Below are 115,343 nucleotides of genomic sequence, written 5' to 3' on the forward strand. Positions count from 1 at the left end.
GGGCAATCATGCGGAAAGGGTGGGCTAGATCCCAAGCCGGGAAGGTATTGGTTGAGAAACGTTGATGCACTAAGGCAAGTGCTGAAACGACTGTTTCGTCTACTAAGTCTTTGTAGTACACGCCTACTTCATTTGCCAACAGCATGCCTTTGTAGACGATGGTACGTGACGAAAATGAAGGTACATAGAACTGTGCTTTGTCCTGCAAGTTGAGTGCGCGCACTGCATGCTCAATACGTTTGCGAATCACAAAACATTTACGTTCAAAAACGTTGTTGTCTTTGGCTGCACTTGCCACGATCACTTGACGCATACATGGCTCTACTTCACGCGCTGCATCCGCAATATTGCCATTGTCGACCGGTACATCACGCCAGCCTAATAACGTTTGATTTTCTTCTGCAATGATCTTAGCGATGATTGCTTCACATTGCGCACGATTTTTCTGATCTTGTGGTAGGAACAAGTTACCAACCGCATATTGGCCGACTTCTGGCAATTCGATGCTCAGCTTAGCCGCCTCTTTACGCATAAACGCATCTGGCATTTGCATTAAAAGACCAGCACCATCCCCCAATTTAGGATCGTAGCCAGTGGCACCACGGTGGGTAAGATTGGTTAAGAGCTCTAAGCCTTTTGCGACGATATCGTGGCTTTTCTTACCTTTGATGTGCGCTACAAATCCAACGCCACAGCTATCTTTTTCATTGCGACGATCGTACAAACCTTGCGATTTTGGCGCCAATCCAGTGTGGGCCTGCATGGTTGCTTGAGTCTGCTCTAGGGTTTCGGGTGTGTTTACGGCTTGCATATTCTTTGCCTAATAATTCAATTACAAAACATTTAGCGGAACCTTCAATAATACCGTTAAACATGTGCAAGTTCAATCATTTAAGCATGATTATAGTGATAGTAGCCAAGTTTTTTATACGCCAATGTACGTATTTTGTTGACTCTTCAAATGAGAATGATTATCATTTGCAAACAGTGCATTTAATCTTAATCACTTTTTAGGAGTGGATGATGAACCAAACCCCTGATAATGCTGCTTGCGAAAAAATCATTTTGGCCGATAGTCTGGGCGTGAGATTGTACTATTGCCCCAATTGCGAAGTGGTCGAACTGGAGCTGGGCTCCATTTCAATCAGACTCAGTCCGAGCAGCATTCAGAGCATCGCCAACATCATGATGAAGGCCAGCTTGCGCCTAGATGCGGTCTACCAACATCCAAGACAAGCAAGAACGACACAAGTAGAGCGCAGGGAAGAGCCTGATCTCAATGAGATGCAGCGCACCGTGACACCTCAGCTAGTCCATTGATTTCGGCAGATTAACGCAGTGATGCAAAAGCCTTAGCAGCAGCTTCGATGGTGCATGTGATGTCTGCATCGGTATGTGCGGCTGATACAAAACCTGCCTCGAACGCAGAAGGCCCTAAATAGACACCGCTATCCAGCATGCTGTGGAAAAACTGGTTAAAGTGCGCCTTGTTGTTGTCGCGCATAATTTCCGCATAGCTACTTGGGCAAGTCTGGCTAAAGTACAGGCCAAACATACCGCCTACACTCTGCGCAGAAAAAGTCACGCCTGCATGCTGAGCAGCTTGCATCAAACCATCCATCAATTTTTTGGTTTGCGCAGTGAGTTTGTCGTAAAATCCAGCAACTTGCACGAGTTTAAGCGTGGTCAATCCGGCAGAGACTGCGACAGGATTACCGGATAACGTACCAGCTTGATACACTTTACCTACTGGCGCTAGGCATTGCATGATGTCTTTGCGTCCTCCAAAAGCGCCAACTGGTAAGCCACCGCCAATGACTTTGCCCAGCGTTGTCATGTCCGGCTGAATGTTATAAAGCGCCTGCGCACCGCCTAAAGCGACACGGAAGCCTGTCATCACCTCATCAAATATCAACACCGCGCCGTGTTTGGTACATAGTTCGCGCAATGTAGTCAGGAATTCCATGTGCGGCACGATTAGGTTCATGTTGCCGACCACTGGCTCAATAATCACGCAGGCAATTTCATCACCCATTTGTTTGAATATATCTTCTAATTGCTGCGTATTGTTGTATTCCAACGTGAGCGTATGTGCAGCCACACTTGCAGGCACACCGCCAGAATCCGGCTCACCAAATGTCAGCAAACCAGAGCCCGCTTTTACCAGTAAGCCATCAGAATGCCCATGATAGCAACCCTCAAACTTAATGATTTTATCGCGCCCGGTAAAACCACGCGCTGTGCGAATCGCACTCATGGTTGCCTCGGTGCCGCTGCTATTCAAACGCACTTGCTCCATGCTAGGCACAAGCTTATTAATCAGCTCTGCCATTTCCAACTCTAAGCCAGTCGGTGCGCCAAACGATAAACTATTGGCCGCCGCCGCCTGTACTGCTGCCACCACCTCGGGGTGCGCATGCCCTAAAATCATCGGGCCCCAAGAGTTGATGTAATCAATGTATTCTTTACCATCGACATCCCACAGCTTGGAACCCAACCCTTTTTTAAAGAATACCGGTGTGCCGCCTACCGAGCGAAATGCACGCACTGGTGAATTCACGCCACCGGGAATAAGTTGTTGAGATTTTTCAAACAGGGTTTGGTTAGTGGTTGTCATAGTAGAAAATGTTAAGCGTGAAATAATTGGGTGTAACGTTGGGTTATGTGACGAATATCGTCGTCATAAAAAATATCCGTAATCACTGCAAGCGCATCTGCGCCGGCATCAATGACTTGATGAGCATTGTCGATATGAATGCCGCCTATGCCCACCAGCGGTAACTTTACCTTTTGCTTAGCCTCTGCAAACAAGCTCAGCGGCGCATGTACGGCATTCGGTTTGGTTTCGGAAGCAAAGCACGCGCCGAACGCTACATAAGACGCACCAGCAGCTTCTGCCTGAATGGCTAGATCTAACCAGTTATAGCAAGATGCACCAATGATTTTATGCGGGCCCAGCAAGCGACGCGCTGCGCTTAAGTCACAATCTGAAGCGCCCACATGCAAACCATCCGCATCAATTTGCGCACACAAATCCAGATGGTCGTTAATAATGAGTGGCACACCGAAGCTGCGGCATAGCGCCAACAGCGCAGTCGCCTGACGTAACAGTAACTGCTTGTCTGCAAACTTGTTTCGATACTGCACAAGTGAAGCGCCACCTTCCAGTGTTAAACGCACTTTCTCACACAGCAGCTCTACTTCCAAGATATCCGGCGTGACTGCGTATAAACCTTTAATGTTGTAGCGAGATGGCTTTGTCATTTGGATTGTCATCTTCACGCGCCCAGAAGAATCTATCTGGGATAAATTGCCCCATGCCTGGGCGGAATGCGTGTTTGAGCGTTTGCCATGTGTATTCTTGCGCTTCCTGCACCGCTTCTTCCATGGTCAAACCATGCGCCAAACAGGCAGCAATGGCACTGGTCAACGTGCAGCCGGAACCATGATAGCTACCAGCCAGACGCTCCCAATGGTAGGCTTTAATCAAGCCATTGACGCCAGACATTTGCATGCCATACAGCGAGTTCACCACATCAGTCGAGCGCTCATGTGTACCGGTAATGAGCACGTACTCGCAACCCATTTCCAGCAAACGCTGCGCAGATTCATCCAAAGTAGTATGTTTGACCTCTTCGCCTTCATCGTAATAGGCCAGCCGGCGCGCTTCTAAACTATTGGGCGTAATCAGGGTGGCTTGCGGGAACAATAGCTCGCACATGGCGGCCTGCATTTCCTCATTACTCAACTCATCGCCACGGCCAGAGGTCAAAATCGGATCTATCAACAATGGAATATCAGGATAATCCGCCACAATTTCCGCAATCACCGCTACATTTTCTACACTGCCGAGCAAACCCAATTTAAAAGCAGCCACCTGCACATCTTCCAAGATGGTGCGGGCTTGATCATTGATCCAATCTGCATCCAAAGGCATGACACTTTCCACGCCCACAGTATCTTGTACAGTAATGCCTGTGATGACTGACAACGGATGGCAGCCTATACTGGCCAACGCCAATACATCGGCTTGCATGCCTGCACCACTACTAGGATCTGTGGCGGCAAACGTCATAACGGTGGGAGGGGTAGGTGCCATAATGCTCTCTAACGAAGCGTAAAATTAAAAAATGTATCGCAATAGACCAAGTAGCAATTGCTACAAAGTGCTTATTATCCTACATAAATGCAATTGACTCTAATGTTAACGCGCTGCGTATATTGGCTAAATATCGAACACCTGCTCGGTAATTGAAAAAGGCTGAATTGTGGTATGCATTTTTTTTGCTAGATTACGCTCTTGCTTGTAAAAAGCAGTAAAAATGTGATTCAACACACGCTCGTAGTTAATTTCTTGCGAAAGTGGTTTCCACTGCATATTGTCTAAACAATAATTGGTGTAGCGCTTATATTTTTGCGTTAAATCGTCATCGCCATGTTCCATTTGAAAATTGTACGAAGCCACGGTTGCACCATAGCGATTCGCCCAAATAAAAAAGGCTAATTCTGGAATCGATAAACTATTCGGAACAGTTAAGTTATTTTCGGCAACCGCCTGCGTAATACATTCTGCAATAAATGCAATCAGGTGATTAATCCTGTCGTCTAAAATACCATTCAGTTCCGGACTGACTGCCAACCTGTTCACTTCGGAATTTGCAATAAAGATACATTGATAATTAATAGGTTTGAGTCGGTGACACAACACATGTGTTGCGTACAGCACCAATAGGCGCTCCCTAGAAAGGGCATCATAGCCTTTTGCCAATTCCATCAGACCGGACCAATAGTTAAGCCCTTTGATGCCTAAATAAGTAATGAGCGTTTCTTTAGAGGGAAACTGTTTATAAAACGTCCCTCTGGAAACACTGCTTTGACTAATGACTTCTTGCAGCGTTAAGCCATTAATCCCTTTTTTGGCGACGATTTCCTCGGCGATCAAAGTGATTTCTTCTAACCGCTTTTCATCTACTTGCCGCTTGCGAGATCTTTTTTCCATGACCAAATCAACCTGAAGAATTTAACAAAAATATACAATTGTATAAATAGCTGTGCTAATATATACACATGTATAATAATGGCGCTATTTTTAAGCTATTAACAATAGTTTACATTTTAATGCAGATAACGGCACTAAGACCGATTAGCTTTTGATGATTAATTTGCACATACCAGCTATTGATTTATTGAAGAAATTTCCACTTGAGGGAGTGATTTTGAATAAAGTAATGACATCTCATACAGTAATGCACCTATCAGCATATACACGGGCTAATGGTTAGCCCAGTTCAACCAAAACATTTGCGCCTGCAAATAGCTTACTTGTTTACAAAAATCTCCACACTTTAGCAAACAACCATTTAGATCAAGGACAATAGATGTCTAGCTCGAAAACGCCTTCTTTAGATGAAGTTACCATTGCGTACATCCGGGCAGGCAATGTGTATATCAACGCCAGAATTACCGGCGGACTTTTTGCTAATCTCAAAGGGCTCTTATCTGGGCCGCCATTAAACGATAGAGAAGCGCTAGTACTTTCCCCCTGTAATAGCGCGCACACCTGCGGTATGCAATACGCCATTGATCTGATTTTTTTAAACAAACAATTCCAAGTACTTAAAATTGTACATGCGCTACAACCTTGGCGTTTTACTTATTGCAAAGAAGCCACCCACACCATGAAAATGCGAGGGGGCCAAGCCATCAATTTGGACTTGCAAATAGGTCAAACGTTTATTTTTTACCCGACGACGACTGATTGAAATCACTCAGCAGCTGAGCACAATCGGAGAATTTGGAGCGGCTGACGGGAATCGAACCCGCGTATCGAGCTTGGGAAGCTAGCGTTCTACCATTGAACTACAGCCGCAAAAATTGATTTTTTACAGGACGCTATTTTACTGTATTTTAGAGGTGCTGTAGCGGTCATCTATACAATTAAGTAGCAAGCGTCGTTTGCTTAAAACTCTAGTGGATCGATATCCAGCGCCCAGCGTATTTTAGAAGATAACGGGTGCGCGCGTAATTGTGGTACCCACACATGCAGCAAACGTTGTAGGGTTTGGCGTTTTTCTGCCTGCAATAATACATAGGCTCTCTCCAAGCCTTTTAAGCGCTCCATCTGCGGCCGAACCGGATCATATAGCGTCACTTCGTTGGCATGTTGCCTTGCATAGGCGGCAGCACTGTTTAAAAACTGCTGTACCTGCTGATAATCGCTGGCTTCGGCTTTCAGCAGCACAAAAAAGCGGCTGGGCGGTAACTGCATGGCTATGCGCTCTTGTAGCAAGGTATTGGCATAAGCGGCATAATCTTGCGCACGCAATGCATGGAACAAATCATGCTGCGGAAACGCTGTCTGAATTAACACTTCTCCTGCCACAGCAGCCCGGCCAGCGCGACCAGACACTTGCATCAACTGCGAAAATAAACGTTCACTGGCTCTAAAATCAGGGCTGTATAGCGCAGTGTCTGTGTCTATCACGCCGACCAAAGTCAGATTAGGGAAATCATGCCCTTTTGCCAACATCTGCGTGCCCACCAAGATATCAATCTCGCCTGCATGTACCTTGCTCAATAATGTGGTCAAGGCATCTTTGCTACGCATGCTGTCGCGGTCTACACGCGCAATACGTGCGGTGGGGAAAAGTGATTCCAACGTTTGCGATAAACGCTGTGTGGCTTGACCAATGGGTTTTAAATCTGCGTTGCCACAGCTTGGACATTGCAACGGAATCTTTTGCTCGTGCCCACAATGATGACACTTTAATCGGCGCTGACTTAGATGGACGACCAGCTTGGCCGAGCAGCGTGTGCAACTGGAATGCCATAAACAAGCCGAACAATGTAGCACCGGGGCATACCCGCGCCGGTTAATAAACAGTAAACTTTGTTCGCCCCTGGCTAAGCGCTTGCGCATGGCCTCTATCAGCAAGGGGGACAAGCCATTCTCGAGTGGTGATTTTGCTGAATCTATGCAAAAAATCTTGGGTAGCTGCGCCTGTGTAACCGCGCGCTGCGTTAAAGTCAGCAAGCCATAACTTTGTTTCTTTTCTGGCTGCGTGGTGGTATTGGAAGTTGTGGCGTTATACCAAGTTTCTAACGAGGGCGTTGCACTCCCCAATACAATCGGAATATTCAACTGCTTGGCGCGCACCATCGCTACATCGCGTGCATGGTAACGCATGCCTTCTTGCTGCTTGTATGAACCATCGTGTTCTTCATCCATCACCATCAGCTTTAAATGGGGCATGGGGGTAAACACGCTTAGCCGTGTACCAATCACAATTTTGGCTGCACCGGATTTTGCCGCCAGCCAATTTTGTAAGCGCTCACTCTCACTCAAATTACTGTGTAGCGTCACAAGCGGATATTGACTTAACCGACTCCTAAATCTTGCTTCTAGCTGTGGTGTTAAATTGATTTCTGGCACCAGCACCAGCGCTTGCGCATGTTCTTCCGCCAGAATATTGGCTAACAATTGAATATAAACTTCGGTTTTCCCGGAGCCGGTAATGCCATATAGCAACCATGGCTTAAATTGTTTGGGCGCGGCTAAAACCGCCTGAGTCGCATGCTGCTGTTCGGCATTGAGCGTTGGTGCCTGATGCGAACTTGGCACAGAAGGGCGAATAGCGATGACTTCTTGCGCCTGAATAAATCCTTCTTCGATGAGTGGTTGCACCCACTTGCGCCAACCTGTCGCAACCTCCGATAACTGCTGCTCTGACAAGCTATGCTGTACAGTCAATGCAGTCACAATGCGCTGCAGTACAATTTGGCGCTTTTGAATGCGCTCCGGTGGAATCGGCTTTGCGTAGCTGTAAACAAAGGTCTTACGCGATACCGCAGGTTTGATTTGGCGCAAGCGCAGCGGCAATGCGCTAATCAGCATTTGACCTAACGGGTAGTGATAATAAGCTGCACAAAATTTCAGTAACTGATAGGTTTGCGTATCTAGTGCAATATCATCAAACACATGCATCACGGTTTTTAGCTTATCCACCGGCACTTCGCTTTGTTGATGGATTGCCAGTACCACACCGACCAATTGGCGGCCAGCAAATGGCACCACCACCCGCTGCCCCACCTGCACCTGAAAGCCTGCATTCAGGTAATCAAATGTGCGGTCTAAAGGTACATCCAAAGCAACACTTATAATGTTGGGCTCGATTAGTGGTGCTGACATGAGTTCGGACAAGTAGGATTAATCATAGGAAATGGAAAATAGCGTGAATCACTACTTAATTAAGGTTAAAATAACGTTTTCTACACCAAATATTGTTTAAATAGTCATTAAACAGCGAAATCACCCATCTTGAAACAAATTATCTCAGATTTATTACGTCAAGCAGCAAAATCTATTGTCGACGACACTGCCAATCTCACCATCACGCTCGAGCGCCCAAAATCCAGTCAGCATGGCGATTTTGCCAGCAATTTGGCCATGCAATTGGCTAAACCATTACGCCAAAACCCACGCGCAATCGCCGAGCGCATTATTCAAGCGCTTCCTGCTAGTGAGTACATTGCAAAGGTAGAGATTGCCGGCGCTGGTTTTATTAACTTCTTTTTAAGCGCAAATTCCAAACAGGCCGTGGTCGTAGATATCTTAAAGTCTGGCACCGCATTTGGCACAAGCAACGCAGGGCTGGGCCAAAAAGTGCAGGTGGAGTTTGTCTCTGCCAACCCAACGGGCCCACTGCATGTTGGGCATGGCCGTGGCGCAGCAGTGGGCGATTGTTTATGCCGCTTGTTAGATGCCAATGGCTGGGCTGTGACACGTGAGTTTTATTACAACGATGCCGGCGCGCAAATTGATAATTTAACCAAATCAGTGTTGGCACGTGCACAAGGTGTTGCCACTGACAGCACGGAGTTTCCGGCAGATGGCTACCGTGGTGACTATATCATGGACATTGCACAGGCTTTTGTTGCAAAAAGCACTGTGGTTGCCGACGACATGGAAGTGACTGCTAGTGGCGATTTAACGGACACAGATGGTATACGCAAATTTGCAGTGGCGTACCTGCGTCACGAGCAAGACATGGATTTACAAGCCTTTCAAATCAAATTTGATGTGTTTTCATTAGAAAGCGCCTTGTACACCACGGGTAAAGTTGAGCACGCCGTCAGCGCTTTGATTCAGAGTGGCCATACGTACGAGCAAGACGATGCGCTGTGGCTACGTACTACCGATTTTGGCGACGACAAAGACCGCGTGATGCGCAAAAAAGAAGGTGGTTATACCTATTTTGTGCCGGATGTGGCCTACCACTTAGATAAATGGAACCGCGGCTTTAAACGTGTGATCAACGAGCAGGGCGCAGACCATCACAGTACCATTACGCGTGTACGCGCAGGCCTGCAAGCTTTAAATGTGGGCATTCCACAAGCTTGGCCAGACTATGTGCTGCACCAAATGGTCACCGTGATGCGTGGCGGGGAAGAGGTCAAACTATCCAAGCGTGCTGGCAGCTATGTCACCTTGCGCGACTTGATTGAAGAAGTAGGCTGCGATGCCACGCGTTACTTTTTGGCAGCACGCCGTGCCGACTCACAATTAGTGTTTGATATTGATTTAGCGCGCGCACAAACCAACGACAACCCGGTGTATTACATTCAATATGCGCATGCCCGTATTTGCAGCGTGCTTGCACAGTGGGGCGGTGAAGTGAGCGCATTGCAACATGCTGATTTAAGCCCACTCGACACTAATAGCGAGACTACGCTGATGCAAAAACTGAGTGAATATCCAGAAGTAGTGAGTAATGCCTGCCAAGAGCTATCACCGCACAGCATTGCCACTTACTTAAAAGAGCTGGCGAGTGACTTACACAGCTATTACAATGACACCAAATTTTTAGTGGATGACGTGCCGACAAAACTAGCACGCATGGCACTGATTGCGGCCACCCAGCAAGTATTGCGCAATGGGTTAACCTTATTAGGTGTTTCCGCACCAGAAAAAATGTAGAGGAAATAGCATGAGTAGAGATTACAAACCAAGCCCACAAAAAAGCAACGGTGGCAGTAAAGGCAGCCCTTTCTTTTCTGGCTTATTGGTTGGCTTATTGTTAGGCGTGGGTGCATCAGTTGCGCTCACCTTATATCTAAAAGGCGATGGCAATCCATTTGCCGAGCAAAAGGGTGAGCAGGTAGTCAAACAACAAAAATCTTCCAAGCCTAAGATATCTGAAGAAACGGTGAAGCCTAATGCTGCTGATGGCCAAGGGTTACAAGATCCCAATAAATTTGATTTTTACACTATCCTGCCTGAGACCGAAAGCAAAGTGACTGAGCAGCAGGTCAAAGACAATACGACGATTAAATCCGATAGTTATTTCTTGCAAGTGGGCGCGTTTGAAAAAGAAGACGACGCGGACAATATGAAAGCAAAACTGGCACTGCAAGGGTTTGAAGCGGTAGTACAAACTGCGGAAATTCCTAGTAAGGGTGTTTGGCATCGCGTAAGAGTAGGGCCATTGAGTGATGTCGATCAAATCAATAAAATCCGTGGTGATTTAATTTTGAACGGATTTAATGCAGACCTTATCAAAGTACATACGGAAACAAAAACAGAGTAGGGTTGTCATCTAAACTCAACGAAGATACGTTACTCTGATGAACCATTTGTATTGACGATTTATTCATCTAACTATTAATCTTAGGAAAATACCTTAGGAAAACCCATGAAAACATTCCTCACCAGCTTACTACTATTATTAAGCACCCATGTAATGGCAGAAGAGCCGCAAACAGGCCAACAATTTGATGCCGTTGCCCAAATTATTCCAACCGATACACCAGCCAAAATCGAAGTGATGGAGATTTTCTGGTATGGCTGCATCCACTGCTACCAAATGGAAAAGCCATTGAATGCATGGGTTAAAAAACTGCCTGCCGATGTGTATTTTAAACGCGTACCAGGCTTACCTAATGCAAGTTGGGCGCCGATGGCCAAAGCTTTTTACGCCATGGAAACACTAGGCGTTTCAGAAAAATTGCATGCGCAGTTATTTGATGCCATTCACAAACAAAAAGTATTGAATCCTGCCGATGAAAAAGCAGCGATTGAGTGGGTAATCAAAGCCAGCGGTTTAGATCGCTTAAAAGTTGAGCAAGCGTTTAAATCTTTTACTATTAACACGAACTTGAACCGTGCTGCGCAGCTGTTCAGAGCCTCTGGCGCAACAGGTGTACCAAGCTTGATTATTGATGGTAAGTACATTACTTCTAGCACCATGAGTGGCGGCAATGAAGAAGCGTTGAAAACAGCCGACTTTATTATTGATAACGTACGTAAAGACCGCGCTGCTACAGCAAAGAAAAAGTAATGCCGCACCAGTTTAAGTGTGAATTATAAAAAAGCCCGTGAATACACGGGCTTTTTTATTGCGCTGAGATAGTCCTAGCCAATCCTAGTGCTAATGCTGCTTTCGCCTTAATAATAAACGTCCAATGTAAGTTTCCGGTAACTCTAAGCCCGTCACCAAATAGCTCATATTACGCATATCATTGAGCAAGAAATTCTGCGTGGATTTTGCACTGTCCTCGCCACAACACAAATAGCGGTCACCTGGCTGCACTTCCATATTTAAATCCGGCAGCAAGATTTTTTCATCACCACGTACCAGCATAATCGGCACAATCGCTAAGTGCTCCGTACCATTGGCCGGGTTTAACAATAGGTGTTGCAAACGAATGGTGTGGCCTTGTTCTAGCAACTGGCAAATAGCACTGGCATGCGTAGGCAATATACGCACACCCCAAGTATCGGGCGCTTTTTCTCCCACCGCCATCACCAATCGGGCAATTACCGCATTGGCCCAACTATTACTTTGCATGCGTGATAAGTTTAAAAATGCGGCCAACATGGGCGATACCATATAAGACAAACAGGCATGCGCAATAATGTCACTGGGCTGCATGGTAATGTCCGCATTAAAATGTGAAAACAGCGGCTCGTTTAGGCGGCGATTTTTACGAATCACCACAAACAAATTCGGATTGATTTCCAGAGCGGTCATCACAATCGATAAATTGTTAATGTCATTATCCGTACCGGCCACAATGCCCACGGCATCCTCTATGCCTGCCTCTTGCAGCACATGTGCTTCAACGCCGCTGCCGACAATACACGCTTCACAATTGGTGCCCTTGGGGTCTGCCTCAATAATCCGGATATTCAGATTCTCTTGTTGCAAACTCTTGACGACCGCCTTACCAAAGCGGCCGTAACCACACACAATCCAATTACCTACAGGCACCGCCGGTGGATTTTTGACAATGTCGCCGGGCACGCTGGTCAGCCATTGGTGCAATAAATAAGTGCCTAGCGAATTCACTTCCATCGCCAAGTGCTCACCAAAAATCTTATAGGGATTAATAATATGATCCGTGCCAAATGAAGCCATATTGGCCGCCACTACATCGTTTTCTACACGCGCCAGCATCCGCAATTCCGGCTTAATCAATTTCACCGCGACTGCAATCGCTAAGTTGGCGTGATCATCATCGGTCAATGCAGCCACGCCCTGACACATCGGATTATTTAGTCCTGCGCACAATAACACATCCGGATTTTTAGCATCTGCGCATAAATTAGGCACATTGAATTGATAATCCGTCATCCCCAGCTCATGGATGCGTTCTTGGTTAATTTCTACCACCACTACACGCAACTCGTTTTTGTCTAAAGCGCGCACCAGCTCACTGCCGGTTTCTCCATAGCCACAAATCAAATAAAACGGCTCATGCAAATGGGTGATTGCACGCTTAAAACTTGCCGCAGTAATCGCTTGCTTTAAGGCTGGGTCTTGAAACAAAGAAATAATAGTACCAATGGCATAGAACCAAGCCACGACTGTCAGGTACATGCTGAAGGTCATCCATATGCGCTGATCATTGGTAAATGGATAGGGGATCTCCCCAAAGCCAATGGTGGTGGCGGTATAACTTAAAATGTAGAACGCTTGAAAGAAGGTGAGATGAATGGTTTTACCCACCTCGTTCACGCCGGGGATCAGCACAAAGCCAATCAGCGCAATGGCGTAGCTCACCACCAATAGCAATAAAGGCGCACGCATGCGCCTTAAAATTAAGAAGATGATGTTATTGAGATTCACGTCTCGCGCCGACTAAGCCACAACCATTAACGGCGTAACGTAACAGTCTCATAAATGAGCAATACCACTGAAGTGATATTGGCTAAAAACGCACCGCCTGAGAGCGATACAACACCTACGATGACCTCCGGATTTGCACCACTATCACCTGCTGCTGCCCAGATAATGGCGGCGGCAATCAACTGAATATCCGCCACCAAGCTTGTGGCCAGATGAATCGCGCCAATCTGTGTTCTATCGCCAAATTTTAGAATGGTGGCAATCAGATTCACCACAATGGCAACGTATAGCTCATAGTGCAAATGGTGGTTAGGGTTATCAATATCCCCCACAAAAAAGCCAAAATTCAGCGTCATTGCTAAGATAATAAAAAACCCGAAAATGACTTTCTCTAAATTCATATTCTCCCCAATCTTTTTATCGAGACAGCGCGACTGTTTGCCACATTCTAACCCAAACCATTCAACTTACACACTCACCCATGTACCGCGCACTATCCCTTATACTGATGGCATGAAGAAAATATTTATCACAGGCGCTTCCAGCGGCATTGGTCAGGCGCTGGCTATCGAGTACGCTAAACGTTATCAGTACACAGGATTGACTATTGGGTTAGTTGCGAGACGTAGTGAGCACTTACAATCACTCACGGAACAGTTGACCAAACAATACCAAGCCAAGTGTTATCCTTATGTATGTGATGTACGCGATGCAGCTGCTTTAAGTACTGCCGCACAAGATTTTATACAGCAAGCCGGTGCGCCCAATATTGTGATTGCCAATGCTGGCGTGAGCGTAGGTACGCTGACTGAATACGCAGAAGACATCAGCGCATTTCAAGCTGTGATGGATATTAATGTGATGGGCATGGTGCATACTTTTCAGCCGTTTATTGCCGCTATGCAGCAAGCCCGTGCAACAGGCGCGCAAGCACAATTGGTGGGCGTTGCCAGCGTGGCCGGCATACGTGGCTTGCCTGGGGCCGGTGCTTATAGCGCCAGCAAAGCCGCTGCAATCACTTACCTAGAAAGTTTGCGCACCGAGATGCAACATCACGATATTGCTGTGACCACCATCGCCCCTGGCTATATCCGCACGCCAATGACCGATATTAATACTTACACCATGCCGTTTTTAATGGATGTAGACGTGTTTGCCAAGAAATTTGTAGATGCCGTGGAACAGCAAAAGCGCTTTACCGTCATCCCATGGCAAATGGGCGTGGTGGCAAGGCTGCTACGGCTTATTCCACCTGTACTATGGGATAGACTGACTAAACACGCGCCGCATAAAAGTCGTGCTTTATGAGTATAGTGTAAATAGATAGGGTTATGGATCGGTACATACGAGTAACATTTGCAGACGTCATCACTCTGGTTCCTAAGAGACCGGGTTTGTATGAAATATATACTCTAGATGGAATTGCATTGAAGGTTGGCATTAGTTCCAATCTGAGGAAAAGACTCATTCAACATGGAGAGTCAAAGCAAAAATATCTTCTCTGTACAAGTGGTGATTGGTCAGATCCTAATAGCGTGACTAGCAAGCGATCAATACTCACGAAGCATCTTTACTTCTCTCAAGCGGATGGATATGACCTCAAGCTGGAAAGCGACCGACGCCGATTCTTAAAACAAGAATGCTATATTTTGTTTCTTGCTACAGCTAGTCGAGAAGAGGCACGAGACCTAGAGCGGCGGTTAGAAGCCGAAGGGAAATTCCAGTTCGTAGGACGTGCTCGCAACACTGTTGTGGGTAATTTATAACTTTAATTTCCATTCCCATTTGCATAACGTACGTTTTAACGTACAATTACTTTCTGTTTTGGAGAAATCAACCATGCAAACTCTCACTGCTAGCGAAGCACGCTCTAATCTTTATCGATTAATGGACGAGACTGCTGCGTCACATCAGCCGATTACCATCTCTGGCAAACGCAACAATGCGGTATTGGTCTCCGCCGAAGATTGGTCTGCGATTCAAGAAACTTTATTTTTGTTATCCGTTCCGAATATGCGTGAGTCTATTAAACAAGGCATGGACGAACCCATAGAAGAATGCAGTCAGGTGCTCGATTGGTAGCTTGGACATTCGCTTTTACTAAACAAGCACAAAAAGATGCACAAAAGCTCGCGCAATCCGGTTTAAAAGACAAAGCGCAAATTTTGTTGGAAATCATTGCGCAAAACCCTTTTCAAAATCCACCACCTTATGAAAAATTAGTAGGTGATTTGTCTGGCGCATATTCTCGACGCATCAATATCCAACATCGGCTAGTGTATCAGGTGCTCTCTGAAATACACACTGTCAAAATATTGCGTATGTGGACGCATTACGAATAAAACAAACTGGACGTAGTTTGTCTCAAATAAGCTGAGTACTATGCATCCCGACGTAGACAGTACAATCAGTATGGCAAGTCGGGATAGCAATGTAATCAGCTTATCATCTAGCAATAGGTCTGTAGCGAATCCGTTTAGGCTTAGCCCCTTCTTCACCCAAACGTTTTTTCTTGTCAGCTTCATACTCTTGATAGTTACCGTTAAAGAAAGTCCACTGCGAATCGCCCTCGGCAGCCAGAATGTGTGTGGCAATACGGTCTAAGAACCAACGGTCATGCGAGATGACCATGACGCAACCAGCAAACTCCAGCAAGGCATCTTCCAGCGCGCGTAAAGTTTCCACATCTAAGTCGTTAGACGGTTCATCCAGCAATAATACATTGCCGCCGGAAATCAGTGTTTTGGCCAAATGCAGCCGTCCACGTTCACCACCAGACAGTTGACCGACGATTTTTTGCTGGTCGCCACCTTTAAAGTTAAAGCGGCCAATATAGGCACGGCTTGGCGTTTCGTATCGGCCGACTTGCAGAATATCGGAACCGCCAGAAATTTCATCAAACACGGTTTTGCTGTCACTCAAGGCATCGCGACTTTGGTCTACATACGCCAATTGCACGGTTTGGCCGATATTCACTTCACCGCTATCGGGTTGTTCTTTGCCCGTAATCAGTTTAAATAAAGTGGATTTACCCGCACCGTTGGGGCCAATCACGCCGACAATGGCGCCTGGTGGAATACTGAAATTGAGGTTATCTAACAATAAACGGTCACCAAAGGCTTTGCTGACGTTTTTAAACTCGATGACTTGATCACCCAAGCGCTCACCTACAGGGATAAAAATCTCCTGTGTTTCGTTACGTTTTTGGTATTCGGCACTAGCAAGCTCTTCATAACGGGCAATACGCGCTTTACTCTTAGCCTGGCGGGCTTTGGGGTTCTGGCGTACCCATTCCAACTCTGTATTCAAGGCTTTACGACGTGCAGATTCTGCAGATTCTTCTTGTTTTAAGCGTTCTTGCTTTTGGTCTAACCAGCTGGAGTAGTTACCTTTCCATGGAATGCCATGGCCGCGGTCTAGCTCCAAAATCCATTCTGCGGCGTTATCTAAAAAGTAGCGGTCATGCGTTACGGCCACAACGGTACCGGGGAAACGCACCAAGAATTGCTCTAGCCATTCAACTGATTCCGCATCCAAATGGTTAGTCGGTTCATCTAGCAACAACATATCTGGCTTAGAAAGCAGCAGTTTGCATAAGGCCACGCGACGCTTTTCACCGCCCGACAATGGGCCAATTTTGGCATCCCAAGGTGGTAAGCGCAGTGCATCCGCTGCGATTTCCAATTGATGCTCTACATCGGAGCCACTGGCGGCGATGATATTTTCATATTTGGCTTGTTCTTCTGCCAGCTTGTCAAAATCGGCATCGGGCTCAGCATATGCAGCATAGATTTCATCTAACTTTTGTTTGGCTTCCATCACAGCGCCCATGCCGCTTTCCACTTCCTCGCGCACGGTTTTGTTGGGGTCTAGCTGTGGCTCTTGCGCCAAATAACCAATAGAAATATTGGGCAAATGTTGCACTTCTCCCTCAAACTCTTTATCCGCTCCGGCCATGATGCGCAGCACCGTAGATTTACCTGCACCATTCAAGCCGAGCAAACCAATTTTTGCACCCGGAAAAAACGATAACGAAATATCTTTAATAATTTGGCGCTTAGGCGGGACGATTTTGCTCACACGGAGCATGGACATGACATATTGGGCCATCTATTTAATACTTTCTATTCAATTAACTACGCCATTACAGGCTTAGTAGCGTTAAGGTGTTTCTTTGGGTTTCCACAAATCCAAATATTGCTCCGAGCTATTGAGCAAGTTCTCTTCCATTTCTTCATAGCTATCGCTTGGCGCGGGTACATTGTTGCTAATTGCGCTGTAGCCTAAGCCTAAACGCCCACCTATGATTTCAAACCCTAAAAACTCTATGATGGTGGGGTACATATCAAAATGTAGCACTTCGTCACGGTTTTTTTGTATGGGTCTGCGCGAGATAAATTGATTATAAATGTGGCGCTGTTTTATTGTATCAATCTTTTCAAACACAGGATTTTCCATGGCTAAATGGTCGCCCATAATGACCACTTGTGTATTTTTTAAGTAACCGCGCTTTTTCATCCATTGCACAAACTCAGCCACGTTGCCCGACGTACATTCCACAATACCAGAGAAATTATGCACGCCTTGTTTGATACAGGTGCTTGAATAATAACCATCCGGGCCATGTGTATCAATCGTGGTCAATACAAAGCTATAACGCTTTTTTTTTGCATGCAATTGGGCTAGCTTAGTTTTGGCATGTTTAAGCAAAGTATCATCGTACAAGCCCCAATAGTTCATTTGCTGCTTACTTAGCCTGCCCTTGAGCTCTTCCCGGCCATACACTTCATCGTAATGATGGTCTTGAAAGAACTTACCTTTGCCAGAAAAGGGCAGGGCATCGCTGCCCATATAGACATTGTAATACCCAAACTGATGCAAAATATCGCCTAAGCACACCGCGCGCGGTAAAAAGCTTTTGATGTTTTCACCCACGCCATTACCATCGTACAAGCTCACACTCTTAAGCGGCAGGCCACATTGCGTAGCGGTAATGCCTGCAATGGTCCACCCAGTACCTGGCGCTTGCCGGTATTGATTAAAACTCTCGCCGCCTAATGCATCTAGCTTTGCCAGTAGGTTCTGCCCAAATAGCGCATTATCTCGATACGCGTTTTCTAAACTTTCTACGTAAATCAGTACGAGATTTTTAGGCGCTTTGGCTTGGATTTCGATCTTTTCCGGATACACATAGTGCGCAGAAAAGTAATCCTTACCAAATTGGTGGTGAATAAAGGCAAGGATAGAAAACTGCATAGAGAAATAAATAATCCCCGCCACCAACATATAAGCGGGCGCGCGATGCCCAATCACCCAATAGGTGCCTTTGAGTAAACGTAAATTAAGCTTGCCGGCCATTTGCGCAAGAAAATAATGCTGATGGTTTTGACTTAAAAATAAGGCAATCGCGGTGTCTATCAGTACAATCAATAGTGCCAGCCCGATAGGCCAGACTAAGCAGGTTTGGACAAAGCTGTGAATCAGTGCAGTATCGGTATCGACCAAGCCATCCAAGCCAAACTGCAGGTGATACAGCACTTGCTCCAAGGGGGGTGCACCGAAATTTTCGCTAACCCAATATGCCAAAGCAGCCAAAAAGAACGCCACAAAATAGATGAAGAATCTAAATGATGACCGTAACGTATGCCTAAAACGTAAATGAAATTGGTGAATGAAACGCAACATAGGCGCTAGTGTAATGCAACTGTCATATTCGGTGTGCGCATTTGTGCACATCGTGTTATGCAACGCTTTACATGCAATAAAAAAGGGGCATTTTGCCCCTTTTTTATCACTGCTGTGTAGTACGCAGTGGTACTAAATACCTAAAGACTCCGTCCATGCTAATGCCGCAATATGGCTTTGATTGACCTTGGAAGCATCTAATTGTAAAGACTCTGCCAATGCAAGAATTTCTGTGCTGTTAGCGCCTTCGCACGCTTCGGTCAATTTTAAAAATGGGCCATAAATACCTTCACGCGATGTCAGCGCATCGGTAATCGAATCGGTTAACTGCAGTTTTTCTAACACCGATTCCATCGGCATTTTTAAAATAGCATCCAACAGTGAAAACACACCAACAATAAACAGGTTATCGCGATCGCGTTTTTCAAAATAGCCTTCGCCCAGCAGCTCGGTTAAGCGGCCACGCGTAATAGAAGTTTTCATCAGTACCGGTGAGGTCGAATTGTCACCCGCAGTCACCATCAATAAAGTTAACCAGCGATACAGCTGATTTCTACCCAAGATAGAGAACGCATGGTTGAGCGACTGCACCTCGCATGAGAGGCCAAACCCAACCGAATTAATATAGCGCAGCAACTTGAAAGAGAGCGTGGCATCGCGTTTAAAACCCGCTTCAATCACATCATTGTCAGCATCTTGGCTCACCAAGTTTAAGATGTGCAATACGCTATCAAACGATGGGTTAATGACTTTTGCCGTGATGGTCTCAGGCCTAGAAAAATAAAACCCCTGATAGCATTTAAACCCAATTTCTTGGCATGCTTTAAATTGCTCAAACGTCTCTAATTTTTCAGCCACTAACTTCACGGAGGTGTTGTTGTAGTGCATATAGAGCTTACGCGCATTGGCAATATCTACATTTTGGAAATCAATTTTAATAAAATCGGCCAATGGTGCCAGTGCATCCGGCGCATTACTTAACTGTGGGTTATCTAGCGCAATTTTATACTTTAACGCTTTTAATTCTTTGCAACGCGCAATCATGGCATCGTTAATCACCACGTGATGCAAAATCTCTAGCACCGTTTTTTGTGGCGGCATCAACTCTAACAACTCGCTGTTCAGCATTTCGGCATTGACGTTAATGAATGCCAGTTTTTCACCTAGCTTCCACTCGTCATGCATTTGATCAATGGTGGACTGCAGCACATTGGCGCAGTTTTTAATGTCCGCTTCAAACACAGCCGTTTGCGCATCCGCACTATGTCTAAAGAAAAATTCATAGCCGATAATTTGCTGTTTTGCATCCATCACTGGCTGGCGCCCAATAAATGTTTGTTCTTCCATATTCAACCCAATCATTACGCAAGTGTTTAAAGACTTTTACATAGCGTTATCCTACGCTTGCATACATACAATCACTTCTTTAAATAGAGTGGTTTTGCTGGCTTTATTCTTGGTTTATAACTGATGATTGGTTACAAATAGCGCATTGGCAATGTGTAAATTCCCTGTATCATTCCACCACTTATTTCTATCTACTTGCACACATATGGCACTCAAATCCACCATCTACAAAGCAGAATTACAAATCGCTAATATGGATAGGCACTATTACGCGCAACATAGTCTGACTTTGGCGAAACACCCCTCCGAAACAGAAGAACGATTAATGGTGCGTTTAATTGCTTTTGCCTTATTTGCAAACGATGCACTGACGTTTGGAAAAGGCTTGAGTGAAGATGATGAACCTGATTTGTGGCAAAAAGATCTCACTGGGGCGATTGAGTTATGGATAAACGTGGGGTTACCGGATGAGCGCGAAATCCGCAAAGCGTGCGGGCGCGCCAAACAAGTAGCTGTGGTGTTATATGGTGGCCGAGTGGCCGATATGTGGTGGCAGCAAAACAGCAAAGCACTACTTAAATTGCACAATCTATCCGTGATTAACCTGCCAGATACCGAAGCGCTGATGCAAGCGTGTACACGTGGCATGAACGTCAGCGCCACCATACAAGACGGCCAAATGTTAGTAGGACACGATACCGGCAGTTTTGATCTCACCCCTGTATTACTCAAAGAGCCTAGCACTTATTAGACTTAGCCATTAAATCATAAGCTTCGTATTGTCTGACAGACATATAGGACATACACCGATAATCAGTGCGAACAGAATCTTGTTTAATAGTGCCTAGGATATTTTTCCTGATCAATATTGGAGAAGCACATGATTAATACAAATGCGATTAAACCTGAAATGCCTGTGGTATGTTCATTGGATGGTCAATTTGCAACAGTGGACCATATGGAAGGTGCAAAAAGTATCAAGCTCAACAAAGATAAGAATGGTCAGCACCACTATATTCCATTAAGTTGGGTGGTTTCTACAGAGGATGGAAAAGTTAAAATTGACCGTCCTGGCGAAGAAGCCATGCAAAAGTGGTCAACAACACCATTGCATTAAACTAATGCATAAACTAAGCGTGAATGCTTAAATAAAAAGCCTAGTGAATACTAGGCTTTTTTGTTTTATATCATCATATTAACTACTCTAGCGTTACCCCTTAGCCAAACCTTTCCCTTTTAACAATACCGCATGATAAGCGCTAGTTGTCATGCTTTTTTACGATAAACAAATGGCTAACCTCCCAAACTCTCAAGCAAATTTAAAGTTTAGTAAGAAGCAGACGTAAATTGATTATGGCGATATCTTTTGATCACGCTAATGAGTTTAACGTTTGTTTTGCTATGTGATAAAGGAAATTGTTTTGAAGCAGCTTCTACGAATAATAACAATCCTATGCCTCTTCCCTATGTGTGCTTTGGCTAACATTACGGACGGTAGATTTGGGTCCAATCAAATTTTCGATGTGCAGTATTCGATTAATAATGGGGTGCTTAATGCCTCTAACTTTATTGCGCCATATGACTCCAATTTTGTGACCGTGAATACGCAACCTGGACAGTACTTTCAGTTTATTGATAATGGCAACGGTGACTATGGCTTAGGTTTATACAACAGCAACAACACCTTGGATCGTGTCATTCACGCCACTGGCACCATCACCGCATTGGGCAATGATGTGATTTTCTACTTGGGCAGCGGTTTTTTTGGCAATGTCATTACACCATCTGCGGGCTACTCCAATGGTGACTCCATCACGGCTAACGTCTCAGAGAACCCAGATAGCAATGCATTGCAAAACTATACTTGGGCAAGTGTAGTGCCTTTGGCTGCAGGGCAGGTGGCTGGTCAAAATCTCAACATTCAATCAGTGCCTGATGGCCAAGATACATGGTTATCAATGCTGAGTAACGCCATTGCCCTCAAACAAGCTTTCAATCTTCAATCTGCCAAAATCGCGCAAGGGTTAACCTTTGACTGTACACAGTTCGATCAACACAATACCTGTGTTTCATTTATTGGTACCAGTGCAGACAGTCATGGGTTTGACGCTAACGTGGGCGCGCTCATTCTAGCTTATCAGCCTACACAACAACTCCGCTTTGGCGGCTACATTGACCAATCATTTGGCACCAGTAGCGCAGGCGGATTAACGATGAAGAGGGGCAGCCCTGGTTTTGGTGTGTTTGGCATTTGGACTGAAAATAGCGAAGGTACCGGACTGCAGATCCGCGTAGCAGCAAATACGGACAAGGTGGATATTGAAACTCAACGCGATGCCATTGGTTCGGCTGAATCAGGAATTGGTAAATCCGATATCCGATCTCAAGGTTTTTTGTTAGAGGTCAGCCAAGGATTTGCACTCAGCTCAGCGTGGATTGCGCGTCCTTATGTAGGATTCCGCAAAACTACCAATACTAGAGACAGCTACACGGAACAAGCCTCTGCGAGTGTCACCGCACCGTTAAGTTACAAACGCCTAAAACAGAACACTGAAACGCTTATCACTGGCTTAACCCTCGGCCATCTTTTTTCATCCAACACCTTTATATCACTTACTGCGGGGTTGGAACACGACATGCACAATCACATTGACCGTTACCAAGCAATTAATCAGGACATTGGTATTATCGATGCGATTGATCTAGACACAAACAAGCGTGAGACACGTCCAATGGCCTCAATTTCGGTGAATCATCTGATCGACAACATACAGCGTATCGGGGTGATGTTCTTACACCGCAGGGAGGCTTTTGAATCGGCAACGACCAATTCAGTTTTTGTACAGTATTCCCTAGGTTTTTGAGTACAATTATTTCAAAAATGCGAATGTAACCTAATCAACGGTTAAAATTCGCATTATTCTACCGTCACGCTCTTGGCTAAATTCCTAGGCTTATCGACATCCGTGCCTTTTAACAGAGCGGCATGGTACGAAAGCAACTGCACAGGAATGGTATGTAAAATAGGGGAGAGCACACCCACATGACGTGGCGTACGGATCACATGTACGCCCTCAGATTCTTTAAAGTGACTATCGGCATCGGCAAACACAAATAGCTCGCCACCGCGCGCTTTCACTTCTTGCATATTAGATTTTACTTTTTCCAACAATGCATCGTTCGGTGCAATCACCACCACAGGCATATTGTTGTCTACCAATGCTAGCGGGCCGTGTTTCAATTCACCGGCTGGATATGCTTCTGCGTGAATATAGGAAATCTCTTTGAGTTTAAGTGCGCCTTCCATGGCAATTGGGTAGTGAATACCGCGCCCTAAAAACAGCGCATGCTCTTTGTCACCAAAGCGTTTGGCCCACTCTCTAATTTGCGGCTCAAGATTCAGCGCAAACTGCACACTACCTGCCAGCTGACGTAGCGCACTTAAATGGTCTTGCTCTTGCGACTGACTTAATAAACCTTTTTGCTTAGCCAATGTAGCAGCAAGTACAAATAGCGCGACTAACTGTGTGGTGAAGGCTTTGGTTGAAGCCACACCAATTTCTGCACCGGCGCGCGTATAAAAAATGAGTTTAGAGGCACGCGGAATGGCGCTTTCTTGCACATTGCAAATGGCTAGACTTAGTTCTTGACCCAAAGATTTAGCATGTTTCAGTGCCTCCATCGTATCCAAAGTTTCGCCCGATTGAGAGATAGTCACAATTAATTGGTCCGGGTTAGGGACAGATTCACGATAGCGATATTCACTGGCAATCTCTACATTGCACGGTATTTTTGCGATGCTTTCTAACCAGTATTTAGCCGTTAAGCCTGCGTAGTAGCTGGTGCCCGCCGCCAAAATCAATACACTGTCGACTTGCTTAAATACTTGCTCGGCTTGATCGCCAAACAATTCAGGCCTAAAGGCACCGTCGTCAATCAGCGCCTCAATCGTATCAGTGAGCGCACGTGGCTGTTCGTGAATTTCCTTTTGCATAAAGTGGCTGTATGGGCCCAGCTCTAGCGATGCCAGTGAAACATCACTCATGTGGATTTTTCTTTCCACCACTTCATCATTTTTTCCGTAAATCGTCACGCTGTCTGTGGTCAATGCCGCCACATCGCCATCTTCTAAATAAATGACTTTTCTAGTCACTGATAGTACGGCAGAAACATCTGACGCGATAAAGTTTTCACCTTCGCCCAAACCAAGTAGCAGCGGGCAACCTAACCGTGCACACACCATCAAATCTGGACGATTAACCGCAATCACGCTGATGGCAAATGCACCGGTCAGTTCAGCAACTGTTTTTTTGACTGCTGCAAGCAGATCTAACCCTTGTTTGGTGTGATAATGTACTAAGTGAGCAATCACTTCTGTATCGGTTTGTGAGGCAAACAAATAGCCTAATTTGATTAACTTATCACGTTGCTCATCATAATTTTCAATGATGCCGTTATGTACCACCGCAATTTCCGGTGCATCTTGTAAGGGTGAAACATGTGGGTGTGCGTTACTTTCTGTCACACCACCATGGGTTGCCCAGCGTGTATGGCCGATGCCAAGCAGCCCAGTCAGCTGTTCTGCAGTCGCCTTATTTTGTAATTCAGAAACGCGGCCAACAGCGCGTACGCGTTTTATTTCTGTGTCCAAAATAGCAACACCTGCCGAATCGTAACCACGGTACTCAAGACGGCTTAAGCCCTCTATCAACACGGGCACAATATTTCGTTTAGCAATGGCTCCAACAATTCCACACATAGGTGATTTCTTTCTACTGCATAGTGATTATTTTTTGATTTTTTGTGGTCGTTTCCAACCTACAATGGATTTCTGCTCTTTGGCACGGCACAATGTTAAAGCATCTGCCGGTGCATTTTTGGTAATGGTAGAACCTGCTGCTATGGTTGCGCCTCTGCCAATGGTGACTGGTGCAATGAGCTGCGTATCGGAGCCAATAAAGGCATCATCTTCGATCACGGTTCTAAATTTATTCGCACCATCGTAATTACAAGTAATCGTACCTGCGCCGATATTCACGTTTTTACCTACCGTACTATCGCCCACATAGCTCAAATGATTGATTTTGCTACCTATATCCACTTGCGCATTTTTGAGCTCAACAAAGTTGCCTACATGGGTATCGGCCGCCAATGTTGTGCCTGGACGTAAACGTGCAAAAGGGCCTATGCGGCTTTGCTCACCCACAATACTGTCATCGATATGCGTAAAGGGTGCAATCTGTGCACCTGTGCGTATGGTTGCATTCTTAATTACACAATTGGCGCCGATACGTACGCGATCACCAATTGTCGCGTTGCCTTCAAACACGCAATTGACATCAATTTCTACGTCACGGCCACACGTTAAGCTACCGCGAATATCAATACGGCTAGCGTCTTTTAAGGTCACGCCTTGCTGTAATAGCTTTGTGGCTAAACGTGACTGATAGACACGTTCGATCTGCACCAAGTCTGTTTTAGCGTTGATGCCTGTAACAGACCACTCGTCATCGGTGATCACCGCCTGTACTGCTACTTGATCCCTTACGGCAAAGACTATGATATCGGTTAAATAATACTCACCTTGGGCGTTGTTGTTGTCTAATGTACTCAACCAGCTTTTTAACCGTGTTGTGGGCATGGCCATAATGCCAGTATTTACTTCTTGTATTTTACGTTGTGCGTCTGTGGCATCTTTATGCTCCACAATCGCATTCACCTGATGGTTTGCATCACGCACGATTCGGCCATAACCTGTTGGATCTGCTTTGATAAAGCTCAATAGCGCTAGCGATTGCTGTGATTGTTTGAGTAATTGCGCACAAGCATGCACATCCACTAAAGGCACATCACCCAACAGTATCAATGTTTGGCCATCATCCAAGTAGGGTAGGGCTTGCTGCACGGCATGGCCGGTGCCTTTTTGCTCAGCTTGGTTCACCCAGACGATATTCTCTTGTGCAAATGCCTGCTTAACCTGCTCACCACCAAACCCATATACCACAATGATGTTCTGCGGTTGCAATGCCTGCGCACATTGGATGACATGTGCCAGTATCGGTTGGCCGCCCACATGGTGTAGTACTTTGGGTGTATCAGAATGCATACGAGTACCTTTACCCGCAGCGAGAATAACGATGTTGAGTGATGCCATGTTAATAATGTGTTGTATGAGTGGTGAATCGATGTGTAAACATATAGTGAAAGTATAAACAAAAAGGCAGCCAAAGGCTGCCTTTTATATACACAGATAACTTACTTAGTGTGATGTTTTACGTAATTTTTGAATTGCTTGAATTTGTGCAACTGCTTCAGCCAGTTCTGCTTGCGCTTTTGCATAATCCATATCTGAACTACGATTTTTCATCGCTTCTTCAGCCGCTTCTTTTGCTGCGATTGCTTTTGCCTCATCCAAATCATGACCACGAATAGCTGTATCAGCCAACACCGTAATCATGCCTGGTTGCACTTCTAACATGCCACCAGAAATAAAAATTAGCGTCTCTTCAGCTTCTGAAGATTGTTTAATACGTAAAGCACCTGGTTTAATGGTAGTAATCATCGGTGCATGGTTAGGATAAATACCTACCTCACCACCACCCGCAGGTGCCACCACAAACTCGGCCTCGCCAGAGAATATGCTTGCTTCTGCGCTTACTACATCGATATGTACAGTATTTGCCATTATTTATCCTTAAGCTGTTGTCAATAAACTAACTTATAGTTTCTAACTACTAGTTTAAAGTTTTGGCCTTTTCTACAGCTTCTTCAATGCCACCCACCATGTAGAACGCTTGCTCAGGCAAGTGATCGTATTCGCCAGCCACAATCGCTTTAAAGCCTTTGATGGTTTCTTTTAATGGCACATATTTACCTGGCGCACCTGTAAACACTTCTGCCACGTGGAACGGTTGTGACAAGAAACGTTGGATTTTACGTGCACGGCCCACTGCCAATTTATCTTCTGGTGACAACTCGTCCATACCCAGAATCGCGATAATGTCACGCAACTCTTTATAACGTTGCAATGTTTGTTGTACTGAACGTGCTACTGAGTAGTGCTCTTCACCTACCACTAATGGGTCTAATTGACGTGATGTAGAGTCTAGTGGATCCACCGCTGGGTAGATACCTAAAGAAGCAATGTCACGTGACAATACAACGGTTGAGTCCAAATGTTGGAACGTAGTCGCTGGTGATGGATCGGTCAAGTCATCCGCAGGTACATAAACCGCTTGGATAGACGTAATAGAACCTGTTTTAGTAGAAGTAATACGCTCTTGTAAACGGCCCATTTCATCAGCCAGAGTAGGTTGGTAACCTACCGCTGAAGGCATACGGCCTAACAACGCAGATACTTCAGTACCGGCCAATGTGTAACGGTAGATGTTGTCTACGAAGAACAACACATCACGGCCTTCGTCACGGAATTTTTCAGCCATGGTCAAGCCTGATAACGCTACGCGTAAACGGTTGCCCGGTGGCTCGTTCATTTGACCGAACACCATCGCTACTTTTGATTCTTTCATGTCGTCAAGCTTAATCACGCCAGCTTCTGCCATCTCGTGGTAGAAGTCGTTACCTTCACGTGTACGCTCACCTACACCTGCAAACACGGATAAACCTGAGTGTTGTTTTGCAATGTTGTTGATTAGCTCTAGCATGTTAACGGTTTTACCTACACCCGCACCACCGAACAGACCCACTTTACCGCCTTTAGCAAACGGGCAAACCAAGTCAATCACCTTGATGCCTGTCTCTAACAGGTCAACAGAAGGGGAGAGCTCTTCAAATGTTGGTGCTTTTTGGTGGATAGAACGACGCTCGTCACACTCGATAGGACCAGCCTCATCGATTGGGCGACCCAACACGTCCATAATACGGCCCAAAGTACCGGTACCTACCGGCACTTGAATTTGTGCACCAGTTGATTTAAACGCTGTACCACGTGCTAAACCGTCAGATGAACCCATGGCAATCGTACGTACAATGCCATCACCTAATTGTTGTTGCACTTCAAGCGTTAAACCTGCTTCTGCCTGTGAGTCTTTGTCATCAATAATCAATGCATCAAATACTTTAGGCATTTGATCGCGTGGGAATTCAACGTCAACCACCGCGCCGATACATTGCACTACTTTACCTACGATTGCTGCATTTGCTTTGCTTTGTGCTTTTGCCATTTTCTATTCCTAACTTCTTTAGTCAGATGTAATTAAATTCTTTTGGGCTTGGATTAAGCCACTGCTGCCGCGCCACCAACGATCTCTGAAATCTCTTTGGTAATCGCCGCTTGACGCGCTTTGTTGTAAACCAGTTTCAATTCGCCAATGACGTTTTTCGCATTGTCAGAGGCTGATTTCATCGCCACCATACGTGCAGATTGCTCAGATGCCATATTTTCTGCTACTGCATTATAAATAAGTGACTCGATATAACGCATCATCAACTCGTCAATGACTGGCTTAGCTTCTGGTTCGTAGATGTAATCCCAATGGCCTTTCGCGCTACCTAATTGCTCACCACTGAGTGGTAGCAATTGTTGCATGGTTGGCTCTTGCTTCATCGTGTTGATGAATTTGGTATAGCAGATATACAACTGATCAATTTCGCCAGCAGTATAGGCATCTAACATCACTTTGATGGTACCAATCAGCTTTTCCAAATGCGGTGTGTCACCCAAACCGGTGATGTGTGACTTCACGTCCGCACCCACACGGGTCATGAAACCAAAGCCTTTGTTGCCAATGGCACTCACTGCGATTTTCTTGCCTTCGGTTTCCCAAGTTTTCATTTGGTTCACAGACAAACGCAATACGTTGGTGTTCAAGCCGCCGCACAAGCCTTTATCTGAGCTCACCACAATCAAACCCACATTCTTTACCACATCACGTTTGATTAAAAACGGATGTTTGTATTCAGCTTGCGCGTAAGAAAGGTGAGCGGCAACGTTACGAATCTTCTCAGCATATGGACGGCTGGCACGCATTCTGTCCTGCGCTTTACGCATTTTAGAGGCGGCTACCATTTCCATTGCCTTGGTGATCTTACGTGTATTTTCTACACTTTTGATCTTGGTTCTAATCTCTTTACTACCAGCCATTTTGTGTCCTAGATAGTCGTTAAATTAGTAGGCGTTGGTTGCTTTAAAGTCTTGAATCGCTGCTTCAACTGCTTTTTCGTTATCGCCGCTTAAGTCTTTACTCGCTTCAATGCCATCCATCAATTTAGCGTATTTAGAACCCATGAAACCGTGCAATGCATTTTCAAACGCTAATACTTTATTGGTTGGTACGTCGTCAAAGTAACCTTTGTTCGCCGCAAATAAGGTAATCGCCATTTTAGAAACGCTTAAAGGTGCGTATTGCGCTTGTTTCATCAGCTCGGTAAACATACGACCACGATCCAATTGCTTACGTGTAGCTTCATCCAAATCAGAAGCGAACTGCGCGAACGCAGCCAATTCACGATATTGCGCTAATGCCAAACGTACGCCGCCACCTAATTTTTTGATGACTTTAGTTTGCGCTGCACCACCTACGCGAGATACTGAAATACCGGCGTTGATCGCTGGACGGATACCGGCGTTAAATAAGTCAGTTTCCAAGAAGATCTGACCATCGGTAATAGAAATCACGTTAGTTGGAACGAATGCAGAAACGTCACCAGCTGCTGTTTCAATCACTGGCAATGCAGTCAATGAACCAGTTTTGCCTTTAACGGCACCGTTAGTGAATTTTTCTACATACTCTTCGTTTACACGAGCTGCACGCTCTAACAAACGTGAGTGGATGTAGAACACGTCACCTGGGTAAGCTTCACGGCCTGGTGGACGACGTAATAGTAATGAGATCTGACGGTAAGCAATCGCTTGTTTGGTCAAGTCATCGTACACAATCAATGCATCTTCACCGCGGTCACGGAAGTATTCACCCATTGTACAACCTGCGTATGGTGCCAAGAATTGCAATGCAGCAGAGTCAGAAGCAGAAGCAGCCACCACGATGGTGTAGGCCATTGCGCCGTTCTCTTCCAGTTTGCGTACCACGTTAGCAATGGTAGAAGCCTTTTGACCAATCGCTACGTAGATACAGGTCATGTTTTGACCTTTTTGGTTGATGATTGCATCTACTGCAACCGCTGTTTTACCAGTTTGACGGTCACCAATGATCAATTCACGTTGACCACGGCCAACTGGCACCATGGAGTCAACTGATTTCAAACCGGTTTGCACTGGTTGTGACACCGATTTACGTGCAATCACGCCTGGTGCCACTTTTTCAATCTTGTCTGTTAATTTAGTTTTAACTGGACCTTTACCATCAATTGGTTGGCCCAAAGCGTTCACCACGCGGCCAATCAATTCAGGACCGACCGGCACTTCCAAAATACGGCCTGTACATTTACATACATCACCTTCGGTAATATGTTCGTAGTCACCCAATACCACGGCGCCTACTGAGTCACGCTCTAAGTTCAGCGCTAAACCGAATGTATTGCCAGGGAACTCAATCATTTCACCTGACATCACGTTGGACAAACCGTGAATACGAACAATACCGTCAGTCACTGAAATCACTGTGCCCTGTGTACGTGCTTCAGCTGTGGTAGAAAAATTTTCTAATCTGCTTTTAATCAGTTCACTGATTTCTGATGTAGATAACTGCATTGTGGCTCCTAATTTTCTCTTTGCCTAAAGTTTGCTTAATATCATGTGCCTTACGCGGTGAGCGAGTAGGCTAAATTTTGTAGTTGTCCTTTAACAGACGCATCGATAACGGTATCGCCAACGATGATTTTGAAGCCACCAATCATTTCTGGATCAACAGAAACCGTTGCTTCGATTTTTTTGCCAAATTTGGCCTCTAAACGCTTCACTAAGTCTTTGGTTTCTGCAGCACTTGGTTTTGCAGAAGCAATGATCTGTGCATCTAAAGTACCTTCTTCTTGCGCTTTCAGCGCTTCAAACGCCTCAGTAATCGCTGGCAGTACAGATAAACGACCATATTCCACTAATACCTTAATCAGGTTTTGACCATGCTCATTTAACTTATCGCCACACACTTTTAAGAAAGCAGCTTCCAAATCCGCACTCACCACTTTTGGGTCTTGAATGTAGGCTTGCATGTTCGCGTCATTGATGACGGCAGTTGCAAAACCTAACATTTCAGACCATTTAGCGAGCGCTTTTTTCTCTTTTGCCAACTTGTAAGCGGCTACAGCATAAGGTCTAGCGATGGTTGATAGTTCAGCCATGTCGTTTCCTTATAGTTCTGCTGCAAGTTTAGAAAGCATATCGCTATGCGCTTTGGCATCAATTTCTTTACGTAAGATTTTTTCTGCACCTGCTACGGCAAGGCTAGAAACTTGCGCACGCAAACCTTCTTTTGCACGGTTTACTTCTTGATCGATTTCAGCTTTTGCACCTGCAATAATGCGATCACCTTCAACCTTGGCATTGGTTTTCGCTTCTTCAACAATTTGCGTAGCACGTTTTTCTGCTTGACCAATGATCTCGCTCGCTTTTTGTTTAGCTTCTGTTAGCGCTGCTTCAGATTTCTTTGCAGCAACTTCCAAAGCACTTCTACCTTCTTGTGCTGCGGCTAAACCATCAGCAATTTCCTTTTGGCGTGTTTCAATCGCTTTTAACAGCGGCGGCCAAACGAATTTCACCGTGAACCAAATCAGCACAGCAAATGCGATAGCTTGTGCGACTAGTGTAAAGTTAATGTTCATTTTTGATCCAAATTAAATATCAATAAAGCATGCGTCATTAAAGTGGTTTAAGCCCATGCTTAAACCAAATCATTCACTACTTAATTATTGTGCAACTACGCTTAATAATGGGTTTGCAAACGCGAACATCATGGCTAAACCAACACCGATAATGAATGACGCATCGATCAAACCTAATAGCAAGAACACTTTACCTTGCAATGCTGGGATCATTTCTGGTTGACGTGCTGCGCCTTCCAAGAAGCTAGCACACATGATACCGATACCCACGCAAGCGCCTAAAGCACCTAAACCAATAATCAAACCAATGCCAACGCCTGTGTAAGCTTGAATCATTGCTAAAAGTTGTAAGTTTTCCATTTGTAATACCCTTATAAAAAAATTAAAAACAACTACTATTAAAACTAACTACAAAAACCTTGCTTCAATCACTTAGTGTGATTCATGCGCCATGGCCAAATACACCACAGTCAACATCATAAAAATAAACGCTTGTAACGCCACAATCAGAATATGAAAGATAGACCAGCCAGCACCCAAAATTGCTGCAGCTACTGTACCGGTTAAGCCTGTAGCAGCCCATAAACCCAGCAACAAGAAAATTACTTCACCGGCATACATATTGCCGAACAAACGTAGAGAGTGAGAAAGTGGTTTTGACACATATTCAATCATGTTGAATAAGAAGTTAGCTGGCCACACCCAGACTTTGCTGCCAAATGGCGAACAGAATAGCTCGTGAATCCAACCACCCAAGCCTTTAGCTTTAATAGAGAAGAAAATCATCAAGAACCAAACAGCCAGTGCCAAAGCAAAGGTTGTATTAATATCGGAAGTAGGGACTGCACGCCATTTTTCAAAACCCAAGCTATGCATGAATTTTGCAAAAATATCGACAGGTAAGAAGTCCATGGCATTCATTGCGAACACCCATAAAAAAACCGTCAATGCTGTTGGGGCAATAAAGCTATGACGGTCACCGTGGAAAATATTTTTAACTTGGTCATCCACAAAACCAAACACTAACTCAACAAAGGCCTGACGTTTAGTTGGCACGCCAGCAGTAGCGCCACGGGCTACCCACCATACCAGACCCATGACCACTAAACCCAGAAACACTGACATTGCCAATGTATCAATATGCAATGTCCAGAAACTGCCATCGCCCACTGGCTGCGCATTAAAGCTTAAATGGTGGGCAATGTAACTAGATGGCGTTAGCGCATGTTCAGCTTGTTGTGCGTGTTCTGTCGTCATAATGTTCTTAAATAACCGTTAATTAATTCTTCGTAGATAAATCAAATCGATTTATCTGTTTTTGCTAATGCTGCACCAGAAAATATTGCTGCAGCCGCCAAACCGGCAATCAGCGCAAAAGGCACTAACTGCGCATATACTTTAAATACCACAAACAATAAAGTTGCAATCACTACAATCTTGACTGCTTCTGCTTTCAGCAAATTAACCAGCACAGAGGAGGGCTCTTGATTCCCCTCATTTCGCGCTAAAATTCGCGACGCTATGTAAGCACCCACTAACACGGATAAGCCGCCAGCAAGCACCGAAAAGAATGCATGCATTCCACTCAGCAACAAGGCCAGCACCGCCACCACTGCTGTCGCGGACATCTGCCATCGCATCATATTGCTAACCATATTATTTGTAGCTAAGCCGTTGTTCGTAGTGTTCATACTTTTTTCATTTCAATGGTATTGAAATGGGCTTTAGCCAAAGGAGCCGCGATTTTGAATTATTACAGCCTTTTAGTCAAGCATTTAATGTACGTTAAATAACTGAATGTACTAGCAAAATGAAATACTTAGCACGTGTTTTATACTTTCGTATTGCATTCACCTTATTTGCGCGAGAGTTTTGCTATGATGTCGTCCAGTTGGTCTAGGTGACTATACTGAATCTTCAACGTACCGGCGCCGCTTGCTTTAGCTGCAATCGAAACCGTGGCGCCAAGCGCATCGCTCAAGCGCTCCTCCAATATCGCCACATCATCACGCACCTGTGCTTTTTGCTTGGTCGATGACAATGCAGGTTGTTTTGCTGCACGCTCCACATCACGCACGGATAAATCATTTTGTATGGTCTTATTGGCCAGCATCACTTGCTGTGCTGGCTCCAAACCAATTAACGCACGCGCATGGCCCATATCCAATTGATTGTGCATGAGCAACTCTTGCACTGGCTGGCTTAAGGTCAGTAAACGTAACAAATTAGAGACCGCAACACGTGAACGTCCAACCGCCTGCGCAGCTTGTTCATGCGTCATCGCAAACTCATCGATTAAACGCTTAATGCCCAAGGCCTCTTCTAGCGGATTTAAGTTTTCACGTTGAATATTTTCAATCAAGGCCATCGCCAGCGCGGACTCATCAGCGATGGCACGCACCAATACTGGCACCTCATCCAAGCCCGCCAATTGAGAAGCACGCCAACGACGTTCACCTGCAATAATTTCATAGCGCTCATCGGCAATTTCGCGCACCAAAATAGGCTGCATGATGCCTTGCGCTTTGATGCTCTCCGCCAATGTCTCGAGCGCGGCATTGTCCATATAAGCACGCGGCTGATACTTGCCTGGCTGCAACTGACTCACGCGCAACATGCGCAGCGCATCTGCCTCACCAACGGTGCCCATGTCACCCGCCAACAACGCATCCAATCCTCGACCCAAACCTTTAGGTTTTACCATCACACCGACCTTTTAAAATAGTTATTGTTTTGTATGAATAATTTCGTTCGCCAACTCTAAATAAGCCATCGCACCTTTAGAGGTTTTGTCATACATCAGCACTGGCATGCCGTAACTTGGCGCTTCTGCCAAACGAATATTTCTTGGAATCACTGTTTGATACACTTTTTTGCCGAAGTGACTCACTAACTGCGAAGACACTTGGCTGGCCAACATATTGCGGTTATCAAACATGGTGCGCAACAGCCCTTCAATTTCCAGCACCGGATTTAAATGCGCACGCACTTTTTTAATGGTGTTGACCAAATCAGACAAACCTTCCAGCGCATAGTATTCACACTGCATGGGGATCATCACTGAATGCGCTGCCGTCAATGCATTGACCGTGACTAAATTGAGGGCAGGGGGGCAATCCAACAACACGTAATCATATGCACCATCCAACTGAGCGATGGCTTGCTTTAAACGCGTCTCGCGTGCCATCTCATTTACCAGCTCAACTTCCGCACCGGCCAGCTCGCGATTGGACGGCGCAACGTCAAACCCGCCTTGCTCGCTAGGCACAATAACTTCCTGCAAGGTTTTATCATTAATTAACACATGATAAATACTATATTTCAAATGCGCTTTATCAATACCACTGCCGGTACTGGCATTGCCTTGTGGATCCAAATCCACCAGCAATACTTTTTTGCCGCGGTGTGCCAAGCTAGCCGCCAGATTCACGCAGGTAGTGGTTTTACCCACACCGCCTTTTTGATTTGTAATTGCCAGAATTTTCATGCATGACCTTCAAACACAACGCTATCAAATATAATCAGATGTCTTTCCGCTGCCAAACCCGCTACCCGTAATGGAATCACCGCCTTGGGCTGCGCAACTAACTTTTCCAGCTCAGGCGCGGGCATCAGGCCTTTCATGGCCAGCCATTCACCAGGGCTTGCAATTAAGTGTTGGGCGAGCTGAAACAACAACGCGATTTCAGAAAAAGCCCTTGAAATCACTTGATTGAACAATTGCTGCGGCTGAAATGTTTCTACCCGCGCATGCACAACTGTTAAGTTGTCCAAGCCCAACTCACCTTTGACTTGCCGCATAAAGATGGCTTTCTTTTGCACCGTATCAATAGTGGTCACTTGTAGGTCGGGTCGACAAATGGCCAATACAATTCCGGGCAAACCAGCACCACTGCCAACATCTAGCAAATACGGCCCTTTAACGTATGGCAGCACACTTAAACTATCCAACAAATGTAACGTCACCATTTGTTTGGGATCACGTACCGCGGTCAAGTTATATACTTTGTTCCACTTTTGTAGCAAAGCCAAGTACTGCAACAATGTGTGTTGCGCCTGTTCACTGACATCCAAACCCATCTGGCGGATGCCATCGGCCAATTGCTCCGCCTCTGTCATGCTGCTTCGATATTAGTCTGCGCTGCTTGCTTTTTATGTTTGCGCTTTAAATACACCAACAACAACGAAATGGTTGCCGGCGTAATGCCTGAGATACGGCCAGCCTGGCCAATCGTTTCTGGCTTATGCGCCACCAACTTTTGACGCGCCTCAATGCTCAACCCATGCACATCCGCATAGTCAATCTCGGCACCCAGCTTAATATGCTCACTGCCTTTTTGTTTGGCAATTTCATCTTTTTGACGGTCGATATACCCTTGATATTTGGCGGCAATCTCGACCTGCTCACGCACAGATGCATCAAGCTCACCCATGCCCAGTTCACCCAAGCTCAGCATGCCCTCGTAACTTACTTCTGGGCGACGCAATAATTCAAACAAGCTGTACTCATGCTCTAAAGGCTTACCTAAAATCGCCGCTTGTGTTTCACGTGAAACATCGTCTGCCGCCACTTGCACAAAAGTCTTTTTCAAGCGCTCTTGCTCACGCGATACAGCTTCTAGTTTTTTCTCAAAAGCCGCCCAGCGCGCATCGTCAACCAAGCCCAACTCTCGGCCTTTAGCGGTTAAACGCATATCCGCATTGTCTTCACGCAGCTGTAAGCGGTACTCGGCACGACTGGTAAACATGCGGTATGGCTCAGTCACGCCCGTGGTAATCAAGTCATCCACCAACACACCCAAATATGCTTCATCCCGCGCTGGACACCAGCCTTCTTTTTCTTGCGCATAAAGCGCCGCATTAGCACCCGCAAGCAAACCTTGCGCAGCGGCCTCTTCATAACCAGTGGTACCGTTAATCTGACCGGCAAAAAACAAACCTTGAACCGCTTTTGTCTCTAAAGTATTTTTTAAACCACGCGGATCGTAGTAATCGTACTCAATGGCATAACCAGGCCTAAGGATATGCGCATTCTCCAAACCCTTGATTGAGCGGACCAAGCCCAATTGAATATCAAACGGCAAACTCGTAGAAATACCATTCGGGTAAATCTCATTGGTATTTAAGCCTTCTGGCTCCAAAAAGATTTGATGCGACTCTTTATCTGCGAAGCGGTGAATTTTATCTTCTACGCTCGGACAGTAGCGCGGGCCCACGCCCTCAATCACTCCCGTGTACATCGGTGAGCGATCCAAACCACTGCGGATAATGTCATGCGTGCGTTCATTCGTATGCGTAATCCAGCAAGGTAGTTGTGCCGGGTGTTGTGCCACATTGCCCAAAAATGAAAACACTGGCACCGGGTAATCACCAGGCTGTTCCGCCATCACACTATAATCAATGGTGCGTCCATCAATACGGGGAGGGGTGCCGGTTTTTAAACGCCCCGCTGGCAAACCAATCTCGCGCAGACGCGCTGCGAGAGAAATAGCAGGGGGGTCGCCGGCGCGGCCAGCACTATAGTTTTGTAAACCCACATGCACCAAACCGCCCAAGAATGTGCCAGCGGTAAGCACGACCGACTTAGAAGAAAAGCGCAGGCCGATTTGCGTCACCACGCCCACCGCTTTATCGCCCTCTAAAATAATATCGTCTACCGCTTGTTGAAACAGCCATAAATTGTGCTGATTCTCCAAGCGTCTACGAATGGCTGCTTTGTACAGAATACGATCCGCCTGTGCACGTGTTGCGCGCACCGCAGGACCTTTGCTTGAATTTAAAATCCTAAACTGGATACCACCTTCGTCAGTGGCCATCGCCATCGCACCACCTAGCGCATCCACCTCTTTGACCAAATGCCCTTTACCAATCCCGCCAATGCTAGGATTGCAGGACATCTGCCCTAAAGTCTCGATATTATGGGTAAGTAATAAGGTTTTTTGCCCCATACGCGCTGCCGCCAAGGCGGCTTCCGTACCGGCATGGCCACCACCCACCACAATCACATCAAATTTATCTGGAAATTGCATCATAAGCACTGCATTATCAATTCGGTTAAAGGTGGAATTTTATAGCAAAACAGATAGTTACGTCACTTATTTATCTATGTTTCACGTGAAACATACCCGCAAAGCATAATACTAAACATTGATTCAAGAAGTATAGACAACCTTGATTGTTTCACGTGAAACAAACGCAGCGCGCGTTTGAACCGTTAAGTATTGACGAAGGCCCACCGATGCGCCTATAGTGATATCGGCGGCACGGTAGTTAGTGCGCTTCTTGCAATTGCCTCTACCGGCAAACCTGGGGCGCCAACTGGCACAACTGGCAGACCATTTCACCATTCCATAAAGGTGAAGATTAATATTTTTCAATGTACTGAGGAGATTAAAGATGGCAGATATTCAAGCGCATAAAGATTTCGTTACCAAGTATGCAAAAAATGTAAATACAGCAGCGCTAGATGGCTTAGCAAAAAACTATGCTTTGGTACTTTCAAACAATGATTCACAATACGTAGCTGCAAGTGACGAATCTGAAAGAGTCACCGTGCGTGAAAACTTTTTAAAGAAAAAACTGGGATTAACCGATTCTGATGCCACTTTAGATGCTGCAGTGGTTGCGGTGGGTGAAACTTTAAAAGAGGAGCGCTTTAAATCTCGCTTAGCTTACTACTATTTGTTAGCGGAGAAATTTAACAAACTAAGCGTGTTCGTCAAATAAGACCGTTAAATAAATTTCAACGATACGCCCCACCAAAAGACCATTTTAACAAATGGTCTTTTTTATTTGCCGATGCAAAACTTACTGAATATCTCACCCAGCAAATCATCCGGAGTAAACTCACCAGTAATGGTACTGAGCGCTGTTTGTGCTAAGCGCAATTCCTCGGCCACCAATTCGGCAGAGTGCATTTGACTTGCCGCAATCGCCAGATGTTCACGCACCGCTTCAAGCGCTTTTAAATGACGGGCCCGCGCCATGTAAACACCTTCACCCATCGCCTGATAGCCAGCAAAATGTAATAACTGTGTTTTAAGCAAATCTAACCCCAGCCCAGTTTTAGCCGAAAGATAAATATGGTGTTCACCATTCACACTTTCATTTTTAGGGGCTTCTTGCGACACATCAATTTTATTGTGTATCCAAATTTTGGCGATTTCTTGCGGCAAGCGGTCTAAAATCGATTTTTCCGTCTCAGTAATACCGTGAGTTGAATCGAGCAATAATAATGCGATATTGGCCGTTTCTGTGGCTCGCCAAGTTCTGGCAATCCCAAATTTTTCTACTTCATCCTCTGTTTCTCGCAAGCCTGCAGTATCAATCACATGCAAAGGTACACCATTGATTTGAATGGCGCTTTTAATGGTGTCGCGTGTTGTACCTGCAATCGGGGTGACAATCGCCACTTCCTCGCCTGCAAGCGCATTCATCAAACTGGATTTACCTACATTAGGTTGACCAATGAGGACCACATGAATGCCATCACGCAACAATGCACCTTGCTTGGCTTGATTAAATACAAGCGATAATGCTTGTTGATTATGCGCAATTTTTTCAGCCACACGACCTTGCGTAATAAAATCAATTTCTTCTTCCGGGAAATCGAGACAAGCTTCTACATACATACGCAACTCAGTGAGTTGCGCTAGCAATGCATGTATGGTGTTTGAAAATGCGCCCGACAGCGAACGTATCGCACTTTTGGCAGCCTCTTGTGTGGCAGCATTAATGATATCGGCAACGGCTTCCGCTTGCGCCAAATCCAATTTATCATTCAGGTAAGCGCGTCGTGTAAATTCACCCGGAACCGCCTGACGCGCACCCAATGCAATGCAACGCGCCAACAACATTTGCATCAACGCCGTACCACCATGTGCTTGTAGTTCAAGCACATCTTCACCTGTGTAAGAGTGTGGGTTAGGGTAAAAAATGGCTATGCCACGATCAATCAACTCATGATCTGCATCTTTAAAATCTAGATAGGCGGCGTAGCGGGGAGGAGGGCAGTGGCCCAGTACCGCTTGTGCGATGCTTTGACTGAGTGGGCCGGAAACACGCACAATGCCGATGCCGCCTGCGCCACTGGCTGTGGCAATGGCGGCTATCGTATCGTGTGCGTGGTTAGACATACCTTATTTTTTTGCGTTGCCTTTTTTAGCTAAGGCTTCTGCGTGAATACTTTTGTTGATATACCACTGCTGCCAAATGGACAGAATATTATTCACCAACCAGTACAACACCAAGCCAGCCGGGAAGAAGAAGAAGAAAACACTGAATACAACCGGCATAATCTTCATCACTTTGGCCTGAATCGGATCAGTCGGCGCAGGGTTTAAGAAAGTCTGAATAATCATGGTAGCACCCATTAATAGCGGCAAGATGTACCAAGGGTCAACCGCAGACAAATCCTTAATCCAACCAAAGAATGGGGCATGACGCAATTCAACCGAGCCTAGCAACACCCAATAAAGTGCAATGAAAACAGGGATTTGCACTAAAATTGGCAAGCAGCCACCCATCGGGTTGATCTTTTCTGTGCGGTACATTTCCAGCATCGCTTGCTGCATTTTTTGCTTATCGTCGCCAAATTTTTCTTTCATGGCTTGTAAGCGCGGTGCTAATTCACGCATCTGTGCCATGCTCTTATAGCTAGAAGCTGATAGCTTGAAGAAAGCGGCTTTGATAATCACGGTCAGTAAGATAATCGCCACACCCCAGTTTTTCACCAGTTCATACAGTTGGGATAACAACCAGAACAAAGGCTTCGCAATAATCGTCAAGATGCCGTAATCCACCACATATTCCAAGCCTGGTGCGGTAGCTTCCAAGTCTTTTTGCGTTTGTGGGCCCACGTACAATTGCGCAGGCACAGTCAAACTAGCGCCTGCTGCTACGCTGCCCAGCGGGCTCATGCTACCAATAGAGAAGTAGTGGTCTGTAAGTTGTGAGGTGTAAAACTTACGCTCTAAACCTGCTTTAGGAATCCACGCACCTACAAAGTAATGCTGAACCAAGCCGACCCAACCGTCTTTTGCTTTCACGGCCAAATCTTGTTTAGCCATTTCATCAAACTTCACTTTTTTGTACTTATCCGTCTCATTGTAGTAGGCGCCACCGGTAAAGGTTGGCATCATGGCAGAGCCCTGATTGGATTTATTGTCATGAATGATTTGGTAATAGACGGAAGGTGTGATGCTCGCGGTGCTATCATTTTTAATTTCGTAGCGCACATCAATCGCATAGTTGTTGCGGTGGAAGGTGTAGATCTTATCCACAGCCACACCATTCTCGACTGGCGCACTGAGTTTCACTTCCAGTGTATCGGCACCTTCTGCCATCTGATAGCTGGTTTGTGCAGTGGTGAATACTGCGCGATGCGTCGGTAAATGATCGCCCTTTAAGCCAGTTTGCGCCACATATAGCATAGGCTTGGCAGCGTCACTTAATAACTCATACTGGCCATCCCCAGTATTTGCACGATGCTTACGTAAAGTGAGTTGTCGCAAATCAGCGCCATTGGTATCGATTTCCGCTTGAAACAAATCCGTCTCTACTTGTACGCGCTGACCACGTGCCAATGTAAACGCATCTTTTGCCACATCCGTAGGTGTGCTGCTATCGGCTGTACTTGATGCTGCAGCCCCTGCCTGCGTAGCCACCTGCGCAGAGGGTGCCACTGGCGGTGCATCTTTGCGTTGCCATGCATCCCATAACATCATGATAGAAAAGGAGAAAATGACAAATAAAATTATACGTCTGGTATCCATAACACTCTTTATACGTTAATGAAGATTAAAAATTGAATCCATTCAAGGGACTGGATCATGACCGCCCGCATGCCATGGATGACAGCGCGCAATGCGTAGGGTGGCTAAATAACACCCCTTAAAAAAACCATATTTTGTAAAGGCTGAAATAGCGTAATGGGAACAGCTGGGCGAAAATCGACAATGCATCCCAACAAATGGGCTGAATATCCATTGATACAGTTTTACCAACATAATCGCCACATTACGCACACTGTTCTACCTTAAACATCATTCGCCATTTAATTTCTTCTGAATTTTATTCAGAATCACATTCAGCTCTTGATTCACTTGGCTAAAGTCTTGCTTAATAAATTTTTTCTGCACCTGAATCACCACATCTGCCGTCAGGCTCACTGTCAATCCATGGCGGCAGACCTCTCGCAATACACGCCGCATATAGTTACGCTCTACTGCGTGCTTGGCCACTTTTTTTGCTACCACAAACCCGACACGCATCGATGGCGATAAGCTCGGTCTGTAATGTACTACAAAAAAGTGTGAAGAAATGCGTTTTCTGAAACTAAAAACGGATGAAAATTCATCCGTTTTTTTGAGCATTACTAATGTTTGCATCAGCACTCAGCCTCTGCAAAGTATTTGTGTTATAAACCTAAGCGTTTACGACCTTTTGCACGACGTGCTGCAATCACTGCACGACCACCTTTGGTTTTCATGCGCACTAAAAAACCGTGTGTACGTGCACGACGTGTTTTAGATGGTTGATAGGTACGTTTCATTTAAATCTCCAAGCCACTGATGGCGTTTGTTTGACGTGTTTTACAAAGCCGTGTATTAGACCCCATTTCACTTATGTATGTCAATGATTTTTTTATTTATTTGATGGATATATTTATTTGGCACAAGCTGTGGATAAGTCTGCATAAACGCGCTAAAATCCTATATGCAAATCACCCCGCATAATAAACCAATTTTTTAATTAAATCAAATGGTTAGGTGATTTTTCTATTGAGATAATAATTCATCGTCTTGAATTCATTCGCTTTTTTAATTTTTGGGTATTCATGGATAATTTTTGGTCTACTTGCTTGCTGCGGTTTGAGAAAGAGTTGTCGCCGCAACAATTCAATACCTGGATAAAACCATTAAAAGTGGATGTGCAACCGGATGCTATTCGCCTGTTGGCGCCCAATCGTTTTGTACAGCAATGGATCAAAGATAAGTTTTATTCCAAAATCCAGACGCTGGCTGAAGAGCTACTCCCTGATAATATTCATATCGAATTAGACGTCCACAATGGCGATCAGACGCCTACCAAGCCTATCAAAAGTGCGAGTAAATCTATCCACTCCGATGCGCCATCAACGGATATTATTCATACAAAATCCATGTCTGTGGCCCATGCACAAGAAGCGTTACCGAAACTCAATCAACAACGGAGCAGCAATGAGCGCAGATCCAATGAGCGTGCCTCCGGTTTAAATTTAGCGTTTAACTTTGATAACTATGTGACCGGTCGCGCCAATCAGCTAGCACGTGCAGCAGCCATTCAGGTAGCAGACAATCCCGGGCAAGCTTATAACCCCTTATTCATATACGGTGGGGTGGGGTTGGGTAAAACACATCTATTACAAGCCATTGGCAACCAGCTGAAAAAAGAGAAGCCCAATGCTAACATTCGTTACCTCCATGCTGAACGCTATGTGTCAGATGTCGTCAAAGCTTATGAGAACAAAGCCTTTGATGAGTTCAAGCAGCAGTACCATTCTCTAGATTTGTTGTTGATTGATGATATTCAGTTTTTTGCCAAAAAAACACGTACGCAAGAAGAGTTCTTTTACGCGTTTAATACATTGATCGAAGAAAAGAAACAAATCGTGATTACTTGCGATACTTACCCGAAAGAAATCATCGACGTAGATGAACGTTTACGCACTCGATTCAGCTGGGGATTAACTGTTGCCATTGAGCCGCCGGAACTTGAAATGCGCGTGGCAATTTTGCTTAAAAAGGCTGAAAGCGTTAATATCCATCTGCATGAAGATGTGGCGTTTTTTGTCGCAAAACAGATTCGCTCCAGTGTGCGAGAGCTGGAAGGTGCGCTCAATCGTATTATTGCCATGGCTAATTTTACCGGGCATCCCATTGATATTCATTTGGCCAAAGATGCCTTACGTGACCTGATTGCGGTACGTGGTCGTCAAATTACGATTGAGAATATCCAAAAAACCGTTGCGGATTATTACAAAATTAAAGTGAGCGAAATGTATAGTAAAAAACGCGCACGTAATTTTGCCAGACCCAGACAAATTGCCATGAGTTTGGCGCGTGAGCTTACCAATCATAGTTTTCCAGAAATTGGTGAAGCCTTTGGTAGCCGTCACCACACCACGGTGATGCACGCATGTGAAGAAGTAGAACAGTTACGCTTAAATGACCAAACTATTGCGCGTGATATTGGTTTTTTAACGCAAGTCATACGCGATTAAAGGGTAGGTAGGGTTGTGGATAAGTAGTGAAATGTGTTGTGTATAAAATATGTATAAGTCTTGAATTTACATAAAGTAAAATTTAATACACAAATGATGCACAGCAATATGAACAGTTTTACACAAGGTTAATATGGTTTAATTGATTGATTATATTGATAAATAAAAGCTATCAACAGATTTAGTCATCATTATTATTACTATTGTTTTATTTATATATTAAATTATTAATTAGATAAAAAATAAATTAGGTAACATTATGCAAATTAAAATAAACAGAGAAGTGTTATTAAAGCCATTAACGAACGTGACTGGTATTGTTGAAAGACGCCATACGTTACCTATCCTTTCTAACTTATTGTTAGAAGCTAAGAATAATAAAATCCAGCTCACGGCAACCGATCTGGAAATGCAAATTTCACTGACGATAGAAAATGCTTCTAGTGGAGATTTATCGACCACTATCTCAGCTAAAAAATTATTAGATATTTGCCGTTCTCTGCCTGATTCGTCAGAAATTGATTTAACTAGCAAAGATAGCCGTATTTTATTAAAAGCTGGAAAAAGCCGATTCAATTTGCAAACGTTACCAGCAACCGATTATCCGGTGATGACCAAGGCAGCAGGACAACATATCCAACTCACATTGTCTCAATTGGCGTTTAAAAAACTATTGAAACAAGTGGAATTTGCCATGGCACAACAAGATATCCGTTATTACTTAAACGGTTTGTTGTTAGAGGTGAATGGCCAACAGTTGAATATTGTGGGTACCGATGGCCACCGTTTAAGCTATACCTCTACCACCCTAGCGCAAAGTTACGAAAAAACAGAAGTGATTCTGCCGCGTAAAACCGTGCTGGAACTGATTAAACTACTGAACGATAGCGATGAAGAAATCAGCATAGAGATTGCTAATGGCCAAGTGAATTTTGCGTTTGGTGAAATCAAGTTGATTTCAAAAGTGATTGATGGGAAATTCCCGGATTACAACCGCGTGATCCCACAAGGGCACCAAAACACCTTTACCGTCAACCGCTTAGCCGTGTTAACGGCCATGCAACGTGCATCGATTTTATCTAATGAAAAATACCGTGGTATTCGCATGGTGCTCAGTCCAAATCACCTAAAGCTGATTAGCACCAATACGGAACAAGAAGAAGCCGAAGAGGAACTGGATATTGACTACGGCAAAGATACATTGGACATTGGATTTAATGTGACATACTTGATCGATGTGCTGAATAATGTCGCAGATGATGATATTGTGTTCTCCTTTGCAGATGCCAATAGCAGTTGTTTAATCACCACTTTGCATGATGAAAATTATAAATACGTGGTCATGCCGATGCGTATTTAATCCATTCATTTAATTAACACCTAGCAATTCATTAAGAAGGTCCTATGGCAGAGCAACAAGAATATAACTCAGACAGTATTAAAATCTTAGAAGGTCTAGACGCAGTACGTAAACGCCCAGGTATGTACATTGGCGATACTTCCGACGGTTCCGGGCTACACCACATGGTGTTTGAGGTATTGGATAACGCGATTGACGAAGCATTAGCAGGCCATTGCGATGATATTAAAGTCATCATCCATCCAGATAATTCCATCAGTGTTTCTGATAATGGCCGTGGAATTCCAACGGACATTAAAGACGATGATAAACACGAACCTAAGCGTTCGGCAGCAGAAATCGTGATGACGGAATTACATGCTGGCGGAAAATTTGACCAAAACTCTTACAAAGTGTCCGGCGGTTTACATGGCGTGGGTGTTTCTGTGGTCAATGCGCTATCAGATTGGTTACGCTTAAAAATTTACCGCAAAGGTAAAGTACACCAAATGGAATTTAAGCGCGGCGTGCCCGTTGCGCCTTTGGTTGTCACAGGGACAACCGAGAAAAAGGGAACAGAAGTTCACTTTTTAGCATCGGTAGAAACGTTTGTATTGGTGGAATACCACTTTGAAATTTTAGCCAAACGTATTCGCGAACTCTCTTTTTTAAACAATGGTGTGAAAATTGAGTTGATTGATCAGCGCAATGGAAAATCCGAAAACTTTGCTTATTCTGGCGGCATTAAAGGCTTTGTGGAGTACATGAACCGTAGTAAAACAGTGCTACACCCTAAAACGTTTTATGCCAGCGGTGAAAAAGAGGGCATGACGGTAGAAGTGGCCATGCAATGGAACGATAGCTACTCTGAAACAGTGCAATGCTTTACCAATAACATTCCACAACGTGATGGCGGCACCCACTTAACTGGCTTACGTACGGCCATGACACGCACGCTGAATCAATATATTGAACAAAGCGAATTAGCGAAAAAAGCCAAAGTAGAAACCACCGGCGACGATATGCGCGAAGGTATTACTTGTGTGCTTTCTGTCAAAGTGCCGGATCCTAAATTCTCATCTCAAACCAAAGATAAACTGGTCTCGAGTGAAGTACAGCCTGTGGTGCAAGAAGTGGTGGCAGCAAAATTAGCGGAGTTTTTACAAGAAAACCCAGTGGATGCCAAAATTATCTGCGGCAAAATTGTAGAAGCCGCACGTGCGCGCGAGGCAGCGCGTAAAGCGCGTGAGATTACGCGTCGTAAAGGCGTGATGGATACCATGGGATTGCCAGGTAAACTGGCCGATTGCCAAGAGAAAGATCCAGCTTTGTGCGAAATTTACCTCGTCGAGGGTGACTCTGCGGGTGGTTCGGCCAAACAAGGGCGTGACCGTAAAAACCAAGCTATTTTGCCGTTGAAGGGTAAAATTTTAAACGTGGAAAAAGCACGTTTTGATAAGTTGCTTGGCTCACAAGAGATTGCCACACTGATTACTGCATTGGGCACCAGTATTGGTAAGGCCGATTTCAACGCAGAAAAACTACGTTACCACCGCATTATTATCATGACCGATGCGGACGTGGATGGTGCGCACATCCGTACGCTATTACTTACTTTCTTCTACCGCCAAATGACAGAGTTGGTAGAGCGCGGTCATATTTACATCGCCCAGCCACCACTCTATAAAGTCAAGCAGGGCCGAGATGAGCGTTACATCAAAGATGAGCACGAGTTGGATGAATACTTGTTGCAATCAGCGTTGAAGAATGCAGAACTATTGACCAAAACAGATGGAGAAGTGATCAAAGAGCAAGCACTCACAGCCATTGCCAAGCAAATGGTACTCACAGAAGCTGTGATTCGCCGTATTGCTGCGCTTTACGATGAAAGCGTACTGCGCGCGATGCAAGACTTAGGCGAGATTAGCATTGCGACAGAAGCCGATGCAGAAGCAGCAGCAGCAAAACTGCGTCCCATTTTAGGCGCTACAGGTTCAGAAGTGATTGTTGCGTTAGACCAAGAAACCAATAGCTACCGTTTAGAAGTGAACAAATACGTGCATGGCAACCTACAAAGCTGTGTTGTGGACGCAGAGTTTTTAGGCAGTGGCGATTATCGTCAAATCAGCCGCGCATCCGCTATGGTCAATAATTTGCTAGGCGCTGGTGCCATGATTAAACGTGGTGAAAAAGAACAAGCCGTGACTACCTTTAAACAAGCACTGGACTGGCTATTAGCAGAAGCTAAACACGGCCTCAATATTCAACGCTATAAGGGCTTGGGCGAGATGAACCCGGAACAGTTATGGGAAACCACCATGGATCCGAAAGTACGTCGCTTACTCAAAGTACAGATTGATGATGCGATTGCCGCTGATGAAATCTTTACCACTTTAATGGGCGATAACGTAGAACCACGTAGAGCATTTATTGAAAGCAATGCGCTAGGTGTGGGTAACTTAGACGTTTAGTTGTGTAGGTTCTCATTGATATCTAGATTTTTCTTAAAAGCTAGACTTTATTGAAAGGGCTATTTTAATCAAATAGCCCTTTTTTTGTAAGCATTGAGAAATAGTTTCTTTAGTGATTTGTTTCATTTCTGAGAGCATTTTCCTAGGGTATTCTTCAGGAGCCGATAAGGCTTCTGTTACCTCTTCTTATTTCGGCCAAACCTTAAGTGCCAGATAAACCATTTCTAAAAGCTCTTCTTTTGTAGCACCGCTGGTTGCTTGTACGGACATGCCTTGGTGCAGGGTAGCCAGATACTTAGCCAAATCCTTAGGATTAGCATCAGATGGTAAATCACCCTCTATTTTTGCTCTCATAAAACGTTCTGCTAATAAGTTTTCGTATGAGGCTCTTTGTTTAATTAAGACATTACGTACGACTTCAGCACTTTCACCACTGGATAGCGCTCCCTGAACAATCATGCATCCTTTGGGGTGCTGGGAATCAGTAAGAAATTCTGCAGCTTTAACTAAAAAGGTCTGTGCAACTTTATAAGCGGTCGGTTCACTCATGGCGACTTTAACAAACGCTACAGGGCCAGTTGCATATCTTAATAGTGCTTTTTTAAACAACTCTTCTTTATTTCCAAAAGCTGCGTAAAGGCTGGGTTTATTAATGCCTAATGTTTCGGTCAGTTCCGCTAAAGATGCACCCTCATAACCTCTTTCCCAAAAAATATTTAGCGCTTTATCAAGTGCTTCATCCATGTCAAACACTCTGGGACGACCTCGTAACTTTTTAACCTCAATTGTCATGATTGATCTCATAAATTAATTAATATACCAATTGTTACAAAAAAAGATTGACATGGCAATAGCGATTGAATTATATTTATTTACCGATTGGTATTTAATTATCAATTTTCATTATATTTTTAATAGCAGAGGTGAATATGAGTTCAATACAAAAACAAGGCAAAGCGTTAATCACAGGCGCATCAACGGGTATAGGGGCTATCTATGCAGATCGACTGGCTAAACGCGGCTATGACCTTATTTTAGTCGCACGTGATGAAGCAAAGCTGAACGGGGTTGCCGACAAGATAAAAGCTGATCATGCAGTAAACGTAACAGTGATCTCGGCCGATTTGACTTTGAAAGAAGAGTTAGCGCGTATCGAAAGCATTCTTCGTGCAGACAGTAGCATTACTTTACTGGTCAATAATGCAGGGCTGGGTGCAGTAACAAAACTTGCGGAATCCAATATAGATGATATCGAAACCATGATTTCATTAAATGTCATTGCGCTCACACGATTATCAGCCGCTATTACGCCAGGGTTAATTACAAGTGGTCATGGTGCCATCATCAATATTGCATCCATCGTGGCACTGGCACCAGAGCTACTCAATGGCGCATACAGTGGTTCAAAAGCCTACGTAGTGAATTTCACACAATCCATGCATCTTGAGCTTGCTGATAAAGGTATCAGAGTACAAGCAGTGTTGCCTGGCGCTATCGATACGCCATTTTGGGATAAAAGCGGGTTGCCAGTGAATCATCTCCCAGCCCAAATCGTCATGAATCCAGAAGCATTGGTCGATGCGGCTTTGGCTGGCTTCGACATGGGAGAGGTCATCACCATTCCATCATTACCAGATTTGAATGATTGGCATGTGCTAGAAAGTGCACGCAAAGCACTAGCCCCCAATTTATCCCACACAACGCCAGCAAGCCGCTACTTAAGTTAGACGTAGCGTTAAACACTATTTTTGTAGTCCAAACACAAACCAAAAAGGAGTTATATATGCATACATTTTTAAAATCCCTACTGCTAATAGCCACCACGTTTTCAGTGGTCGAGTCTGGCTCTGCTTTAGCTGCTGAAAAATTAGAAACAGCACCTACCAAATATATAGAGGCCAATGGCGTCAAATTTTCGTATCGCACGCTGGGACCAAAATCAGGAACGCCTTTAGTGTTGCTACAGCACTTTACTGGCAATATGGATGCTTGGGACCCAGCTGTAGTGAATGCTTTAGCAAAAACTCGCCCTGTTGTGGTATTTAATAACAGAGGGGTTGGTGCAACTAACGGCGTGGTTGCAGACAGCGTTGCACAAATGACAGCCGATGCTTATGCGTTTATTCAAGCATTAGGCTATAAACAAATCGATTTATTGGGCTTTTCTATGGGTGGCTTTGTTGCTCAGGAATTAGCTGCTCAACACCCTGAATTAGTCCACAAAGTCATTCTTGCCGGGACTACCTATCAAGGGGGCGGTAACAATTTGATGAAAGTACTTGGCGAAGCATTTTCAAGAGCCAATGCACCTGATCCACGCGATTATTTATTCTTTTCGCAAACAGATGCAGGTAAGCAAGCTGGCAGTGAATTTTTGGCAAGAGTATATGCAAGAACAAAAGACCGGGATCCTGAGAGCGGTAAGGAAATTGCAGATGCTCATGGTAAAGCGTTAATTGTATTTACCAGTACACCAGACCCTGAGTATAAAACCTTAAAAGCAATCCACCAGCCTGTATTGGTTGTGACTGGTAGTAACGACACTATGTTACCTACCGAAGGATCAATCATGATGTATAAGCAACTAAAAAATGCGCAATTAGTGCTTTATCCTGATTCTAATCATGGTTCAATCTTTCAGTATCACGATGCATTTGTTAACTCAGCGGATTTTTTCTTGAGTCACTAATGAGCTGGCCACTTATAGAGGAGTGGCCAGTTTCACCCATTATTTAGACTGAATAGTGAGAACATAGATGAAACCAGCAGAGTTTGTATATACCCCAAGCGAGAAAGTAATGCCAGGGGCATGGCGCGTGTTTGCAATTGCATGCATTGCAGTCTTTATGGTGTCACTCGATACCACTATCTTGTATGCAGGGTTTAATAATATTCTGCAAAGTTTCCCAACCTCTACGGCTGCCGACTTATCTTGGGCAATGAATGCTTATTCGATAGTGTATGCAGCCATGCTAATCCCAGCGGGTGGTATTGCTGATAAGTACGGTAGAAAAAAAGTATTTATGTTGGGAGTCACACTCTTTATTACAGCATCACTCGCTTGTGGCGCTTCTCCAAGTGTTTTTTGGCTGATTGTAGCTAGAGTCTTTCAGTCTATTGGTGCCTGTTTACTCTCGCCTGCTGCACTAGCCATTGTGCTTGAGGCTTTCCCTAGAGAAAAGCGCATGGTTGTCATGGGCGCATGGGGCGCTGTGGGTGCTTTAGCTGCTGCATTAGGCCCAGGGGTCGGCTCATTTATCATTGATATCGGTGGCTGGCAGTGGGCATTTTTCATCAACATTCCAATTGGTTTGTTTTGTCTATGGCAAAGCATGACCACATTGCACGAGTCAACGCAGCCTAGAGACAAAATGCGCTTAGACTGGGTTGGCATGTTGTTATTGATTACAGGTATTGGCGCGATTGCCTTCGGCATCGTCGAATTGAATTCAGCGCATTGGACTACACCAGAACTGACTGGCATCATGTTACTAGGCTTGGCTGTGATTTTAAGCTACATCCCTTGGGCTAACATCAATCCAGAACCACTGTTTGACCTTGATCTGTTTAAGAACAAAACCTTTCTATTTTCCAACCTTGCTGGCATCGTTTTTGGCATTGCATTTTCCATTATGTTTTTTTCATTCTTTTTTTGGATGAAAAACATCTGGCACTACAGTCAGTCATTGGCTGGCACCGCCATCATGCCCGGGCCATTGACTGTGGTGCCAACCGCGATTATCGCAGGCAAACTTGCTTCGAAAATTGGGCATCGACCATTGCTAATCACAGGCTCACTCACTTATGCTTTAAGTGGTTTGTGGTTTATGTTAGTGCCAGATGCAAGCCCTGACTATGTTACCGAATGGCTTCCAGGCTTAATACTCAGTGGCATCTCTGTAGGCTTAGTCATGCCGTCGATATCGGCTTCTGCAGTCTTTGGCTTGCCTGCAAAGGATTATGCCGTTGGCAGTGCAATCAATCACGCTGTACGCCAGATTGGCACCGTGATCGGGGTCGCTATCACAGTGCTTTTACTCGCGCAGGCTAGACTGCAGATTACGGATTTTATACCGGTATATTCGATTCATATCGCTTTAGCGCTCATTACAGCCATGCTGTGTATTCCAGTGAATACGCATCCTAGACAGTTGTTGCCTGTAATCAGCCAGAAAGGTTAATTGCATAAAACGAATAGTCGTCATTGGCGTTGGGGTTGTAAGCTCACAATCGCGTTAGAATAATGCTTAATTCTTTCTTGAATGCGCTAAATATGCTTATACCCGAGTTTGAGCAATACTTATTCCGCGCGATTCCAATCACGCGCGCACTCGGCATAAAAATTGATGCCATTGACGCTAGCCGTGCATCAATATCCGCGCCCATTGCGCTGAATAAAAACCATCTCGATACGGTCTTTGGTGGAAGTTCATCGATGGTATGCATAGTGACAGCCTGGTCTCTATTCCAGCATCGTATTATTTCCAATCAACTGAATGGGCAACTAATGATTCGCCAGCAAGAAGTGAATTATTTCAAGCCGATTACAGGTGATTTTGTATGTCATGCTCATTTTAATGAGGATGTAAACTGGGACGCATTTTTAATGACATTTAAAAACAAACATAAGGCGAGACTAGGCATTACTGCGAGCATTTATCAGGACGATAAGCTTGCTGTCGAATTTAAAGGGGTATTTGTCTTACTTAATGCAGATTGAGAAAGAGTGATAAATGACGATCGAAAACAGAATGCAGCAATGCAATAAAAAGCGGACTCAACGTCCGCTTTTTATTTGATGACTACACCGACCCATTTTCACGTAGAAACGCAATTTCGTCGATCAATGGCTGAATAATGCTATCTACTTCGGCCTTGCTATACCGAGGCGTAATGTGCTGTGGGCAGTTCCATTCAACAGCTTCAATATGAATGATAATCCCTCGCTCTACACGTGCTCGGTAGGTAGGCACTTCTAAACGTGCAATGATCTCTGGCTCTTCTGACTCATGCACGATTCGTACAGTCCCCCACAGTTTTAGGCGACGACGATTGGGGTAATCCATGAGAATCAGTGAAACTCTAGGGTTAGCATTCAGATTACCCACACTCAGATATTGCTTATTACCACTAAAATCAGCATAGCCAATAGTCTCATGATCTAATACGCGTAAAAACCCTGCCGGACCCCCACGATGTTGCACATAGGGCCAGCCATTTTCCGAGATAGTGGCTTGATAAAAGCTGTCACGTGCTTCTATGAATTCAGTCTCAAATTCGCCTAACGTATTACGAGGGTCATCAGACAGCTCAAAATGCTGATTCCGTTCACGGCTACCGTAACGACTTTGTGCCGCTTTCACGCTATCAGTAAAACTAATGGTGGCAAATGCTTTTGACATGGTGGTACTCCTTTGTAACTTGTCATGACAACGACTCATTAACTAAATGCTGCTAGTAACGGAAACGCAATTAAGCAGCTACTTTTAAAGCAACCTTAGGAAAGTCAATCTCCAAACGGCTGGCCTTACCTAATATATTGGTCAGAATATTCAGGCCAACATGGGTGATGATTTCAACAATGTCCGCATCCGTAAAGCCGGCTTCTCTGGCATCTATCAGTTCCGCGGTTGTAATCTCACCCGTATGTTCAGCCAAAGATAATGCTAACTTCACAGCGATGGCAGCTTTAGCATCTTGGCTTTTCCCAGCGCGGTTTTCTGTCATTTCATCACCACTCAACCCGGTTTTTCTGCCAATGGCGGTATGTGCCGATACGCAATACTCACAAGCGTTTTGTTGTGCTAATGCTAGCGCGATACGCTCGCGCGTTTGTGGTTCTAAACTGCCCTCATTTGCAATACCATGCAGACCTAAAAAGGCGCGTAAAGCAGCGGGTGAATTGGCAAACACTTTGAGAAAGTTGGGCACCATACCCAGCTGTGATTGAATGGCATCGAGTAATTCTTTTTGTTCTGTATTTGCAGTTTCATTGGTAATCGTTGTAATGCGGCTCATGATAGATCTCCTTTAAAGTTAACTGAATTTACACCGCTAAATTGATTGATTCAGCGGATGTATGCATTCTTTCACTTTACATTTACAATAAGAATACTTAAAAAATACAATAAACTATTTCATTTATAGGAATAATCAATGGACAGATTGAATATGATGGCCATTTTTATTGCGGTGGCAGAGCAAGAAGGGTTTGCTGGAGCAGCAAGGCTTTTAAACATATCACCCCCAGCAGTCACCCGCGCCGTCGCTGCGTTGGAAGCGCATTTAGGTGTTAAGCTTTTTAACCGCACAACGCGATTCGTCAGATTAACAGAGGCTGGTCAGCGGTATGCGGAAGATGCCCGACGTATTATTGCCGCCGCCGATGAGGCCGATGAAGCGGCAACAGGCATTAACGCAGAACCCAAAGGCCATTTGGTCGTCACTGCGCCGGTCTTATTTGGTCGCTCATATGTCATACCTGGTATCTCAGACTATCTGCAAAAGTACAAAAATACTGAGGTTACCGCGCTGTTTCTAGACCGTATTGTCAATCTGCTAGAAGAGGGGGTAGATGTTGGTATTCGAATAGGGGAGCTTCCTGATTCCAGCTATAAAGCGTTGCGCGTGGGGCAAGTAAGACGTGTGTTATGTGCATCGCCTTCCTATCTTGCAGAGCACGGGATTCCATCTACACCAGATGCACTTGTAAAACATCAGCTCATCGTGGCTGGTGCAATTAGCGCTACGGTAGACTGGCGGTTTGAAAACGATGGCTCACCAGTCAGCATTCGAATTAAACCACGCCTCAGAGTCACCAGTAATGACGCAGCGATTGAAGCTGCGGTGTTGGGATTAGGCATAACGCGCCTACTTTCGTATCAAATCGCAACACAATTAGCATCTGGCGAACTCAAAATCATCATGCGTGAATTTGAGCCAAAGCCTATGCCCATCAACATTATTCATCGTGAAGGACGATATGCCTCTGCAAAAATCCGGTCTTTTGTTGACTTGATGTCTACGAGATTAAGAAATGACCTTGCGTTAAGTTAAAGGCTTGTATCGTTTGTCTTTACCAACACTTGGGGTGAATAAGCGTGTGACATTAATAAAACTCAGTTATTTATACGGGTTTTGCTTTACTAGATTTTGATTGTTGTTACAATAATCAAATGAAAATAGAAAATGAAAAAAAAGCGGGTGGATTACGAGCTGGTTCCGGACGTAAAGTAGGTACCGGAAAATTCCAAGAGCCAACAGAAGTTATCCGCATCCCCACAAGTCAAAAATCTGTGATTACAGACTTTTTAAGTGCCTATACACGCAAGCAACATGATAACGCTTTCAAAGTGGATTTAGATGCAGTGGGTGATTTTGAATTTCCCACGATGCATCACGTACCTTTGAACATCGCTTTATTCAATTCTAAAGTACCGGCGGGCAATCCCTCTCCTGCAGATGATCATGTGGAAAGCCGATTAGATCCCAGTGAGTTCCTGGTTGATAAAGTAGATGCGACTTTCTTTGTGACCATTCAAGGCTATTCCATGATTGATGCTGGCTTATTGCCTGGTGATAAAGCCGTAGTTGACCGTTCCAAATTAGCGGCCATCGGTGACATTGTGCTTGCCATGGTCGATGGTGATTACACGATTAAAACACTGGCTAGATCTAAAGATGGTCTACCGTTATTACTGCCTGCCAACAAGTCAGGGGAATACAAACCTATCGAAGTAAAAAAACATATGCAGGTTGAGATATGGGGAGTGGTAACAGGGTCGTTTAGAAGGTACAAGTAATTGCTGGGGTGGTTTTTGTTTAAAAACATTGATGTAGAGGTGCTTTTATTCTCTTGGTGTACTAGCATCAGCAGCGATTAACCCTATACCTAAACCACCCGCGCCCGCTGCTGCACCGCCGCCCATTCCACCGCCACTATTACCACCACCTTTAGCTTCTCCGCGTCCGCCACCTTCGTCATCGCCACGCGTAGCACGTGTTAAACGTGCTGGACCTGATGCAGGCATGACTACACTACTTGGGATTTGCTCTAAACCCAATTGCGTACGTAAATCCGCACGTAGCGATTTAATCAGCGGCTGAAAATCAACATATTCATCATTTTTTAAGCCGTTTGCGCAAGCAACCGCTAACTCTACTTGGGCAATCGTGCCAAATAAGATGATATCCGCAAGTGTTTCTTCTAACTGGGGTGTGTGATCTTGTCTTGCTGGCGTAAATGATCCAGCTAGAGAGCGATAAGCAGCTACCAACGATTTTAATCGTTCAGACTCTTGTCTATTCTCGCGCTGACGCTTTTGTTGCACGCGTTGCATCACGAACACACGTATTGCCAACAGAATGACTGCCACGACTAGCGATGCAATCAGCGTTAATGGAAGTGGCCCAATATCAGTAATTTTCATCGCCCACCTTTTAAATAATGATAAAGATGATGCATGCGTTGGTTATCATTCCGTTGCATCAGAAATTTGTTCGGCTAACAATCTAGTACGTACAAAGTTAATATGTCCGCGCAATCCATAAAACATATCGGCAAACGCTGCAGGTATTTTTATTTTACTTAACTTTGCTTCTAGCTCATCCAGATGACTCATGATTTCTTGACGTTTATTCACATCAAGTGTTGACCCAAATGCATCTTTCTCTAGCTCAAGCAGCGCTTTATAGAAAGGGTAAATAGAGAGTTGGATTTTCCAACGATAGATACTCGGCGCCAATTTTACTGCGGGTATCAATATCAACAATAATGGCACCAAAACGACCAGAATTCTGTTGATAAAACTGGCCATCCAAAACGGAAAGTCTCGATATAGAAAGCTTTTGCCCGATTTGTAATAGCGGGTCGCGTCTGGGCTGATTCGGTATTCCTGCGTGTTGAGATTAGGGAATTCACCGCTTTTAACAAACAGACTAGCAGAGCCATGCACCTCATTTGCCACATCTAGCAATAAATCAGATAGCGCCGGATGCAAGGTATCGCGCGCGATGAGTTCGACACTCGGTGCAATCAAGTTTAAATCATTGACGGGTATATTTTTGCCGAGATCAATAGACCCTTCAGGCAACACCAATTTATGCAGATATTTAATGCGTCTGGTGTAACCATCTGCCTGATTAAAATTAAAGATATTGATACCTGGTGTTTTAACCAAGTCTTTAATCAATTGCAGTGATACAGAGTCGCCCATCACGAAGATGGCATCGATCTTGTTCTGCAATAAGTCTTCTACTGGATTAAGGCTTGGCTTTTCTATTAACTGGGTGCGGCCGCCTGGCAATATCCCGTTTTCTTTCAACAAATTTAATGCCAAAGAGCGTGTACCACTACCGGGTTCGCCAATATTCAATCGTTCACCGGCAAAATCCGCAATCAAGCTTTTACTTTCGCCGCGATAAAAAATCATCATGGGTTGATAAGCAACACTGCCCAGCGACATGAGTTTGTCGACTTTCACATTGCCGACAACACCACTTTGTACGAAACCAATATCAACCTTGACGCGCTTGTCGGCCAACTTATTGAGATTATCGATAGACCCGTTGGATGGCAGTATGGTGAGTTTTACGCCTTCTCTTGCCAGAATAGCTTTGTATTTCAAAGCATTTTTCTGAAAAATGCTACCTTCTTCACCGGATGTAATTGTTAATGTTGTGGGTGCGGCTGAATTGAAAAATAAAAATAATGCCAGAGAAACAATTGCAAAAATCCCCAGCATCCAAGCCAGAAACAGAATGATGCTACCACCATAGATCGCAGCCAATTTTGCCCATATTTTTTTGAAGTGCGCTTTTAATTCAATCATAGTTGATAAGACACCATACACAGTGATTGATTACCATCTAGTTTTAATTTAAATAACATGAATAACGAAGTCAGCAAAAAATTCTCCAGAAACATCTAATTAGATGTCTGACAATACAGATTAGCAAAGTTTCTGACTACTCTTTTAATACACGCTTGTGTAGCAATGCTTCAAAGTCTGCGGCGGGTAACGGCTTAGAGAATAGGTAGCCTTGCGCATAGTCACACCCAATTTGGATTAATAAATCACGTTGTTGCTCTGTTTCTACGCCCTCTGCAATGACTTTGATATTGAGCCTGTGTGCCATGACGACAATGGCTTCACATAATGCAAACTCGGTAGTATCTAAGGACAAATTGCGGGTAAAAGAGCGATCAATTTTGATGTAATCCACATCAAACTTTTTGAGATAAGACAATGAGGAATAACCGGTGCCAAAATCATCAATCGCCATTTGAAGGCCAGCATCACGAAAAGCCATCAATTTGTCCGGGACGTCGCCCACCACATCCATTAACAGGCCTTCTGTGATTTCAATCACCATATTATGGGCGGGTAAGTTGATTTCCTGAAGTAGTGTAATCCAGTTGTGAATGACTTCATCGTTACTTTTGAACTGAATGGGAGATTTGTTCACAGCAATCTGGAAATCTATCCCCAGTAACGTTTTGATATGGCCGGCTTGTTTTGCGGCCTCTACAAACACCCAGTTGCCAATTTCATGGATAGTGCCGTTATCTTCAGCGATGGGAATAAAAATTTCTGGGCTTACAAGACCTAGTTCGGGATGTTGCCATCGTAGCAAGGCTTCTGCTTTGTGAATGTGCCCTGTGTTGAGTTCGACAATAGGTTGGTAATGCACGATAAATTGCTGCGTGTATAACGCTTGGCGCAGGTCGTTAGATAAGCGGATTCGGTAATCAGATTCTTGCTGCATGTGTTTAGTAAAAAAACGGTAACAGCCGCGACCAGCATTTTTTGCAACATACATGGCTTGATCGGCCACTTTGAGAAGTTCAATGGTGTTCTTCGCATCTTGCGGATAAAACGCAATGCCAATGCTGGCGGAGACAAAAGCTTCATGTGTATCTAGATGAAAGGACTCGGACAAGCGGTCAATGATTCTTTGAGCGGTGTGTGCAATCGTCAGGTTATCTTTCATATCCCCCAAGATAATAGTGAACTCGTCACCGCCAAGACGCGCAACAGTATCAGACTCGCGCACGCAAGATTTGATACGCGCCGCGGCTTCAATCAGTAGCGAATCCCCCATATTGTGTCCGAGCGTATCGTTGACTTCTTTAAAGCGGTCTAAGTCAATAAACAAGAGCGTCGTCGAGTTGAATTCTCGCTGAGATTTTTTAATGGCTTGTTCAAGCCGGTCATTAAACAAACGGCGATTAGGTAGCTTGGTGAGTTGATCATAATTGGCCTGTTTTAAAATCAACTCTTCCGCTTTTTTAATGGCAGAGATATCTGAAAACAAAGCCACTCGTCGATGCACGGAACCATCATTGTGATAAGAGGTATTGATGGTCAACCATTCTGGAAAAACCTCTCCACTTTTACGTTTGTTCCAAACCTCACCTTGCCATTGACCAGTCGATCGGATTGAATCTGACATGGCTCTGTAAAAATCTGCACTATGGTAATCCGATTGCAAAATGACATAGGTTTTACCTTCTATTTCGTTAAGTTCATAGCCTGTCATTTTGGTAAAAGCGGGGTTGATGGCAAGCAGTTGACCTTTCTCATCGGTCACTGCCATTGCCTCGCTACTGTTTTTGTAAACTAAGCCTGCCAGTTTGAGCTCTTCTTCGGCAAGTTTTCGGTCGCCAATGTCTTGTACTGCACTAATAAAGTACAGCGGCACACCCTTATTGTTGCGCAATAGTTGTACGGAGAGGTTGACCCAAACAATACTGCCATCTTTATGAATATAGCGTTTTTCGGTGACATATTTGTCATCGTCGCCGTTGAGCAAGCGCTCAATACTCAGCATGTCTGCAGGCAAATCTTCGGGTAATGTGATTTGTTGAAATGTAAAATGCTGTGCTAGCACCTCTTCTTGCGAATAACCAATAATCCGGCAGTATTCTCGATTGATTTGTAAAAAGTGACCGGTGATAGCCACTTGTGCAATGCCTACGGCTGCATTCTCAAACACGGCATGAAACAAAGTCTCGTTATCGCGCAAAGCATCGCGTGCTTTGTCTCTTTGTCTAAAAGCAAGGCTGGATTCATAGATATTTTCTAAGCTTAATTGAATGCTGTCACGAAACCGTTCCATTAAATCCATGGTTTTTTTGTTGTAAGCATTTTCTTTTTTATCGAGTATGCAGATCGTGCCGAACACATCTCCGCTGGGCCAACTGAGAGGAAGCCCATAGTAAGAGATCATCCCCAGTGTCACATCCGGATTGCTTACCCATTCTGGATCTGTAAGCGCATTGGGCACAAGCAGTTTGTGCTGAGTACTAATAACGGTTTCACAATAAAGCCCGGTATTGAGGCTGGCTTTTTCACCACAATGGTATGCGTTATCTTTGCTATGGCTGGAGACAAATACTTCAATTTCCGTATCGTGTACGCGCATGATCAATGCGGCTGGAATGTTGCTGATATTCGCCAGCAAATCGGCTGTGATTTGCCAGCTTTCCAGTACATCTTCAGGGACTTCAATATCATCTAAAATCGGAAATTTTGCTGGATGAGATGCAGGATCCATCATTTGACTTGCCCCCGATTTGAATGGCGATGTTATGAATTATGTTCTCTACATTACGCCTATTCAATAATGGGCACTAGGTGCGTGCTTGGGCCAACTCAAGCATTTAACAAAAATTTACCATCTCTTGTAAGTGGCTGTCACAAAGAGAAGCGGCGCGTATTTTCATTGTGTAAACAGCGGCTTATCTACTAAAGAATCTCCATTTTTAACCGTAGCTAGTAACATAAACGAGAATTACTTAGGGAATGGCAATTGAAGATAGCTACTGAACCAATGGCGCTGGATACAGAAATCGTAGAGATGCTGTATTCAAACAATCGAAGATCACTGATGGCAGCATGTGTGGTCATGATTGCATTGGTATTCATACAATATGATCTGATTCAATTGAACATATTAGCCATGTGGGCGGCAGCTTTTCTATTGGCTTACGGTGCACGTGCTTACATCACCTATCAATATTATCAAGACCGTAAAAGAGAGCATCATATCCAAAAATGGCTTAGCCGCTTTAGAGTAAATTCTGGGTTATGTGGAGCGATTTGGGGATTGGCGGGCATATTGCTTTTTCCTGTATCGGATACCGCACATCAAGCATTTTTGATTTTTGCATTGGTGGGCGTTGCAGGCGCAGGCATCGTCGTGTATTCGGTAGATAGTGTTTCCTCCAATCTGTTTATTGGCGGGCTATTAGCGTTAATGATCCCTCGTTTTTTAATTCATGGCAGCCAACTCTCTGTCGCGCTTGCAATCTTGTTCATTGTCTATGTAGTTTACGTCACCATTGCGGGGCGTAGCCTTGCCAAAAGTCTGCGCGAAAATATTACGTTACGCATTGCTTCCAACTTGGACAATAAAAAAGTGCATCAGCTGGCGTATTATGATTTTTTAACCAACTTACCTAATAGAAGATTGCTTGCAGACCGCTTGAACCAAGCGTTTGTGAGGTGTGCACGTAGCAAAGCCTATGGCGCAGTATTGTCTTTGGATTTAAATAATTTTAAAGGCTTGAACGACAGCAAAGGGCATTTGGCCGGAGATGAACTACTGCAGCAAGTGGCATACCGGTTGCAACATGCTTTGCGTAAAAAAGATACGATTGCTAGAGCAGGAGGTGATGAATTTATCGCCGTGCTGGATGATTTGGGCCGTGATAAAGAGCATGCGATCAGCGCAGCGCAAGCAACCGCAGAAAAACTCATGCAGGCATTTGCGCAGCCGTTTCAATTAAAAAACTGTAAATATCGCACCATCCCCAGCATCGGTATTTGCATATTTTATGGGGATGAGTCTAACGAAGCCGAAGTGCTCAGACGTGCAGATATCGCTATGTATCAAGCCAAGAAATCCGAAAAACTCAACAGCGTGCAGGTGTATGACGAAGCACAGCATCCGGCTATTGAATTACGCGCTACGTTAGAAAACGATTTGGCGTTTGCACTACAGGCCAATCAATTTTTACTCTACTACCAATTACAGGTAGACCAAGCCCAGCAACCGATTGGGGCTGAGGTGCTGCTACGCTGGCAACACCCAAACTTAGGTATGGTGCCGCCTAATCAATTTATCCCTATCGCAGAAGAGTCCGGAGTGATTGTATCCATCGGTAACTGGGTGTTGATGCAAGCGTGTTTGCAACTCAAGGCTTGGGAAAAAATACCGACAATGAACACGTTGAAACTATCTGTGAACGTGAGTGCATTGCAATTTAGCCAACCCGACTTTGTGGAAACCGTGACCCATACGGTGCAAGCCAGCGGGTGTAACCCAACATACTTAAAGCTAGAGTTAACGGAAAGCTTGATCGTCAAAAACATTGACGATGTGATCGACAAAATTAAGGTGCTGAAGAAACTAGGCATCACATTCTCGTTAGATGATTTTGGCATTGGCCAATCGTCGCTGTCGGTCTTAAAACGGTTGCCACTGGATGAGCTTAAAATTGATAAAAGTTTTATTAACGATATTTTGCATAACAATTACGATACTTTTATTGTAGAAACCATCATCAATATGGGTAAAAATCTAGGGCATCACGTGATTGCAGAAGGTGTTGAGCTTAGACAACAAAAAAGCCTATTAGAAAAATTAGGATGCAATGCCTATCAAGGGTTTTTGTTTTGCAAACCAATACCCTTGAGTGAGTTGGAGGCAAAGTTACTCCGACTTAGCACGCTTAAACCAGCGTAAAGCTGTCATGCTTATCAAAGCTTTTTACTGTGTAAGTCGGTGGTAATAAAGGGTTGAATCAAAATAATCAGACTGAAATAACGCACCATAAAAGCCCTGAAGGGCTTTTTTGTTTTATGATGTCCTTCAACATCACGCAACATTGATTTAGGCCATTATGGATTCCTCTGATTTTTTAGTACAAGCCACCATTTATCTTTCATCTGCCATTCTGCTGGTGCCCATTTTTAAACGTCTGGGCTTGGGTTCTGTGTTGGGCTATCTATTGGCTGGTATTTTAATTGGGCCATATGCGCTCAAGCTGATTGCGGATTCAGAACATGTGTTGCACTTTGCAGAGTTTGGCGTGGTGTTGATGCTGTTTTTGGTGGGCTTGGAGCTGGAATCTCAAAAAATATGGGAGCTGCGCAAAATCTTGTTCGGCTTAGGCGGGCTGCAAGTCACGCTCACCATCTTGTTGGTCACGCAGATTGCACACCTGATGGGCTTGGCATGGCCAGTCGCGTTGGTGATTGGCATGGGCGTGGCCATGTCCTCCACCGCCATTGGTCTCACTACGTTGATTGAGAAGAAGCAGCTGGAGACTGCGGGTGGACAGGCTTCATTTGCAACCCTGTTATTTCAAGATTTATCCGTCATCCCGCTCTTTATGTTGCTTGCGGTGATTGCACCTAGCAGCACGAAGGAAGGGTTTGATTTCATGGCTGTGGTCAAAGCCATTGCCGTGATTGTCGCTATTATTTTCGCCAGCAGAATCTTGTTACGCCCAGTCATGAGAGTCATCGCACAAACCGGTATCCGGGAGATTTTTGTCGCCTTTTCATTACTGCTCGTCATTGGCGTTTCACTCGCCATGGAATCGGTAGGTTTATCCATGGCGCTAGGTACATTTTTAGCGGGTGTGTTGCTTGCCGACTCTGAATACCGCTACGAACTCAGGCTAGATATTGAGCCAGTAAAAGGTTTGTTATTAGGGCTATTTTTTATTGCCGTCGGCATGTCGGTGGATCTATCGCTGCTGACCAACTCGCCCTGGTTGATTTTCGGGTTTGCATTCCTGCTGGTCGTCACAAAAGCGCTTATCTTGATGGGTTTGGGCTATTTGTTTAAATACCCGTTTAGAGATAACTTGCTATATGGTGTGATGCTCTCGCAAATTGGTGAATTTGCCTTTGTGATTTTTGGCATTGCGCTTACACAACAAAGTATTTCGCGTGAGCTGTATAACATCCTCAATGCCATCGTTGCGGTTTCCATGCTCATTACCCCTTTGCTGGTGCTGCTGTACGACCGTGTGGTGAACATGCAGTGCAGCGAGCGACCCAAAGATACCATCACGGAAAATTCTGAGGTGATTATTGCCGGGTTTGGTCGATTTGGCCAAATTGTGGGGCGCGTATTATTAGCCAAAGGCATCAACGCTACGTTGATTGACAATGATCCAAATCAAGTCGATTTAATGCGTCAATTTGGCTGGCGTTGTTACTATGGTGATGCTTCAAGATTGGATTTGTTAGAAGAGGCTGGCATTGCCAAAGCTAAGCTGCTGGTGATTGCCGTGAATGATTCTACGGCCGCATTGGAAATGGCTAAGTTGGTGAAAGCGCGTTGGCCAGAACTTGCCATTGTGGCACGTGCGCGCAGTAGAACTGATGCATTTGATTTACGTGATGTAGGCTTGCAACCGATTCGAGAAACGTTCTATTCATCGTTAGAAGCTGCACGCCAAGCATTAATCGCCATTGGTGAGACAGCCGGCTCTGCCAGTAAAGCCATTAAGCGCTTTGAGGCGCATGATATAGAGCAGCTAGAAGCCACACGGAAAATCAGGCATGACATGACGGCTGTGTTGAGCCTGTCGCAACAAGGGCGTCAGGACCTTAAAACTTTATTTGAGTTAGAGCAGGCGGAATACGAAGGTAAGCCGCCCACCACGCCTGCATAAGGTCTTATTTATCGGTCGCGTTTTCCACTTTGTCACCGGCTTGTTCTACCGCTTTGCTGGCATCATCGGTGGCGTCTTCAATTTTATCGCCTGCGTTTTCTACAGCATTATCAAGCTGCTCACCAGCACGTTCTGCCGGGCCTTTTTGCTCACATGCGCTTAATGCAAGCAGTGATAATAAAGCCGCCGCTGCTAATAAAGATTTATGTAATGTCATTTGTTGTACTCCCAAAATAAAGATAATAAACACCTACACTGTCAGTGTAGTAAAAAGATGCTGCTGCCAATAGTCTGGTTTGGCTGAATATGCTGTCAGTATTATCTGACAGCGCAAGCGATTAAATGGCTAATGGCATGCAAGGGTTTGGTTAAGGCGCAGCACACTTACAGATATTGTTGAAAAATGCGATAGAACTTTTCTTTTACTTTTTCCAATAACGGTCTTTTTCTAAACGTGGCCAAATCAATGCGCTTTACCTTTTGGATATCTTGGTTAAATTTTTGTTTAAGTGCTGTTGCCGTATCGGTGCCCAATATGACGACGTCGATTTCTTGGTTTGAAGCTGCACTCCGGTAATCAAAATTGGAGCTGCCCACGACAGACCATACACCATCTATGGTCACGGTTTTGGCGTGCAGGACTTCGGTATCGCTTTCAAAAATATGAATATTATTTTCTAGTAAATCTTCATAGTGGGAATGTTGCACCCGCATGGCAACGGCTGAATCACTGACGCCGGGTAGCAATAAGTTGACATCCACCCCGCGCTTAGCTGCCTTGATCAGCATTTTTTTCTGATCAGACGTGGGTACAAAATAGGCAGAGCTTAGAAAAATCTCTTTTTCTGCTTGTTGAATGGCAGATACCAGCGTGGCGTAATACAAGGGCAAGCCTTTAGTCGGCGCGCTACCAATCACCCTGACCAGCTCTTTACCTTTATTGTCGATAACAGGGTAGAAGTGTGACTGATCAATGGACTGTTTTGAGTCCCAATGTGCAACGAACAGTTTTTGTACTTCTGCCACTGCTGGGCCTTGTATCACCATATTGGTGTCTTTCCAATGCGCTTGCTGTACATCGGTGATGGATTTTTCCCGCATGCCCAAATTAGATTTACTTTGGTATGTGCTGCTTAAATTAACGCCGCCCACAATGGCCAGTTTCCCATCGGACACTAGAATCTTTCTATGATCACGTTGATTGATTTTAGATACATTTTCGATATCAAATGGATGAAATTCATGAATTTTAACGCCATGATCTTTTAACTCTTTAAAGAGTTCTGGTGGTGTAGTGACCGAACCAAATGCATCGTAAATCACACACACTTGCACGCCTTGCGCAGCTTTTTTGATCAGCAAGGTTTTCAGGTCTGTTTCCTTGAATTGAATATTTTCAAAAATAAAATATTCCAAATTAATTTGATATTTAGCATTGTTGATTGCACGGTAAATAGCATTGAAGGTTTGTTCGCCATCAAATACCAAATCCACTTGATTGCCTGCAACCAGCGGGCTGCTTGCAATGGTTTGCTCAATGGCCAAATGTTTTTTGAGTAAATCTTCTGTGTTTGTTTTGGTTGCAATGTTGTCGATGATTTTTTCTGCTTTTTTATCAGACACCGTCTGGTTGTTTGCTTGGATTTCAACGGTATCGGTTTGGGCATGTGCATCCTGAATCATTTTAGGTGCATCCGGCACTGACACACAGCCAGCGCAGCACATATATGCAATCCACACGCACGCGTTCAAAAAAGTAAGTGGTTTCATCATGGCAACCTTCTATGGTTTAACTCTTGTATGGTTTAACTGCGTGATGGACGATGTCATATATTAATAGGTAAGTAAAAGGGTTTTTTTATAGGTGAGATGATAAGGGGTATGTGGCTGCGGTTTTAGTGGAGTATGGCTGAATAGCTTGTAGGCGCTATCTGACTGTAACCCACATTGATAGATTACATTTTTGACAGTAATGTGAAAAGTTCACATATGATGCTAACAACATAAAGTGAGTCCCATCCTATGCCCTCTATTGATCAGCACAAACATGAAATGCCGAACAGTTATACGGCGCTTCTGATGGCTATTAAACATATTCCGCAAGCCTTTACAGCCAACAGAAAACTCATTGGATGGAGTTTGGTGCCACCTTTTATGGTGTTGTTGTTGGCGGTGTTGATTAATGTCTTTAGAGGCATCACGATTGGCTACCTGACACGTGACCCCAACGCGATTGGCGGTAATACTTACTATGCAGGATTTATTTCACAGCTAGGCATTTTCTTTTGGGCCGGTACCGCAGCTATCTGCTGGTTTACCTACTGGCTACTTAAACAAACAAAGACAGCATCAGGCAACTTAGTATTCATCGCTTGTGCTGGCGCATTAACGCTATTGTTAGGCTTTGACGATGTGTTTCAATTACATGAAGGCTTTTTCCCCTATATCGGCGTATCGGAGAACGTCGTGCTAGCCAGCTATTTGGTCGTGATGATGTGTTTTCTTATTCGATTCCAGCACGTCATTTTGCGTTCAAATTATGTGTTGTTTGGTATCGCGCTGAGCTTTTTTGCGCTTTCGATGGTGGTGGATGTGTTCTCTTTGTTTGCACCAATCCGCCATCTACTGGAAGATGGTTTTAAGCTATTTGGTATTGTGACTTGGTCAGCCTATTTTGCTGAAATATGTTGGATTGAATTAAGCGGCGTGAAAGCGTCATGACACCAGCAAGTTTTCCTCAATCAGACGATCAAAATGCGCTTCTGGTAATGGCTTGCTAAAGTAGTAGCCTTGCACTTCATCGCAACCTACTGATTTCACAAAGTCGAATTGAAACTCGGTCTCAACACCCTCAGCCACCACGCGCAGCCCCAAGCTTTGTCCTAAAATAATAATCGCTTTGAGGATCGCCATATTATTGGCATCTTCTTCAATCGCGTGTACAAAAGCACGGTCTACTTTCAGTTGGTCGATAGGGAAATCTTTGAGGTAGGACAAGCTGGAATAGCCGGTGCCAAAATCATCCAGAGATAATTTCACGCCAATTGCTTTGAGCTGTTGCAGCGTCTCAATAAACTTGGGCGTATCTTCAATCATGATGTTTTCAGTGATTTCCAGCTCTAATAATTCTGGTTTGAGATCACTCAGAATCAGCGCATCCTGCACAATTTCCACAAAATTGGGTTGGCGGAATTGTTTGGGTGATACATTAATGGCAATCGGGATGGCCTTGCCGGTGATCTGTTGCAGCTGTTTTGCTTTTTTGCACGCGGTGTTAAGTACCCATTGCCCGATTTTGACAATGAGCCCAGTTTCTTCGGCAACTTGTATAAACGTCAGTGGATAAATCGTCTCATAATCACTGGGTTGCCAGCGGATTAACGCTTCTGCACCACTGATTTGACCGGTACTCAGATTGAACTTAGGTTGGTAGTGCAATACAAATTCTTTGTGCTCAATGGCGCGCCTAAGTTTGTATTCCAAATTAAAGCGGTCGGTGAGCTTTTCGTTCAACTCCGGCGTAAAAAACTGAAAATTATTGCGGCCGGTATGTTTGGCTTTAAACATGGCCGAATCCGCATTTTTTAATAGCGTATCCGGGTCTTTGCCGTCATCTGGGTACACGCTAATGCCCATGCTGCAGGTGATGCTGAAATTGAAATCATTGATATTGAGCGGAGCAGACATATGATTGAGCAGCCTGCCTAGGCTTAACTCAATGTCTTGGCGGGTTTGTACGTTTGGGATCAAAATCACAAACTCATCACCCCCCAGCCTTACCACGGTATCAATATCACGCACATTATTAGAAATGCGCTTGGAGACAGACACCAACAGCTGATCGCCCACGGAGTGGCCCATGCTGTCATTAATCAATTTGAATTGATCCAGATCGACAAACACAATAGCCAGCTTGGTGTTGTAACGGCTGGCAAAGTTAATAGATTGCTGTAAACGGTCGTTTAAAATATAGCGGTTAGGCAAACCCGTTAAGTTATCGTGCGTGGCTTGATATTCAATTTCCACCGCGTGATTTTTGAGCTCGGTAATGTCTTCAACGGTACCTTCGTAATAAATCGGCTGATTGTCTTTATCGTACACAAGGCGTGCGTTTTCCGAGATCCAAATGATGCTTTTATCTTTTCTATAAATTTGCGATTGGAAATTATGGACTTTGCCTTTGGTGGTGATTTCTTTGACGAACTCATCACGTCGTGTGGGGAGCACGTAAAGTTGGTGCTGTATGTTATTCAGCGCACTAATCAGTGCTGCGCTGGACTCGTATCCATAAATGGCGGCCAGTGCGGGGTTCGCCACCAAGTACTGTCCATCTAAGGTGCTTTGGAAAATGCCTTCAATGGCGTTTTCAAAAATCGAGCGGTAACGCGATTCTGCTTTTTTAAGCGAGGCTTCCACGTTTTTGCGGTCGGAAATGTCTTGTATATAGCCCTCAAGCGCCTGTACCTGGCCATGGTCATCGTAGACCGGGTAGCCACGCTCGCTCACCCAAATCACACTACCATTGGCGTGATGAATAGGATATTCAATCTCAAACGAGGTGTTTGTTTCAACCGCTTTAGCAATTTCTACGCGCACATAGCTACGGTATTCCGGCGCAATCACTTCTTCATAAGAGATGTTTTGATTATGAATCAATTGATCTGGCGAATAGCCAGTGAGCCCTTCACAGCCATTGCTGATGTACAACATTGTCCAATGCTCGTCATAAATGTTGCAATAGACCATGCCTTTTAAGTTGTCGACAAGGTTGTTGAGCATTTGCTGACGGTTATGCACAAAAGGCGTTGCTGGGCGCGCTTGAATGTTGGGTTGAGTAGAAATAACAATATCCTTAAATACCAAACGTACAAATCATAAGTACGTAAACCAAATTTTGAGTAAGCACTTTTCATGCCTAATTAAATGGTAATGAAAATACAGTGTGTTAGCGCGGTTAGTTGAGAGTTGGCTTAAGATTTTTAGGTGGTTAAATAACAAAAAATCCTGTGCATATCTGGTGCAATAGGGTGTGAGCTCGCACCAAAAAGACTCAGGAAAAGCGATTTTTTCTATGAAACCAATCTTAAACAGCTATTTTGGGCTGGCGTATATTTTGCTGATAGTTATTTTATCCATACATATTTTACCCGCTATTTATTCAACGGAAACTTCATGACGCAAATCAACAGTAACCAAACAGAAAACTTTCTCCCTTACATGCGCGATGTGGTGAGATGCGAGCAGTCTTTACATGAACTCAATTTAATGTGGCGCATTATTGAGTCTTCCGCAAAAATGAATTGCAGTGAAGAGGCCAAAAGTATTTTGCCCACGATGGCAGAAACTAGGCTGGGATTTAATCGGTTGGAACGTGAGTTAGTCTTAAGTCTGGTGAGCGAAAAAGTATCGACGGTGCTAGAGGAAATTGGTACCAAAGCCCATTACGTGATTGATATTCTCGTGAGGAATTTATACGAACGAACCGCGGATGTTGGGTTTTTAGCCACAGACAATGAGCTATGTGCGTTTGTTGCTGGTCTGCAAGGCAATCAAGATGCAACGCGATTGAGATTACGCGCCTATGCAAGTAAATATACCGTCTATGACGAGATTATATTGTTGGATACCGACGGCAATGTGCTTGTACAGATTAACAATGAAACGCCGATTGAAGGCAGTACCGACCCACTGATTAAAGCGACACTTGAAACAGAGGGCTATGTGGAAACGTACCGTGCCACTGATTTGCGGCCCAACAAAGACAAAGCGCTGATTTACTCCAAGCGCATGCATCACCCAGAAACCGGTGCAGTGATTGGTGTGCTGTGCTTGTGCTTTAATTTCACGCAAGAAATGGCCGGTATTTTTCAGTCGCATGGCGATCCTACAGGCCGTTCGGTGATGCTATTGGTGGATGCCCACAATACTGTGATTGAGTCGAGCAACCATCGGTGGATTGCCAAAGGCAGTGAGATTACGAGCTGTGACCATCAGCAAGGGGCTATTGTTGTCTATTGTGGCCGCCAGTACCTAGCGTGCTGTTTCTACGCAGAGCAATATCAAGGCTACCAAGGGCCGCCCGGCTGGCGGGGCATGGTGATGTCACCTATTGATATCGCATTTACCTCGCAAGAGACGGAAGCGTTAACAGGCTTAAACCCTATTATTGCAGAGGGTTTGTTATCGCACGCCAAATCATTTTGTCCGCCATTGTATGAAATTATCAATGCGGCAGAGGCCATTAAACGCGTGGTATGGAACGGACAAGTCACCACGGCAGGCCAGGGTGAAGAGTCTTCCAGATTAAAGACCATTTTGGATCAAATTAGCGAGACCGGTGTGAGAAGCAATGAGTTGTTCTCGCAATCCATTAACGAGCTTTATGAAACGGTATTGGCTTCTAAGTTACAAGAGTCGGAGTTCGTGTCTACATTGCTGGTGGATCTGCTGGATCGTAACTTATATGAGCGATCGAATGATTGCCGCTGGTGGGCGCTGACGCCAGAGTTAAAAACTGCACTTTCTTCTGAGCAGATCAATCCCGCCGAAGTAGAAAAAATCACAGACATATTGGAATACATTAACCAGCTGTACACCGTGTACACCAGAATATTTGTCTACGATAAGACCGGTACCATTATTGCCAGCACAGGCAAAGCAAAAGAACATAAGTTGGTAGTTGGCACAACAATAGACGAGCACACATTAGACAATGTGCTGATGCTACGACAAGAACAACAATATGTGGTGACTGCGTTTGAAGCATCGGACTTATACAACCAAGCGCCCACCTATGTGTATCACGCAGCCATTCGTGCGCCAGAAAATACTGCGGTGGTGGGCGGGATTGGCATTGTATTTGATTCCACGCCAGAGCTATTGGCAATGCTGAATTCTGGCTTTAAAAGCAGCGATGTAGTCAGGGGCTTTTACGTCGATAGCACTGGAAAAATTATTTCGAGCACAGATCCGACGCGCCCCGTCGGCAGTCAATTGGCGATGGCACCCGAACTGTTAGCACTCAAAAATGGTGAGAGTGCTTCTAAAATCATTGTGCATGACGATCACTATGCCATCATGGGATGTAGCGTTTCCAATGGATACCGAGAATTCAAAGTATCGGATGGCTATCAAGAAGATGTCATCGCCGTGGTGATTTATATGCTGGGAGAGGAAAAAGAATTTAACGAGCAGCATGCCGGGCTCATCATTCAAGGCGCAGCCTCTAAAAACCAAACCATGGAATTTGCCATCTTTACGGTAGATGGCAGCTTATTTGCATTAGAAGTGGAATATGTATTAGAGGCCATCGCCGCGTCAGAAATATCGATGGTGTCACTGGGTGCAAGTGTAGAGCGTGTAGGCCTGTTGCCCACAGATACACAATCGGAAAGCAGTTATGTATGGGTCTATGATTTGGGCTATTTACTGACAGGGGTGCCAACGCAAATTAGCACGGCCAGCCAAGTGGTGGTGGTGAAGTTTGAAGGTCAGAAAATTGGCTTGTTGGTAAATGCTTTAAACTCAGTCACTGCGTTTGATATGAGCCAAATCTCTACTTCACCGCTTATTGCCGATGGTAAGCAAGTATTGATTAAAAAGATCATTCAAGCCAATCAAGGCAATGTGCTGATTCAATGGTTGGATATGCGTGTGCTGTATACATTTTTAAGAAACCATGTCGTCAGCACGGCTGTTGAATCAAGCGATTAAACAGACTGAACCATAGCTAAGCAAAAAGGCGCAAATTGCGCCTTTTTTTGTTGCCATTACTTGATAAGCTTTGCTGCGGTAATAAGCAAAACACCAATTACCGCGCACACTAATAACAATGTCCAAATGCCCCCTGCACCTAAAAAATCCATATTAACCCTCCTAAACAGTCTGTTTGACAAGCTAATAATTGTTTCTACTGCGCTTTAAGCATAGCACTAAGTGGTTGTTGCGCAAATCATTTTCTAGCTTTGTGTGGCATGAGGTAACGTTAAATTGAGCGCGTTTTATCCCTCTTATTCATCAATGATTTACCCTCAAGTTTTTTGATAATGCTATAAGCGCAGGTTTGCCTGCCATTTGCTAACCACAAAACTAACCATAAGCAAGGCTGTTGATGATTACCACACAAGAGCAACCCATGACATCCAATACGATGACGCCACACACGCTGACAAATCAGCCGATGGCTGTTGCAGGCAAATCAAAAGGTATACCTTCTCCTGTGGTATTGAATCAGCTCATTCAGCACTTTAATCAAGGCGCGCAGGCAGAAGCGCAAACCTTGGCGTTAGCGCTGACACAAGAATATCCCAAGCATGGCATGGCCTGGAAAATATTAGGGGTGATATATCAACAAGTGTCGCAATTAGAGGCTGCCGAGCAAGCCTTGAAACATGCAGCGGAATTGTTGCCTAAAGACCCAGAAGCACAATACAACTATGCCAATTGCTTATACGATCTCCGTAAATTGCAAAGCGCACAAAGTTATTATCAAAAGGCCATCAAGCTGGCACCACAATTTGTACAGGCACTGTTTAACTTGGCCGATGTGCAAAAAGAACTCAAACAATGGGCGTTGGCAGAAGCCAATTACCGCAAAGCGTTTCACTTAGCGCCGCAACATGTACACATGCATTTTAATTTTGGTGTGGTGCTGCAAGAGCAGAGCAAGCACAAAGAAGCCATTAAACAATATGAAAAAGCACTGTATGCCGATGCTGACAATGCGTCGATTCACCTCAATTTAGGCGCTGCCTACAAGGCGCTGGGTGAACTAGCGCTAGCTGAGCAACATTACCGCACGGCCATCCGTTGTAATCCAGCCCATGTCGGTGCGCATAATAACTTGGGCATTGTGCTCAAAGCATTAGAACGTAATGACGAAGCGGAACAAGCCTATTTACAAGCCATTGCCATCGATGAAAGCTATTTACCTGCCTATAAGAATTTAGGCATGTTGTACAAAGAAACCGGCCAAGTGCAAGCCGCAGAACATTGCTATATCAAGGCCTTGAGTTTAGAGCCACCTACCGCAGAAACACTCAACAATATGGGTGTAGTGATGATGAACCAAGGGCGTTATGCAGAGGCTGAGGAAGCGGTGCGTAAGGCATTGGATTTAGCGCCAAAGCTGGGTGATGCTTGGAATAATTTAGGCCTCATTCTACAAGCCAAAATGGTCAATGTGGAAGCCGAACAAGCCTTTGAACAAGCTTTAAAATTTCAACCGAATGATGCAAGAACGCTGAGTAATTATAGTGTGACGCTCAAGCTGTTAGGCAAGCTTAGCCAGGCAGAGGCATGCTTGAAAAAAGCGATTAGTAAAGACCCTCATTATGCCGATGCCTATTTGAATTTAGGCAATATTTATCTCGATCAAGGCATGATTGCAGAAGCCATTGCCAGCACGCAGCGCGTATTAGCGATTGCGCCAAACAATGTGAGTGGACATGACAACTTGTTGTTTGCCATGACGTACAGTGATGACTTTATGCCAGAAGCGCGTCTAGAAATTGCGCATCAGTATGGTCAGCTAACTAAATCGCTGGCACATACCCCTTATGCACAATGGAATGTCAGTGCGCAAGACCAGCGTTTACGGGTGGGCTTGGTATCGGGCGATTTGCGCCAACACCCTGTGGCCTACTTTTTAAAAGCGTGGCTAGCCCATGTAGACCCCAACAAAATCGAGTTGTTTGCCTATTCTACGGATGGGCGTGAAGATGCCACTACCGCCACACTCAGACCGCATTTTGCACATTGGCAATCGTTGGCTGGTCACAATGATCAAGCAGCTGCAGCCATGATTCATGCCGATCAATTGCATATTTTATTGGATTTATCTGGCCATACCGGCGGTAATAAATTGCCATTATTTGCTTGGCAACCAGCACCAGTGCAAGCCAGTTGGCTAGGGTATTGGGCCACCACAGGCATTGAAGCCATGGATTATGTGCTGGTGGACGCAGTGGGTGTACCCACCGAACATCAAGCCCAGTTTACGGAAACGATTCAATACTTGCCGGATACGCGTATGTGTTTTACCGCCCCGGAACAAGCGCCAGAAGTGGCAGTATTGCCAGCATTGCACAATGGCTATACCACCTTTGGTTGTTTTCAAAACATGACGAAAGTGAGTGACGACGTATTAAAAGTGTGGGCAGAGATAATGCAAGCCTTGCCTACGGCCAAACTGCGTTGGCAATCCAAATCATTTGCCGATGCGCACATTGTGGCTGCCGTGCACAAACGCTTACAACAATGTGGCATTGCACCAGCACGCGTGACTTTACTGGGTAAAGTGAGTCGCCAAGACTATTTGGCCGGTTATGCGGATGTTGATATGGTGCTCGATAGCTTTCCATTCACCGGTGGCACCACCACGTGTGAGGCTTTGTGGATGGGTGTGCCTACACTGACATTAGCGGGCAGTACTTTAATTGCCAGACAAGGCGCGAGCATGATGAGCGCGGCAGGTTTGGTGGATTGGGTGGTGAACACGCCAGCGCAGTATGTACAGCAAGCATTACACCTTGCAAACGATACCAGCAAATTAACTCAACTTCGAGCAGGGTTGAGGGCGCAGGTGCAGCGTTCCCCTCTCATGGATGGCCAACGTTTTGCCCACCAGATGGAGACACTACTGCGTGGCATGTGGGAGAGCAAAGCGCCGCAGTTGGCAAAATCTGCACAGATTAGTCATGTGGCTAGCGCAGCTGCACAAGATAATAAGCAAGCACTTACTTCTAATGTACAGCTTACTGTGGAAGTGATCAGCGCAACGCGCATGACAGAACAAGCATTTTGGCAAGCGTCAGCGCTTGGGCAATCACTCAAAACACATATGGCCAATGACAGCCGCATTGCTGTACGTGTGGCGTATGAAAATAGCCGTGGCCTACCAGAGATTTTTAACACATGCATTGCACAAGCGGACGATGATGCCGTATTGGTATTTGTGCATGACGATGTCTGGCTAGATCAGCCAGATTTTGTGGATGCTGTACTGGCAGGGCTCAATCAGTTTGACGTGATTGGCGTGGCAGGTAATAAACGTAGATTACCCAAACAGCCGGCATGGCCGTTTATCAATACCCAGTTTGTATGGGATGACAGCAAATACTTAAGCGGTAAAGTTGGGCATGGTCAGCATACCAATGGTGAAGTTTCAGATTACGGAGTGGTCCCTGCAGCTTGCGAGTTGATGGATGGTGTATTTTTTGCCACCAAAAAAGCAACGTTAGCTAAACACCAAGTCGCGTTCGATACGCAGTTCGATTTCCATTTTTATGATTTAGATTTTTGCAGAAGCGCACGCAATGCAGGCATGACCTTAGGCACTTGGCATATCCAACTTACCCATCAAAGTGGCGGTGCGTTTGGTAGTGAATCTTGGCAACGCCATTACCAAGGCTACTTACAAAAATGGCAAGAGCAGGATTTGCCGGACAATGATGTGGCTGCAGCATTGGATATTCACACGTTTGAATTGACGACCGTGGATGACACGGTGAAAGCATTCAAGGCAACGCAGCTTTACCCAGCGGCGGAATACACCACGCAGATTATCCCTATATTTGGTAAACCTAGCCCCAATTCGTTGGTGCAGTCTACCCACGTGTTGCAACACCCACCCATTTATATGGCAGAAGTCACTAACTTTAAAGTGATTGGCAGTGCCGCGTTTCCAATTGTGCAAGATAAGTGCATCAAACCGCAGTACTTTACGCCAGAGACTTGGGAAACCGCAGAGCAAGGCTTGGGCTATTGCAGTGTGCGTACCGATATCAATTTAGTGGGTTATGCCAACTTGGGTGAGCTTGTTGACCATGATTGCAAAGTGATTAGTTTAATTGGCAATGGCGCTATTAATTATGCGCATTGGCTGACCGAATTTTTGCCACAGATCGTCGTATTGAAAAATGCAGGGGTCGATCTCAGCCAATACCAGATATTGGTGGATGCACAATCTTATCCAAGCCAATTGGAATCATTGTATTTGTTAGGCATCAGCCCTGAACAACTTATCATGGTGGCGCCATTTTCATTGCATCACTTTCCACAAGCGATGTGGTTGAGCCCGATTGCCAATGTGGTGTTTCAACGTCCCGAAGCGTCTCAGGGGGTGGGCAAAGACATAACTTCAGCACCAGACCGCGCGATTTATCATCCGGCTGCTTTATTGGCATTACGCAACGCCATGCTGGATAAAGTGAGCACTGAATTACGCGCTACTCAAGCAGAAAAAATATTCATTCGGCGTACACGCGGCAATACTATTAATGCACGCTTGCTGGTGAATGAACAAGCAATAGAAGCATTATTGGTCGCCAATGGTTTTGTGGGTATTGACCCTAGTACATTAGGGTTTTTAGAGCAAGTTACCACATTTAGTAATGCCAAATATATTGTGGCGGCCTCTGGTGCAGCCATTTTGAATATGTTGTGGGCACCGGCCGATGCGCACGTCTTGGTGATGATGAACGACACACGCTATGCCAACTACTGGTACTTTGGCAATGTGGCCTCGCCGATTGGGCAAACACTTACGTATATTTTGGGTGAAACCTTAGAGGCGCAATTGGACGCCGATGTTGTCCACTCTAATTTTAAGATAGACCCGCAAGCCGTGCTGGATGCATTGCAATACAGAGGTCTTACCGATGTCGTCCACCCAGCACAATCGCTACACGATGCGTTGCAAGAAGTATTGGATTTGGCGATAGAGCAACAAAACGCTGGTGATCTGGTGATGGCAGAGCAGCTGTATCAAGAAGTATTAAACGTACAACCGCATCATGCGGAAGCCAATCACCATCTGGCGATCATCGAAACGCATACTGAACGTTTAGTAGAAGCTATTCCTAGATTTGAATTAGCGATTGCGGCAAACCCGGCGCATGAGCAATATTGGGTGAGCTACGTCGATGCATTGATGCTGGCAGGCAATGTGGATAAAGCCGTCAAGACTTTAGAAATTGGTCAGCAGTTTGGATTAAGTGCTGAGACAGCACAGCAACTGGCCGCAGAATTTGTTGCACAGTTAGAAGCACAACCACCGCAAAATGATGTCGTTTCTGGCGGGCAAGCAAAACCGATATTAGCGACCTTAGTCCCGGCTTATAAACATGCGTTTATTCCACAGCTACTAGTCAGTTTAGCCACGCAAAGCTACCCGGCTGGCCAAATCATTATTTCGGATGACAGTCCTAATGGCGAAGTCAGTCAAGTGATTGCAGACCCGGCACTTGCGCATATCGTAGAAAAATTAGACATCACCATTATTCCAGGGCCTAAGCAAGGCACCATGTCTAACGTGGTGCATTTGCTAGAGCACTGGCAACAATCTAGCCAGTTAGTACATATTTTGTTTGATGATGACATTTTGTACCCAACGTTTTATGCGGAGCATGTGCAAGCGCACACGCAAGAGGCTATTGGTGCATCGGTTAGCTATCGCTGGTTTACCAATGAGCTAGGGCAGCCTTATGCCGCCAGCGCAGTACCCGCTTTTGTACAGCAAAGTACCAATCAAATTGATTTCATTGGCGCAGACCAATTGTTTGCATCCGTGGTGCCGACATGCGATAACTGGTTAGGTGAGTTCTCGAATACCGTATTTAGTGCCGATGCCGTACAACTATACAAACGCTCTCGCCTGAAAGACATTGCCTATTACGGTTTGGGCGATGTGGGTTTGCTATTGGAAATCTCGCTACATACTAAAGTAGCCGTGATTAAAAATTACCTAGGTGGTTTTAGGCAAAATGCGCAACAAAACACCGTCAATTATGATTCACCCGTGTTCAAGTGTGGCACCGTGGCTTGGGTGGCGCTGGCGCTGGCTTCTTACAAGCTAGGCAAAATCAGCGCGCAACAATTGCAACAGTCAGTGCAGTTGATTCAAGGTGCGGTCAATGCACGTTTCCAGCAATCTGCAGACATGCAGGGCTTTATCCAACTGTTTAATACCCATGCGCCAGACAGTGCAGCATTTGAGCAAAATTTCTTGCCGTTATGGCAACAATTGTTAGCATGCAAAGATTGGCTGCATGCACAACAGATAGGGCAATTTGCATGAGCTTTACATTCAAACCTTACCGCCCCGAAGACTTAGAGACCTGGAATCGTTTCAACCAAGCCAGCCGTAACGGTACGTTTTTGTTCGACCGCGGCTATATGGATTACCACGCAGACCGCTTTACTGATGCCTCTTTAATGATTGAAAAAGAAGGGCAGTTGGTCGCTATGCTGCCTGCCAGTCGCGATGGCGATACCGTGGTATCGCACGGCGGGCTGACATTTGGCGGACTTATGTTGGCGGATAAAACTGGCGCGGCGGATGTGAAAACCATCTTCGAGCAACTGAAAAATTGGCTCATTGCCGCCGGTGTGCGTAAATTGATTTATAAACCAGTCCCGCATATTTACCACCGCGTGCCTAGCGAAGAGGATTTATACGCATTACACCGCCTAGGTGCTAAAACCACGCGGGTGGATGTATCAACCACCATCCAGCAATCTGTACGTTTGCCATTGGCCAAAGGTAGAAAACACGCCATAGGCAAAGCCAAAAAAGCGGGTATTACCGTACAAAAAAGTGAGGATTACGCTAGTTTTTGGCAAATGCTCACACAGAATCTGGAAGACCGGCATGCGGTAAAACCTACGCACAGCTTGCAAGAAATGCAGCTGTTGGCGTCACGTTTTCCTCAAATTCAATTGTATTTGGCTTACCTTGCTGACCAGCCGGTAGCAGGCGTAGTGGTGTACGACTATGCCGAAGTGACCCATACCCAATACATTGGCCTGACTGATGCGGCTCGCGAAACTGGCGCGTTGGATGCGTTGCTGGAACATTTGATTTCAGACGCCTTTGCCCATAAACCCTATTTTAATTTTGGCATTTCCACCTGTAACCGCGGCTTATCTTTCAATGAAGGCTTAGCGGCACAAAAAGAAATGTTTGGCGGCAGAACCACTATTTTGCAATGGCTAGAATTGGAGTTGGCATGAGTTTGACCACCAAACAACAAGAGATCGAGGCATACCAAAGCGCGTATTCCGCCAGCAATTTTGAGGTGATACAAGCGCAGTATCGCAAACGCTTATTGTTGGAGTTATTAGAGACACATCAACCCAAACGTATCTTAGAAGTGGGTTGCGGCTGGGATACCATTGCCAATAGCTGGCAGAGCTTTGAGCATTTATGCATTGTGGAGCCTGGTAGTGAGTTTGCCGAAAAAGCCAGACAAGACGTGGCGCAAAACAACAAGGTAAAACAAAACAATAAGGTAAAAATAGTACAGCACTTTTTGGAAGAGGCTACCGAGCAGTTGCAAGGTGATTACGATTTGATTTTACTCAGTAGCTTACTGCACGAAGTGCCCGATGTAGAAGCGCTGATGCTCAGTGCCAAAGCGCTGTGTTCTGCGCATACGCTGGTGCACGTGAATGTGCCGAATGCCAAATCCATGCACCGCCTATTGGCCTTAGAAATGGGCTTGATCGATACACTGTACGCGCTTTCAGAGTTGCAAAAAACCTTTAAACAACCCCGTATTTTTGATTTACAAAGTCTCAAGACATTGGCTGACCTCACTGGGTTTACAGTGGTGTCAGAAGGCTCGTTTTTTATGAAACCGTTTACCCATGCACAAATGCATACGCTGGCGCAAAGCGGTTTTGCCAACCAAGCCATGTTGGATGGCTTATGGGCATTAACCAAGCATTTTCCGGAAAATGGCTCCGAAATTTACATTAACCTTCAACGTAAGGAATCCTAATGATGACTAACCACACAGTAATTGTAGGCAATGCATTGGCCGGCATGATTGCCGCATTAGAGCTGGCAGAGCAGGGCAAACAAGTGACGCTGGTGAACCCGGGTGGCCCATTGGGTGGCTACTTTGCTGGTTTGCAGATTGATGGCGTGATGTTTGATGCCGGTTTGGTCAAGTTTGAGTTGGATGGCTACCTGAATCAAGCCAAATGGTCTGAGCTGGCAACCTACGATGCTACGGTACGCAACGATGTGGGCCGCTTTTTAAATATCGTGCATGAGTGGGCACTCAAGTACAGCACGCTCAATCAATTCAGCATGCCCAAAATGATGGTGGATGGCGCCGTGTACGACGACGTGATTTTGAGTAACGCTTACAACAGCTTTAGCCAGTTTCCTTTTGCAAAAGATTGTATTGCCGAATTACAGCAAGCGCAGCCGGAAGCCTCTATTCACGCGCGTCAAAAATCGAATGGCGATGCTTATGAAACGCTGGATTACGCCACGGCTTCCATCGCCAACCACGGCAAAACCATGCATGAAAAAATCATTGCGCCTTACTTGCTGAAAGCACAAGGCGTAACGGCAGATCGTATGCTGGCACGTTATCATCGTGTGGCATGGTTGCCCTTGTTTTATCCGGAAACCCTGTTGGAGAGCTACCAAGGTAAACCAGTGAACTTGGCACCTACCAAATTCCATTATCCAAAATTAAGCAGTGTGGGTGCGATTGTGACCCAAGTAAAAGCAGAAGTGCTGGCACACAAAAACATTCATTACGTGACGCAAGCCGTGCAACAAGTGACTAAAACAGAAACCGGCTGGCAAGTGCGTTGTGCTGACTCTGAACTCAATGCAACGGATTTGGTATGGACCTATCAGCCATCACAGCTATTGAAATGCTTAGGCTTGCAACCTACACCAGTGCAGGAAACAAAGTCTGCCATTGCCGTGTCATTCTTCCGCATTAAAAAAGCCGATATCCGCAATGTGTACACGCTACTCAATGTGGTGGACTTGAATTGCAGCTTATACCGCATCACCAACCAAACGGCGTGTGCAGAAGACCATGGCGACTTTATGAATATCGCGGCTGAATTTAATAGCGACTATTTCCGTAAGTTGTATGGTGATTCAACCGATGATGCATTCATCATTGAGAAACTATTGGCTGAGTTAGCGCATATGGGACTAATTGCAGCAGGTACCGTACCTGTCATCGCCGCCATCAAACGTATTCCCGGTGGCTTTTTGGTGCCGGATGCTGCAGCACGTGACGCTTGGGAGCACGACCAACGCACGATTATCCAGCACTACCCAGAGATTGCGTTGCTGGCCATGTCGAGTGGTTTCTTTGCCACTTCACTCAATGACCAAGTGGTGCAAGGCCTGCATTATGCTGCGACGAAACAGCATATCTTGCCAGTCGATATTTCTGAACAAGCATTGGCCATAAGTGCATAAATGCAAAAGCGAAATTTGACGGGATAAACGCCTTCTGATTACTAAAAAGTAGCGCTTGCACGTATGGCATGATGCAAACATAAGCCAAAGCCTATTGATATGTTGAGAAAGCGCGTTACACGCTGAGATGGAGTACCTATGCCACTAGAAGATTGCAGAATTATTGAATTGCCTAAAATTCATGACCCACATGGGAATTTAACCTTTGTGGAAAACAGCTCGCAAATTCCGTTTGAAATGCAGCGTGTCTATTACGTTTACGATGTGCCGGGTGGCGCAGAACGTGGCGGTCATGCGCACAAAGGCTTGCACCAATTTATTGTCGCCATGTCTGGTAGTTTTGACATCACCTTGGATGATGGCAAAAACAAACGCAAATTTCATTTAGCGCGCTCTTATTACGGCTTATATGTATGCCCGATGATTTGGCGCGAAATTGATAATTTCTCTTCCGGCTCCGTGCTCATGTGCCTAGCCTCTAACAAATACAGCGAAGAAGACTACTACCGTAATTACGATGATTTTATGCGTGCACGTTGGGCTGCTGCTTAATTCCGTATTAATGATTAGATATTGCTGAAGTGATTCCCTTTTTAGATTTAAAAGCCGCTTATCATGCGCTGGCCAAAGAGCTGGATGAAGCGGTATTACGTGCCAGCCGCTCCGGTTGGTATATTGGCGGCCCCGAGGTTGAAGCCTTTGAAGCTGCCTTTGCACAATACACACATACGCAACATTGTGTAGGCGTAGGCAATGGTCTAGATGCGTTAACTCTGGCTTTGCGTGCGCTCGATATTGGGCCAGGCGATGAAGTGATTGTGCCTTCGCACACCTTTATTGCAACTTGGCTGGCAGTGAGCGCGGTAGGTGCCACGCCTGTCCCGGTAGAGCCTGCCTCTGGACAATATATTATTACCGCCACAGATATCGCGCCATATATTACCAGCCGTACCAAAGTCATTATGCCGGTGCACTTGTACGGCATGCCCGCAGACATGCCAGCCATTTGTGACTTGGCAAAACAACACGGTTTGTATGTGGTAGAAGATGCCGCACAAGCACATGGTGCAGCAATTCAAGGCCAACGCATTGGTAGCCATGGCGATGTAGTGGCATGGAGTTTTTACCCAGGTAAGAATTTAGGTGCCTTGGGTGATGGCGGTGCGGTGACTACACAAAACCCAGCTATAGCCAAACGTATCCGCCAATTAGGTAACTACGGATCCGCAGTCAAGTATTACAACGATGAGTTGGGTGTGAACAGTCGCTTAGATCCCATCCAAGCAGCCGTATTAACGGTTAAGTTGAAATACTTAGACGCATGGAATGCACGCAGACAAGCCATTGCCGCACGGTATCAAGCTGCATTGGCTGATTTGCCGTTAACATTACCAATAACACCAACCGGCGCAAACCCAGTGTGGCACTTATATGTGGTGGCGACTGCGCAACGCGATGCCTTACAACAACATCTCACACAATACGGCGTACAAACCTTGATTCATTATCCAGTACCGCCACATAAGCAACAGGCATATCAACATAGCCCAGTGGCGCAAACCAATTACCCTTTGGCTGAGCAATATGCACAGCAAACACTCAGCTTACCTATCGGCCCTCAACTATCAGATGCCGAAGTAGAAACTACCATTGCTGCAGTCCGCGCTTTTTTCGCTTAAATAAGCACGTTTCACCCCTACTGTTTTTGTAATCGTATAGAACTCGCACCTATAGGCTTTGTCACATACGCAATTCTTTATAAGTGAGCTGATAAATGCGTATCAAACGTAGTATTTGGGTAGTACTGTTCAGTGGTTTATCGCAATTATCAGATGCCGCTTGTTTAAGTGCCTCTCAATTAAATTTGCTCGCTCAAAACGAGCAGACATTTTTGCTTAACCGTATTCCACCTGCATTTGCTCATGCAGTGAGTGATCAGCAAGTCAAATTCAACGTCACCGAGGCAAGCGCAGACTCATGCACCGCCGTGTTGGCATTGAGTGTACCGGCTCAACATCTGGATGAAGCCAACGCTATATTAGATGCCGACCCTGCAAAAAAAATCATGTTATCTGCGCAGGGCTATGTGATACCCAGAACTACCAAGATAGAAGCAACGTTCAAAGTAGATCCTGCTACCTTGCATATTCCGGCAACAGAAACGCTGCAAACTTCAGCTTTAGGGCAGTTGCGTGCAAGTGTAGAAATGTTGTATTCGCTGATTACACAATCGCGAGCCAACATCACAGACAGCACAAAAAATGCAACGCCATGGAGCGCTACCTATCAGCAAGCAAGTGTCAATCGTTGTACAGAAAAGTTGGTTGCACAAGCGGGTCAAGAGATTGCAGCAGCTTGTGCCTGTCGTGTAAATCAATTGTCAGCGCAAGTGAGTGAGCGGCAAATGGCTTATATTGATTATGTGAGATCGAATCCGTATGCAGTCGCTACGGGTAGCAGTCAACATTACGTCAGCTTAGAGAGCCAAGCTAACTCAGCATGCGGCTTAATTGTTAAATGATGAGGCCATTAGTAGCTGAATTGCCCGGATAAATACCAAGCCGTCTGATTGGTTTTGTCAGCCACATCGCCCAAATCCACTGCCGCAGCTGTGATAGATAGGCGCTTGTGCGGAAACCAAGTCACAAACACATCTTTGGCATCATTCTCATTGAATGCAGATAAATTATCGGGTTTATAGCGGTACTCCAAGCCCAACAGCAGGTTATCTGTAAGCATGACGGCAGCAGAGTAGGAGGGCTTGATTTGATAGTCATCGCGTAAGTCGCCACCAAACCCTAGCAAGCCAAATTGATTGGCTTTGGTGGCAATCAGCGTACCGCCTAAAATAATATTTCTACCAAACAGTGCATCTAAATACAGTTTAGACGCTGCTAAATAGTAATCCACGCCAGTGGCATCTTTTGCCCCAATCAGCTGGGGTACAAAATCAAAATCTTCATTGTGTTTAATCAGCGCGCCTACTGCCACTTGCGGCACCCAGCTATCTTGCTCATAAATAGCATCGCCAAACAAACGCAGCTTGATGCCCAGCGTGTTTAAGCGAATCGATTCATGCGGAATCGTGTTGCCTAGTTCAAATTTGGTTTGGCTCACGCTGAGCTCGATGCGATTGTAAAACCCCACCGCAACACCGCCGGTATTCAATTCAAATGCATCTTGTGTTCTGGCATGGGTATAAAAAGCGGAGCCGCCAATTTGGTCATCGGTACCATAGCCCGCAATTAGCGCCCAAGGCGTTAAACCACCGCCACCTGCACCTTCAATTTGCGATACGCCACCTGTTGCCAGTAAGCGATCGCCCGCATGTGCAGTCAATGCGCTTAAGCCAAGTATGCAGCTCAGCACGAATGCAGGTGATGTTAAATAAAAAATTCTCATGACAAATATCCTAAACCGATGCTATGTTTCAATTGTGAATGATTAATGCGCAAACTATTTGTAAGAGCTAAGCAATTATTAGGCCTTAGTTTGCGTCAATGAATTGCAGCTAATAGGCATAAGATGCCAATATCAGAAAAGTCTGGAGTATCAAATGAAAGCACGTTGGTTATGGTTAAGCCTGCTACTTTGCATCACTGCCTGTAAAACAACCCATCCGCAGGATGCAAGTTTGTATAACCGCATTGGCGGTAAAGAGGTGTTGTATAAAATCTCTGCGCAAACGCTAGACATTGTGGCGACAGATCCAGCAACCAAGCGCTCTTTCGACGGTATTAAGATGCCTGCATTGAAACAATCATTGGCTGATTTTTTGTGTGTAAAAACCGGTGGCGATTGTGTCTATGAAGGTGAAACGATGAAAAATTCGCACGCTGACTTGCATATCACCACGGCAGAATTTGAGCTGATGGTACAAGCCTTGCGCGATACTTTGGACGCCAACCACATTGGCACGCGTGAAAAAAACGAATTACTGAAAATTTTAGCGCCAATGAAGCGTGATGTGGTGGCGAAATAATGACAACACTGGCTGACTATCGCGCACTCGTTCCATTGACGCTCCTTGTCTTATTCGGCATGCATCAAGTCTATGCCGCAGAGTTATTGGTAGAAGTACAAGACAGCAAAGGCGCCAAGCTAAAAGATGCGGTGGTGTTTGTTGAAAATACCAAGACCGCGGGCATTGCACCAACTGCCGGCTATGAGCTAGAACAAAAGTCCAAGCAGTTCAACCCGCAAGTATCGGTGGTGCAAGTGGGCACCAGTATCAATTTCCCTAATCGCGACAAAGTAAGACATCACGTCTATTCTTTCTCACCCGCCAAAAAGTTTGAGCTCAAGCTCTATTCAGGCGTGCCTGCGAATCCGGTGTTATTTGACAAGGCAGGCACAGTGGTGCTCGGCTGCAATATTCATGACACCATGCTGGCGTATGTTTATATTGTGGATACGCCCTATTTTGCTAAAACCGATAGCAATGGCGTAGCCAAGCTGGCCAATGTACCAGAAGAAAACTACATACTTAAGGTGTGGCATTACGCCTTGCAGCAAGAGAACAAGGTGGTTGAGCAGTCGATTTCTGTTAAATCTTCTAATAAAGCCATCCCGGTAAAATTAGAGATTAACTACGCGAACCTCATTCAAGGGGAATAGCGCGCCATGAAATTCAGCAGCCTAAAACAGCAAATTATCGTCATTTTCTTGACGCTGATTTTAGGCATTCAGCTGGCCGGATTGATACCCATTCAGTACAGCGTGGATAAAAATGTACGCAAATTGGTGGGTAAAGAGTTAGACGTAGGTGAAAAGGTGTTCTTAAACCTATTAGAAAGCAATACAGAAAACATCACCAATGGCGCCAAAATTTTGGCGGCAGATTATGGATTTCGCGAAGCCATTGCCTCAAACGATCAAGAAACAATACTCTCCGCCTTAAATAACTTCCAAAGCCGTATCCATGCCGATATCGCCATCTTTTATGGGGTACAGAATGACAGCATGACCGTCTCTGGCAACCTGACTGAGCAGGAAGCCAAACCGGTGGTGAATCATTTGATTGACACACATTCGGCCTCGGCAAAAAAAATTGATTTTGAGATTTTTAATGATATGCCGTATCAGCTGGTGGCGGTGCCGATTAGAGCGCCCATTATTATTGGCTGGATGGTGGTTGGGTTTGAGATAGACGATGCGCTGGCAGAAAAGCTAAATAAATTAAGTAATTTGCAAGTCACGTTTTTACAACGTACTGAAAAGGGAGCTTGGTTATCTAGTGCATCTACCTTGAGTCGGGAAGACCAATTATCGTTGATGGACTATTTTGAACATAAAGCAAGTCCAGATTTAGTCAACAATGAAGTGACCATTCAAGAGGAGGTGTTTGATTCTAAAACCCTCACCTTGCACGATGATGATGACAATATGCTGCTGGCGGTATTGCAGCGTTCTATTACTGCTGAGATTTCCAACTATCAAACCCTTAAATACACGCTGCTTATCCTCACCATTTTTGGGCTAGGCGTGTTTACTGTGGCCATTATTTATGTGTCTAACTATATTGCAGGGCCCATTGCAAAACTGTCTGAGACGGCTAAACAATTAGAGCAAGGCAATTACAATCTGACCATACAGACCGATCGCCATGATGAGATTGGTGATTTAAGCAAAGCCTTTAACTCCATGCGCGATGCGATTGCAACGCGGGAAGCAAAAGTCGCGCGTCTGGCATTTTGGGATGATGTGACTAACTTGCCGAATCGGGTTGCATTTATTAAACATCTGGGCGAAAAGATTGCAGCGCACCAACAACGTGGTTTATCGCTCACCATCATCGTGTTGAATCTGGATCGTTTTAAAGAGGTCAATAAAATCTTGGGGCGCGATTTGGGCGATGACTTGCTAAACCGCGTGGCGCACAGCTTAAAGGCCATGGTCAGAACCGACGATATGGTGGCGCGCTTGGGCGCAGACGAATATGGCTTGTTGCTTGCCTCCGCTGGATTAGAAGAAGGCTTGGCGGTTGCTCGTAAATTGCAAACAATATTTGATGCAGCTCTTGCACTGGGCGTACAAAAAATTGATGTGACAGCAGGCATTGGGCTGGCCGTGTATCCGCAACATGGCGATAGTGATGAACAACTGCTGCACAATGCAGAGACTGCATTGCATGTCTCCAAAAGCAAACATTCTGGCGTAGTGCTCTATGACGCTGCGTTTGATTTAGGCATTCAAGAGAACTTGAGCTTGGCCAGCGAACTGAAAACCGCGATTCAAGGGCGCCAGTTAACTTTGTACTTGCAACCTAAAGTCAATCTTAAAACCAAACGCGGCTATGCGGCAGAGGCGCTGGTACGTTGGATTCATCCGGAAAAAGGATTGATATTTCCGGATCAGTTTATCCCATTTGCAGAGCAGACCGGGTTGATTAAAGACATCACGCTGTGGATGTTGGAAGAGGCTTGCCGGGTGCATACAGAACTGAAAACAGAAGGTATTGAACTCACCATTGCCGTCAATATTTCTACACGCGATTTGATTGACTCGGATTTCCCCGACAAGGTAGAAGCCATTTTTAAACGCTTTAATATTGCGGAAAATGCGATCTCATTGGAAATCACCGAAAGTAGCATCATGGATGACCCAGTACGGGCGGAAGCCACGTTGCATCGACTAGCGAACATGGGATTGAAAATTGCAATTGATGATTTTGGTACAGGGTACTCGTCGCTTGGCTATTTAAAACGCTTACCGGTAAAAGAGCTCAAAATTGATAAATCGTTTGTGATGAACATGGAAAAAAATGATAACGATACGATTATTGTGCGCTCTACCGTTGATTTAGGGCACAACCTCAATTTGAAAGTGGTGGCAGAGGGTATTGAAAACATTGAAGTGTGGAATATTTTAGCCAAGATGGGCTGTGATTACGGTCAAGGCTATTTTATGGGCAAACCGATGCCGGAAAAAGACTTCAAAAGCTGGCTAGACAAGTGGGAGGCACAATCGCAAGACATGGCGCCTAAAAAATTGTCTGCATAAAAAAAGGCGCTGACGCGCCTTTGTTTTGGATAGCCTTAATCTTATTTGACTACTTTTACGCATACATAGAGTAATGCGCCAATGACTACCAATATACCAATCAACGTATAAATACCCACTGCACCTACCATGTCCATTTATCCTTAATGTAAAGTTAAAAAATTACGCATCTGCGAATAATAGAATATTCTGCGAGCAGCATTTTAACGGATTCAGCCATAATCTCAATAACGGAATCATCGCTTTGTGTAATACCGCTTGCATCTCACTTGCAATTTCTAGAATTCAACCATTTCAAATTCTGCTTTACTCACACCGCACTCTGGGCATACCCAATCCGCAGGCACGTCCTCCCAGCGAGTGCCCGGGGCAATACCATCTTCTGGCCAACCTTTGTCTTCTTCATAAATCAGGCCGCATACGGTACACATCCATGATTTCATTATCGATTCCTTTCACGTTATATGGCATAAGCACGACATTGCACTAATGTCGCTCTATGAAGAGAATCATTACACAAAGACGAAAAAAAAGCCCGCATAAAGCGGGCTAAAGGGAGGAGCCAACAACTAAACCTTCACTAAATTTTGCTGAGAGCTTGTTTCACACCTTCTGCATATGCCGGGTCTGCTTTGGCAAATTGCGCTAACATCCGTGCTTGAATATCTGCATTGGCTTGGGATAAACCACCGGCAATATTATTAAATAATTGCTGTTGTTGGCTATCGTTCATAATGCGGAACAAAGCACCTGCTTGTGAGTAATAGTCCTCCTGACTTTGGTCGTGGTAACCAATCCATGCGTCTTCCAATACTGGCATCGGCGGCACTGCAACTTGGGGTGCCGGTACCGGTGCACCTTGGCCAACTCTATCGTTAGGATAGAAATTCGATGCACTCACATGGCCAGCAGCGTTGGCGTAGTTTGTATCGCCAGCACTATGTCCCACTGGGCATCCCATTCCCGCAAATGCGCCATCACGTTGATAATGATTGACCGGGCATTTACCTGCATTGACCGGAATCTGGTTGAAGTTAGCACCAATACGATAACGGTGCGCATCCTGATACGCTAACAAGCGTGCTTGCAACATTTTGTCCGGTGATGCGGCAATGCCAGGCACAAAGTTGCTCGGTGCAAATGCCACTTGCTCGGTTTCGGCAAAGTAGTTATGCACGTTTTTGTTTAATTCCAACTGACCAATCTCTACCACCGGCACCTCTTTGTAAGGCCACACTTTGGTTAAATCAAACGGGTTGATGTGGAAGCTACGTGCTTGTGTTTCTGACATGATTTGCACTTGCACCGTCCAACTTGGAAACTCGCCACGGTCAATGGCATTCACCAAATCTTGTTGCGCACCATGTGCAGGCATCTTGGCCGCTTCTTCATTGGTCAAGGTTTTAATGCCTTGATTAGTTTTAAAGTGCCATTTCACCCAATGACGCTCACCTTTGGCATTATAAAAACTCAAGGTATGGCTGCTAAAGCCATGCACATGGCGGTATGAAGCAGGAATGCCACGGTCCGACATCAAAATCGTCATTTGATGTAAGGATTGCGGATGATTGGCCCAGAATTCAAACGCATTGGCTGGGTTGGGCGTATTGGTACGCGCATCTTTCTTCTGGCTATGGATAAAGTCCGGGAACTTGATCGGGTCATTTAAAAAGAATACCGGCGTATTGTTGCCCACCATGTCCCAGTTGCCTTGTTTGGTATAAAACTTCACGGCAAAGCCACGTGGGTCGCGTGCATAGTCGCTAGAATCCTGCCCGCCACCTACAGTTGAAAAGCGCAAAAACACTTCTGTTTGCTGACCAACCACTTGAAGGAAGTCAGCAATCGTGACATCTTTTAAGCTCTTAGTGACCGTAAATGTGCCGTAAGCCGCAGTACCACGCGCATGCACCACACGCTCCGGGATACGCTCGCGGTTAAAGTGCGCTAATTTTTCAAATAAATAATGGTTATCAAACGTCAATGGGCCGCGTGCACCTACGGAAATACTATTGTTGTCATCGGCAACAGGTGCGCCAGCAGAAGTGGTTAATACAGTGTTTGTCATTGGTTGTTTTCCTTAAAGTCGTCTATGAGTAATATTTCAATGGTGTTAGTGGCTTAGTGCGTAGCCAGCTAGCAGTTCAATCACCACTTGACGATTCAGTTGTTGGCTGCCGATTCGATAGATGGTTTGCATTTTCTTCTCCTTAAATATGTCGTTGTCGCAACGCATGAGAAGCATTCTAAAAAGAAGGCGCTTATTTGTATAATTGTATGTTTTGATATTGTTGATAAATTAAATTTATCAGTTTATGATAAGTCTTCTTCAATCATCACTAAGCCAGCAATGACACTCATCGAGCTCAAGTTTGTAGTCGCGGTGGCGCAAGAACGTAACTTTCGGCGTGCGGCCGAAAAGTGTTTTGTGACGCAACCCGCCCTAAGTTTGGGCATTAAAAAGCTAGAAGAAGAGCTAAATGTCTCTATTTTCGAGCGTAGCCGTTCAGAAGTAACACCAACCGAAATTGGCGAAAAAATTATCGAGCAAGCCAATGTGGTACTTGAGCAAGCCTCGCGTTTAAAAGAATTGGCTAAGCTTGGGACGAACCCCTTACATGGCCTGTTCAAATTGGGCATGATTCATTCGGTAGGGCCTTATTTGTTACCGGAGATTATTCCAATTTTGCGTGTTTCAACGCCGGATATGCCGCTAGAAGTAGAAGAAAACCTCACGGCTAATTTAGAGACGCAATTAAGAAACGGGGTGATCGATGCTGCGATTATCGCGTTGCCGTTTGATGTGCCCGGGATTCAAGTGCACAGCCTATATGATGAGGAGTTTAAAGTGGTGGTGCCTTCAGACCACCATTGGGCTACACGCAAAGAGATCGATCCGGCCGAGCTTTCCGATGAAAAGGTCTTGTTATTGAACAGTGGGCATTGTTTTAGTAACCAAGTGACGCAAGCGTGTCCGGAACTATCGCGTAAGGGTGAGGTGCTGCAAGGTAACTCGTTGGAAACCATCCGCAATATGGTGGCCTCCAATTTGGGTATTACCGTATTGCCTGCTTCGGCTACCGTCGAGCGTTACCAAAACCCATTGGTAAAAGTGGTGCCATTTATTAAACCAGCGCCGATTCGCCGGATTGCCATTGCTTGGCGTAAAAGCTTTGTCAGGACGTCTGCCATCGAAAAACTAATCGAAGCGATTGAGTTAGCCAACCAGAGAATGTAGATGTCAAAGCGTGTGAGTAAGTGAGTTTCGGTCCGGCAAAGGCTGTATTCAACCAATAAAAAAGGCGCTGATAAGCGCCTCTTTTTACGAACACGTTAATTAGATTAACGGTTGCAAACGTACATGGTCACTTCAAAGCCAAAACGCATTTCTGTAGCTGCTGGTGTAGTCCACATCATCATTCTCCTTAAAAACTCACTTAGAAAAACACACTTAGTTAATTCACTTTGGGTTCAAACTATGGATACAGTGTATAACGCAGCTGAATATTTAACGTATGGGTAATGCGCAAATTGATCTCAAGAAAATCATGAGAGTCAGTAGCGGATAGTGTAGAGATTGTGGGAAATCGATTAGGGGTAGTGAAGTGCAACGCGATAGCCAGCTACGGCAATGTCGCTGGTATTCAACTGGAGCTTGATGCGGACTTCTTCTTTTGCTGCAATGCCGCTATCAGTGCTCGCCGCCTGATGAATATAATCAGCGGGCTTGAGTGTGCGCCTTAACACGGGCTCATCATCCACATTGGTCAAGGTCAGCTCGATGTTCGGGTAGGCTTGTGGAAAATCGGCATGGTTAATCAAGGTACTAGAGAACACCAGCACTTGTGCATAAGTGAGGTGTTCTTGCATGTCCGAATCATCAATGGTGAGTAAATCGATATTGTTTGGCAGGGCAATCGTGCATTTTGCATATTGGCATGCTTGTGTGAGCCACGGCTTGGTTTGCGGATAATACGCTGCAATTTCAGTACGTTTAAAATAAATGCCTTGTACCAGCAATACCAAGAGCAGAAATAAGCTCAAGCCAAACAGCGGCCAGCTAAACGGTACGCGGCGTAGCGGCTTGGCAACAGGTTCATCAATCGCCAAGTCATTCAAAAAGCTAGGGGTATGTGCGGTGCCAGTAGCGGCTTGAGTTTCGGCAGTCGTATCTTCTTGTGTGGCAGGTTCGGTTGGCGCGTCTTGATTGAACTGTGCCTGGAGCGCATCAGGTGCAGTCATTTCAATATGTTCGGTCGGTAGTGTTTGCGTATCGGGGTTGAGTGAAATATCGCTCAATACTGCTTCTACTTTGGTAGGCGTTACTTTTTTACTGCGGGATTGTTTAACCAGATATTCTTTTGCATTGAACACATGCTGGCATGTGCCGCAGCGCACTTGCCCATCGTAAGCTTTAAGCTGTTCTTTTTTAACAACAAATTGCGTGTTACATTCAGGGCAAGATGTAATGAGTGGCATGTTATCTTTTGGTTCCAGTGAGTAACACCCAGCCATCTTTCACAACGGGGGTGTCGACATCAAACCACTCACTATACTGCGCTGTGAGTGCTTCTTTCTGGGTTTCAAGAATACCAGACAACGCCATTTTGCCGCCGGACTTACAAGATTTAGCAATGACGGGTGCCAACACCATCAGTGCGCTGGATAGTATATTGGCTACTACCGTGTCATATTCATGATGCAAATACGCATTTGAATCATAAAACGCAATGTCGACTTGATTGTTTTCTGCATTGTATTTGCTGGCAATCACTGCCTGCGGGTCAATGTCTACGCCAGTCACTTCGCTAGCGCCTAGTTTTTTGGCAGCAATGGCCAAAATACCAGAGCCGCAGCCGTAATCCAGCACGCGTTGCAATGCAGGCTGTTGCGTTAACCAAGCCAAGCATAAGTGTGTGGTGGGGTGGCTGCCAGTACCAAAGGCCAAACCGGGGTCTAGGATAATATTAATTGCATCCGGTGTCGGTGCTTCGTGCCAAGTGGGGACAATCCACAATTTGGGTGTGATCTGAATCGGCTCGAATTGCGCTTGGGTCAAGCGCACCCAATCTTGCTCTTCAATGGTTTCGGTGCTGTAGCTAAAGCCAGATATTTGTGTTTCTTGCTCCAGTGATGTCAGTAACTGCATCACATCGGCATCAGCTTCCAGCATAGCGGTGACCACGTTTTGATGCCAAATACCGGGAGGCGGATCTCCCGGTTCACCAAATATCGCTTGCTCGGCTTGCGTTTCAGCATTGGCATCTTCAATGCTTGCTGAAAGCGCTCCTAACTCCATCAATGCATCGCTAATCGCGTCGGCATTGGTGTCGTTCGCCTGAATTTTAAGTAATAGCCAACTCAAGATTTACTTACTGTGGATGCCCAGTTTTTGCTCTAGATAATGGATGCTGGTACCACCAAGGTGGAACGCTGCATCCGCCATCAAATCAGCATGCAATGAAATATTGGTTTTAATGCCTTCCACATACATTTCCGATAAAGCAATACGCATACGCGCAATGGCTTGCTCACGGGTATCCCCATAAGTAATCAACTTGCCTATCATAGAGTCGTAATGTGGGGGACGATATAACCACCATACGCATGTGTGTCGATACGTACGCCTGGTCCGCCCGGCATATGGAATCGGCTGATGGTGCCAGGAGATGGTACAAAGTTGTAAGGGTCTTCCGCATTAATACGGCACTCAATGGCATGACCGCGCAACTGCACATCTTTTTGACGGAATTGCAGTTTCTCACCGGCGGCTACAAAAATTTGCTGTTGTACCAAATCAATGCCGGTAATCATTTCGGTCACCGTATGCTCTACCTGCAAGCGGGTGTTCATCTCAATAAAGTAGAACTCACCATTCTCATACAAGAATTCAAATGTACCAGCGCCACGGTATTTAATTTTGCGGCAAGCTTCGGCACAGCGTTCGCCAATCTTGTCGCGCAACTTAGGGTTTAATAAAGGTGAGGGCGCTTCTTCAATAATTTTTTGATGGCGACGCTGCATCGAGCAATCACGGTCACCTAAAAATACGGCGTTACCATGCTGATCTGCCAAAATTTGAATTTCAATATGACGTGGATTCTCTAGAAACTTCTCCATGTACACCATGGGGTTGCCAAACGCCGCTTGCGCTTCTGCTTTGGTCATGGATACCGCGTTAATCAAGGCTGCCTCGGTATGCACTACACGCATGCCGCGACCACCACCACCGCCCGCCGCTTTAATAATGACAGGGTAGCCAACTCTTTTGGCGGTTTTAATGATCTCGACAGGGTCATCGGGTAGTGCGCCCTCTGAACCTGGTACGCAAGGTACGCCCGCTTTACGCATCGCATCTTTGGCCGACACTTTGTCGCCCATCAGGCGAATCGTCTCAGCACGTGGGCCAATAAACACAAAACCGCTTTGTTCTACGCGCTCGGCAAAGTCGGCATTTTCAGATAAAAAGCCGTAGCCGGGATGAATGGCTTGCGCATCTGTCACTTCAGCTGCGCTAATCACAGCGGGGATATTTAAGTAGCTTTGACTAGAAGGCGCTGGCCCAATACATACTGACTCATCCGCCAATTTGACATATTTGGCTTCTCGGTCTGCTTCAGAATGCACGGCGACAGTACGGATGCCCAATTCACGGCACGCACGTTGCACACGTAGCGCAATCTCGCCGCGGTTGGCAATAAGGATTTTTTCAAACATAAGTCATTAACCAATCAAGAATAAAGGTTCACCGTATTCAACAGGTTGGCCGTTTTCAACAAAGATTTTCTTCACAACACCTGAGTATTCGCTTTCAATCTCGTTGAGTAGCTTCATTGCTTCAATGATGCACAACGTTTCGCCAGAAGAAACACTGGAGCCGATATCCACAAAAGACTTGGCATCTGGAGAAGAGGCGCGGTAGAACGTACCGACCATTGGAGATTTTACAACTTGACCTTCTTCGACTACTGGCACTGGTACAACTGGGGCACTTGCAGCTGGCGCAGCAACAGCTTGTTGTTGGTGCGCGGAGACATAGTGCGTCACAGGTGCAGCACTATGCATCAACGCTCGGCTAATGCGTACCTTCTCTTCGCCTTCTGTGAGTTCCAGCTCAGAGATGCCAGATTCCTCGACTAGATCAATGAGTTTTTTGAGTTTGCGTAAATCCATATAGACCTCGGTATTAACTGAATATAATTATAATAATGTTATGGTTTTGTGATGTAACGGTAGGCAGCAAAGTAACCTTCGGCGCCTAACCCGCTGATAACGCCAATAGCAATGTCGCTAAAAAACGAGTGATGTCTAAATTGTTCTCGTGCATATACGTTAGAGAGATGTACCTCAATAAAGGGAATGTTCACTGCTGAAATAGCATCTCGTATGGCAACAGAAGTGTGCGTGAATGCGGCTGGATTAATAATCAGGGCATCCACACGATTCACCATTAAGGATTGAATCTTTGTCACAATCTCAGCTTCGGCGTTGCTTTGAAACGCTTCCAGCATATGACCATCTTGTTTGGCCATCTGTGTTAAAGCCGTGTTGATATCCAATAAGGTCAGCGTGCCATAATGCGCAGGTTCACGCGTACCTAACATATTGAGGTTAGGCCCATGAATGACTAAAATGGATTTAGCCGACATTTGATACGCTCAAACAACAATGTAGACAGTTTTGCATAGCAGCAAGTTTGCCGAAGTTATGATTCTTTGTCCAGCTAAATCACAGCATTTGAGCGAAGATAGGCATTAAAAAATAGTTAACTTATTGATTGTTTTGGCTAAAGCATTACAGAAGCGGCAGCAGCGATTTTTCTAATAAATCTTTCGAAATACGCCCAAAATAGGTTTTGTGGACGGTGCCATCGGCCTTAATTATCACGGTATATGGCAGTACCCCTTTATTATTGCCTAAGTTGGAGGCCAACTCCATGCCAGCCATGTCGGCTGCAAACAATGGGTATTTCACTTGAGTCTGCTTGGTAAACTCGTTAATCGCGTTCACGTCATCAATCGCAATGCCCAATACCACCACATTTTTATTGGCATAGGCCTCGTGTAATGCGGAGAGCTCCGGCATTTCTTCACGGCATGGTTCACACCAAGTTGCCCAAAAGTTAAGTACTACAATCTTGCCTTGATAAGCGTTAAGCGGCTTGTTTTCACCATGCTCATTGGGAAAGCTGGCCGCAAATAATGGGGCTGTCGATTGCTGTTGGCCGTTTTTTACTTCTTGCTTGTTTAAAAAAAAGTGAAATATCGCAAACCCTAAACTTGCAATGAGTATCAGGTAGATAAGGGGTGTTTTGAGCTTTGTAAACATTTAGGGTTGTACCGTATTGAGAATGGCTAAAAATTCATCGGCATTTTTATAGCCAATGACTTGGGCAGAGTTTTTTTTGCCATCTTGATTAAAAAACAAAATGCCTGGTGGGCCAAATAATGCAAAGCGTTTTAATAGGGCAGCGTCGTCTGCATTGTTGGCGGTTACATCTGCTTGTAGTAATACGGCTTGTTTTAGTTTGGCTTGTACACGCGGGTCAGTAAACACAAACTGTTCGTATTCTTTGCAGGAAACACACCAGTCTGCGTAAAAATCAAACATGACATATTGACCTTTGGCTGCTTGAATCGCTTGGTCAAGCTCTGCCACGGAGCGTACGCGCTTGAAGTTCAATGCGTGCTGTGCGGATGATGCATTGGTGTTGGCAAGCACGCCACTTAATGGTTGTAAGGGCGATTTAGCACCAGACAGCGCGCCAATGAGCAAAGCAATGCCAGTAATGAGCATCATGATTGCCACGCCTTTCCACAATTTGAGGATGGGCTTGGCATCACCTGGCAAGTTGTCCAGTGCATGCATATAGATGGCCGGGACAATCAACAAAGCTGCCCACAGTGCCAATTGTAGATTCATCGGGATAATGGGGCCAATCAACCATACAGCCACGCCTAACATCAATACGCCAAATAATTGACGCACAGCATTCATCCACGCGCCCACACGCGGAAGCAATGTACCGGCAGATGCGCCAATCAGCAATAGAGGGAAGCCCATGCCGAGTGACAGTGAGAATAAGGCGACACCGCCTAGCACCACATCATGGGTCTTGCTAATATAAAGTAGTGCGCCAGCCAATGGCGCAGCGACACAGGGGCTGATAATGAGCGCAGATAATACGCCCATTAAAAAATCGCCAAAAAATTGACCACCTTTAATACGATTACTTAGATTAAAAATACTGTTTTCTAAGTGGCTAGGCAATTTCAGCTCATAAAAGCCAAACATCGATAGTGCAAGTAACACAAAGACAATGGCGCCAAAGCTCAATGCCCATGGGGTTTGTAGCGCATTGCTCAATAGTTGGCCAGATAAGCCAGCCGCAATGCCCAATAAAGTGTAAGTGAGGCACATCCCCAAGGTGTAAGCGAGTGAAAGATTAAAGGCATGCAGGCGTGAAACATGTGCGTTCTTGCCAATGATCATGCTGGATAAAATCGGAATCATGGGGAATACGCAGGGGGTAAAGGCAAGCAAGAGACCTGCACCAAAGAACCCTAATATAATCAACCACCAGTGGCCGCTTTTAAGTAGATTGGAGGCTTGGCTGTCATCGCCACTTTCTACAATAGGCTCAGCTCCGATTGGATTTGGTGTGGCAGCAGACGCATCATTCACCACACCAAATGTGAAAGTCTTGGTTTGTGGCGCATAACACAGCCCCTTTTCACTACAGCCCTGATAGGTGACTTTAACCGCTAAGTTTTCGGTGCTAGAAACACCTACTTTGGTTGAAAAGTCATGGTGATAGACTTCCTGTTTACCAAAGTTTGGGTCGTCTTTAATTTCACCAGCCGGTAAATCCATTGCAGTAATCAGTGCGGTTTCTGGTGATTCCACATTCAATTTAATGCGTTGTTTGTATAAATAATAGCCGGGCTCTACTTTAAAGTTTGCCTGTAGCGTTTGTGCATCTGTAGGCGCAATAGTTACTTGGAATGCAATGTCTGGAGATAAAAAATCGTCTTCGCTGGTTTCTTCCGTAAATAGGTTTTTGATCGCGCTGCTGGTATTGCCAGCAACACTCATGGGCGAAAGCAGGGTAATCGTCCAAAAACTTATCAGGGTAATCAATACTCTTAGCATGGTGCTCCTAGTGCGGGATTTGTGCATTTACCCATTGTAAATAAGCAGGTAAACCACCATCTACATTGAGACACAGAATGTCAGGAAGTTCGTACGGGTGATGTTTTAAAATACAAGACTCAACTTCTGCATATTTTTGACGAATTGTTTTAATGGTCACAGGCCATTCGGTGGTGTGTTCAACCACGTTGTTCCATGCATATACCGATTGGCAAGGGCTTTGAATGTTAACACACGCTGCCAGTTGATGTTGAATGAGCATCTCCGCAATTTTATTTGCGCACGTTTCATCTGGCACATGGGTCAACACGATTATAATTTCGGCATTATCCATGGTGTGCGAAAGCGGTCTCCAATTAAAGGGTTAATCATGCGTTTATTTATTACGCTTATTTTACTTGCTTTTCCAATTGCAGAAATAGTGCTGTTGATCAAGCTCGCTGACCAATACGGTTGGTGGTTATTATTGTACTTAGTCGTCATCGGCTATCTGGGCTTACAACTGATTCGCGGTGAAAAAGTACTGATGGCGCCAAAAATGATGCAGAGCTTGGCTGGCGGCAACCCTGTCAAAGCCTTGTTGGGCACAGCCCGCAATATGGTGGCAGGTGTGTTATTGCTAATACCTGGTGTGATCAGCGATGTCATTGCAGTAGTATTATTGTTAATTCCCATTGAACAAAATAAGCCGCCAGTACAAGAAGAGGTTAGTGGAAAAGCTTATCGTAAGCCTCGCTATCAGCAATCCGCCAATGACGATGTGATCGAAGGCGAGTTCACGCATATTAGAGAAGATCTGGAAAAGAAATAATGAGCTTAGTAAATCATCCTACCGTGACCATCCAAAACAGTGGTCACCAATTCCCAGTACGCCCTAGTCAAACCGTATTAGAAGCCGCGATTGAAGCGGGTATTAACTTGCCATACGGTTGTCGTAATGGTGCGTGTGGTGCCTGTAAAGGTAAGTTGATCTCCGGCAAGCTGATGCATGATGATTATCAAGGCAGCGCCATGACCGATGCTGAATTGGCGGCGGGTCAAGCGCTGTTTTGCTGTGCGCGACCATTGGAAGACTTAGTGATTGAGTGTCGTGAACTGAGCGGTATCAATGGCATTAAACCTAGAATATTGCCTGTGCGTGTGCAGAAAAAAGAACAACTCTCTGGTGATGTGATGGTGTTGTTTTTGCAGCTACCAGCTACCGAGCGTTTGCAGTTTGTGGCTGGCCAGTACTTGGAATTTATTCTGAAAGATGGCAAGCGAAGAGCATTCTCCATTGCCAACGCACCGCACGATGATGCAGTGATAGAGCTGCATTTACGCCTGATAGCTGGCGGCCAATTTACGCAATACGTGTTTGAAGAAATGCCTGAAAAAGCTATTTTGCGTATAGAGGCACCATTAGGCACCTTCTATTTGCGTGAAGAATCTACCAAGCCGATTGTATTTGTAGCGGGAGGTACGGGTTTTGCACCGATCAAAGGCATTATTGAGCATATGATACATTTGGGCATACAACGTGAGGTTGTGCTGTACCGTGGTGGTCGTGTGAAGAATGATTTATACATGGATGAACTGTGTCAACGTTGGGCACAGTTTCTGCCTAACTTCACTTACATTCCTGTGTTATCAGAAGAGCCGACAGACACGGATTGGCAAGGGCGAACTGGCCTAGTACATGAAGCGGTATTGGCAGACTATCCAAATCTCAGTGCACACCAAGCGTATGTCTGTGGCGCACCAGGTATGGTAGAAATTGCTCACAAAACCTTTGTGGAGCAGGGATTGCCAGCGGATGCGTTTTTCAGTGATGCATTTACGTTTGCGCCGAAGTAAGACTATTTAAATACAGCTATTTACGATGCAATTACCAACGGCTACTGCCTAGGCGAAGAATATTGTTCTCTGTAGGACCGACTAGCCATACTGCTCCAAAGTTATATTCGATTGCAGGATCCTTGTAATTATCAAGATAAATTTTAGCGAATTCGTTAGTAGCCAATGTACCAAAATGACCTATATCTATTGCAAGTAACATGTTATTAGTTGCGTTTACTCTGTTTTGATAACGTAGGGCTTTTTGTGAAATCGTAGACTTTATTGCAGACGCAGCTTCATTTAGATTCAATTTAATATCTCCACTACCTTGAGCGACACTTTTCCAATATCCATCACTTGGCTTCATCGTAACAATCTGAATAAATACATTCTCGTTATCAATTATTAAAGCACAGTCTTCACCTCTATCATCATGCGACTCTGCATCATGGTAATGCTTTCCAATTTTTGTTAAGTGGTTCTTAATACAGGTAGCTACTCTATTTTCACCTTGCCTGCCAATATCAATAGGTGATTTTACAAAACCTGTCAGTTGACTATTGGATAGTGAAGATTCGGATTTGGCACCGCTTGGTGCATTGTATTTAATATGTTTACAGTTATTGCGATTGGTTTCTGAAACGCTACCTAATATACCTACGGATGATTCTGCTCCTATTCCCGTAAGCGAAATCGTTAGCTCAATCACACCACCACAAATTTTGCATGGGCTAACTGCCTCTTCAAAAACTTCACCACAGTTTGTACATTTAATTAGTTTCATTATTGCAATGATTTGCAGATTACTTCCATCATTGCCTCGTCGCCTGGCGCATCTGCAATCACTACTTTTAATCCCAACTCGATAGGTTGTTCTGCAATCCTTGCGTGATTCACACATAGCGTGACGTGTTTCAACCAGCTTGTATTAGACGCTAAATCCAACAAGTGACGCATGGCTTCAGAGCTGGTAACCACTATTGCTTGTAATTGTTGATTTGACCAAGCTGCGCAGAGTGCATCTACGTTATCTTGAGGGTTAATCCTTTGATAACATTCCGCAAACGTGACGGACGCGCCACGTGATTTCAATGTATCTGCCAGCACTTCACGCCCGCCAATTCCGCGGACTATCATCACTTTTTTGCCCTGCATATCATGCATTTCTGGCAAAGAGAGTAAAGACTCACTATCAAACCTGCTCTTTGGGATTAACACTTCTTGAATGCCAAATTCCTGTAGCTCTTTGGCCGTGACCGGACCTATGGCAGCAAATTTCAAATGGCTGGGCAGTGTTTGTGTTAGTAGGCGTGGCATGCCATTCTGTACTGCGTTACTGCTGATAAAGATAATCCAATCGTATGCAGCAATATCGGCAATCACGTGTTCAAAGTCGCTGTAATTATCAAGAGAGGCAATTTCAATCAGCGGAAATGGAATGACGTGGCCACCCGCGGTTTCAATCAATTGCGAGAGTTTTTTGGCTTGATCGCTCGGTCGTGTGATGGCTATGCCGATGCCTGCGAGCGTTGGTTCCGACATGTTATTTGATGTGATCTAGCGCTGATAATATTTTATCTGCGCCCAGGCTGACCAATTTATCCGCCAAGGCTTTACCTACAGCCTCAGCATCCGTCAGGTTGCCTGTAATTTGCTGACGCAACATTTGTTGGCCATCCACGCTGGCCACAAAGCCCGTCATATGGATCTGCTCGCCGACCCGCGTAGCATACGCACCTAAAGGCACCGTGCAGCTGCCAGCTAATGCACGGCTAAAGCCACGCTCTGCTTCTACACATAATTGCGTATCTAAATGATTGAGTGGCGCTAGAATTTCAATCAAATCGGTTCTGTGCGCGTTAATTTCGATACCTAACGCGCCTTGCCCAACCGCTGGAATACTGTCTTCTGGCGCAATAAAACCGCGAATTCTATCGCCTAACCCTAATCGAATCAGTCCGGCGGCTGCCAAAATAATGGCTGCGTATTGGCCTTCGTCTAATTTGCGTAAGCGCGTTTGCACGTTGCCACGTAGAGACTCAATTTTGAGGTGCGGGAAGCGCGCCTGAATCTGGCTTTGACGACGTAAGCTAGAAGTACCAACTATGCTGCCATGGGGCAATACGGCGAGTGAATCAAACTGGTTAGATACAAAGGCATCGCGTGGATCTTCGCGTTCGCCGGTGGCTACTAAAGCAAAGCCCTCTGGCAAGTTCATCGGCACATCCTTCATGCTATGTACCGCTAAATCGGCACTGCCATTTTCAAGCGCAGTTTCTAACTCTTTCACAAACAAACCCTTACCACCAATCCGTGCTAGAGGTGAATCTAAAATCTGATCCCCTGTGGTGGTCATGCCCAATATCTGCACATCGCATTGTGGGTACAATGCTTGCAACTTGGCTTGAATATGTTTGGCTTGCCACATGGCAAGTGCGCTTTCACGCGAGGCGATGACGAGTTTTTGCGGTGCATTTTTCATATGCTTAAATTTTAGCACATGCGCTTATGAACCAACATTTGGATATGACTTTGCATTTGGAGTTAAGCTTATTTCTAAGTTATTATCCAGTGTCCTAGTGCTGAAAAGTGAAGTGTTGTATTACCAATTATAGGAGGTTACTATGCAATATCAGGTCGATATTTTTCTCGCATCTCTCAATCAATTTTGGCTACAACTGGTAAATTTTGTGCCACGTTTGTTAGCGGTATTGGTGATTCTATTTTTTGGCTGGATTATTGCCAAGCTTGTAAGAAGCGGCGTAAAACGTTTGCTAGAGTTGATGCAGTTTGATCAATTTGCGCGTAAATCTGGCTTAGAAGCCTTTATGAATAGTGGCAATATGCACGTAACCTTGAGCGGCATCATTAGCCAAGTCGTCTACTGGTTAGTCATTCTACTGTTTGTGATTACAGGTGCAAATGCGCTGGAATTGAGCGCAGTAGCTGGTTTGTTACAACAGTTAGCGGTGTATCTACCGCATATTATTGTGGCGATTCTGATACTGGTGTTTGGTACTTTACTAGCGCGCTTTATGAATCGTATTGTGTTTGCCTGGTTGCATAGCATTAAATTTCCTGAGGCTCTGGCGGTGAGCACTTCTACCGAGTATGGCATTCAAATTTTGGCGGTGTTTGTGGCGCTAGAGCAGTTGGGTATTGGCATGCAGCTCATTTACTCATTGTTTGTGATTGTATTTGGTGCTGTGTTCTTAGCGCTGGCGATTGCATTTGGTCTGGGCGGTAGAGATTGGGCCGCCAAAGTCATTGCGGACATGAGCGAAAGAAAAAACAAATATTGAAGCGTGGCGTTGCTAGATTGTTTTGATAAGGTGTTGCTGACGCCGGCTCACGGCTACTGTTTCCGGCACGCCTTTTAAAATAGCCACCCATTGTTGTTCCATTTGCGCATCATCGTTGACGATGGTGCGCTTTTCAAACCCTGCAATAAACGGCTTGGCCACCAAGCAGTTACGGTGCAAACGCAATAGCAGTTCACCAAACTCCACTTCTAGTTGTGTTAACGATTCCTCTACCAAATATTCGCGTACGGCAGTGCGCACGGTGACGTATTTTTGCTCTGCGCGGAAATAAATAATCTCGTGAATCGGCACCAGTAGTACACGTCCGCGCTCATGAATACTCAAATGTGAGCGTGTAGGCTGTAATGGCTTGAGCGATGCCAGCTGTGCTGGTTGTAATGCGCGAACTTTATTCAGTGCGGTTTCTAAGCGTTCTTGGCGGATGGGCTTCAGCAGATAATCAATGGCGTTCAACTCAAACGCCTTAATTGCATAAGCATCATAGGCGGTAGTGAAAATCAACTTGGGGACTTGGGCTAGCAATTGCAGATGATGCGCTGCTTCAATGCCATCCATCACGGGCATACGTATGTCTAACAATACAAGGTCTGGGCTATGCTCAGCCGCAAGTTCTATGGCCTCTTTTCCATTTTGCGCTTCAGCCACAACGCTGACATTGGCGATGTCGCCAAGCAAATCACGCAGACGGTTGCGCGCAGGTGTTTCGTCGTCGGCAATGATGATACGGAGGGTGGTCATGGTTTATTGATGTGGCACGCGAATATGCACGGTATAGTATTGTCCGGCAATGTCTGTTTTGAGCGATGCTTCTAAATCAAAGTGTAACAGGAGCCGTTCTTTAATATTTTTGAGCGCCATTTTGTTACCCGTATGGTGATGTTTATCGGGATTAAAAGGGTTGCTGATGCTCATCAGCACTTCTTTATGTTTACACACAATCTGAATAGTGATTTCGCCGCCGTCTGCCAACGGCTCTATGCCATGGTACACCGCATTTTCTAACAAAGGCTGCAAGATCAGGGGCGGGATCATTGCGTCGGGCGGCATGTGCTCTATTTGCCAATTCACGTTTAGACGATCTTCCAAGCGTAATTTTTCCAATGCTAAGTATTGGCGGCTCAGCGCAATCTCTTGTGCGAGCGGCACTAAATCACGATTGTCCGCCATTAACACGCGGAACAAATCTGCCATGTCTTCCAGCGCGGTTTCAGCACGTTTGGGTTGGCTTCTGATGAGTGAAAGCACGGCATTGATACTGTTAAATAAAAAGTGCGGGCGAATACGCGCTTGAAGTGCTTGCAAACGTGCTTCGGCAATGGCGGGCGAGTAGGCGCGCTGTTGCAAGTTAAAGTAATACAACACAATGGCTGTCACGATGGTGGTGAGCAGGCATGCACGTGGAATGTCTGGAATGAGCTCCGGCGAAAAATACGGGCTGACTAAAGAAAAAGCCAAATAGGTGATGCCAATTTCTAGCAATATGATGACGGGCATACTAGCGCGATAATCCAGTTTATTGAGCCATGGATATAGGCCGTACAAACACAATAAGCTAATGATTAAGATGGGTTGAACCGCCGTAGAGAGCTCTGTAAACACATTAAAGAACTGCGATAACGGATGGCTTAGCAAAAGCGCCGCCAGCACTGCGAACAGGTTCACAATCAGCAAGATACGTAAATGAATGCCAAAATTATGTAAATTTGGAAGGCGGCTGTTTTTGCGCACGACATATAGTTAGTTATAATGATGCGATAAGTATATTATTATTAAAGAAAATTTTCATAAAAACTCTGCAGGCCGGAACATCATTGCCAGTAGAAAATGAAAAAGAACGACTACCAAAGTAAAAGGGATTGCAGTGCAAGCATCAGACGACAAAAAAACCTCATCACTTAACCATAAATCAGAAGCATGGTCTGGCCGCTTTGACGAGCCAGTGGCGGAGCTGGTGAAACGCTATACCGCCTCGGTCGATTTTGATAAGCGGTTAGCGCGTGTTGATATTCAAGGCTCTATTGCCCATGCGCGTATGCTGGGTGCACAACAGATTATCAGCTTGCAAGATGTGGCCGCTATTGAACAAGGCTTGGGTGAGATTCTGCAAGAAATTGAAGCGGGTAGCTTTGAATGGCTGTTGGATTTGGAAGACGTGCACCTGAATATTGAAAAACGGTTGACCGATAAGATTGGCGATGCAGGTAAGCGCTTACATACTGGCAGAAGTAGAAACGATCAGGTGGCGACAGATGTGCGCTTGTGGCTGCGTGCCACAGTGGATGATGTACTGAGTGGCATTCAAGCGCTGCAATTATCCATCATAGACCTAGCGGAACAGCACGCAGATACCATCATGCCCGGTTTTACGCATTTGCAAGTGGCGCAGCCGGTGACGTTTGGTCATCATCTCATGGCGTATTTTGAAATGCTCAAACGCGACGCTGAACGTTTTGCCGATGCGCGTAAACGCATCAATCGCTTACCGTTGGGCGCTGCGGCATTGGCTGGCACCAGCTATCCTATTGATCGTAACATGGTGGCCGCTTCACTTGGTTTTGATGGCGTGTGTGCCAATTCATTAGACGCAGTGTCTGACCGTGATTTTGCCATTGAATTTAGTGCAGCAGCTTCTGTGTTGATGATGCATTTGTCACGTTTTTCAGAAGAGTTGGTGTTATGGAGCTCACCACGCTTTGCCTTTATTGATATCGCAGACCGTTTTTGCACAGGTTCATCTATCATGCCGCAAAAGAAAAACCCTGATGTGCCGGAGTTAGTGCGCGGTAAAACTGGCCGTGTATTTGGACACTTGATGGGCTTGCTCACGCTGATGAAAGGCCAGCCATTGGCCTACAATAAAGACAACCAAGAAGACAAAGAGCCGCTATTTGATACAGCCGATACCATTGTCGTCACGCTGCAGATTTATGCAGATATGATGCGCGGTATTCGTGTCAATGCAGACAATATGCGGCAAGCCTCGCTAGAAGGCTTTGCTACAGCCACTGACTTAGCGGATTATCTAGTGAAAAAAGGCATGCCATTTAGAGATGCGCATGAAGTGGTGGCGCTGGCAGTAAAGCATGGGGTGAATACGCAGCAAGATTTGGCCGATATGGCGCTGACGGAGTTACAACAATTTAGCAAAATGATTACAGAAGATGTATATTCTGTTTTAACATTAGAAGGTTCGGTGGCAAGCCGTCATCATGTGGGGGGTACTGCACCCGCACAGGTGCGCAGTGCCATACAGCAAGCAAGGGCAGCACTCAAATAAAAAAGATAGGCTTGAGTTTAAAGGGAAACTGGGCATTACTTTGTGTAGTGTTGTGCCTACTTTGCCCTTTTGCCTTAGCGCAATCTGCAGATTTACCTATTGAAACCAAACTCGATACGCTAGCAGAATCAGCACTCAGCACTAGCGCAGCGGAGTCAACGTCTCCCCCCGAAGTACCTGAAAATATACCTGCGCAGACAGAAGACGGCCAATTGCTTTGGCCGATGATGCCACATGAGACTTTAGCGCAATTGGCCAAGACGTTTTATCCTGATAGCCCGATTCTAGAGCAGCGATTTATCCAGAAGACCATTCGGTTAACTAAGGCGTTGGGGGTCACGCTATTGCCAGATACGCCATTTAAACGCGTGCAAGTGATTGCGATTCCGGATGAGAAAGAAGTGCGTGCGATGACGCACCGTATCAAAAAGATGGAAGAAATCACGCATGCACAAAGTCAGCTTAAATTAAGTTATCAGCTGAAGTTAAGCGACCAACTCAAAAAAATTATTCCACCTGCACCCAAGCCAAGCAAAACCATTCCACACCATCCACAAGCCAAGGCTAAACCTGTTTTGATTAAGCCGACATTGCCTGCGCCGGATACGCCTTCGCATTGGGTGCGTATGTGGCAACAAACACAATCAACGGTGTCATCATGGGTAGTGACGGCCAAGACCTATTGGATGGTAGAAACCCCTAGCTGGATGCAACAATTGCATCATCCTCAATGGCGCAATGGCTTGTATCTCACGCTGTTGTTACTCATGGGGCTTGGGCTCTGGCGTTTACAAAAGCATTATATGCGTCGGCAGATTGCACTTTTGAATACCATCACGACAACTTTGGAAGATGCTGACTCAGATGCGCCATCGGAAACTGCGGCAGCAGAACTACAGAATGCAGCAGTGTCCATACTCACGCCATATCATCAGCACACACATGAAGAAGATAGATCCGCGGCAGCTTAGTGCCAATACTTAGCTTACTAATGCTTAGCTATCCGGCTAATCGTCTAGAAAAATTTCCAGTAAATTATTGAGAAAGCGGCGCCCTTTTAGCGTAGGTGCTATGCGTGATGATTGATGCGTGACTAGCCCTTGCTGAATAGCATCGGCGAGTGATTTTTCAATGCTGATCAGTGGTAAGCCGGTGCGTTGTTGAAATAAGTCTGTGGCAAATCCATCATGTAGCCTCAGCGTGTTCATCATAAACTCAAACCCCAGTGCCTCTTGTTCAATCACCCATTCTTGGTCAACCGCTTTGCCCTGTGGCACAAATTCCATATAGCGTTTGGGGTGTTTGTGGCGCGCTTGGCGAATCAGTTTGTCATGAAAACTCAGCTTGGAATGTGCGCCTGCGCCAATGCCTAAATAATCACCAAACGTCCAATAGTTTAGGTTGTGTTTGCACTGCATGCCAGGCTTAGAAAAAGCAGAGGTCTCGTAGTTAACATACCCCTGTTGCGCCAAATACTGCTCAATCTCTTCTTGCATAGTGGCGCTGGTGTCATCGTCCGGCAGGCTAGGTGGGGTGCGGTGGAACGGGGTATTGGGCTCTAAGGTTAAGTGATAAAACGATAGGTGTGCCGGGTTGAGTGCGCAGGCCATTTTTGCATCGCTCAACGCGTCTTCCAGTGTTTGTTCTGGCAAGGCGTACATCACATCTAGGTTTACACGCTCAAACGTTTCTATGGCCAGAGCCGCGGCCGCTTGTGCTTGTGCCGTGTCGTGTATGCGCCCCAGCGCCTTCAGGTAGCGGTCATCAAAACTTTGAATACCCAGTGAAACACGGTTGATCCCTGCATCTCTGTAGGCCTGAAAATGCGCAGTATCAACTGTGCCAGGGTTGGCCTCCAGTGTAATTTCTGCGCCGTACTCTAGCGGTGTGAGCATACGTACATGACTTAGAATTCTGTCGATGGACTCGCCCGAAAATAGGCTGGGCGTACCACCACCAAAAAATACGCTGTGAATTTTTCGTCCCCAAATCAAAGGCGTGGCTTGCTCTAAATCTTGAATCAATGCATCCACATAGGCTGCTTCTGGAATCTCTTGTTTGGCCTCGTGCGAATTAAAATCACAATACGGACATTTACGCACGCACCAAGGAATGTGGATATAGAGAGATAGCGGTGGCGGGTTGCTCAGGCCGCTTAACGTCACGTCGCCTTGTAGCGGCGCAGCACTCAAACTATTGGCAGGGTAGATTGGAATCATGCGGGTATTTTAACGGAATGTTTCAATTATCACGAAGTGCTGGGATAAGTTGTCGCTGAACTTTGGAATCTAGACGTTCTTTCCAATTAAATATCTTATCTGCTAATGCTGTCAAGTCTTCTGGGGTGACATAAAACTGATTTTTGGTCGAGTCATTTGGAACTACACGGCCTTTAGTAAATATACAACCATGAATAAGTGCGTTTCGTTGCTCTAAAAGCGCTTTAGCTTCGGCAAGAATGTCTTGAATTTCTTTCACACCATTGCAAGTTAAGGGTTTTAAAGCATCAGAGAATGCCGTTACTTTGTAACCAAAAGAAGCTGTAGAAGAAACGGTAATTTTCAGGCCGCATTCATTCAACATTTCAATCAGTGTAATAACTTGAGCTTCTGCATACCCAAAATACAATGTCACAAGGCCTAATGGCCTTATCAAATCGCCTTCATAATAGCCACTCATTTAGTTAACAACTCCATTTCAATAATTGGTACATAGATCGGCGATAATTTAAAAACCATTCTCACTAATAAAGTTTTTATCAAGCCATTTCCTCCAGCACTTGCAAAAACGCATCTCCATATTTCTGCAGTTTCGCATGACCTATCCCGCTAATTTGCCCCATTTCATTTAAGGCTTGGGGTTTGCGGTTATGAATTTCCAACAAGGTACTGTCGTGGAAAATCACATACGGTGGCACGCCTTGTTCTCTTGCCAGTTCTAACCGCTTGGATTTGAGCGCTTGCCAAAGTGGGTCGTCGCTAGCGCCTGCAAATGCTTCTTTGGCACGGGCGCTGCGTTCGGCTTTACTCATGCGTTTTTCGGGTTCGGCATCACGGCGTAGCCAGACTTCTTGTTCGCCTTTTAGCACTGGCCGTGCGGCTTCAGTCAGTTGTAAGCCGCCGTAGGCAGCCATATCGGCTTCCAGCAATCCAGATGCAATCAATTGGCGATACACACCGCTCCATTGGGCTTGATTGAGGGGTTTTCCTATGCCGAAGGTGCTCACTTTATCGTGATTAAAACGTTCGACTTGTGGTGTGACTTTCCCGGTAAGCACATCAATTAAATGGCCGACGCCGAATCTTTGCCCGGTGCGGTACACACAGGAGAGTGCCATCTGTGCAACTTGTGTCGCTTGCCAGGTTTCTACCGGATGCAGGCAGTTATCGCATTGGTCGCAGGCGCCGGGGTGGCTTTCGCCAAAGTAGCGCAAAATGGTTTGGTGACGGCAAGCGGTGGATTCGCAATAGCCGAGCAAGGCATCTAGTTTTAAGCGTTCCAGCCGTTTACGTTCTTCAGAGGCTTCGCCGCTATCCAACATCTGCCGCATGGAGACGACATCACCCATGCCGTACACCATCCAAGCGTTTGCAGGCAAGCCATCACGGCCAGCGCGGCCCGTTTCCTGATAATAACCTTCCATACTTTTGGGCAGATCTAAATGCGCAACAAAGCGCACATTGGGTTTATCGATGCCCATACCAAATGCGATGGTCGCCACCATAATGATGCCTTCTTCACGCAGAAAGCGGCGCTGATTGTGCTCACGCATTGGTGCAGGCAGACCAGCGTGATAGGGCAATGCAGACCAGCCTTTTTCGACCAAGAAGGCTGCTGTTTCTTCCACTTTTTTGCGTGATAAACAATAAATAATGCCAGCATCGTCAGGGTGTTCGCGCTCTAGGAATGCTTGCAATTGCTGGCGTGCATTGTGTTTGATACCAACATGGTAGCGAATATTCGGGCGGTCAAAACTGGAGACAAACTGGCGTGCGTTTTCGAGATTGAGCTGGCTGATAATCTCGGCGCGTGTCGGTGCATCCGCAGTCGCAGTCAATGCGATGCGTGGTACGTCGGGAAAGCGCTCATGCAATACAGTGAGCTGACGATACTCCGGCCGGAAGTCATGCCCCCATTGCGATACGCAATGCGCTTCGTCAATGGCAAACAGCGCCAAGCCGACATGCTGGTGGATTTCATCAAGCAGACTTAAAAAGCTGCCAAGCATCAAGCGCTCGGGGGCGACATACAATAGTTTAATTTCACCACTGACCACCTCGCGAGTAATGCGGGCATTGTCTTCTGCGCTTAAACTGGAATTTAGAAAAGCAGCGTTGACACCAAGTTGCTGCAAAGCCTCAACTTGGTTTTGCATCAAAGCAATTAAGGGTGAGACAACGATTGCTAGACCTTCACGGGCCAAGGCCGGAATCTGGTAGCAGAGCGATTTGCCGCCACCCGTAGGCATGAGTACCAGCGCATCGTATCCGACAATTACATGCTCAACGATGGCTTGCTGCTGGTGGCGAAACTGGGTATAACCAAAAACTTGCTGAAGGATATGTTGCGGCGAGAGGTTTGCCATGCTTTAGATGAACAGTCCGACCAGCCTAGATTTTGTTGTATGGGTTAATGAGGCTATCCACCAGCGCATGTAATGCTTCACGCATTTGTGCTTCGCTGACTTCCATCAACAAGCCGTCTTCAAACGCATCTTGCGTGATTTGCTTAATTTCATCAAAATTTTCGGTCATGACTTTGACTTTTTCTGTGCATGAGACGACCGAGCTATCATCACGCAGCCAAATGGGCCATGCTTTACTCATCATTGAGCCTTTCTAACTTTTGTAACAACTTGGACATGGCGTGTCCGCGGTGGCTGATTCTGCTTTTAATCTCTAAAGGTAGTTCAGCAACTGTTTTACCTGTTTTCGCATCCAAGAATAACGGGTCATAGCCAAAGCCATCATGACCACGATACTCTTTTAAAATTTCTCCAACCCATTGTCCTTCAGCAATCAAAGGTTCTGGATCTTGCGCATAGCGCACCAGCACCATCACACAATAAAAGTGGGCGTTACGGTGAGGTGTGTCACCTAATACAGCGAGCAATTTTTGATTGTTCTTTTCGTCTGATTTGGGCTCGCCAGCATAGCGTGCGGAGAGCACGCCTGGCGCACCCTGCAAGCTATCCACACACAAACCAGAGTCATCGGCCAATGCTGGCAAGCCAGTATGTTGACTGGCATGGCGCGCTTTGGCCAGCGCGTTTTCTATAAATGTGCAGTAAGGCTCATCGCATTCAGGTACGTTGAGGGCAGACTGCGGAATGACCTCCAGCGCAAGTGGCGCCAGCAGGTGCTGGATTTCCCGCAGCTTGCCTGCGTTACCCGTGGCAATCACCAGCTCTTTAAATGGTAGGGCCATTATGCGCTCAATGCTGCGTGCTGTTTCGCAGTCAATTGTTGAATACCTTCTGCCGCCAGATCTAACATCGCATTCATGGTGTCGCGGCTGAATGGCTCACCTTCAGCCGTGCCTTGAATTTCCACAAAGCCGCCGCTACCGGTCATCACCACGTTCATGTCGGTATCGCAATCCGAGTCTTCAATATAGTCCAAATCTAGTACCGGTGTACCTTGATACACGCCGACTGAAATGGCGGCAACTGTATCGGTGAGTGGCGAGCTGGTAATCAGCCCTTTTTCTAAGAGTTGATTAATGGCATCTTGCAAGGCGACAAATGCACCGGTAATACTGGCAGTGCGGGTGCCGCCATCAGCTTGAATCACATCACAGTCAAAGTGGATGGTACGCTCACCGAGTTTCTCCAAGTCAATCACCGCGCGTAAGCTGCGGCCAATCAAGCGTTGAATCTCTTGTGTACGTCCAGATTGCTTGCCTTTAGCAGCCTCTCTATCCATGCGGCTGCCGGTAGAGCGTGGCAACATGCCATATTCTGCGGTCACCCAGCCTTGGTTTTTCCCCTTTAAAAATCCAGGGACTTTTTCTTCCACACTGGCGGTGCAGATTACGTGCGTATCGCCAAATTTGACGAGTACAGAGCCTTCGGCATGTTTGGTGTAATGACGGATAATTTCTACGGTTCTTAAAGCGTTATTGGCGCGTTGGCTTGGTCTCATGGCTTGCTCACAACTTAAAAGGTTTTAGGTTTGGTTAGTGCTGCTTGAATCTCAGCAATGGTTTTTTCAATCTCATCATCGGTTAAATCGTCCGGCGGTGCGCCCGGTAATTTGGCTGGACGGGTAGTGGGGTTCATAATCGTGGTGGTTTGATCCAGTGGCATGGTAATGGTGGAAACCGCTTGTGGATTCTGCTGACGGTCACCCCACTGTAAGCCAATCACACTCATGTTGTCACCGGTTTGGTCACTGTTCTTTTCTGCCATGTCTAACAAATGCACGACTGTTTCATCGATGACGCCGGAGATTAAAATGTTTTTGATTTCGCGGTCATCAATCTCGTTCCAAATACCATCTGTACACAACATAATGATATCGCCATCCATCATCTCGTGGCGGTCGGCCAAATCAATTTGAGGGATGTTATCTCCCCCTAAGCAATTATAGATTTTGTTGCGGTAAGGATGCGTCGCCATTTCTTCTTTACTAATCAATCCTTTACGGTACATGGATTGCACAATAGAGTGGTCTTCTGTTCTGAATAATAAATGACCGTCTCTAAAATGATACAAGCGTGAATCGCCCACGTGTGCGCAATACAAGGTATTGCGTTGAATAATCGCCGCCACGATCGTGGTGCGTGGCGATTCAATCAAATCATCCATTTGCCGTTTGTTTTCGATCATGTCATGGACTTGCTGAATATGGTCGGTCAGAAATTTGGCCGGGCTAGGCAATGTTGGCAGGGCTAAGCGCTGAAATGCTTCGGTCAGTGTTTTGACCGCGAGTTGTGCCGCCACCTCACCATGGCGATGTCCACCCATGCCATCGGCCAACACCATCAACAGCGCGTCTTTACTGTAAGAGTACGCTAAGCGATCTTGATTGTAGGCGCGTGGGCCTTGTCGGCTGCTTTGATAGATGGTGAATTTCATAATGGGGTATTCAGTACTTTTTTAATCTTGTTAACAATACTATTTTTGGGGCCGTCTTGCGCCGGGCTCAAGGCCATGATTTTCTTTTGTAGTGAAAACACACTTTGTGGCCTTGCCAAAAAGTCCATCTTCAAGCATTCATCAATCAACTCCAAAAGCTCGGGTGAGTAAATATTGTTGCCTAGCGATTTAGCGGGTTCTAAATTGTCTTTGGTCGCCCGTAAATTAGATGCTTGCGGCGTGGCGCGATACAAACAAGCGTACATGCTAGCGCCAATACTATAAATATCACTCCACGGGCCTAAATTCTGACGGGTGTAATATTGTTCCGGCGGCGCGAATCCAGGGGTGTAACTCAATGGAATGTTCGACTTGCTCTCAGACAGGGTTTGTCTGGCCGAGCCAAAATCCAACAGCACAGGCGAACCATCCAAACGAATATAAATGTTCGCAGGCTTAATATCCAAGTGCAGTAGCTTGTGCGTATGTACTTCTCGCAGGCCATTGAGCAACTCGGCAAACACACGGCGCACAAAGTTCTCAGAGATAGGCGCTTCATGCGCCAAAATGTATTCTTGCAACGATTTACCACGCTCATATTTCATGACCATGTACACCGTATTGTTGGCTCTGAAAAAATTGAGTACGCGGACAATGTTTTTATGGTCAATTTTAGCGAGCGATAAGCCTTCCTCAAAAAAGCTTTTTAATCCTTGCTTAAACACTGCGGAGTCACCGTGGTCATCTAATTGTACCGTCGCACCTTTATCACGTAAGGCCAACCCAGT

General features: G+C 45.4%; 106 protein-coding genes, 1 tRNA gene and 1 pseudogene (2 of these 108 cut by a window edge). 41 read left to right on the forward strand and 67 right to left on the reverse strand.

Going from position 1 to position 115,343, the window contains the following annotated elements; all coding sequences use genetic code 11:
* Positions 1 to 763: the 5' portion of a glutamate synthase large subunit gene (gene gltB / locus FG11_RS11530; protein WP_088177932.1), read on the reverse strand. The gene continues 3,854 nt to the left of window position 1, outside the view; the window shows 763 of its 4,617 coding nt (coding positions 1-763); the start codon lies at positions 761 to 763; its stop codon lies beyond the left edge, outside the window.
* A gap of 257 nt (positions 764 to 1,020) precedes the next feature.
* Between gltB and FG11_RS11535 the strand changes: the two genes are divergently transcribed.
* A complete protein-coding gene (locus FG11_RS11535; protein WP_152604067.1) occupies positions 1,021 to 1,320 on the forward strand; it encodes a hypothetical protein in 300 nt (99 codons plus the stop codon).
* 10 nt (positions 1,321 to 1,330) lie between these two features.
* On the opposite strand, the gene hemL is transcribed toward FG11_RS11535, so the two are convergent.
* From hemL to FG11_RS11555, 4 genes are all read right to left on the reverse strand, one after another.
* Positions 1,331 to 2,617 (reverse strand): glutamate-1-semialdehyde 2,1-aminomutase, encoded by a 1,287-nt coding sequence (gene hemL / locus FG11_RS11540; protein ID WP_047535213.1) that lies wholly within the window; start codon positions 2,615 to 2,617, stop codon positions 1,331 to 1,333.
* 11 nt (positions 2,618 to 2,628) lie between these two features.
* Positions 2,629 to 3,264, reverse strand: coding sequence for a thiamine phosphate synthase (gene thiE / locus FG11_RS11545; protein WP_020183251.1), 636 nt, complete (start codon positions 3,262 to 3,264; stop codon positions 2,629 to 2,631).
* Complete coding sequence (gene thiD / locus FG11_RS11550; protein ID WP_025225179.1) at positions 3,236 to 4,099, reverse strand: bifunctional hydroxymethylpyrimidine kinase/phosphomethylpyrimidine kinase; 864 nt, start codon at positions 4,097 to 4,099, stop codon at positions 3,236 to 3,238. Before thiD ends, thiE begins: the two co-directional genes overlap by 29 nt.
* A gap of 126 nt (positions 4,100 to 4,225) precedes the next feature.
* Complete coding sequence (locus FG11_RS11555; protein ID WP_020183253.1) at positions 4,226 to 4,999, reverse strand: TetR/AcrR family transcriptional regulator; 774 nt, start codon at positions 4,997 to 4,999, stop codon at positions 4,226 to 4,228.
* 379 nt (positions 5,000 to 5,378) lie between these two features.
* Here FG11_RS11555 and FG11_RS11560 point away from each other — a divergent pair, with 379 nt between their 5' ends.
* A complete protein-coding gene (locus tag FG11_RS11560) occupies positions 5,379 to 5,762 on the forward strand; it encodes a DUF192 domain-containing protein (protein ID WP_052185034.1) in 384 nt (127 codons plus the stop codon).
* 33 nt (positions 5,763 to 5,795) lie between these two features.
* Here FG11_RS11560 and FG11_RS11565 read toward each other — a convergent pair.
* A tRNA-Gly gene (locus FG11_RS11565) sits at positions 5,796 to 5,869 on the reverse strand.
* A gap of 90 nt (positions 5,870 to 5,959) precedes the next feature.
* Positions 5,960 to 8,188, reverse strand: a complete 2,229-nt coding sequence (locus FG11_RS11570; RefSeq protein ID WP_047535218.1) for a primosomal protein N' — start codon at positions 8,186 to 8,188, stop codon at positions 5,960 to 5,962.
* A 129-nt stretch (positions 8,189 to 8,317) separates the two neighbouring features.
* Here FG11_RS11570 and argS point away from each other — a divergent pair, with 129 nt between their 5' ends.
* The 3 genes from argS (at position 8,318) to FG11_RS11585 (ending at position 11,336) form a co-directional block, all read left to right on the forward strand.
* Complete coding sequence (gene argS, locus FG11_RS11575) at positions 8,318 to 9,976, forward strand: arginine--tRNA ligase (protein WP_047535220.1); 1,659 nt, start codon at positions 8,318 to 8,320, stop codon at positions 9,974 to 9,976.
* Between the two features lie 10 nt (positions 9,977 to 9,986).
* Entirely contained in the window at positions 9,987 to 10,586 is a 600-nt protein-coding gene (locus FG11_RS11580) for an SPOR domain-containing protein (protein WP_025225182.1), read from the forward strand.
* Between the two features lie 105 nt (positions 10,587 to 10,691).
* Positions 10,692 to 11,336 carry a thiol:disulfide interchange protein DsbA/DsbL gene (locus tag FG11_RS11585; protein ID WP_020183258.1) on the forward strand — a complete coding sequence of 215 codons (645 nt, stop codon included), beginning with the start codon at positions 10,692 to 10,694 and terminating at the stop codon, positions 11,334 to 11,336.
* 90 nt (positions 11,337 to 11,426) lie between these two features.
* Here FG11_RS11585 and FG11_RS11590 read toward each other — a convergent pair whose 3' ends face one another.
* Both FG11_RS11590 and FG11_RS11595 read right to left on the reverse strand, forming a co-directional pair.
* Positions 11,427 to 13,088: a potassium channel family protein gene (locus FG11_RS11590; RefSeq protein ID WP_047535222.1), complete on the reverse strand. Its 1,662-nt coding sequence runs from the start codon at positions 13,086 to 13,088 to the stop codon at positions 11,427 to 11,429.
* A gap of 65 nt (positions 13,089 to 13,153) precedes the next feature.
* Entirely contained in the window at positions 13,154 to 13,528 is a 375-nt protein-coding gene (locus tag FG11_RS11595; protein WP_020183260.1) for a DUF6394 family protein, read from the reverse strand.
* 112 nt (positions 13,529 to 13,640) lie between these two features.
* Here FG11_RS11595 and FG11_RS11600 point away from each other — a divergent pair, with 112 nt between their 5' ends.
* From FG11_RS11600 to FG11_RS11615, 3 genes are all read left to right on the forward strand, one after another.
* On the forward strand, positions 13,641 to 14,435 hold the full coding sequence (locus FG11_RS11600; RefSeq protein WP_020183261.1) for an SDR family oxidoreductase: 795 nt from the start codon (positions 13,641 to 13,643) through the stop codon (positions 14,433 to 14,435).
* Between the two features lie 531 nt (positions 14,436 to 14,966).
* Positions 14,967 to 15,209: a type II toxin-antitoxin system Phd/YefM family antitoxin gene (locus tag FG11_RS11610; protein WP_020183263.1), complete on the forward strand. Its 243-nt coding sequence runs from the start codon at positions 14,967 to 14,969 to the stop codon at positions 15,207 to 15,209.
* The gene (locus FG11_RS11615; RefSeq protein WP_051086422.1) at positions 15,185 to 15,469 is read left to right on the forward strand and encodes a Txe/YoeB family addiction module toxin; all 285 of its coding nucleotides are present in this window, start codon (positions 15,185 to 15,187) and stop codon (positions 15,467 to 15,469) included. The genes FG11_RS11610 and FG11_RS11615 overlap by 25 nt, the downstream gene beginning before the upstream one ends.
* A 103-nt stretch (positions 15,470 to 15,572) precedes the next feature.
* Here FG11_RS11615 and ettA read toward each other — a convergent pair whose 3' ends face one another.
* The 3 genes from ettA to FG11_RS11630 form a co-directional block, all read right to left on the reverse strand.
* A complete protein-coding gene (gene ettA, locus FG11_RS11620; RefSeq protein ID WP_020183265.1) occupies positions 15,573 to 17,237 on the reverse strand; it encodes an energy-dependent translational throttle protein EttA in 1,665 nt (554 codons plus the stop codon).
* Positions 17,238 to 17,288: 51 nt separating this feature from the next.
* Positions 17,289 to 18,812: a sulfatase-like hydrolase/transferase gene (locus FG11_RS11625; RefSeq protein WP_047536167.1), complete on the reverse strand. Its 1,524-nt coding sequence runs from the start codon at positions 18,810 to 18,812 to the stop codon at positions 17,289 to 17,291.
* Positions 18,813 to 18,944: 132 nt separating this feature from the next.
* Positions 18,945 to 20,159, reverse strand: coding sequence for an EAL and HDOD domain-containing protein (locus FG11_RS11630; RefSeq protein WP_026361854.1), 1,215 nt, complete (start codon positions 20,157 to 20,159; stop codon positions 18,945 to 18,947).
* Positions 20,160 to 20,364: 205 nt separating this feature from the next.
* Between FG11_RS11630 and FG11_RS11635 the strand changes: the two genes are divergently transcribed.
* From FG11_RS11635 to FG11_RS11645, 3 genes are all read left to right on the forward strand, one after another.
* Positions 20,365 to 20,910, forward strand: coding sequence for a YaeQ family protein (locus FG11_RS11635; RefSeq protein ID WP_047535231.1), 546 nt, complete (start codon positions 20,365 to 20,367; stop codon positions 20,908 to 20,910).
* Between the two features lie 129 nt (positions 20,911 to 21,039).
* On the forward strand, positions 21,040 to 21,276 hold the full coding sequence (locus tag FG11_RS11640) for a DUF2171 domain-containing protein (RefSeq protein WP_020183269.1): 237 nt from the start codon (positions 21,040 to 21,042) through the stop codon (positions 21,274 to 21,276).
* A gap of 358 nt (positions 21,277 to 21,634) precedes the next feature.
* Positions 21,635 to 23,023 carry an autotransporter outer membrane beta-barrel domain-containing protein gene (locus tag FG11_RS11645; protein ID WP_160277160.1) on the forward strand — a complete coding sequence of 463 codons (1,389 nt, stop codon included), beginning with the start codon at positions 21,635 to 21,637 and terminating at the stop codon, positions 23,021 to 23,023.
* 53 nt (positions 23,024 to 23,076) lie between these two features.
* Here FG11_RS11645 and glmS read toward each other — a convergent pair whose 3' ends face one another.
* From glmS to mnmG, 15 genes are all read right to left on the reverse strand, one after another.
* Positions 23,077 to 24,918: a glutamine--fructose-6-phosphate transaminase (isomerizing) gene (glmS, locus tag FG11_RS11650; RefSeq protein WP_047535236.1), complete on the reverse strand. Its 1,842-nt coding sequence runs from the start codon at positions 24,916 to 24,918 to the stop codon at positions 23,077 to 23,079.
* 27 nt (positions 24,919 to 24,945) lie between these two features.
* Entirely contained in the window at positions 24,946 to 26,313 is a 1,368-nt protein-coding gene (gene glmU / locus FG11_RS11655; RefSeq protein ID WP_047535239.1) for a bifunctional UDP-N-acetylglucosamine diphosphorylase/glucosamine-1-phosphate N-acetyltransferase GlmU, read from the reverse strand.
* A 105-nt stretch (positions 26,314 to 26,418) separates the two neighbouring features.
* A complete protein-coding gene (locus FG11_RS11660; RefSeq protein ID WP_020183272.1) occupies positions 26,419 to 26,844 on the reverse strand; it encodes a F0F1 ATP synthase subunit epsilon in 426 nt (141 codons plus the stop codon).
* A gap of 49 nt (positions 26,845 to 26,893) precedes the next feature.
* Positions 26,894 to 28,342 (reverse strand): F0F1 ATP synthase subunit beta, encoded by a 1,449-nt coding sequence (gene atpD / locus FG11_RS11665; RefSeq protein WP_020183273.1) that lies wholly within the window; start codon positions 28,340 to 28,342, stop codon positions 26,894 to 26,896.
* A gap of 53 nt (positions 28,343 to 28,395) precedes the next feature.
* A complete protein-coding gene (gene atpG, locus FG11_RS11670) occupies positions 28,396 to 29,262 on the reverse strand; it encodes a F0F1 ATP synthase subunit gamma (RefSeq protein WP_047535241.1) in 867 nt (288 codons plus the stop codon).
* Between the two features lie 24 nt (positions 29,263 to 29,286).
* The gene (gene atpA / locus FG11_RS11675) at positions 29,287 to 30,828 is read right to left on the reverse strand and encodes a F0F1 ATP synthase subunit alpha (RefSeq protein ID WP_020183275.1); all 1,542 of its coding nucleotides are present in this window, start codon (positions 30,826 to 30,828) and stop codon (positions 29,287 to 29,289) included.
* Between the two features lie 50 nt (positions 30,829 to 30,878).
* Complete coding sequence (locus tag FG11_RS11680) at positions 30,879 to 31,415, reverse strand: F0F1 ATP synthase subunit delta (protein ID WP_020183276.1); 537 nt, start codon at positions 31,413 to 31,415, stop codon at positions 30,879 to 30,881.
* Positions 31,416 to 31,424: 9 nt separating this feature from the next.
* Positions 31,425 to 31,895, reverse strand: coding sequence for a F0F1 ATP synthase subunit B (locus tag FG11_RS11685; protein ID WP_025225193.1), 471 nt, complete (start codon positions 31,893 to 31,895; stop codon positions 31,425 to 31,427).
* An 84-nt stretch (positions 31,896 to 31,979) separates the two neighbouring features.
* Positions 31,980 to 32,255, reverse strand: coding sequence for a F0F1 ATP synthase subunit C (gene atpE / locus FG11_RS11690; RefSeq protein WP_020183278.1), 276 nt, complete (start codon positions 32,253 to 32,255; stop codon positions 31,980 to 31,982).
* A 72-nt stretch (positions 32,256 to 32,327) separates the two neighbouring features.
* Positions 32,328 to 33,152: a F0F1 ATP synthase subunit A gene (gene atpB / locus FG11_RS11695; protein WP_020183279.1), complete on the reverse strand. Its 825-nt coding sequence runs from the start codon at positions 33,150 to 33,152 to the stop codon at positions 32,328 to 32,330.
* Positions 33,153 to 33,193: 41 nt separating this feature from the next.
* A complete protein-coding gene (locus FG11_RS11700; RefSeq protein WP_020183280.1) occupies positions 33,194 to 33,586 on the reverse strand; it encodes an ATP synthase subunit I in 393 nt (130 codons plus the stop codon).
* Between the two features lie 164 nt (positions 33,587 to 33,750).
* Positions 33,751 to 34,599, reverse strand: a complete 849-nt coding sequence (locus FG11_RS11705) for a ParB/RepB/Spo0J family partition protein (RefSeq protein WP_020183281.1) — start codon at positions 34,597 to 34,599, stop codon at positions 33,751 to 33,753.
* 21 nt (positions 34,600 to 34,620) lie between these two features.
* Complete coding sequence (locus tag FG11_RS11710; RefSeq protein ID WP_020183282.1) at positions 34,621 to 35,382, reverse strand: ParA family protein; 762 nt, start codon at positions 35,380 to 35,382, stop codon at positions 34,621 to 34,623.
* Complete coding sequence (gene rsmG / locus FG11_RS11715; protein ID WP_020183283.1) at positions 35,379 to 36,014, reverse strand: 16S rRNA (guanine(527)-N(7))-methyltransferase RsmG; 636 nt, start codon at positions 36,012 to 36,014, stop codon at positions 35,379 to 35,381. Before rsmG ends, FG11_RS11710 begins: the two co-directional genes overlap by 4 nt.
* Positions 36,011 to 37,924, reverse strand: a complete 1,914-nt coding sequence (mnmG, locus tag FG11_RS11720) for a tRNA uridine-5-carboxymethylaminomethyl(34) synthesis enzyme MnmG (protein WP_047536171.1) — start codon at positions 37,922 to 37,924, stop codon at positions 36,011 to 36,013. The genes rsmG and mnmG overlap by 4 nt, the downstream gene beginning before the upstream one ends.
* 367 nt (positions 37,925 to 38,291) lie before the next feature.
* On the opposite strand from mnmG, the gene FG11_RS11725 reads away from it, so the two are divergent.
* Positions 38,292 to 38,621, forward strand: coding sequence for a DUF2853 family protein (locus tag FG11_RS11725; protein ID WP_025225197.1), 330 nt, complete (start codon positions 38,292 to 38,294; stop codon positions 38,619 to 38,621).
* A 62-nt stretch (positions 38,622 to 38,683) separates the two neighbouring features.
* On the opposite strand, the gene mnmE is transcribed toward FG11_RS11725, so the two are convergent.
* From mnmE to rpmH, 5 genes are read right to left on the reverse strand one after another with little or no spacing between them, the layout of a single operon-like run.
* On the reverse strand, positions 38,684 to 40,030 hold the full coding sequence (mnmE, locus tag FG11_RS11730; protein WP_020183286.1) for a tRNA uridine-5-carboxymethylaminomethyl(34) synthesis GTPase MnmE: 1,347 nt from the start codon (positions 40,028 to 40,030) through the stop codon (positions 38,684 to 38,686).
* Between the two features lie 3 nt (positions 40,031 to 40,033).
* The gene (yidC, locus tag FG11_RS11735; RefSeq protein WP_047535245.1) at positions 40,034 to 41,668 is read right to left on the reverse strand and encodes a membrane protein insertase YidC; all 1,635 of its coding nucleotides are present in this window, start codon (positions 41,666 to 41,668) and stop codon (positions 40,034 to 40,036) included.
* Between the two features lie 42 nt (positions 41,669 to 41,710).
* Positions 41,711 to 41,902, reverse strand: a complete 192-nt coding sequence (yidD, locus tag FG11_RS13505) for a membrane protein insertion efficiency factor YidD (RefSeq protein WP_081978239.1) — start codon at positions 41,900 to 41,902, stop codon at positions 41,711 to 41,713.
* Positions 41,903 to 41,938: 36 nt separating this feature from the next.
* Entirely contained in the window at positions 41,939 to 42,283 is a 345-nt protein-coding gene (gene rnpA, locus FG11_RS11740) for a ribonuclease P protein component (RefSeq protein ID WP_025225200.1), read from the reverse strand.
* Positions 42,284 to 42,312: 29 nt separating this feature from the next.
* Positions 42,313 to 42,447 (reverse strand): 50S ribosomal protein L34, encoded by a 135-nt coding sequence (gene rpmH, locus FG11_RS11745; protein WP_018987191.1) that lies wholly within the window; start codon positions 42,445 to 42,447, stop codon positions 42,313 to 42,315.
* Positions 42,448 to 42,732: 285 nt separating this feature from the next.
* Here rpmH and dnaA point away from each other — a divergent pair, with 285 nt between their 5' ends.
* From dnaA to gyrB, 3 genes are all read left to right on the forward strand, one after another.
* Positions 42,733 to 44,157 carry a chromosomal replication initiator protein DnaA gene (gene dnaA, locus FG11_RS11750; protein ID WP_047535248.1) on the forward strand — a complete coding sequence of 475 codons (1,425 nt, stop codon included), beginning with the start codon at positions 42,733 to 42,735 and terminating at the stop codon, positions 44,155 to 44,157.
* A gap of 259 nt (positions 44,158 to 44,416) precedes the next feature.
* The gene (gene dnaN / locus FG11_RS11755) at positions 44,417 to 45,517 is read left to right on the forward strand and encodes a DNA polymerase III subunit beta (protein WP_020183290.1); all 1,101 of its coding nucleotides are present in this window, start codon (positions 44,417 to 44,419) and stop codon (positions 45,515 to 45,517) included.
* A gap of 44 nt (positions 45,518 to 45,561) precedes the next feature.
* Entirely contained in the window at positions 45,562 to 47,967 is a 2,406-nt protein-coding gene (gene gyrB, locus FG11_RS11760; RefSeq protein ID WP_020183291.1) for a DNA topoisomerase (ATP-hydrolyzing) subunit B, read from the forward strand.
* Between the two features lie 186 nt (positions 47,968 to 48,153).
* Here gyrB and FG11_RS11765 read toward each other — a convergent pair whose 3' ends face one another.
* On the reverse strand, positions 48,154 to 48,759 hold the full coding sequence (locus tag FG11_RS11765; protein WP_047535251.1) for a TetR/AcrR family transcriptional regulator: 606 nt from the start codon (positions 48,757 to 48,759) through the stop codon (positions 48,154 to 48,156).
* 137 nt (positions 48,760 to 48,896) lie between these two features.
* Between FG11_RS11765 and FG11_RS11770 the strand changes: the two genes are divergently transcribed.
* From FG11_RS11770 to FG11_RS11785, 4 genes are all read left to right on the forward strand, one after another.
* Complete coding sequence (locus FG11_RS11770; protein ID WP_020183311.1) at positions 48,897 to 49,694, forward strand: SDR family NAD(P)-dependent oxidoreductase; 798 nt, start codon at positions 48,897 to 48,899, stop codon at positions 49,692 to 49,694.
* A gap of 56 nt (positions 49,695 to 49,750) precedes the next feature.
* Positions 49,751 to 50,656 carry an alpha/beta fold hydrolase gene (locus FG11_RS11775; protein ID WP_047535253.1) on the forward strand — a complete coding sequence of 302 codons (906 nt, stop codon included), beginning with the start codon at positions 49,751 to 49,753 and terminating at the stop codon, positions 50,654 to 50,656.
* A 67-nt stretch (positions 50,657 to 50,723) separates the two neighbouring features.
* A complete protein-coding gene (locus FG11_RS11780; RefSeq protein ID WP_047535256.1) occupies positions 50,724 to 52,148 on the forward strand; it encodes a DHA2 family efflux MFS transporter permease subunit in 1,425 nt (474 codons plus the stop codon).
* A 77-nt stretch (positions 52,149 to 52,225) separates the two neighbouring features.
* Positions 52,226 to 52,687: a YiiD C-terminal domain-containing protein gene (locus FG11_RS11785; RefSeq protein WP_160277162.1), complete on the forward strand. Its 462-nt coding sequence runs from the start codon at positions 52,226 to 52,228 to the stop codon at positions 52,685 to 52,687.
* A gap of 82 nt (positions 52,688 to 52,769) precedes the next feature.
* Here FG11_RS11785 and FG11_RS11790 read toward each other — a convergent pair whose 3' ends face one another.
* Positions 52,770 to 53,369 (reverse strand): pyridoxamine 5'-phosphate oxidase family protein, encoded by a 600-nt coding sequence (locus FG11_RS11790; protein WP_047535260.1) that lies wholly within the window; start codon positions 53,367 to 53,369, stop codon positions 52,770 to 52,772.
* A gap of 70 nt (positions 53,370 to 53,439) precedes the next feature.
* Positions 53,440 to 53,985, reverse strand: a complete 546-nt coding sequence (locus FG11_RS11795) for a carboxymuconolactone decarboxylase family protein (RefSeq protein ID WP_047535264.1) — start codon at positions 53,983 to 53,985, stop codon at positions 53,440 to 53,442.
* A gap of 138 nt (positions 53,986 to 54,123) precedes the next feature.
* Between FG11_RS11795 and FG11_RS11800 the strand changes: the two genes are divergently transcribed.
* Positions 54,124 to 55,023 (forward strand): LysR family transcriptional regulator, encoded by a 900-nt coding sequence (locus tag FG11_RS11800; protein ID WP_047535267.1) that lies wholly within the window; start codon positions 54,124 to 54,126, stop codon positions 55,021 to 55,023.
* Positions 55,024 to 55,142: 119 nt separating this feature from the next.
* The gene (locus FG11_RS11805; protein WP_020183318.1) at positions 55,143 to 55,769 is read left to right on the forward strand and encodes a LexA family protein; all 627 of its coding nucleotides are present in this window, start codon (positions 55,143 to 55,145) and stop codon (positions 55,767 to 55,769) included.
* A 45-nt stretch (positions 55,770 to 55,814) separates the two neighbouring features.
* Here the strand turns inward: FG11_RS11805 and FG11_RS11810 are convergent, their stop codons facing one another.
* From FG11_RS11810 to FG11_RS11820, 3 genes are all read right to left on the reverse strand, one after another.
* Positions 55,815 to 56,396 carry a hypothetical protein gene (locus FG11_RS11810; RefSeq protein ID WP_020183319.1) on the reverse strand — a complete coding sequence of 194 codons (582 nt, stop codon included), beginning with the start codon at positions 56,394 to 56,396 and terminating at the stop codon, positions 55,815 to 55,817.
* Between the two features lie 45 nt (positions 56,397 to 56,441).
* The gene (locus FG11_RS11815) at positions 56,442 to 57,797 is read right to left on the reverse strand and encodes a TAXI family TRAP transporter solute-binding subunit (protein ID WP_047535271.1); all 1,356 of its coding nucleotides are present in this window, start codon (positions 57,795 to 57,797) and stop codon (positions 56,442 to 56,444) included.
* A gap of 136 nt (positions 57,798 to 57,933) precedes the next feature.
* Entirely contained in the window at positions 57,934 to 60,528 is a 2,595-nt protein-coding gene (locus FG11_RS11820) for an EAL domain-containing protein (protein ID WP_047535273.1), read from the reverse strand.
* A 252-nt stretch (positions 60,529 to 60,780) separates the two neighbouring features.
* On the opposite strand from FG11_RS11820, the gene FG11_RS11825 reads away from it, so the two are divergent.
* Both FG11_RS11825 and FG11_RS11830 read left to right on the forward strand, forming a co-directional pair.
* Positions 60,781 to 62,718, forward strand: coding sequence for a putative bifunctional diguanylate cyclase/phosphodiesterase (locus FG11_RS11825; RefSeq protein ID WP_235276384.1), 1,938 nt, complete (start codon positions 60,781 to 60,783; stop codon positions 62,716 to 62,718).
* Between the two features lie 157 nt (positions 62,719 to 62,875).
* Entirely contained in the window at positions 62,876 to 64,663 is a 1,788-nt protein-coding gene (locus FG11_RS11830) for a glutathione-regulated potassium-efflux system protein KefC (protein WP_020183323.1), read from the forward strand.
* 4 nt (positions 64,664 to 64,667) lie between these two features.
* On the opposite strand, the gene FG11_RS11835 is transcribed toward FG11_RS11830, so the two are convergent.
* Complete coding sequence (locus tag FG11_RS11835; protein WP_025223424.1) at positions 64,668 to 64,880, reverse strand: hypothetical protein; 213 nt, start codon at positions 64,878 to 64,880, stop codon at positions 64,668 to 64,670.
* A 167-nt stretch (positions 64,881 to 65,047) separates the two neighbouring features.
* Positions 65,048 to 66,436: a phospholipase D-like domain-containing protein gene (locus FG11_RS11840; protein WP_047535278.1), complete on the reverse strand. Its 1,389-nt coding sequence runs from the start codon at positions 66,434 to 66,436 to the stop codon at positions 65,048 to 65,050.
* A gap of 306 nt (positions 66,437 to 66,742) precedes the next feature.
* Here FG11_RS11840 and FG11_RS11845 point away from each other — a divergent pair, with 306 nt between their 5' ends.
* Positions 66,743 to 67,384 (forward strand): hypothetical protein, encoded by a 642-nt coding sequence (locus tag FG11_RS11845; RefSeq protein WP_152604068.1) that lies wholly within the window; start codon positions 66,743 to 66,745, stop codon positions 67,382 to 67,384.
* Here the strand turns inward: FG11_RS11845 and FG11_RS11850 are convergent.
* A complete protein-coding gene (locus FG11_RS11850; protein ID WP_235276385.1) occupies positions 67,379 to 69,442 on the reverse strand; it encodes a bifunctional diguanylate cyclase/phosphodiesterase in 2,064 nt (687 codons plus the stop codon). The two genes, FG11_RS11845 and FG11_RS11850, sit on opposite strands and share 6 nt — an antisense overlap.
* Before the next feature lie 393 nt (positions 69,443 to 69,835).
* On the opposite strand from FG11_RS11850, the gene FG11_RS11855 reads away from it, so the two are divergent.
* The 8 genes from FG11_RS11855 (at position 69,836) to FG11_RS11890 (ending at position 84,426) form a co-directional block, all read left to right on the forward strand.
* Positions 69,836 to 72,376, forward strand: a complete 2,541-nt coding sequence (locus FG11_RS11855) for a chemotaxis protein CheW (RefSeq protein ID WP_047535284.1) — start codon at positions 69,836 to 69,838, stop codon at positions 72,374 to 72,376.
* A gap of 397 nt (positions 72,377 to 72,773) precedes the next feature.
* Complete coding sequence (locus tag FG11_RS13320) at positions 72,774 to 78,740, forward strand: tetratricopeptide repeat protein (protein ID WP_052185036.1); 5,967 nt, start codon at positions 72,774 to 72,776, stop codon at positions 78,738 to 78,740.
* Positions 78,737 to 79,675: a GNAT family N-acetyltransferase gene (locus FG11_RS11865; protein WP_047535287.1), complete on the forward strand. Its 939-nt coding sequence runs from the start codon at positions 78,737 to 78,739 to the stop codon at positions 79,673 to 79,675. The genes FG11_RS13320 and FG11_RS11865 overlap by 4 nt, the downstream gene beginning before the upstream one ends.
* Positions 79,672 to 80,445 (forward strand): class I SAM-dependent methyltransferase, encoded by a 774-nt coding sequence (locus tag FG11_RS11870; protein ID WP_047535290.1) that lies wholly within the window; start codon positions 79,672 to 79,674, stop codon positions 80,443 to 80,445. The genes FG11_RS11865 and FG11_RS11870 overlap by 4 nt, the downstream gene beginning before the upstream one ends.
* Positions 80,445 to 81,905 (forward strand): FAD-binding protein, encoded by a 1,461-nt coding sequence (locus FG11_RS11875; protein ID WP_047535292.1) that lies wholly within the window; start codon positions 80,445 to 80,447, stop codon positions 81,903 to 81,905. Before FG11_RS11870 ends, FG11_RS11875 begins: the two co-directional genes overlap by 1 nt.
* Positions 81,906 to 82,043: 138 nt before the next feature.
* Positions 82,044 to 82,457 carry a sugar 3,4-ketoisomerase gene (locus FG11_RS11880; RefSeq protein WP_020183334.1) on the forward strand — a complete coding sequence of 138 codons (414 nt, stop codon included), beginning with the start codon at positions 82,044 to 82,046 and terminating at the stop codon, positions 82,455 to 82,457.
* Positions 82,458 to 82,486: 29 nt separating this feature from the next.
* Positions 82,487 to 83,584 (forward strand): DegT/DnrJ/EryC1/StrS family aminotransferase, encoded by a 1,098-nt coding sequence (locus tag FG11_RS11885; protein ID WP_047535293.1) that lies wholly within the window; start codon positions 82,487 to 82,489, stop codon positions 83,582 to 83,584.
* A gap of 95 nt (positions 83,585 to 83,679) precedes the next feature.
* A complete protein-coding gene (locus FG11_RS11890) occupies positions 83,680 to 84,426 on the forward strand; it encodes a hypothetical protein (protein WP_047535296.1) in 747 nt (248 codons plus the stop codon).
* Between the two features lie 8 nt (positions 84,427 to 84,434).
* On the opposite strand, the gene FG11_RS11895 is transcribed toward FG11_RS11890, so the two are convergent.
* Positions 84,435 to 85,307 carry a DUF3034 family protein gene (locus FG11_RS11895; RefSeq protein ID WP_052185037.1) on the reverse strand — a complete coding sequence of 291 codons (873 nt, stop codon included), beginning with the start codon at positions 85,305 to 85,307 and terminating at the stop codon, positions 84,435 to 84,437.
* A gap of 154 nt (positions 85,308 to 85,461) precedes the next feature.
* On the opposite strand from FG11_RS11895, the gene FG11_RS11900 reads away from it, so the two are divergent.
* The 3 genes from FG11_RS11900 to FG11_RS11910 are packed head-to-tail and all read left to right on the forward strand — an operon-like array spanning position 85,462 to position 88,907.
* Entirely contained in the window at positions 85,462 to 85,887 is a 426-nt protein-coding gene (locus tag FG11_RS11900; RefSeq protein WP_047535299.1) for a group I truncated hemoglobin, read from the forward strand.
* Complete coding sequence (locus FG11_RS11905; RefSeq protein WP_047535302.1) at positions 85,887 to 86,522, forward strand: methylamine utilization protein; 636 nt, start codon at positions 85,887 to 85,889, stop codon at positions 86,520 to 86,522. The genes FG11_RS11900 and FG11_RS11905 overlap by 1 nt, the downstream gene beginning before the upstream one ends.
* A 6-nt stretch (positions 86,523 to 86,528) precedes the next feature.
* Entirely contained in the window at positions 86,529 to 88,907 is a 2,379-nt protein-coding gene (locus FG11_RS11910) for a bifunctional diguanylate cyclase/phosphodiesterase (protein ID WP_047535305.1), read from the forward strand.
* A 278-nt stretch (positions 88,908 to 89,185) separates the two neighbouring features.
* Here FG11_RS11910 and FG11_RS11915 read toward each other — a convergent pair whose 3' ends face one another.
* The 3 genes from FG11_RS11915 to FG11_RS13765 form a co-directional block, all read right to left on the reverse strand.
* Complete coding sequence (locus FG11_RS11915) at positions 89,186 to 89,350, reverse strand: rubredoxin (RefSeq protein WP_020183342.1); 165 nt, start codon at positions 89,348 to 89,350, stop codon at positions 89,186 to 89,188.
* Between the two features lie 137 nt (positions 89,351 to 89,487).
* The gene (locus FG11_RS11920) at positions 89,488 to 90,975 is read right to left on the reverse strand and encodes a catalase (protein ID WP_047535308.1); all 1,488 of its coding nucleotides are present in this window, start codon (positions 90,973 to 90,975) and stop codon (positions 89,488 to 89,490) included.
* A 45-nt stretch (positions 90,976 to 91,020) separates the two neighbouring features.
* The gene (locus FG11_RS13765; RefSeq protein WP_255349036.1) at positions 91,021 to 91,143 is read right to left on the reverse strand and encodes a hypothetical protein; all 123 of its coding nucleotides are present in this window, start codon (positions 91,141 to 91,143) and stop codon (positions 91,021 to 91,023) included.
* 114 nt (positions 91,144 to 91,257) lie between these two features.
* Between FG11_RS13765 and FG11_RS11925 the strand changes: the two genes are divergently transcribed.
* Positions 91,258 to 92,145, forward strand: coding sequence for a hydrogen peroxide-inducible genes activator (locus tag FG11_RS11925; RefSeq protein WP_020183344.1), 888 nt, complete (start codon positions 91,258 to 91,260; stop codon positions 92,143 to 92,145).
* 104 nt (positions 92,146 to 92,249) lie between these two features.
* Here FG11_RS11925 and pqqA read toward each other — a convergent pair whose 3' ends face one another.
* The 9 genes and pseudogenes from pqqA to cutA all read right to left on the reverse strand — a co-directional run bounded on the left by pqqA (position 92,250) and on the right by cutA (position 99,393).
* The gene (gene pqqA / locus FG11_RS13770) at positions 92,250 to 92,321 is read right to left on the reverse strand and encodes a pyrroloquinoline quinone precursor peptide PqqA (RefSeq protein WP_123236554.1); all 72 of its coding nucleotides are present in this window, start codon (positions 92,319 to 92,321) and stop codon (positions 92,250 to 92,252) included.
* A gap of 177 nt (positions 92,322 to 92,498) precedes the next feature.
* A complete protein-coding gene (locus tag FG11_RS11930) occupies positions 92,499 to 93,386 on the reverse strand; it encodes a DUF3426 domain-containing protein (RefSeq protein ID WP_047535311.1) in 888 nt (295 codons plus the stop codon).
* A 1-nt stretch (position 93,387) separates the two neighbouring features.
* Positions 93,388 to 94,272, reverse strand: a complete 885-nt coding sequence (gene prmA / locus FG11_RS11935) for a 50S ribosomal protein L11 methyltransferase (protein WP_047535314.1) — start codon at positions 94,270 to 94,272, stop codon at positions 93,388 to 93,390.
* Positions 94,273 to 94,275: 3 nt separating this feature from the next.
* Positions 94,276 to 95,624: pseudogene (gene accC, locus FG11_RS11940) on the reverse strand (acetyl-CoA carboxylase biotin carboxylase subunit).
* A 6-nt stretch (positions 95,625 to 95,630) separates the two neighbouring features.
* A complete protein-coding gene (gene accB, locus FG11_RS11945) occupies positions 95,631 to 96,080 on the reverse strand; it encodes an acetyl-CoA carboxylase biotin carboxyl carrier protein (protein WP_047535316.1) in 450 nt (149 codons plus the stop codon).
* 38 nt (positions 96,081 to 96,118) lie between these two features.
* Positions 96,119 to 96,556, reverse strand: a complete 438-nt coding sequence (gene aroQ / locus FG11_RS11950; RefSeq protein ID WP_020183349.1) for a type II 3-dehydroquinate dehydratase — start codon at positions 96,554 to 96,556, stop codon at positions 96,119 to 96,121.
* Positions 96,557 to 96,701: 145 nt separating this feature from the next.
* Entirely contained in the window at positions 96,702 to 97,235 is a 534-nt protein-coding gene (locus FG11_RS11955) for a TlpA disulfide reductase family protein (protein ID WP_047535319.1), read from the reverse strand.
* Positions 97,236 to 99,059 carry a protein-disulfide reductase DsbD gene (gene dsbD / locus FG11_RS11960; protein WP_047535322.1) on the reverse strand — a complete coding sequence of 608 codons (1,824 nt, stop codon included), beginning with the start codon at positions 99,057 to 99,059 and terminating at the stop codon, positions 97,236 to 97,238.
* A gap of 7 nt (positions 99,060 to 99,066) precedes the next feature.
* Entirely contained in the window at positions 99,067 to 99,393 is a 327-nt protein-coding gene (gene cutA, locus FG11_RS11965) for a divalent-cation tolerance protein CutA (protein WP_020183352.1), read from the reverse strand.
* Positions 99,394 to 99,429: 36 nt separating this feature from the next.
* Here cutA and FG11_RS11970 point away from each other — a divergent pair, with 36 nt between their 5' ends.
* Both FG11_RS11970 and FG11_RS11975 read left to right on the forward strand, forming a co-directional pair.
* Positions 99,430 to 99,870: an FxsA family protein gene (locus FG11_RS11970; RefSeq protein ID WP_020183353.1), complete on the forward strand. Its 441-nt coding sequence runs from the start codon at positions 99,430 to 99,432 to the stop codon at positions 99,868 to 99,870.
* Positions 99,870 to 100,895, forward strand: a complete 1,026-nt coding sequence (locus FG11_RS11975) for a CDP-6-deoxy-delta-3,4-glucoseen reductase (protein ID WP_047535324.1) — start codon at positions 99,870 to 99,872, stop codon at positions 100,893 to 100,895. Before FG11_RS11970 ends, FG11_RS11975 begins: the two co-directional genes overlap by 1 nt.
* A 31-nt stretch (positions 100,896 to 100,926) precedes the next feature.
* Here the strand turns inward: FG11_RS11975 and FG11_RS11980 are convergent, their stop codons facing one another.
* The 3 genes from FG11_RS11980 to hemC are packed head-to-tail and all read right to left on the reverse strand — an operon-like array spanning position 100,927 to position 103,359.
* Positions 100,927 to 101,661, reverse strand: coding sequence for a hypothetical protein (locus tag FG11_RS11980; protein WP_047535325.1), 735 nt, complete (start codon positions 101,659 to 101,661; stop codon positions 100,927 to 100,929).
* Complete coding sequence (locus tag FG11_RS11985; protein ID WP_047535329.1) at positions 101,661 to 102,419, reverse strand: uroporphyrinogen-III synthase; 759 nt, start codon at positions 102,417 to 102,419, stop codon at positions 101,661 to 101,663. The genes FG11_RS11980 and FG11_RS11985 overlap by 1 nt, the downstream gene beginning before the upstream one ends.
* A 1-nt stretch (position 102,420) precedes the next feature.
* Complete coding sequence (hemC, locus tag FG11_RS11990; protein WP_020183356.1) at positions 102,421 to 103,359, reverse strand: hydroxymethylbilane synthase; 939 nt, start codon at positions 103,357 to 103,359, stop codon at positions 102,421 to 102,423.
* A 142-nt stretch (positions 103,360 to 103,501) separates the two neighbouring features.
* Here hemC and FG11_RS11995 point away from each other — a divergent pair, with 142 nt between their 5' ends.
* A complete protein-coding gene (locus FG11_RS11995) occupies positions 103,502 to 104,179 on the forward strand; it encodes a mechanosensitive ion channel family protein (protein ID WP_020183357.1) in 678 nt (225 codons plus the stop codon).
* Positions 104,180 to 104,191: 12 nt separating this feature from the next.
* Here FG11_RS11995 and FG11_RS12000 read toward each other — a convergent pair whose 3' ends face one another.
* Both FG11_RS12000 and FG11_RS12005 read right to left on the reverse strand, forming a co-directional pair.
* Positions 104,192 to 104,938 (reverse strand): LytR/AlgR family response regulator transcription factor, encoded by a 747-nt coding sequence (locus FG11_RS12000; protein ID WP_047535331.1) that lies wholly within the window; start codon positions 104,936 to 104,938, stop codon positions 104,192 to 104,194.
* Positions 104,939 to 104,941: 3 nt separating this feature from the next.
* Entirely contained in the window at positions 104,942 to 105,928 is a 987-nt protein-coding gene (locus FG11_RS12005; RefSeq protein ID WP_047535334.1) for a sensor histidine kinase, read from the reverse strand.
* A gap of 133 nt (positions 105,929 to 106,061) precedes the next feature.
* On the opposite strand from FG11_RS12005, the gene argH reads away from it, so the two are divergent.
* Together argH and FG11_RS13325 are read left to right on the forward strand one after the other, a co-directional pair.
* A complete protein-coding gene (argH, locus tag FG11_RS12010) occupies positions 106,062 to 107,477 on the forward strand; it encodes an argininosuccinate lyase (protein ID WP_047535336.1) in 1,416 nt (471 codons plus the stop codon).
* Between the two features lie 11 nt (positions 107,478 to 107,488).
* Complete coding sequence (locus tag FG11_RS13325; protein WP_152604069.1) at positions 107,489 to 108,448, forward strand: hypothetical protein; 960 nt, start codon at positions 107,489 to 107,491, stop codon at positions 108,446 to 108,448.
* Between the two features lie 36 nt (positions 108,449 to 108,484).
* On the opposite strand, the gene hemW is transcribed toward FG11_RS13325, so the two are convergent.
* The 8 genes from hemW to FG11_RS12055 form a co-directional block, all read right to left on the reverse strand.
* Positions 108,485 to 109,696 carry a radical SAM family heme chaperone HemW gene (hemW, locus tag FG11_RS12020; RefSeq protein ID WP_047535339.1) on the reverse strand — a complete coding sequence of 404 codons (1,212 nt, stop codon included), beginning with the start codon at positions 109,694 to 109,696 and terminating at the stop codon, positions 108,485 to 108,487.
* 22 nt (positions 109,697 to 109,718) lie between these two features.
* Positions 109,719 to 110,156: a hypothetical protein gene (locus FG11_RS12025; RefSeq protein WP_047535340.1), complete on the reverse strand. Its 438-nt coding sequence runs from the start codon at positions 110,154 to 110,156 to the stop codon at positions 109,719 to 109,721.
* Between the two features lie 79 nt (positions 110,157 to 110,235).
* A complete protein-coding gene (recQ, locus tag FG11_RS12030; protein ID WP_047535343.1) occupies positions 110,236 to 112,062 on the reverse strand; it encodes a DNA helicase RecQ in 1,827 nt (608 codons plus the stop codon).
* Between the two features lie 25 nt (positions 112,063 to 112,087).
* The gene (locus tag FG11_RS12035) at positions 112,088 to 112,303 is read right to left on the reverse strand and encodes a hypothetical protein (RefSeq protein WP_025223452.1); all 216 of its coding nucleotides are present in this window, start codon (positions 112,301 to 112,303) and stop codon (positions 112,088 to 112,090) included.
* The gene (rdgB, locus tag FG11_RS12040) at positions 112,296 to 112,904 is read right to left on the reverse strand and encodes an RdgB/HAM1 family non-canonical purine NTP pyrophosphatase (protein WP_025223453.1); all 609 of its coding nucleotides are present in this window, start codon (positions 112,902 to 112,904) and stop codon (positions 112,296 to 112,298) included. The genes FG11_RS12035 and rdgB overlap by 8 nt, the downstream gene beginning before the upstream one ends.
* The gene (gene rph / locus FG11_RS12045) at positions 112,904 to 113,620 is read right to left on the reverse strand and encodes a ribonuclease PH (protein WP_025223454.1); all 717 of its coding nucleotides are present in this window, start codon (positions 113,618 to 113,620) and stop codon (positions 112,904 to 112,906) included. Before rph ends, rdgB begins: the two co-directional genes overlap by 1 nt.
* Positions 113,621 to 113,634: 14 nt before the next feature.
* The gene (locus tag FG11_RS12050) at positions 113,635 to 114,555 is read right to left on the reverse strand and encodes a PP2C family protein-serine/threonine phosphatase (RefSeq protein WP_020183367.1); all 921 of its coding nucleotides are present in this window, start codon (positions 114,553 to 114,555) and stop codon (positions 113,635 to 113,637) included.
* Positions 114,552 to 115,343, reverse strand: the 3' portion of a protein-coding gene (locus FG11_RS12055; RefSeq protein ID WP_020183368.1) for a serine/threonine protein kinase. It continues 153 nt past the right edge of the window; 792 of the gene's 945 nt are visible here — the last part of the coding sequence; its start codon lies beyond the right edge, outside the window; the stop codon is at positions 114,552 to 114,554. The genes FG11_RS12050 and FG11_RS12055 overlap by 4 nt, the downstream gene beginning before the upstream one ends.

The organism is Methylotenera sp. N17 (assembly GCF_000799155.1).
In the GTDB taxonomy this organism is placed as follows: domain Bacteria; phylum Pseudomonadota; class Gammaproteobacteria; order Burkholderiales; family Methylophilaceae; genus Methylophilus.

What these genes read in the sequence shown, in the direction of transcription:
- FG11_RS11535 (WP_152604067.1), top strand. Translation starts at nt 1,021, where the DNA reads ATGATGAACCAAACCCCTGATAATGCTGCTTGCGAAAAAATCATTTTG.
- hemL (WP_047535213.1), bottom strand. Translation starts at nt 2,617, where the DNA reads ATGACAACCACTAACCAAACCCTGTTTGAAAAATCTCAACAACTTATT.
- thiE (WP_020183251.1), bottom strand. Translation starts at nt 3,264, where the DNA reads ATGACAAAGCCATCTCGCTACAACATTAAAGGTTTATACGCAGTCACG.
- thiD (WP_025225179.1), bottom strand. Translation starts at nt 4,099, where the DNA reads ATGGCACCTACCCCTCCCACCGTTATGACGTTTGCCGCCACAGATCCT.
- FG11_RS11555 (WP_020183253.1), bottom strand. Translation starts at nt 4,999, where the DNA reads ATGGAAAAAAGATCTCGCAAGCGGCAAGTAGATGAAAAGCGGTTAGAA.
- FG11_RS11560 (WP_052185034.1), top strand. Translation starts at nt 5,379, where the DNA reads ATGTCTAGCTCGAAAACGCCTTCTTTAGATGAAGTTACCATTGCGTAC.
- FG11_RS11570 (WP_047535218.1), bottom strand. Translation starts at nt 8,188, where the DNA reads ATGTCAGCACCACTAATCGAGCCCAACATTATAAGTGTTGCTTTGGAT.
- FG11_RS11580 (WP_025225182.1), top strand. Translation starts at nt 9,987, where the DNA reads ATGAGTAGAGATTACAAACCAAGCCCACAAAAAAGCAACGGTGGCAGT.
- FG11_RS11585 (WP_020183258.1), top strand. Translation starts at nt 10,692, where the DNA reads ATGAAAACATTCCTCACCAGCTTACTACTATTATTAAGCACCCATGTA.
- FG11_RS11590 (WP_047535222.1), bottom strand. Translation starts at nt 13,088, where the DNA reads ATGCGTGCGCCTTTATTGCTATTGGTGGTGAGCTACGCCATTGCGCTG.
- FG11_RS11595 (WP_020183260.1), bottom strand. Translation starts at nt 13,528, where the DNA reads ATGAATTTAGAGAAAGTCATTTTCGGGTTTTTTATTATCTTAGCAATG.
- FG11_RS11600 (WP_020183261.1), top strand. Translation starts at nt 13,641, where the DNA reads ATGAAGAAAATATTTATCACAGGCGCTTCCAGCGGCATTGGTCAGGCG.
- FG11_RS11610 (WP_020183263.1), top strand. Translation starts at nt 14,967, where the DNA reads ATGCAAACTCTCACTGCTAGCGAAGCACGCTCTAATCTTTATCGATTA.
- FG11_RS11615 (WP_051086422.1), top strand. Translation starts at nt 15,185, where the DNA reads ATGCAGTCAGGTGCTCGATTGGTAGCTTGGACATTCGCTTTTACTAAA.
- ettA (WP_020183265.1), bottom strand. Translation starts at nt 17,237, where the DNA reads ATGGCCCAATATGTCATGTCCATGCTCCGTGTGAGCAAAATCGTCCCG.
- FG11_RS11625 (WP_047536167.1), bottom strand. Translation starts at nt 18,812, where the DNA reads ATGTTGCGTTTCATTCACCAATTTCATTTACGTTTTAGGCATACGTTA.
- FG11_RS11630 (WP_026361854.1), bottom strand. Translation starts at nt 20,159, where the DNA reads ATGGAAGAACAAACATTTATTGGGCGCCAGCCAGTGATGGATGCAAAA.
- FG11_RS11635 (WP_047535231.1), top strand. Translation starts at nt 20,365, where the DNA reads ATGGCACTCAAATCCACCATCTACAAAGCAGAATTACAAATCGCTAAT.
- FG11_RS11640 (WP_020183269.1), top strand. Translation starts at nt 21,040, where the DNA reads ATGATTAATACAAATGCGATTAAACCTGAAATGCCTGTGGTATGTTCA.
- glmS (WP_047535236.1), bottom strand. Translation starts at nt 24,918, where the DNA reads ATGTGTGGAATTGTTGGAGCCATTGCTAAACGAAATATTGTGCCCGTG.
- glmU (WP_047535239.1), bottom strand. Translation starts at nt 26,313, where the DNA reads ATGGCATCACTCAACATCGTTATTCTCGCTGCGGGTAAAGGTACTCGT.
- FG11_RS11660 (WP_020183272.1), bottom strand. Translation starts at nt 26,844, where the DNA reads ATGGCAAATACTGTACATATCGATGTAGTAAGCGCAGAAGCAAGCATA.
- atpD (WP_020183273.1), bottom strand. Translation starts at nt 28,342, where the DNA reads ATGGCAAAAGCACAAAGCAAAGCAAATGCAGCAATCGTAGGTAAAGTA.
- atpG (WP_047535241.1), bottom strand. Translation starts at nt 29,262, where the DNA reads ATGGCTGGTAGTAAAGAGATTAGAACCAAGATCAAAAGTGTAGAAAAT.
- atpA (WP_020183275.1), bottom strand. Translation starts at nt 30,828, where the DNA reads ATGCAGTTATCTACATCAGAAATCAGTGAACTGATTAAAAGCAGATTA.
- FG11_RS11680 (WP_020183276.1), bottom strand. Translation starts at nt 31,415, where the DNA reads ATGGCTGAACTATCAACCATCGCTAGACCTTATGCTGTAGCCGCTTAC.
- FG11_RS11685 (WP_025225193.1), bottom strand. Translation starts at nt 31,895, where the DNA reads ATGAACATTAACTTTACACTAGTCGCACAAGCTATCGCATTTGCTGTG.
- atpE (WP_020183278.1), bottom strand. Translation starts at nt 32,255, where the DNA reads ATGGAAAACTTACAACTTTTAGCAATGATTCAAGCTTACACAGGCGTT.
- atpB (WP_020183279.1), bottom strand. Translation starts at nt 33,152, where the DNA reads ATGACGACAGAACACGCACAACAAGCTGAACATGCGCTAACGCCATCT.
- FG11_RS11700 (WP_020183280.1), bottom strand. Translation starts at nt 33,586, where the DNA reads ATGAACACTACGAACAACGGCTTAGCTACAAATAATATGGTTAGCAAT.
- FG11_RS11705 (WP_020183281.1), bottom strand. Translation starts at nt 34,599, where the DNA reads ATGGTAAAACCTAAAGGTTTGGGTCGAGGATTGGATGCGTTGTTGGCG.
- FG11_RS11710 (WP_020183282.1), bottom strand. Translation starts at nt 35,382, where the DNA reads ATGAAAATTCTGGCAATTACAAATCAAAAAGGCGGTGTGGGTAAAACC.
- rsmG (WP_020183283.1), bottom strand. Translation starts at nt 36,014, where the DNA reads ATGACAGAGGCGGAGCAATTGGCCGATGGCATCCGCCAGATGGGTTTG.
- mnmG (WP_047536171.1), bottom strand. Translation starts at nt 37,924, where the DNA reads ATGCAATTTCCAGATAAATTTGATGTGATTGTGGTGGGTGGTGGCCAT.
- FG11_RS11725 (WP_025225197.1), top strand. Translation starts at nt 38,292, where the DNA reads ATGGCAGATATTCAAGCGCATAAAGATTTCGTTACCAAGTATGCAAAA.
- mnmE (WP_020183286.1), bottom strand. Translation starts at nt 40,030, where the DNA reads ATGTCTAACCACGCACACGATACGATAGCCGCCATTGCCACAGCCAGT.
- yidC (WP_047535245.1), bottom strand. Translation starts at nt 41,668, where the DNA reads ATGGATACCAGACGTATAATTTTATTTGTCATTTTCTCCTTTTCTATC.
- yidD (WP_081978239.1), bottom strand. Translation starts at nt 41,902, where the DNA reads ATGTTGGTAAAACTGTATCAATGGATATTCAGCCCATTTGTTGGGATG.
- rnpA (WP_025225200.1), bottom strand. Translation starts at nt 42,283, where the DNA reads ATGCAAACATTAGTAATGCTCAAAAAAACGGATGAATTTTCATCCGTT.
- rpmH (WP_018987191.1), bottom strand. Translation starts at nt 42,447, where the DNA reads ATGAAACGTACCTATCAACCATCTAAAACACGTCGTGCACGTACACAC.
- dnaA (WP_047535248.1), top strand. Translation starts at nt 42,733, where the DNA reads ATGGATAATTTTTGGTCTACTTGCTTGCTGCGGTTTGAGAAAGAGTTG.
- dnaN (WP_020183290.1), top strand. Translation starts at nt 44,417, where the DNA reads ATGCAAATTAAAATAAACAGAGAAGTGTTATTAAAGCCATTAACGAAC.
- gyrB (WP_020183291.1), top strand. Translation starts at nt 45,562, where the DNA reads ATGGCAGAGCAACAAGAATATAACTCAGACAGTATTAAAATCTTAGAA.
- FG11_RS11765 (WP_047535251.1), bottom strand. Translation starts at nt 48,759, where the DNA reads ATGACAATTGAGGTTAAAAAGTTACGAGGTCGTCCCAGAGTGTTTGAC.
- FG11_RS11770 (WP_020183311.1), top strand. Translation starts at nt 48,897, where the DNA reads ATGAGTTCAATACAAAAACAAGGCAAAGCGTTAATCACAGGCGCATCA.
- FG11_RS11775 (WP_047535253.1), top strand. Translation starts at nt 49,751, where the DNA reads ATGCATACATTTTTAAAATCCCTACTGCTAATAGCCACCACGTTTTCA.
- FG11_RS11780 (WP_047535256.1), top strand. Translation starts at nt 50,724, where the DNA reads ATGAAACCAGCAGAGTTTGTATATACCCCAAGCGAGAAAGTAATGCCA.
- FG11_RS11790 (WP_047535260.1), bottom strand. Translation starts at nt 53,369, where the DNA reads ATGTCAAAAGCATTTGCCACCATTAGTTTTACTGATAGCGTGAAAGCG.
- FG11_RS11795 (WP_047535264.1), bottom strand. Translation starts at nt 53,985, where the DNA reads ATGAGCCGCATTACAACGATTACCAATGAAACTGCAAATACAGAACAA.
- FG11_RS11800 (WP_047535267.1), top strand. Translation starts at nt 54,124, where the DNA reads ATGGACAGATTGAATATGATGGCCATTTTTATTGCGGTGGCAGAGCAA.
- FG11_RS11805 (WP_020183318.1), top strand. Translation starts at nt 55,143, where the DNA reads ATGAAAATAGAAAATGAAAAAAAAGCGGGTGGATTACGAGCTGGTTCC.
- FG11_RS11810 (WP_020183319.1), bottom strand. Translation starts at nt 56,396, where the DNA reads ATGAAAATTACTGATATTGGGCCACTTCCATTAACGCTGATTGCATCG.
- FG11_RS11815 (WP_047535271.1), bottom strand. Translation starts at nt 57,797, where the DNA reads ATGATTGAATTAAAAGCGCACTTCAAAAAAATATGGGCAAAATTGGCT.
- FG11_RS11820 (WP_047535273.1), bottom strand. Translation starts at nt 60,528, where the DNA reads ATGATGGATCCTGCATCTCATCCAGCAAAATTTCCGATTTTAGATGAT.
- FG11_RS11830 (WP_020183323.1), top strand. Translation starts at nt 62,876, where the DNA reads ATGGATTCCTCTGATTTTTTAGTACAAGCCACCATTTATCTTTCATCT.
- FG11_RS11835 (WP_025223424.1), bottom strand. Translation starts at nt 64,880, where the DNA reads ATGACATTACATAAATCTTTATTAGCAGCGGCGGCTTTATTATCACTG.
- FG11_RS11840 (WP_047535278.1), bottom strand. Translation starts at nt 66,436, where the DNA reads ATGATGAAACCACTTACTTTTTTGAACGCGTGCGTGTGGATTGCATAT.
- FG11_RS11845 (WP_152604068.1), top strand. Translation starts at nt 66,743, where the DNA reads ATGGCTATTAAACATATTCCGCAAGCCTTTACAGCCAACAGAAAACTC.
- FG11_RS11850 (WP_235276385.1), bottom strand. Translation starts at nt 69,442, where the DNA reads ATGCTCAACAACCTTGTCGACAACTTAAAAGGCATGGTCTATTGCAAC.
- FG11_RS11855 (WP_047535284.1), top strand. Translation starts at nt 69,836, where the DNA reads ATGACGCAAATCAACAGTAACCAAACAGAAAACTTTCTCCCTTACATG.
- FG11_RS13320 (WP_052185036.1), top strand. Translation starts at nt 72,774, where the DNA reads ATGATTACCACACAAGAGCAACCCATGACATCCAATACGATGACGCCA.
- FG11_RS11865 (WP_047535287.1), top strand. Translation starts at nt 78,737, where the DNA reads ATGAGCTTTACATTCAAACCTTACCGCCCCGAAGACTTAGAGACCTGG.
- FG11_RS11870 (WP_047535290.1), top strand. Translation starts at nt 79,672, where the DNA reads ATGAGTTTGACCACCAAACAACAAGAGATCGAGGCATACCAAAGCGCG.
- FG11_RS11875 (WP_047535292.1), top strand. Translation starts at nt 80,445, where the DNA reads ATGATGACTAACCACACAGTAATTGTAGGCAATGCATTGGCCGGCATG.
- FG11_RS11880 (WP_020183334.1), top strand. Translation starts at nt 82,044, where the DNA reads ATGCCACTAGAAGATTGCAGAATTATTGAATTGCCTAAAATTCATGAC.
- FG11_RS11890 (WP_047535296.1), top strand. Translation starts at nt 83,680, where the DNA reads ATGCGTATCAAACGTAGTATTTGGGTAGTACTGTTCAGTGGTTTATCG.
- FG11_RS11895 (WP_052185037.1), bottom strand. Translation starts at nt 85,307, where the DNA reads ATGAGAATTTTTTATTTAACATCACCTGCATTCGTGCTGAGCTGCATA.
- FG11_RS11900 (WP_047535299.1), top strand. Translation starts at nt 85,462, where the DNA reads ATGAAAGCACGTTGGTTATGGTTAAGCCTGCTACTTTGCATCACTGCC.
- FG11_RS11905 (WP_047535302.1), top strand. Translation starts at nt 85,887, where the DNA reads ATGACAACACTGGCTGACTATCGCGCACTCGTTCCATTGACGCTCCTT.
- FG11_RS11910 (WP_047535305.1), top strand. Translation starts at nt 86,529, where the DNA reads ATGAAATTCAGCAGCCTAAAACAGCAAATTATCGTCATTTTCTTGACG.
- FG11_RS11915 (WP_020183342.1), bottom strand. Translation starts at nt 89,350, where the DNA reads ATGAAATCATGGATGTGTACCGTATGCGGCCTGATTTATGAAGAAGAC.
- FG11_RS11920 (WP_047535308.1), bottom strand. Translation starts at nt 90,975, where the DNA reads ATGACAAACACTGTATTAACCACTTCTGCTGGCGCACCTGTTGCCGAT.
- FG11_RS13765 (WP_255349036.1), bottom strand. Translation starts at nt 91,143, where the DNA reads ATGCGTTGCGACAACGACATATTTAAGGAGAAGAAAATGCAAACCATC.
- FG11_RS11925 (WP_020183344.1), top strand. Translation starts at nt 91,258, where the DNA reads ATGACACTCATCGAGCTCAAGTTTGTAGTCGCGGTGGCGCAAGAACGT.
- FG11_RS11930 (WP_047535311.1), bottom strand. Translation starts at nt 93,386, where the DNA reads ATGCCACTCATTACATCTTGCCCTGAATGTAACACGCAATTTGTTGTT.
- accB (WP_047535316.1), bottom strand. Translation starts at nt 96,080, where the DNA reads ATGGATTTACGCAAACTCAAAAAACTCATTGATCTAGTCGAGGAATCT.
- aroQ (WP_020183349.1), bottom strand. Translation starts at nt 96,556, where the DNA reads ATGTCGGCTAAATCCATTTTAGTCATTCATGGGCCTAACCTCAATATG.
- FG11_RS11955 (WP_047535319.1), bottom strand. Translation starts at nt 97,235, where the DNA reads ATGTTTACAAAGCTCAAAACACCCCTTATCTACCTGATACTCATTGCA.
- dsbD (WP_047535322.1), bottom strand. Translation starts at nt 99,059, where the DNA reads ATGCTAAGAGTATTGATTACCCTGATAAGTTTTTGGACGATTACCCTG.
- cutA (WP_020183352.1), bottom strand. Translation starts at nt 99,393, where the DNA reads ATGGATAATGCCGAAATTATAATCGTGTTGACCCATGTGCCAGATGAA.
- FG11_RS11970 (WP_020183353.1), top strand. Translation starts at nt 99,430, where the DNA reads ATGCGTTTATTTATTACGCTTATTTTACTTGCTTTTCCAATTGCAGAA.
- FG11_RS11975 (WP_047535324.1), top strand. Translation starts at nt 99,870, where the DNA reads ATGAGCTTAGTAAATCATCCTACCGTGACCATCCAAAACAGTGGTCAC.
- FG11_RS11980 (WP_047535325.1), bottom strand. Translation starts at nt 101,661, where the DNA reads ATGAAACTAATTAAATGTACAAACTGTGGTGAAGTTTTTGAAGAGGCA.
- FG11_RS11985 (WP_047535329.1), bottom strand. Translation starts at nt 102,419, where the DNA reads ATGTCGGAACCAACGCTCGCAGGCATCGGCATAGCCATCACACGACCG.
- hemC (WP_020183356.1), bottom strand. Translation starts at nt 103,359, where the DNA reads ATGAAAAATGCACCGCAAAAACTCGTCATCGCCTCGCGTGAAAGCGCA.
- FG11_RS11995 (WP_020183357.1), top strand. Translation starts at nt 103,502, where the DNA reads ATGCAATATCAGGTCGATATTTTTCTCGCATCTCTCAATCAATTTTGG.
- FG11_RS12000 (WP_047535331.1), bottom strand. Translation starts at nt 104,938, where the DNA reads ATGACCACCCTCCGTATCATCATTGCCGACGACGAAACACCTGCGCGC.
- hemW (WP_047535339.1), bottom strand. Translation starts at nt 109,696, where the DNA reads ATGATTCCAATCTACCCTGCCAATAGTTTGAGTGCTGCGCCGCTACAA.
- FG11_RS12025 (WP_047535340.1), bottom strand. Translation starts at nt 110,156, where the DNA reads ATGAGTGGCTATTATGAAGGCGATTTGATAAGGCCATTAGGCCTTGTG.
- recQ (WP_047535343.1), bottom strand. Translation starts at nt 112,062, where the DNA reads ATGGCAAACCTCTCGCCGCAACATATCCTTCAGCAAGTTTTTGGTTAT.
- FG11_RS12035 (WP_025223452.1), bottom strand. Translation starts at nt 112,303, where the DNA reads ATGAGTAAAGCATGGCCCATTTGGCTGCGTGATGATAGCTCGGTCGTC.
- rdgB (WP_025223453.1), bottom strand. Translation starts at nt 112,904, where the DNA reads ATGGCCCTACCATTTAAAGAGCTGGTGATTGCCACGGGTAACGCAGGC.
- rph (WP_025223454.1), bottom strand. Translation starts at nt 113,620, where the DNA reads ATGAGACCAAGCCAACGCGCCAATAACGCTTTAAGAACCGTAGAAATT.
- FG11_RS12050 (WP_020183367.1), bottom strand. Translation starts at nt 114,555, where the DNA reads ATGAAATTCACCATCTATCAAAGCAGCCGACAAGGCCCACGCGCCTAC.